A 110440-nucleotide genomic window follows, 5' to 3' on the forward strand; every position below is an offset into this window, starting at 1 on the left:
ATGGACGACGCGGCCTTGAAGAGCCATTGGCGCCGCCTCGTCGCCGAGGTCCACCCCGACCGCGCCGTCGCCCGCGGCCTTCCCCCCGAAGCCATCGCCATCGCCACCCGCCGCCTCGCCGCCGTCAATGCCGCGTGGGACCGGATCGCGCGCGAGCGCGGGATCGGGTGAGCGCGAGAGGCGGAGAATGACCCATCCCACCCCCGAGTCCCCCGCCGCCGCCAAGGTCTTCCCCTCGCCCAATCACGGCGAGCGCAAGGACGGGCGGCGGCCCGACATGCTCGTGCTCCACTACACCGGCATGCCGGATGCCGGGCAGGCGCTGCAATGGCTGTGCAATCCGGTCTCGCAGGTGTCGTGCCACTATTTCGTGTTCGAGGACGGGCGCGTGCTGCAGCTCGTGCCGGAGGCGCGGCGGGCGTGGCATGCGGGGGTCTCGTCCTGGGCCGGGGAGAGCGACGTGAACTCGGCCTCCATCGGCGTCGAGATCGCCCATCCCGGGCACGACGAGGCGGGCGGGCTCGCGCCCTATCCGGAGGTGCAGATCGCGGCCGTCGTCGCGCTCGCCCGCGATCTCGTCGGGCGCTGGGGCATCGCCAAGGAGCGTGTCCTCGCCCATTCCGACGTCGCGCCGGGGCGCAAGCGCGATCCGGGAGAGAGCTTCCCGTGGGCGCGCCTCGCCGCCGAGGGCGTCGGCCACTGGGTGGCGCCGACGCCGATCCGCGACGGGCGCTTCTTCCAGCGCGGCGAGGAGGGGCCGCCCATCGAGGCGCTCCAGGCCATGCTCGCGCTCTACGGCTACGGCGTGCCCATCGACGGCGTCTTCGGCGAGACGACGGAGCAGGTGGTGCGCGCCTTCCAGCGCCACTTCCGCCCCGAGCGCGTCGACGGCGTGGCGGACGCGTCCACGATCACGACGCTGCGGGATCTGATCGCGGCGTCTCGCGCCCCCTGACCGGGGCTTGCTTTGTGACGTACTCAGTACCATAGTCGGGATGGTTCTGCACGGATGCGAGTCTTCAAGGTCAAGGCTTTTCAGCGAATTGCACGCAAGCTGAAGATCGGCGATCGAGATCTCGTCGACGCCGTGCGGAGCAGGGGTCGGTCGACGCCGGTCTGGGGCGCCTTCTGATCAAGCAACGCGTTCGCGTCTCTGGGATGGGAAAGGCTCGTGCCGCACGCACCATCATCTTTCACATGATCGGAACGCGCGCGGTCTTTCTCTTCGCGTTCGCGAAGAGCGACACGGAAGCCTTGTCCGATTCGGAGACGGCAGGGTTCCGCGATACGGCGAAGCTGCTCGCGGATCTGGACGAAAGAGACATCGAACGACTTCTCGCGATCGACGAATGGATAGAGGTCGAGCCTGATGAAAAGTAGACGGTACAAGAGCGATGCTCTGGGAGCGATCCATGAGACCATGAGCGGATTGCTGAAGGTCGGAGCCATCGACAAGGCCACCATGCGCGACTTCGACGTGCGCTGCCTCACCATCGTGGAGGATCTGGAGCCCGCCGCCATCCGGCGTATCCGGGAGACCGCGCGCATGAGCCAGGCGACCTTCGCCATGGCGCTGAACGTGAAGCCGTCGATCGTGAGCAAGTGGGAGCGGGGCGAGAAGCGGCCGAGCGGCCCCTCGCTGAAGCTGCTCGCCCTCGTCGACAAGAAGGGGATCGACGCGATCCTCTGAGGCTCGCCCGCACCCCGCCCGTGTCAGCTCACCTTGCGCGCACCGCGCTGGGCGGCGCGCTTGGCGTCGCCGGCGGCGGCGTCCATGTCGGGCGCGTCGATGCGCCGGTAGATCGCCTGGACGATGCCGAAGGCGCCGAAGGCGAAGAGGCCGGCGGCCACGAGGCCGAGCAGGATCCAGCCGTAGGGCTGCTCCTGGAGCGTGCGCAGCGCGCCGCCCAGGCCTCGCGCTTCCGAGGAATCGGACTGCCAGGCGGCGACGACGAGGAAGCCGCCGATGATCATGAAGACGATGCCGCGCGCGGCGAACCCGGCGCGTCCGAGCGGCACGACCCAATTCTCGGCGTTCGGAGCGTAATGCAGGTGCTTCGTCACGTCGCCGCGCCAGCCGCGCACGACGAAGCCGATCCCTACGCCGGCGACGCCCAGCCCGACGATGCCGAGCAGCCAGCGCCCGAAAGGCTTGGCCATCAGCCAGGCCGACCAGCTCTGCGCGCCCCCGTCGCCCGAGCCGCCACCGCCGCCGCCGCTGGTGCTCCAGCCCATGGCGAGGCTCAGGGCGTAGAAGGCGAGGGTGAGATAGATGAGACCGCTCACGACGTGCGCACCGCGAATGGCGAGCCCCTTGCCGGAGCTGCCGCGATGGTCCGCATCGCTGATGGCCGCCACCTCGCGCCACACCGCGAAGGCGGCGAGGCCGAGCGCGATGACCACGAGGAGCGCCTGCCCGAAAGGCTCGCCCACCAGCGTGCTCAGGGCCCCGCGGCTGCCGCCCGTCTGCCCGCCCGGTCCGACGGCGGCGAGCACCGCGAGCCCACCCACCATCATGTAGACGACCCCGCGTGCGGCGTAGCCGACCCGTGCCGTGGTCTCCAGCGTGTTGGTGCCGCTCATGGTCCGTGACCTCCCGTCGTGATCACGGGCAAGTCCTGCGACGGCGCGACGGTTCCGGTCGATCGACCGCGCCGGCGGTCGCCGCGCACTCGGGCCGTGCACTCGGGCAAGCTCTCAGGCGGCGCTCTCAGGCGGCGCTCTCGCCCTCGCCGCTCTTGTCCTCGTGGCGCAGGATCAGCGGCGTCTGCGCCAGCGCGAAGGCGAGGGTGATCGGCATGATGCCGAAGACCTTGAAGCTCACCCAGAAGTCGGTCGTCTGCGTGCGCCAGACGACCTCGTTGAGCGCGGCCAGGAAGAAGAAGAACAGGCCCCAGCGGAAGGTCAGCTTGCGCCAGCCCTCGTCCGTGAGCTTGAACACGGAATCGAGCACGATCGTGAGGAGCGACTTGCGGAAATAGAGCCCACCCAGCAGCACCGCCCCGAAGAGGGAGTTCACGATGGTGGGCTTGAGCTTGATGAAGAGCTCGTCGTTGAGGAGCAGCGTCAGCCCGCCGAAGACGACGACGACGACCCCCGAGACGAGGGGCATCATCGGCAGGCGGCGCACCAGCACGTAGTGGATCGCGAGCGCGACCAGCGTCGCCACCACGAAGACGCCGGTGGCCGTCATGATGTCGAAGCGCTGGTTGGCGAAGAAGAACAGCCCGAGCGGCCCGAGCTCCAGCGCGAGCTTGACGAGCGGGTTGAGATGAGCGGGATGGGCCGGATCTTCGGTCTTCAGCATGGGGGCGAACCTACGCGGGGCGGATGGCCGGGGCAAGCGCATCGGGGTCGCGGGGGGGCGTGGACCTCCCGCGTTGCTCCGGAAGAGGGGGCGCACTATCCTATCATCGACGGAACGAGCGAGGAGGGCGGAGCCGATGACGACGTTGACCGTCCACGACATTCCCGACGACGAGACACGGGCGCTCGCCGCGCGCGCCGAGCGCAACGGCCGTTCGCTCGAGGAGGAGGTCCGCGAGATCCTTCGCGCGGCCGTACGCGCGGAGCCGTTCGATCGCCAGGATGGTCTCGCGGCCGTGAATCGGCGGCCCTTTGCGCCGTATGGCAGTGTCGAGACTTCGGCAACTCCCAGCACCGACGAAAAAGGCTTCGCCACGGACGTGCGCGAGCTGTTCGCACCGATCGGCGGAGTCGATCTTCCGGAACTGCCGCGGGGTCCGGCACGCGAGCTGCCGAGCTTCGAGTGATCATTCTCGACACGAACGTTCTTTCGGAGCTGATGAGACCCACCCCGAACGCGGCGGTCGAAACCTTCATCGACACTCTGCCGACGACCTCGATCTTCACGACCACCATCGTTCGGGCGGAGATCCTCGCGGGCATTTCTTCGATGCCCGCGGGACGGCGTCGCTCGGCGGTCGAGATGTTGGCCGACAAGCTGTTCGTCGAGCGGCTCGCAGGCCGGGTTCTGCCTTTCGACGATGCTGCCGCTACTCTCTATCCGGTCATCGTGGCGAGCCGTCGCAAGCTCGGTCGCCCGCTTCCGGGCTTCGACGGACTCATCGCCGCTATTGCCCGCTCGTACGGCGCGACGATCGCGACCCGAAATGTGCGAGATTTCGAGGGCTGCGGGATCGAGATTATCGATCCTTGGGCCGCGGCGAACTGACCCCGCTTCCAGCGCGGGCCGCCAAACCTCATGCCGGCAGCGACCCGTTGGCCGCGAGCACGCTGCCCGCGAGGTAGAGCGAGCCGCAGATCAGGACCCGCGGCGGAGATTCCCAGATCGTGTCGTTGAGGACGGCGAGCGCCGCCTCGACGCTCGGCGCCGTCGAGGTGACGAGGCCCACCGACGCCGCGATGGCGGCGACCTCCTCGGGCGGGCGCGCGGCCATCTGGGAGGGGATCGGCACGCAGATCACCTCCCGGGCGAGGCCGGCGAAGTTCTTGAGGAAGCCGGCCGCGTCCTTGGTGCCGAGCATGCCCACGATCATCACGAGCGGCGCGTCGGCGCGCTCCGCGCGATCCGCCATGGCGGCGGAGACGACGCGTCCGCCGTCGGGATTGTGCCCGCCGTCGACCCAGACCTCCGAGCCTTCGGGCGCGAGCGCCGGCAGCACGCCGCGGGTGAGGCGCTGGAGGCGCCCGGGCCACTCGGCGTTCAGCATGCCGCGCTCGAACGCGTCGGGCGCGAGGCGCGCGAAGCCGGCGGCCCGGAGCGCTGCGACGGCGAGGCCGGCATTGACGAGCTGGTGCGCGCCCGGCAGCCGCGGGATCGGCAGGTCGAGGAGCCCGTCCTCGTCCTGGAAGACGAGCCGGCCGTTCTCCTCGTGCGTCGTGAAGTCCTGCCCGCCCACCAGGATGCGCGAGGCGCGCACCCGCTCGGCGGCCTCGACGAGGGTACGCTCGGCCGCGTCGTAGTCCTGGCGCGCGATGATCGCCGGCGCGCCGCGCTTGAAGATGCCGGCCTTCTCGCCGGCGATCTTCTCGATCGTGTCGCCGAGATATTCCGCGTGATCGAGCCCGATCGGCGTGACCAGAGCCGCAGCGGGCTCGGCGACCACGTTCGTCGCGTCGAGACGCCCGCCGAGGCCGACCTCGAGCAGCAGCACGTCGGCCGGCTCCTCCGCGAAGAGGTGGAGCGCCGCCGCCGTCGTGATCTCGAAGACCGTGATCGGCTCGCTCTCGTTGGCGGCCTCGCAGGCGCGCAGCACCTCGACGAGCCGCTCCTCCGGCACGAAGACGCCGCCGCCGGGGCGCCCGATGCGGATGCGCTCGTGGAAGCGCACCAGATGCGGCGAGGTGTAGACGTGCACGACGAGCCCAGCGGCTTCCAGGATCGCGCGCATGAAGGCGATGGTCGAGCCCTTGCCGTTCGTGCCCGCCACGTGGATCGTCGGCGGCAGGCGCTTCTCGGGATGCCCGAGCCGCGCGAGCAGGCGCTCGATGCGCGTCAGCGAGAAGTCGATCGACTTCGGGTGCAGCGCGAAGAAGCGCGCGAGGATGGCGTCCGACGACTCCATGGCGACGGCCTGTCTCGTGAGAGGTCTGGCGGGGGCGCGATCAGCCGCGCGCGGTCTCCGCGGCGGCGGGCTCCGAGCGGACGTTCGCGTCGGGCGCCTCCGCCGGCTCGTCACCGTCGCCCTCGGGACGCTCGATCGCGAGCGGCGCGGCGCCGGCGCGCTTTTCGAGCGAGACGCCCGCCGGCTGCGGCGCGGCCTCGATCTCGAGCGCGGGCGCCTTGGTGAGGAGCCGCACCAGCGTGACGAGCGTGCCCTTCAGCTCGCGCCGGTCGACGACCATGTCGACCATGCCGTGCTCCTTGAGGTACTCGGCGCGCTGGAAGCCTTCCGGCAGCTTCTCGCGGATCGTCTGCTCGATGACCCGTGCGCCCGCGAAGCCGATGACGGCGCCTGGCTCGGCGATGTGGATGTCGCCCAGCATGGCGTAGGACGCCGACACGCCGCCGGTCGTCGGATGCGTGAGGACCACGATGTAGGGCAGCCCCGCCTCCTTCAGGCGGCGCAGCGCCACCGTCGTGCGCGGCATCTGCATCAGCGAGAGGATGCCCTCCTGCATGCGCGCGCCGCCGGAGGCCACGAAGAGCACGAAGGGCGTCGCGCGCGTGCGCGCCGTCTCGGCGGCGACGACGATGGCCTCGCCCGCGGCCATGCCGAGCGAGCCGCCCATGAAGGCGAAGTCCTGCACCGCAACCGTGACGTCGATTCCGCCGACGGGGCCCACGGCGACGCGCACGGCGTCCTGCATGCCGGTCTTGGCGCGGTTCTCCTTGAGGCGGTCGACGTAGCGCTTCTCGTCGCGGAACTTGAGCGGATCGGCCACGACGTCGGGAAGCGCGATCTCCTCGAAGCCGGCGTCGAACACGCTGGCCAGCCGGTCCTGCGCGCCCATGCGCAGATGGTGGTTCGAGCCCGGGATGACCCACAGGTTCGCCTCGACGTCCTTGTGGAACACCATCTGGCCGGTGTCGGGGCACTTGATCCAGAGGTTGTCGGGCGTCTCGCGCTTGAACAGCGTCTTGATGCGCGGTCGGACGACGTCGGAGATCCAGTTCATGGACAGGCTTTCCTCGCGCGCCGGCATGAGCGAAGGGATGGCGCGGTGGGCTGATGCGCTCGAACGGCGCCCGTCATAATCCAAAAGGCGGAGCGATGCCAATCGGGGGAGACGACGCGGTCGTGTCGCCTTCGCACTCGACGTCGAGCTGCCCATGCGCAGCACGCGGCTGAAGCCGCTTCGCTGAAGGAACGTGGCGAAAAGCCTGCCGCCAAGGGGCGCCTTAACGGCCCTTAACCAAGAAATCTCAAGCAAATCAAGAACTAGGCAAAAGCTGCAGCCCCAATCCGAGACGCAGTTTATCCACCGCGGCAACGCGATCTTTACCCTGATCGCCGCATCCTCCGATCCGTTCAGTCGAGTACACGGTGCATGGCCATGGGTACCTCGCGTACCGGGGCCGCCGGCGCCGCCGCCCGGAAACTTGTTTCGCGTACCGGGCGGTCCGCGTCGGCGCCTCGGATGGGGATCTCGCATCCCACGAAGAGCATTGCGGTTCCGGGGCGCGTCGCCCCGCGCGGTCGGGCGGATCTCGCCGACGCCCTCGCGGTGGACACGATCCACGTCGGGGATTGCATCGCCGCGATCGAGAGCCTTCCGGCGGAGAGCGTCGACCTCGTCTTCGCCGACCCGCCCTACAACCTGCAGCTCGAGAACGCGCTCACGCGTCCCGACCAGAGCCTCGTCGACGCCGTCGACGACGACTGGGACAAGTTCGCGAGCTTCGACGCCTACGACGCCTTCACCCGCGCCTGGCTCAAGGCCGTGCGGCGCGTGATGAAGAAGAACGCCACCTTGTGGGTGATCGGCTCCTACCACAACGTCTTCCGTGTGGGCTCGGCCCTGCAGGACGAGGGCTACTGGGTCCTCAACGACATCGTCTGGCGCAAGGCGAACCCGATGCCGAACTTCCGCGGCAAGAGGTTCACCAACGCCCACGAAACGCTGATCTGGGCGGCCAAGGGCGCGGACGCGAAAGGCTACACCTTCCATTACGATGCGCTGAAGGGCGGGAACGACGACCTCCAGATGCGCTCGGACTGGTTCATCCCGCTCTGCACCGGCGGCGAGCGGCTCAAGGATGCGAACGGCGACAAGCTCCACCCGACGCAGAAGCCCGAGGCGCTGCTCGCGCGCGTGCTGCTCTCCTCGTCCAATCCCGGCGACGTGGTGCTCGACCCGTTCTTCGGCACGGGCACGACGGGCGCGGTGGCCAAGAAGCTCGGGCGCCACTTCGTCGGCATCGAGCGCGATCCCGGCTACGCCGCGGCCGCCAAGGCGCGCATCGACGCCGTCGAGCCGCTCTCGCCCGACGCGATCGCACCCGCGCCCGACAAGCGCGCCGAGCCGCGTGTGCCCTTCCTCTCCATCGTCGAGAGCGGGTTCGTGCGCCCCGGCGAGCGGCTGATCTGCGGGCGTCGCCGTCACGAGGCGGTGGTTCGCCCCGACGGGACGCTGTCCCTCGGCGGCATCGTCGGCTCGATCCACAAGATCGGCGCGCTCGCGCAGGGGCTGCCCGCCTGCAACGGCTGGACCTTCTGGCACGCGGAGCGGGAGCGCTCCCTCGTCGTGATCGACCAGTTCCGCGCCCAGGTGCGTGCCACGATGGGCGCCGCCTGAGACGCGGCGTTCGTCGGCGGAGGAGGCGGGACGGGCTCCGTTCGGTCCAGCCACTGGACAGAACGCCTGCTGCGCACCCATATAGGCCGTATTGCCCGAAAGGAGCATCATGGCCGGAATCTCTCTTTCCGTCGAAGGCGACAAGATCCAGCTGTCGTTTCAGAAGGACGACCAGTCGACGGCGATCGTCATGGACGCCGGGGCGGCGCGCACGCTCGCGTCCGCGCTGACCCAGCTGCTCGACGTCATGGACGAGGATCTCGACGAGGACGAGCTCGAGGACGCCTTCACGGACGAGGAGCTGACCGAGGAACTCGCCCGCCAGCTCGCGGAGGAGGACGGCGAGGACGTCCCCGACACGATCGAGGGCGAGGTCGTCGACGTGACCTCGCCGACGATCGACATCGGGCTCGACCAGGAGGGGCACGCCGTCGTGGCGCTGCGCGCCGGTCGCCTGCCGCCGATCATGCTGCGCCTGCAGGACGACGAGGCGCGCCACATCTCCCAGTCGCTCGCCGAGATCCTGGGCGCCCCCCGCGACGTGCGGCTGAGTCAGGGCGGGCACTGACACGCGGCGCGAGTGCGCGCGCGACGGGCTTTCCGAACGCGGCGCGCCGGCGTTCGGAAATCCGGACGCGCGATCCGGGGGGGGCGGTTCGGAAGTCCGGACGACGGGACGCCCGCCGCGGTGATGCCTTCATAGAATTCAAGCACTTAGGCCTTTGGCACGCCGCTTGCGGAGCCATCCGTGATCTCACGGAGGAGCTCTGCTCGTGGACCTCTCGACCGTCCTTCTCGTCAGCCTCGTCGGCGCGGTGATCGCGCCGTTCGTGGCCGCACGCGCCGGCGTGCTCGCCGGCCCCCTCGCCGCCGCGCTGCCGGCGATCCTGTTCGCCTGGTTCTTCGCGCAGATCGACGCGGTCGGCACCGCGCCGATCGTGCAGGTCCTGCCTTGGGTGCCCTCGCTCGGCATCGACCTGACGTTTCGCCTCGACGGCTTCTCGCTGCTCTTCGCGCTCTTGATCACCGGCATCGGCACGCTCGTGACGCTCTATGCGGCGTCCTACATGAGCGCGAAGCCGCCCTTCGCGCGGGCGCAGTTCCTCCTCTACATCCTGCTCTTCATGACGGCGATGCTGGCGACGGTCACCGCCGACAACCTCGTGGCGCTCTTCGTCTTCTGGGAGATGACGAGCCTGCTCTCGTTCCTCCTCGTCGGCTTCCAGAGCGAGGACGCGAAGGCGCGCAAGGCCGCGCTGCAGTCGCTGCTGGTCACCGCCGGCGGCGGGCTGGCGCTGCTCGCGGGCATCATCCTCATCGGCGTCGAGGCGGGCACGTTCTCGCTCGCGGCGATCACCGCGAACCCCGCGCCGATCCTCGAGAGCCCCCTCCTGCCGGCCATCGTGGTCTGCGTGCTGATCGGCGCCTTCACCAAGTCGGCGCAGTTCCCCTTCCACTTCTGGCTGCCCAACGCCATGAAGGCGCCGACGCCGGCTTCCGCCTACCTCCACTCGGCCACCATGGTGAAGCTCGGCGTGTACCTGCTCGCCCGGCTCGACCCGGTCTTCGCCGGCGCGCCCTGGGTCGGCGCGACGCTCGTCGCCTTCGGCGGCGTCACCATGCTGATCGCCGCCCTGCAGGCGCTGCGCGCGGTCGAGCTCAAGGCCGTGCTCGCCTTCTCGACGGTCGCCTCGCTCGGCACGCTCGTGATGCTCATCGGGCTCGACGGGCCGGTGTCGTCGGTGGCCGTCGTCGGCTTCATCCTGGCGCACGCCCTCTACAAGGCGACGCTCTTCTTCTGCGCGGGCATCGTCATCCACGCGACCCACGAGACGAAGCTGCGCTCGCTCGGCGGGCTGGCCGCGCTCCTTCCGGTGACGGCGGGCGCGACCCTGCTGGCCTCCTTCTCCATGGCCGGCCTGCCGCCCTTCATCGGCTTCATCTCGAAGGAGTACCTGTTCGAGGCCAAGCTCGAATCCTCGCTCGATACGATCGCCGTGATCATCGGCGTCCTCGTCAACGCCGTGATGGTGGCGATCGCGGGCGTGCTGGCGCTCAAGCCCTTCTTCGGGCGGGCGAAGAAGCCGATCCACGTGTCGCACGGCGAGCAGCCGGGCATGATCATCGGCCCGATCCTGCTCGCGGTGACGGGCGTCGCCTTCGGCCTCGTGCCCTCGCTCGTCTCCTACGCGCTGATCACGCCCGCGGCGATCGCCATCCACGGCGCGCCCTTCGAGGTGTCGTTCAAGCTCTGGCACGGCTTCACGCCGATGCTCGCTCTGTCCGGCCTCGTCGTGGCGCTGGGCGCCGTGCTCGCCTGGTTCTGGGACCCGATCCATCTGGCGCTGCGCCGTCGTCGCGTGTTCGACGAGGTGTTTTCCGATCGCGGCTACGAGGTCGTGCTCGAGCGCACCCTCGCGCTCGCCCGCTGGTCGACGAACCGTCTCCAGAACGGCGATCTGCGGGTCTACGGCGCCGTCGTCGCGGCGAGCGTCACGGGCCTCCTCGCCTACGGCCTGATGTCGGGCGAGGGGCCGCTCCTGCCGAACGTCGGCGCCGAGCCGCTGCGGCCCTACCTCGTCGTCGTCTGCGCGCTCATCGTCGCGGGCTGCGTCGTCGCGGCCGTGGTGCCCTCTCTCGTCACGGCGATCGTCGCGGTCGGCCTCTCCGGCTACGGGCTCGCGCTCGTCTTCCTGCTCAACGGCGGGCCGGATCTGGCGCTGACCCAGTTCTCGGTGGAGACGCTCTTCGTCGTCATCGTCACCGCGGTGCTGCTCAAGCTCCCCACCGTCGCGCGCTCCTCGCGCACGCCGGGCGAGCGCTGGGTGGACGCGACGGTCGCGACTTGCTTCGCCGCCTGCGTGCTGGTCGCGACGCTGTGGATCAAGGCCAAGCCCTTCAACACGCAGCTGACCGAGTACTTCGCCGTCACCTCGGTGCCGGAGGGCTTCGGTCGCAACGTCGTCAACGTCATCCTGGTCGATTTCCGCGCGCTCGACACCTTCGGCGAGATCGCGGTCGTCGCCTTCGCGGCGCTCGGCGCCTGGGCGCTGCTGCGCTCGGGCAGCGCGATCCGCCGCACCGGCAAGGGAGCCTGAACCATGCGCTCGCTGATCCTCTCCTCCGTCGCGCGGATCTTCTTCGCGATCATGCTCGCGGGCTCCGTCTGGGTGCTGCTGCGCGGCCACAACGAGCCGGGCGGCGGCTTCATCGGAGGCCTCGTGGGCGCCGCCGGCTTCGCGACGCTGGCGCTCGCCGCCGGCGTCGAGGCGGCGCGGCGCACGCTCGTCCTCCATCCCGTCGTGGTGATGGGGCTCGGCCTCTTCCTCGCCTTCGTCTCCGGCATCCCCGGCATCCTCACGGACGCGTCCTTCCTCACCCACCAGTGGGGCACGCTCGCCGGGGTGAAGCTCAGCACGACCATCGTCTTCGACGTGGGCGTCTACCTCGTCGTCGTGGGCGGGGTCCTCTCCTTCATGTTCCGTCTCTATGCGGAGGACGCGCGATGACGCTGATCTACGCCCTCGCCATCGCGGCCTATGTCGGCTGCGGGCTCTACATGATGCTCTCGCGGCATGCGGTGCGCATGATCCTGGGCCTCACGCTCCTCACCAACGGCGCGATCTTCCTGATCTTCCTGTCGGGCCGCGTGGGCACGACGACGCCGCCGGTGATCCCGCAGGGCGCGGAGGCGCTCGCCGCCGACGCCGCGAACGCGCTGCCGCAGGCGCTGGTGCTCACCGCCATCGTCATCGGCTTCGCGCTCACCTCCTTCGCGGTGGCGCTGGTGCTCGAGGCGCACCGCTCGCTCGGCACGCTCGACGTGCGCGAGATGCGCGACGCCGAGCGCCTCGGCGCCCCCGACCCGTCTCCTGCCACCTCGGTGAAGACCCATGGCTGACGCCTCGACCCTCCTCGTCCTCTGGCCCGTCCTGATCCCGATCGCGACGGCGGCGCTGACCGCGCTCCTGTGGTCGAGCCCCGTGGCGCAGCGCCGGGTCGGGCTCGCGAGCCTCGCGCTCCTCCTCGTCGCGTCGCTGGCGCTGACGATGGAGGTCATGCACGAGGGCGTCATCGCCAAGCAGTTCGGCGCGTGGGACGCGCCCTTCGGCATCTCCTTCGTGGCGGACCCGCTGTCTGCGGCGATGATCGCGATCTCGGGCATCCTCGCCTTCGCTGTGGGCATCTTCGCGCTCGGCGACATCAAGGAGCGCCACGAGCGCGCGGGCTTCCACCCGCTCTTCCACGGCCTCATGGCCGGCGTGAACGGCGCCTTCCTGACGGGCGACATCTTCAACCTGTACGTCTGGTTCGAGGTGATGCTCATCACCACGCTGGGTCTCCTCGTGGTCCAGCGCGGCAAGGCGCAGATCGACGGCGCGCTCAAGTACGCCGCCATGAACCTGTTCGGCACGATCCTCTTCCTGATCGCGGTGGCGCTGCTCTACGGGGCCACCGGAACGCTGAACATGGCGGATCTCGCGCGCATCCTGCCGCAGATGGAGATGTCGCCCGGGCTCACCGCCTCGGCGCTCTTGTTCCTGGCCGCCTTCGGCATCAAGGCTGGCGTGTTCCCGCTCTTCTTCTGGCTACCGGCGAGCTACCACACGGCGCCCATCGCCATCGCGGCGCTCTTCGCGGGCCTGCTCACGAAGGTGGGCGTCTACGCGGCGTTTCGCGTCTTCACGCTCATGTTCGAGATGGAGGGCGGGGCGCTTCGCGAGATCGTGGCGGTCGTCGCGGCGATGACGATGATCACGGGCGTGTTCGGCGCGGCGGTCCAGTGGAACGTGCGCCGGATCCTGTCCTTCCACATCATCAGCCAGATCGGCTACATGCTGATGGGGCTCGCCATCGCGACCCCCGTCGCCATCGCCGGCGCGGTCTTCTACATCGTCCACCACATCATCGTGAAGGCGAACCTCTTCCTGCTCGCGGGCGCGATCAAGCACGCGGCGGGGACGGACGATCTGCGCAAGGCCGGCGGCCTGCTCCGGTCCCACCCCTGGCTCGCGGTGCTCTTCCTGATCCCGGCTCTGTCGCTCGCCGGCCTGCCGCCGCTCTCGGGCTTCTGGGCGAAGTTCCTCGTCATCGACGCGAGCCTGCGCGAGGAGGTCTGGTGGCTCGCCGCCGTGGCGCTCGCGGTCGGCGCCCTGACGCTCTTCTCCATGTCGAAGATCTGGATGGAGGCGTTCTGGAAGAAGCCCGCCCTCGTGCGTGCCACGCCTCGCACGGTGCCCGTCGCCTTCGTCGTGCCCATCGCGCTTCTCGGCGCGGTGACGCTGACGATCGGCCTCTTCGCCGACCCCTTCGTCGAGTACGCCCGCACGGCCACCGCCGTGCTGGTCGACCCCACCGACTACATCGCCGCCGTCTTCCCCGGTGACGCCCCCGTGCGCACCGTCGAGACGGAGGTCCCCGTCATCGCCATCGAAGGAGCCGTCGAATGAGCATTCTCCTCTCGCCCGCCCGGCTTCTCGCCTTCGCGCAGCTGCTCGTGACCTTCGTCGCCGAGCTCGTGAAGTCGGCCGTGCGCGTCGCCGGCGCGGTGCTCGCGCCGCGCCCGACGCTGAACCCCGCGGTCGTCGCGGTGCCCATCGAGCTCAAGACCGATCTCGGCATCGCCACGCTCGCCAACCTCGTGACGCTGACCCCCGGAACGACGTCGCTGCACGTCTCCGAGAGCCGCGACACGCTCTACGTCCACGTCCTCGACAGCCCCTCCGCCGACGCCGTCGTCGCGGACATCAAGGGCACGTTCGAGCGGCTCATCAGGAGGATCGAAGGATGATCGAAGCAATCGACGCCGCGCTCACCACCGTCGCGCTCGCTTTGACCGTGTTGCTCGCGCTCGCCATCGCGGGCGCCGCCTTCCGGATGATCGTGGGGCCGGGCTACGCCGATCGCTTCGTGGCGCTGGACATGCTCACGGGCATCGCCGTCGCCGCCTGCGGCCTCACGGCCGTCGTGACCGGACGCCGAGAATTCCTGGACGTGGGGCTCGGCCTCGCGCTCATCGCCTTCGTCGCGACCATCGCCTTCGCGGCCTTCCTCGAGAAGAAGGAAAGGGAGACGTCATGACCGCGCTCCTCGCTCTCGCCCTCAAGCTCGTCGGCACGGGCTTCCTCGTCGTCGCCACCGTCGGCGTGCTGCGCTTCGAGGACCCGTTCCAGCGCATGCATGCGGCGACCAAGGCCGGCACCCTCGGCGCGGGCCTCGTGCTCCTGGGCGTGATGCTCACCAAGGGCACGATGGATGCGACCGTGGTCTCGTTCCTGACGCTGATCTTCCTCATCGGGACGATGCCGGTGGCGGGGCACCTGCTCGGCCGGGCGGCCTACGTCTCCGGCGCGCGGCTCGACTCGCGCGAGGACGCGCTGGCCGGCATCCTGCCGCGCGCACCGCGCCCGCTCGAGGAGCGCGAGGCGCTTCGCTTCGTGGCGGGAGGCGGCTTCGGCGGCGGCACGCGTGTCGCCGAGCGCCAGGCGCGGGTGAAGGAGACGCTCGTGCAGGAGACGCCCGTCGCACCGCCCGCGGAGCGCCCCGCGCCGGAAGAGCTCGACATGCCCTTCGACCGCGGTTTCGCGGGCGTGCGCTTCGCCGTCATCGCCCCGCATGCGGGGCTCGTGACGCGCCGCGCCATCGGGCTCGCGCGCGCCGCCGGCGTGCCGCTCACCGCCGTCGCCGTCATCGACCGGGACTGCGTGGAGAACGCCCGCGTGCCGGAGGCGCGCGACGTCATCAAGGCGAAGCTCGCCGAGGCCATCGACGAGATGCGCCGCGAGACCGCGAGCGCGCCCCAGCCGCTGGCGCTCGCCTACGAGGAGGGCGATCCGCTGGCGCTGATCCCGGCGCTCTCGGCGGAGAGCCGCGAGCTCCTGGTCCTGCCGACCGACGGCTGGTGCCATCACGGCGCGGGCGTCACCTTCCCGGTCTTCGAGGAGCGGCTCGCCGACAAGCTCTTCGCGGTGTCGCACCGCCACGAGGGGCCGACGCTGTTCGTCGGCTGCGAGGCGGGTGCGGGCGGGCGCCTCGTCGTCATGCACGACGGGGAGCGGCGCGCGCAGCGCCTCGCCGCCTGGGCCATCGCCACGCGCCTGTGGGCGGTGGAGAGCGTCACCGTCGTGGGGTCGGCATCGAAGGACCAGGTCGAGGCGCTCGCCGCCATCGCCGCGGATGCCGGCGCGGCCGTGACGCACGTGCGCAAGCCCAAGGCGCCGGCGGGCGCGCTCCTGCCCGCGCGCTACGCGGACGCGGCGGCGATCGTCATGCCCGCCCTGCCGCGACGCCTGACGGGCTACGGCACCTTCTGGCAGGACGCCATCGTCCCCGGCTGGCGCGGCGACGTGCTCGTCTGAGCCGCAGCGACGCGCGAACCGGCGCACGAAAAGGAAAGGGGCGGGTCCCGCGCGGGACCCGCCCCTTCGTCGTTGAAGGATCCGAGCGGTGTGGCTCAGCGGCCGCGGCGCGGGCGCGAGCCCTCCGGGCGGGCGCCGCCGGACAGCCAGGCGATGGCGGAGCCGTCGCGACCGCCATTGTCGGCGCGCGGCGCCGCCGCCGGCTTCGGCCGACCGCCGCCGCCGTTGGCGGCCTGCTTCTGCACCCGGCCGTCGGTGGCCGGACGGCCCTGACCGTTCGCCGCGGGGCGGCCCTGGCCGTTGCCGGCCGGGCGACCCTGGCGGGCCTGATCGCTCTTCGGCTGCGCGCCACCCGCATGCGCGGGACGCGCGCCGCCGGAAGCGCCGGCACCCTGGCCGCCGCCGCGACCGCCGCGACGGTTGCGGCCAGACCCCGCGGGACGCGACGCGTGCGCCGGCTCGTCGGAGAGCGGCGCGACGCCGCCGGCGTCGAAGCCGGCGGGCGCCGGCTCGACCGGCACCGTCTGGCGCGTGAGCTTCTGGATGTCCTTGAGATACGCGCGCTCTTCCTCGTTGCAGAAGGACAGCGCGATGCCCGACGCGCCGGCGCGCGCGGTGCGGCCGATGCGGTGGACGTATTGCTCGGGCACGTTCGGCAGGTCGAAGTTCACGACATGCGAGACGCCGTCCACGTCGATGCCGCGCGCGGCGATGTCGGTGGCCACCAGCACCTTGCAGGAGCCGTTCTTGAAGGCGCCGAGCGCACGCTCGCGCTGGCCCTGGCTCTTGTTGCCGTGGATGGCGAAGGCGGGAATGCCGCCCTTCTCCAGCCCGCGCACCACCTTGTCGGCGCCGTGCTTGGTGCGGGTGAAGACGAGGACGCGGTCCACATCGGTGTCGCGCAGCACGCGCTCCAGGAGAGCGGGCTTCCTCGTCTGCGAGACGAAGGTGACGCGCTGCTCGACGCGCTCGGCCGTGGTGGCGACGGGCGCCACCGACACCTTCACCGGGTCGGAGAGGTAGCCGTCGGCGAGGGAGGCGATGGTGGTGGGCATCGTCGCCGAGAAGAACAGCGTCTGGCGCTGCTTGGGCAGCAGCGTCACGATGCGGCGCAGCGCGTGGATGAAGCCGAGGTCGAGCATCTGGTCGGCCTCGTCGAGGACGAGGATCTCGACGCCCGAGAGCGACAGCGAGCGGCGATCGATCAGGTCGAGGAGACGCCCGGGCGTCGCCACGAGGATGTCGACGCCGTTGGCGACCGCGCGCTCCTGGCGCGGCACGGGCACGCCGCCGAAGACGACGGTGGAGGTGAGCTTCGAGCCGCGGCCGTAGGCGCGGAAGCTCTCCTCGATCTGGCTCGCGAGCTCGCGGGTGGGCGAGAGGATGAGCGCACGGCAGCCGCGGCGCGGCGCCGGGCGCTTGTCCGCTGCGAGGCGCTGGATCATCGGCAGCGCGAAGGCGGCGGTCTTGCCGGTGCCCGTCTGCGCGATGCCGAGCAGGTCGCGGCCGGCGAGAACCGGTGCGATGGCCTGAGCCTGGATCGGCGTGGGGTGCTCGTAGCCCTCGCGGGCGAGCGCCTCGAGGATCGGGGCGGAGAGGCCGAGGTCTGAGAAGGTGGTCAAGTCGATTGTGCTTTCACGTGCGGGGAGCCCGGCATCGGACCGGCGCACGCGAACGATCGCGGGACGCGCCGAGACCCGAGCGAAGCTCGTATCATCGGGAACGACCCGCGTGATGGGGCGAACGAGGGAAGCGCACGTCCGAAGGCCCGGGTCGGTCACGCCCCCTTGGAACGGAGCGGCCTCACGCAGCCGGGCCAGGGCGCTCGATGAGCGAGCGCCGACGCTGCACTGCACAGATGGGGGGAAAGGGGCGGGATGTCAACGCGAATGTTCAGGAGCCGGCAAAGCGCCCGAACACCACCTGCGTGTCCCCATACACCCGCCGCTCGATCTCCTCGAAGCCCGATGGTAGGGCGAGCGTCGCGTCGGCGGCTTCCTCCACGACGCACAGCGCGCCCGGCGCGAGCCAGCCGCCGCCGGCCGCGGAGGTCAGCGCCGCGGGGGCGAGGTCGCGGCCGTAGGGCGGGTCGCAGAAGAGGAGGTCGAAGGGCTCGAACCGGTCCGCTCCGCCGAGCCGCGTCGCGTCGCGGCGGAACAGGCGCGTCACGCCGCCGAGCCCCAGCGCCTCGACGTTCTCGCGGATGAGCCCGCGCGCCTGCGCGCCGTCGTCGACGAAGAGCGCGAAGGCGGCGCCGCGGGAGAGCGCCTCGAGCCCCATGGCACCGGTGCCGGCGAAGAGGTCGATGACGCGCGCGCCTTCGACGGGATCGTCGTAGGCGTGGGCGAGGACGTTGAAGAGGCTCTCGCGCAGGCGGTCCGAGGTCGGGCGGATGGCGTCCGAGCGCGGGCCCGCGAGGGCGCGGCCCTTGAAGCGGCCGCCGACGATGCGCATCAGCCCCGCTCGTCCGAACCAGGGCCCTTGCGCGGGCTTCGGGACGGCCCCTTGCCGCGCGGCTCGTTGCCCCCGCGACGCCCCTCGCCGCTGCCGCCCTTCACGCGCTCGACGAGGATCTTGCCCGCACGGCCGGCCTTGGCGGCGATCTTGCCCACGCGCTCGCGCACCCGCTCGCCACCGGCGGCGCGGTCGGCCTTCGCCGTCTCGGCGCCGCGGCGGGGCTTGATGCGCTTGCCCTCGTCCGGCTTCTCCTCCGCGCGCCAGACGCTGGTGCGCGGCTTGTCCCAGGCGGGACGCTGGTCGGGGCGCTTCTCGCCCTCTCCCCGGTCGCCGCCGGGGCGTGCCGGGCGGGTGCCACGCTCGGGCCGGCCGTCTCGCTCGGGCGGAGCGCCCCGCTCCGGCTTGCCGCGGCCGCGGGCCTGCTCGGGCTCGGCGTAGCGGGCGCGATCGCGCTCCTGCTGCTGGCGGGAGGCGGGCCGCGCCGGCCCTGCGCTGCCACCCCTGGCGGCGCGCGCGGGGCGCTCGTCCACGGGCTCGCGCACCGGGCTCTCGAAGTCGACGCCCGCCGCCTCGGCCAAGGTCGTGCCGAGCTGGTCCTTGAGCACCTTGGTGCGCACCTCCTCGACGGCGCCCTCCTTCAGGTCGCCGAGCTGGAAGGGGCCGAAGGAGAGGCGGATGAGGCGGTTGACCTGCAGCCCGAGATCCTCGAGCACGCGCTTGACCTCGCGGTTCTTGCCCTCGCGCAGGCCCATGGTGATCCAGACGTTGTCGCCCTGCGCCCGGTCGATCTTGGCCTCGATGGGCCCGTATTCCATGCCGTCGACGACGACGCCCTCGCGCAGCGCGTCGAGCCGGTCCTGCGTGACCTGGCCGTAGGCGCGCACGCGGTAGCGCCGCAGCCAGCCGGTCTCGGGATGGGCGACCACGCGGGCGAGACCGCCGTCGTTGGTCAGGAGCAGGAGCCCTTCGGTGTTGATGTCCAGGCGCCCGATCGTGACGACGCGGGGCATGTCCTCGGGCAGGTCGCGGAACACGGTCGCGCGCCCTTCGGGGTCCTTCGCCGTCGTCACGAGGCCGCGGGGCTTGTGGTAGAGCCACAGGCGCGTGCGCTCGCGCTCGGGGAGCTTCTCCCCGTCGATGCGGATGTCGTCGCCGGGCTTCACGTTCACCGCAGGCGAGGCGAGCACCGTGCCGTTGAGCGTGACCCGACCGGCGGCGATCATCTCCTCCGCGTCGCGGCGCGAGGCGATGCCGGCGCGGGCGATCGCCTTGGCGATGCGCTCGTCGTCGCGCGGGGCGACGGGCGCCAGGCGCGAGGGGCCGGCGCCGCGGGGCGCGAAGCCGGCCTTGACCTTGGGGCCGGGCGGCTTGCCGCGGAAACGATCCGCGCCGCCGGCGGGGCGGGCGCCGGAGGGGCGTGCTCCCGCCGTGCGTGCTCCTGCCGGGCGAGGGCCTGTCGGGCGAGGTCCTGCGCCGACGGGGCGGGCGCGTGCGGGGCGCTCGCCGTCGCGGGCCGGCCGCTCGCCATCGCGGAAGGGGCGCTCGGCGCGGGCGCGGGTCTTGTAGTCGGGGGCCTTGCCGCCGAAGGGCTTGCCGGCGCGGGGCGCGAACCCGCCCTCGCCCTCGGCGCGCTCCGTGCGGGGGCGCGCGTCGGCGCGGGCCGGGCGCTCGCCGTAGCTGCGCGCGCCGGGTCCCTTGCCGCCGGAGCTTCTGGCGCCGGGGCCCTTGCCGCCGGGCCCCTTGCCGCCGGGGCCCTTGGAGAAGCCCCCCTTCGAAGGCCCTTTGGAAGGTCCCTTCGAAGGCCCCTTGCCGGCCGGGCGGCCCTCGCCGCGCGGGCCGCGGGCCTCGCCGCCGCGCTCGCCCGTGCGCGCGCCCGCGCCGCGGGGGCCTCCGCGCTCGCCGCCGCGCCCGCGCGGACCCCGGGGCATGTTCGTGTCGTCTGTGGTGTTCGCCATGCGCGCCTGATAGCACTTCGTCGACGGCGATGCGAGGGCGCGATGAGGGCGAAAAGCGGATCGGAAGCCGGCGCGAAGACGGCGGGCGCGACCTTCATGGAGCAGGCGCTCGAACAGGCCCGCGCCGCGGCGGCGCGCGGCGAGGTGCCCATCGGCGCCGTGATCGTCAAGGACGGGCGCGTCCTCGCCACCGGCCGCAATCGCACGCGCGAGGGCAACGATCCGACCGCGCACGCCGAGATCGTCGCCATCCGCGCCGCGTGCGCGGCGCTCGGCGACGAGCGCCTGCCTGGTTGCGATCTCTACGTGACCCTCGAGCCCTGCGCCATGTGCGCCGCCGCCATCTCGTTTGCCCGCATCCGCCGCCTGTATTACGGCGCCACGGACCCGAAGGGCGGCGGCGTCGAGCACGGCGGGCGGTTCTACGCGCAAGCCACCTGCCACCACGCGCCGGAGGTGTATTCCGGCATCGGCGAGGTGGAGGCGGGGGAAATGCTGCGGGCGTTCTTCAGGGAGCGGCGCTAGCGCGTCGCCACCGCCGCCGCCGCGCCGGCCATCACCGTCCCGGTCACCCGGTTGAGCACGCGCATGGCGCGGGGGCTCGTGAACAGGCGTCGCGCGCGGGCGGCCAGCAGGATGTAGCCGGCGAAGACGATGCCGAGTACCGCGAGCGTCACGCCGACGAGCTCCGCATAGCCGAGCGCCGTCACCGAGGCGACGTCGAGCACGGTGGGCAGGAGGGCGAGGTAGAACACCATGGTCTTGGGGTTGCCCAGCGTCACCGCGAGGCCGGCGGCGAGCAGCTTCAGGACGCCCTCCTTGGGGGCCTGCGCCGCGATCTCGCGCGCCACGACGGGCGTCGTCCACAACTTCCAGGCGAGCCACAGCAGGTACGCCGCGCCCGCGAGCTTCACCGCCACGAACACGCCGTGGAAGCTCTGCGCCAGGGCCGCGAGCCCGAAGATGGCGCATGTGAGCCAGACCACGTCGCCGATGGCGAGCCCGACGGTGAAGGCGACGGCGCCGTCGGTGCCGCGGCCGAGCACGCGCGCCACGATCGCGGCGATGCCGGGCCCCGGCGAGGCGGCGGCGACGAAGAGGATCGCGGCGAAGGCGACGAGCGCGGCGAGGTCCATGGGAAGGCTCCGGTGAGGGGCTCCGATGATCGAGGTGCCCTCATAGCCCGGCGGCGTAGCCGGCGCCATCCGATAGCGATGCGTTCGCGCGATCGTCGCCTCGCTTCGCCGTGCCTCTTGTCGGTGCGCCGCCGGGCGTGCCTCAATCCCCGGTGAGAGGCGTCGGGCTTGGAGGCGTCGGGCTTGGAGGCGTGGCATGGCGGGCGGGCGGGGCAGGGGCGGATCGCCGTGCGGATCGCCGGGCGGATCGCCGGGCGGGCTCGTCGTGCGGCTTCGCGCGCTCGGGCTCGTCCTCCTCACGGCGAGCCTCGTCGCCGCGTGCGGCGCACGCGTCGATCCGGGGCAGTCGCTCGTCTGCCGCACGGCCATCGTCGCGCTGCATCCGGAGGGTGCGCGCCTCGATATCGCCCGCGAGATCCCCGACGCCGACGGGCTGGGCCTCACCCTCGTCCACGACGCGGCGCTCCCCGGCGAGCCGCCGCGGCGGGTGCGGACGTCGTGCCGATTCGCGAACGCAGCCGACGATTCGCTCGCCGAGAGCGGGCCGCCGACGCTCACGACGGTGGTGCACGACGGCGTCGCGCTTTCGCCGACGGCGCTCTTCCTGCTCGATCGCTACTGGACCGGCCGCGGGCCTCTCGCGGCGGGGGCCGCGCCCGCGCGGCCGACGGCGCTCGCGGGGACGGGTCTCGCGCTCTCCCACGGCGGCGTGCACGCGGTGCAGGTCGCGACCGCCGCGGTGACCACGGGCTCGCTCTACGCGCTGCTCGCCGTCGCGTATTGCCTCGTCTACGGGCTCGTGGGCCGCGTCTTCCTCGCCTTCGGGGAGATCGCCATCGTCGGCGGCTACGCGGTCGCGATCGCGGTCGGCGTCGTCCTCGCGGCGAGCGGGATTGCGGGGGAGGTGGGCGTCTATGCCGGGCTCGGCCTCGGGCTCGTGCTCGCACCCCTCGTGGCGGGCTCGCTCGCGCGAATGCTGGCGCAAGGCGTCGTCGCCCCGCTGGCGCATCGGCCTGGATACGCGATGATCGTGGCCTCCTTCGGCCTCGTCATCGCCTTGTCCGAGGGCCTGCGGCTCCTCCAGGGCGGGTCGGAGGTCTGGATCGCGCCGGGGCGCGTGCGCGGGCTCGTCCTCGCCACCAATCCCGACGGGGCGACCGCGACGATCACCCTCACGCAGGGCGTCGCCATCGCCCTCGCGCTCGCGGGCGCGCTCGCGGCGATGCTCCTCGTCGCGCGCACGCGCTTCGGCCGCGCCTGGCGGGCGGTGGCGGACGATGCGCACGCCGCCGCGCTGATGGGTGTCGACGCCCGCGCCACGCTGGTGACGGCGGTGACGCTCGCGGGCGCGCTCGCGGCCTTCGCCGGCTGGTTCGTCGTGGCCCATTACGGCAACATCTCCTTCGCCGGCGGGCTGCTCTTGGGGCTCAAGGCCCTCGTCGCGGCGATCCTCGGCGGCATCGGCTCGCTGCCCGGCGCACTCCTGGGCGGGCTGCTGCTCGGGCTCGGCGAGAGCCTCTGGTCCGCCTTCCTGCCCGGCGCCTATCGCGACGTCGCCGTCTTCGGCGCGCTCGCTCTGCTCCTGGCGCTTCGCCCCGGCGGCCTTCTCGGCGACGCCCATCCCGGTCATCAGCGCGTGTGAGCGGCCGCGACGTACGGTCCGGGGGAGCCCGTCTTGCGGGCCCAATTATTTTAAGCTTAAATCATTTCCGCCGATTGAAGCGGAGAGCGCGCAATGAAGATCGCCATCATCGGGGGAGGCCCCGCCGGCCTCTATTTCGCGATCCTGATGAAGAAGCAGGACCCCGCGCGCGAGATCACCGTCTACGAGCGCAACCGCCCCGACGACACGTTCGGCTTCGGCGTCGTGTTCTCGGACGCGACGCTCGACGGGTTCGAGCGCTACGACGAGCCGAGCTATCGCCGCATCACCCAGGAATTCGCGTATTGGGACGACATCGCCATCCACTTCAAGGGCGACGTCCACCGCATCGGCGGCAACGGCTTCTGCGGCTGCTCGCGGCGCACGCTGCTCCTCATCCTGCAGGACCGCGCCCGTGAGCTGGGCGTCGAGCTCGTCTTCGAGGCGGAGGTGGACGACGAGAGCCGTTTCGCCGACGCCGACCTGATCATCGCCGCCGACGGCATCAACTCGCGCATCCGCGAGAAATTCGCCGAGCATTTCGCGCCGCAGGTGGACCTGCGCCCCAACAAGTTCGCCTGGATGGGCTCGACGAAGCCGCTCGACGCTTTCACCTTCATCTTTCAGGAGACGCAGTGGGGGCCGTTCATCGCCCACGCCTACCAGTACGAGAAGAACCGCTCGACCTGGGTCTTCGAGACCGATCCGGACACCTACGACCGCGCCGGCCTCGCCTCCATGACGGAGGAAGAGAGCGCCGCCCTGATGAAGCGCGTCTTCGCCGAGCATCTCGACGGCCACGAGGTGATCACCAATCGCTCGCTGTGGCGCAACTTCCCCATGATCCGCAATACGCGCTGGGTGAAGGACAACATCGTGCTGCTCGGCGACGCCAAGTCGACGGCGCACTTCTCCATCGGCTCGGGCACCAAGCTCGCCATGGAGGACGCGATCGCGCTCTACGAGAGCGTCCGCCGCCAGCCGCGCGACGTGCCCGCCGCGCTCGCCGCCTTCGAGACGGTGCGCCGCGAGGAGACCGAGAAGACCCAGCACGCCGCCGACGTGTCGCTCGTCTGGTTCGAGCACGTGGCGCGCTTCTGGGACTTCGACCCGGTGAAGTTCGCCTTCGGCCTGATGACCCGCGCCAAGGCGATCACCTACGACAACCTGCGACTGCGCGCCCCCGAATTCGTCGCCGAGGTGGACCGGCTCTTCGCCCGGGAGGTGTGCGAGGCGGGTTTCGCGGTCGACGTCGAGAACCCCCACGTGCCGATGTTCCAGCCGTTCCGGCTGCGGGACATGGTGGTGGCGAACCGCGCCGTGATGTCGCCGATGTGCATGTACTCGGCGACGGACGGCGTGCCCAACGACTTCCACCTCGTCCATTACGGCTCGCGCGCCATCGGCGGCCCGGGCCTGATGTTCACCGAGATGGTCGTCGTCTCACCCGAGGCCCGCATCACGCCGGGCTGCGCCGGCATCTGGACCGACGAGCAGGAGGCCCAGTGGGCGCGCATCGTCTCCTTCGTGCGCGCCAACAGCGAGACCAAGATCTGCCTCCAGCTCGGGCATGCCGGGCGCAAGGGCGCGACGAAGCTGATGTGGGAGGGCATGGACCGGCCGCTCTCCGAGGGCGGCTGGGAGGTCTGCTCGGCCTCGCCGCTGCCCTACTTCCCCGACAGCGCCGTACCGCGCGAGATCGATCGCGCCGGCATGGACAAGGTGAAGGCCGACTTCGTCGCCGCGGTGGAGCGCGCCGAGCGCGTGGGCTTCGACATGGTCGAGCTGCACTGCGCCCACGGCTACCTGCTCGCGAGCTTCCTCTCGCCGCTGACCAACCGCCGCACCGACGAATACGGCGGCTCGATCGAAAACCGCCTGCGCTTCCCGCTCGAGGTGTTCGAGGCCATGCGCGCGGCCTGGCCGGCGCACAAGCCGATGTCGGTGCGCATCTCCGCCACCGACTGGGCCGAGGGCGGCCTCAGCCCCGACGATTCGGTGGCGATCTCGCGCGCCTTCGCCCAGGCGGGCGTCGACCTCATCGACGTCTCCACCGGCCAGACCGTGCGCGAATCGCGCCCCGTCTTCGGGCGCATGTTCCAGACGCCGTTCTCCGACCGCATCCGCAACGAGGCGCGCGTCGCCACCATGTGCGTGGGCAACATCACGACGGCGGACCAGATCAACACGATCCTCGCCGCCGGCCGCGCCGACCTCGTGGCGCTCGGGCGCCCGCACCTCGTCGATCCGTCCTTCGTGATGAAGGCCTCGGCCTGGTACGGCGTGAAGCAGCATTGCCCGCCCCAATACCAGCCCGGCCAGGACCAGATCTTCCGCAATTCCGTGCGCGACCGGGCCGACCTCGAGGATCTCAAGATCCGCGGCAAGCCCAAGACCCGCGCCGAGCTCAAGGCCGAGGCCGCGGGGGTGAAGCAGGCGGCCGAATGAGGGGAGGGGGTGCGCCCCCCTCGTCACCCCACCTTGCCGTAGCCCGAGAACTTCGCCGCCACGCGCGCCATCTCGTCGTCGTCGAGGATGACGGGGTCGAGGCCGGCGGCCAGCAGGGCGAGGTATTGGCCGGCGAGGTTCTCCACCTCGCCGGCGATGGCGAGCGCGCCCTCGAGCGTCGCGCCCGCCGCGATGACGCCGTGATTGGCCAAGAGCGCCGCCTTGCGGCCCTCGAGCGCCGCCACCGCGTTCGCCGCGAGATCGGCGGAGCCGAAGGTTGCGTAGTCCGCGACCCGGATGTCCCGGCCCCCGCAATAGGCGACCATGTAGTGGAAGGCCGGGATCGGCCGGCGCGCGCAGGCGAGCGCCGTCGCCTTCGGGCTGTGCGTGTGCACGATGGCGTGGACGTCGGGCCGGGCCTTGTAGATCTCCGTATGGAACGGCCATTCGGAGGAGGGGCGCCGCGAGCCCTCGTCCCGCGCCCTGCCGTCGAGGGCGATGGCGACGAGATCGGCGGGCGTCGTCTCGGCATAGGGCAGGCCGGACGGCGTGATGATCAGCCCATCGCCGACGCGCGCCGAGACGTTGCCGGACTTCGTGGGGCAGAAGCCCGCCTGGTCCATGGCCTGCGCCACCCGCACGATGCGTGCGCGCAGATCGTGCTCGTTCCCCGCCGTGTCGTCTTCTGCGCTCATTCCGCCGCCGATCGCGTGTAGTCCGGGTAGAGCCCGGCGATGCCCTCGCGGGAGGCCGGGCAGATGCCGCGCTCGGTGACGAGCCCCGCCACGAGCCGCGCGGGCGTGACGTCGAAGGCCGGGTTCGCCGCCGGGCTGCCGGGCGCCACGACGCGCACGTCGTGGACGGCGCCATCCTCGTCGATGCCGACGAGGTTCGTCACCTCGCGCGCGGACCGCTCCTCGATGGGGATCTCCGCCAGCCCGTCGTCCAGCGACCAGTCGATCGTCGTGACGGGCAGCGTGACGTAGAAGGGCACGTCGTTGTCGCGGGCGGCGAGGGCCTTGAGATAGGTGCCGATCTTGTTGCAGACGTCGCCCGACGCCGTGGTGCGGTCCGAGCCGACGAAGCAGATGTCGACCTTGCCGTGCTGCATCAGGTGCCCGCCGGCATTGTCGACGACGACGGTGTGGGGCACGCCGTGGGCGCCGAGCTCGTAGGCGGTGAGTGCCGCGCCCTGGTTGCGCGGGCGGGTCTCGTCCACATAGACGTGGACCGGGATGCCCGCGTCGTGCGCCTGGTAGATCGGGGAGAGGGCCGTGCCCCAGTCCACCGTCGCGAGCCAGCCCGCATTGCAATGGGTGAGCACGTTCACCGTGCGCCCGGTCTTCGCGTGGATCTCGGCCAGGAGGCGCGCGCCGTTGGCGCCGATGGCGTGGTTCTGCTCCACGTCCTCGTCGCAGATCGCCTCCGCCTCGGTCCAGGCGGCGCGCACGCGCTCGCGGCCCGACAGCGGGGCGAGGCGATTCTCGACCCGCGAGAGCGCCCAGTGCAGGTTCACCGCGGTGGGTCGCGTCGCGCCGAGCACGCGCACGGCCTGCGCGAGCGCTTCGTCGGAGGCGTCCGCGTCCATGGCCAGCGCGATTCCGTAGGCGGCGGTGGCGCCGATGAGGGGCGCGCCGCGCACCTGCATGTCGCGGATCGCGGTGGCCGCCTCCTCCACGGTGGAGAGGCGCGCGATCTCGAAGGCGAAGGGGAGCTTCGTCTGGTCGATGATGCTCACCCCCGCGCCGTCCTCGGCCGGGAAGATCGTCCGGTAGTGCCGCCCGTGTATCCGCATCGCCTCGCGCCTCCCGCGCCGCCGCGCGCCTCGTGCTCGCCCCACGTTCCTCGCCCTGTGCAATAGGGGCGCGCGGCGTCGCGCACGTCAAGGGTGCGGCGTGGGCGAGGTGGCGTTAACCCAGCGTTAACCCTGCCGGGCGACCCTCCTCTCATGAACAGATCGACGCGACCCAGAAGCAGGCCTGATCACCCTCGTTTCGAAGGCGAGAGCCGGGCGCGCCGCACCTTCACGGCGGACACGCGATGAGGCTGGTCGTCACGAGCCTCGTCACGGCGTCCGCCGTCCTCGCTTTCGCGGGCCTCGCCTTGTTCGGGCTGGGCGCCGGGGCGATCCTCCTCGTCGCGCTCTGAGCGTCGGGCCCGCGTGCGATCGTGCACGGCCGCCGCGCACGATCGCGGGGTTGAAACCGAGCGCGCGAGGGTCGATCATGGAGCCATGACAGACATCGCGAGGAGCCGGTCCGACGCGACCGTGGAGAGCGACGACGCCACCCCCGCCGTGGCGCCGAAGCAGCCCGTCCTGATCGTCCTGCATCAGGAGACCTCCATCCCGGGGCGGGTGGGGACGCTGCTGCGCGAGCGCGGTCACCCGCTCGACATCCGTCGCCCGCGCTTCGGCGATCCCCTGCCGGACACGCTCGCGCATCACGCGGGCGCCGTCGTCTTCGGCGGGCCTATGAGCGCCAACGACGAGGAGGACTTCCTCGCCCGCGAGATGGATTGGTGCGGCGTCGCTCTGCGCGAGGAGAAGCCCTTCCTCGGCCTGTGCCTCGGCGCGCAGCTGCTCGCGCGTCACCTCGGCGGGCGGGTCTACCCGCACGAGAACGGCCTCGCCGAGATCGGCTATTACCCGCTGCGCCCGACGCAGGAGGGGATGCGGCTCACGGCGCGCATCGGTGTCGACTGGCCGGGCCACGTCTACCATTGGCACCGCGAGGGCTTCGATTGCCCCACCGGCGCGGTGACGCTCGCCACCGGCGACGACTTCCCCGTCCAGGCCATCCGCGTCGGCCCCGCCGCCTACGGCTTCCAGTTCCACCCGGAGGTCACCTACGCCATGACCTGCCGCTGGACGACGCGGGCGCACGAGCGCCTGTCGCTGCCCAACGCCCAGCCGCGCAAGGCGCATCTCGAGGGTCGCCTCATCCACGACGCGCCGGTGCGCGCCTGGCTCGACGCTTTCCTCGACCATTGGCTGGCGGGCGGAATGGTGGATGCCGGAGCGAGCCGGGGGGAAGAGGGCGGCCACGCCATGATCCCCCGCGCGGCGGCGGCGAGCTCCCTTTGAGCCGGTTCGTCACGACGTCTGGCGCCGTCACCGGAAGTCGTCCGGGCGCGTGATTCGCGCTCGGGTGGAGAGATGCGTCGTCCCACCGACTGGACGTTCGCCTCGACGCACCCCATCTCGATGAGAGCGGTACGCGCGCGCCGAAGGTGGCGAGCCCCGGAACGCGAGGGCGCCCCTACCCGTTCCCGACTGTCGGCGCGTGCCGTGGGCGCGCGCCTCCATCCACACGAAGACCGAAAGGCGCGATCACCATGCGTGGGAATCCCATCACCGGAGCGGCGCAAGGCGTCAGCATCACGGATACCGTGGCGCGCGGCCAGCGCATCCTCGAGGAGCGCCCCGAGCCGCGTGGACGGGAGCGGTATGCCGGTCGCACCAATCGCCCGCCGCGCGGCGCCAATGCGAGCTTCGCGAGCGACAGAACCGAGGCCGAGACGGCCGACACCGAGAAGGTCGAGGCCGACGGCGCCGAGACCGCCGACGCGAAAGAGGAGGACTGACCCATGGCCGAGAAGAAAGCGAACTCCGCCCTGATGAAGCCGCTCACCCCCTCGCCGCAGCTGGCGGAGGTGGTGGGATCCGAGCCGCTGCCGCGCCCCGAGGTGGTGAGCAAGGTCTGGGACTACATCAAGAAGAACGACTTGCAGAACCCGCAGAACAAGCGCGAGATCATCGCCGACGACAAGCTCAAGCCCGTCTTCGGCAAGGACCGCGTGACCATGTTCGAGATGAACAAGTACCTTTCGCAGCACCTCAATTGAGGTGCGCGGCCGGGGATGATCCCCGGTGAGGGGGCGGCCTCAGGCCGCCCCGCGGCCCGTGCCCGCGAAGCGCACGATCTCCAGCATCACCTCCGCGAGCGCGGCCTCGAGGCCGAGCATGGCGGCGCGGCCCTCTATCGCCGCAACGGGCTTTTGCGCGGTGAAGACGCGCGCGGCGCCGACGCTGCCGTCGCTCTCGTTCACCGCCCGCACCGCGATCTCGACGACGGCGAGGTTCGTCTGCGCATCCACCCAGAAGGTGCGGATGGACGAGTTGAGCTGCCAGTCCGGAGAGACGCGGTCGCCCGGACGGGCGACGCCTCCGAGGCGGCTCGCGTTCTCGAAGGTCTCGACGAGCCGCGTCTGCACGAGCGCGGGGAGCTGATCGGCGTACTGCACGCCCGGCAGGTACGACAGAGCGCCGTCAGCCTCGCGCACCACCACGCGCTCGGACGAGTAGAGCTCGATCGCCGAGGGCTCGACGACGAGGATCAGCCCCGGCAGCCGCATCGGCGCCGACACCTGCTCCACCGGCGCGGCCAGCCCGTAGGTCACGAGCGCCGGCGCGGAGGCGCAGCCCGCGAGCCCGGCGAGCGCGCCCAGCGCGAGCCCCGCCGCCAGCACGCGCCGGCCGGCCCGTCTCCGTGATCCGCTCATCGCTCCGCGCCCCCACACGTTCTTCGTCGTCGATCCGTCTCGATCGATAGCCGGTTCAGCCCGCATCGTCATCGCCGCCCCTGATATTCGCGCACGCCGCCGCCGCCGCCGTCGCCGCCGAAGATCACCTGCGAGGGATCGCGCTCGATGGAGCGCACCGCCCGCCCGATGTCCTCGAGCGTGCGGCGGCCCTCCTCGGCGAGCCCGCGGACCTCCTGGAGACCGGGTCCGGTGAAGCGCCCGATGTCGTCGGTGAGCGTCTGCGTGCGCTCGTCGAGATTCGTCGCGAGCGTGCGGATCGCCTCCACCGCCTGGCGAATCTCGTCGAACAAAGCCTCGCCCTCCTCGCCCGCGGCCGTGCCGAGGAAGTCCTCGGCGGATTGCAGCACGCGGTCGACGCGGCCCGCGGAGGCCTCGAGCTGCTCGGAGATCGAAACGGCGTTGGCGACGATGAGGTCGACCTCGTCGGAATTGGCGTCGAGCGTCTGCGAGAAGCTCTCCACGTTGGCGATCACCCGCTCGATCCGCTCGGCGTCGATCGCCTGCGCGATGCGGCCGATCTCCTCCAGCGCCAGCGTGACGTTGCCGCTGTTGTCGGCGAGCGTCTGCGAGAAGGCGCGAGCGTTGGCCACGGTCTCGGAGACGGCGGTGGGATCGACGGCGGCGACGAGCGTCTCCACCCTGTCGATGGCGCCGTCGAGGCGCGTCGAGGTCTGCGCCAGCGTCTGCGTCAGGCTCTCGGCGTTGGCGATGACGCGATCGACGGCCTCGCGGTTCGTGGCGAGCGTCTGGGAGAAGCCCTGCACGTTGCCGATGGTGGCCTCGATCATGGCCGGATCGATGGCGGCGGCGATGTCGCGCGCCTCCGCCAGCGTGGCGACGAGGTCGGCGCGGGTGTCCGCCAGCGTCTGCGAGAAGCTGCGCGCGTTCTCCAGCGTCGCCGCTACGGTCGCGGGGTCGACGGCCGAGACCAGCGCGTCCACGCGCCCGACCGTGCCGTCGAGCCGGCCGGCGGTCGCCTCCAGCGATGTGGTGAGCGTGCGCGCGTCGGCGATGATGGCGTCGACGTTGTCCGTGTTGCGCGCGAGCACGTCGGAGAAGGCCTCGACGTTCGCGAGCGTCGTCTCCACCCGCGCCGGATCGACCGCGCCGATGAGGCCGTCGATCTGCGAGAGCGTGGTCTGCAGCGTGTCGGAGGCGGCGTTGAGGCGCGTCGTCAGCTCGCCCGCCTGGTTCAGGATGCGGTCGATGTTGTCGCGATTGGCCGCCACCGTCTCCGAGACGCCCTCGACGTTCGACAGCGTGGCGTCGAGGCGTTGGGAGGATTGCGCCAGGTTCTGCGTCAGCGTCGCCGTCGAGTCGATGACGCTCGCCAGCTCCTCGCGATTGTCCGCGAGCGTCTGGGAGAAGGCGCGCACGTTGGTGACGGTGGCGTCGAGCGCCTCCGCGTCCAGCGCGCCGACGAAGGCGCGCACGTCCGCCACCGTCGCCTCGACGTTCGTCGCCGTCTCGTTCAGGCGCGAGACGATGCCGCTCGCGTCGTCGAAGACCTGGGCGAGCTGCCCTTGCGCGTCGGCCAGCGTCTGGGTGAAGGCCTCCACGTTCTCCACCGAGCGCGCGACGCTCTCGGAATCCACCGCCGCGACGACGGAATTCACGTTGCGCGAGAGCTCGTCGAGGCTGTCGGCCAAGGGCCCGATCCGCTCGGCGGCCGCGCCCACCTGCTCGAGGAAGCGGTCGATGGCCGGCGCGTTCTCGGCGAGCGCGCGGGAGAAGGCCTCGACGTTCTGCACGGTCGACGCGATGGCCTGGTCGTTCTCCGAGACCAGCGCGTCGAAGCGGTCGAACACGTCGGAGGCGCGCCGCGCGATGTTGCGGGCGCTCTCGATGAGGTCCTGGTAGTCGGACGCCTCCGCCTCGATCGTCGGGATGCCCGCTTCCTGCGGGTCGAACAGGGAATCGGCCTGCGGCGATCCACCGGAGAGCGCGACGCTCGCGATGCCGGTGAGGCCCTGGAACTCGAGCTGGGCCGTCGTGTCCTCACGAAGCGGGATCGTAGGGTCGACGGTGACGCGGGCGACGACGAGGCTCGGGTTCTCCTCGGAGATGGCGAGCTCGGTCACCTCGCCCACCCGCAGGCCGTTGAAGTTCACCGGCGCGCCGCGCGAGAGGCCGGCGACGGAGCCCTCGAAGACGATGCGGATCTGCGCGCGCTCGCCCGCGCTCTCGCTCACCGCGAACCAGTAGACGAACAGGAACGCCGCCGCGAGGACGAGGAGCGTGAACAATCCGATGATGGCGTAATTGGCCCGGGTTTCCATCGTCTCGCCCCTCAAGCGCTCTCGTTCGCGACGGCGCGCGCGCGCTTGCCGTGAAAGTAGGATCTCAGCCACGGATGATCCGAGGCCAGCATGGTCTCGATCGGCCCCTCCGCGATGACGCGCTGCTCGGCGAGCGCGGCGATGCGGTCGCAGACGCTGAACAGGCTGTCGAGATCGTGGGTGACCATGTACACGGTCAGGCCCAGCGTGTCGCGCAAGGTGGCGATCAGGTCGTCGAAATCGGCGGCGCCGATCGGGTCGAGGCCCGACGTCGGCTCGTCGAGGAAGACGATGTCGGGGTCGAGCGCCAGCGCCCGGGCGAGGGCGGCGCGCTTGATCATGCCCCCCGAGAGCTCGGACGGGTACTTGTCGGCGGCGTCGGGGCGCAGCCCCACCATCTCGATCTTGAGCATGGCGAGATCGTCCATCATCGCCTGGGAGAGATGACGGTGCTCGCGCATGGGCATCTGCACGTTCTCCTTCACGGTCAGCCCGGAGAAGAGGGCGCCGTTCTGGAAGAGCACACCCCAGCGCGTCTCGATGTCGCGCCGCTCCCGCGCCGTGATGGTCGCCCGGTCCTTGCCGAACACCTCGATCGTCCCCGCGCGCGTCGGCAGGAGGCCGAGGATGGCGCGGGTGAGGACCGACTTGCCCGTGCCCGAGCCGCCCACGAAGCCGAGGATCTCGCCGCGATAGACGTCGAGGTCGAGGTTCTTGAAGATCGTCTTCTCGCCGAAGCCGACCTCCAGCCCGCGCACGCGGATGATCGCATCGCGTCCCGGGGGCGGCTCGGCTGCCTCGTCGATGCGGCGGGGCTCGTCCATGGCTCAGAAATCCAAGGCCGCGAAGAACATCGCGAAGACGCCGTCGAGGACGATCACCATGAAGATCGCCTTCACGACCGACGCCGTGACGTGCTGGCCGAGCGATTCGGCCGAGCCCTTCACCGCGAGGCCCTCGATGCAGGCGATGACGCCGATCATCACCGCCATGAACGGCGCCTTGATCATGCCCACCATGAAGGTCGACAGGTCGATCGCCTCGCGCAGGCGCGCCACGAACACGTCGGGCGAGACGCCGCCATAGGCCCAGGCCACGAGCCCGCCGCCGAGGATCGCCGACATGGAGGCGCAGAAGGCGAGCAGCGGCAGGGAGATGACGAGCCCCAGGATGCGCGGCACGACGAGGACCTCGATCGGGTCGAGACCCATGACCCGCAGCGCGTCGATCTCCTCGCGCATCTTCATCGCGCCGATCTCGGCCGTGAAGGCCGAGCCCGAGCGGCCCGCGACCATGATCGCGGACAGGAGCACGCCGAGCTCGCGCAGGACGAGGATGCCGATCAGGTCGACGGCGAAGGTCGCCGCGCCGAACTGCAGCAGCTGGAAGATGCCCTGCTGGGCGATGATCGCGCCGACGACGAAGGAGATCAGCAGGATGATCGGCAGGCCGCGCAGCGCGATCTGGTCGATCTGGTTGACGAGCGAGGTGCCGCGAAAGCGCCAGGGCCTCATCGCGACGCGCCCCAGCGCCGCCACGACCTCGCCGAGGAAGACGATGCCGGAGACGAGATCGCGCCCGGCATCGACCATCACCCGGCCGACGTCGACGAGAAAGTCCACGAAGGGAGAGGTGCGCGTGTGCTCGGGCAGCTCGAGCCCGGCCTGGGAGACCTCGTCGAGCAGGCGCGCGTGCGGGCGGCTCGCACCTTCGATGCGCGGCTCGGCACCCCGCGCGGTGATCGCGCGGCGGGCGCGCTCGATGGCGACGGCGCCCGCGGTGTCGAGCCGGCCGATGCCGGACAGGTCGAGCACGACGGGCCCCTTCGCCCCTGCCTCGCCGCCCGTCGCGCCCTCGGTGAGGCTGCGCGCGGCGCGCTCCAGCGTGTCCCCGAATTCCGACGTCCAGTCGCCCGAAAGCGCCAACGCCCCGCGCGCGGCGTCCGCCTGCGGAGCCGGCCGGGTCCCCTCGTCGGGAGATCTCGCCTCAGGCGCGTCGGTCGCGGCCACGGGCACTTCCGTCAATTGCCAATACGCATGGTGAATCGGTGATAGCCCGTACGCCCTTTCCGAGTCGAGGCCGCTCGGGCTATTCCTGCGGGCATGATGCAGCGAAGCCTCACCGTCGCGGCCGAAGCGTTCCCCATCGCCGGCCGTTTCACCATCTCCCGCGGCTCCCGCACGGAGGCCGTCGTGGTCCTCGTCACGCTCGAGGAGGGCGGGGCGATCGGCCGCGGCGAATGCGTGCCCTATGCTCGCTACGGCGAGAGCGTGGAGAGCGTCGTCGCGCAGATCGAATCGGTCCGCGCCGCTCTCGAATCGGGCATGAGCCGCGAGGCGCTGCAGGACGCGCTGCCCGCGGGCGCCGCGCGCAACGCCGTCGATTGCGCGCTGTGGGACCTCGACGCCAATCGCTCGGGCGTTCCGGCGTCCGTCACCGCGGGCGTCGATCGCCTCGCGCCGGCGACGACGGCCTACACGATCTCGCTCGACACGCCCGACGCCATGCGCGAAGCGGCGCAGAAGGCGGCGGCGCGGCCGATCCTCAAGATCAAGCTCGGCGCGCCGGAGGGCGACGCGGAACGCATCGCCGCCGTGCGCCGCGGCGCGCCCGAGTCGACGCTCATCGCGGACGCCAACGAGGGCTGGAGCGCCGAGACGCTCCCCGCCCTCATGGCGGCCTGCGCCGATGCCGGCTTCGCCCTCGTCGAGCAGCCGCTCCATGCCTCGAAGGACGAGGCGCTGCGCGGCATCGACCGTCCGGTGCCGCTGTGCGCCGACGAGAGCGCCCACGACCGCGCGAGCCTGCCGCGGCTGGAGGGGCTCTACGACCTCGTCAACATCAAGCTCGACAAGACCGGCGGCCTCACCGAGGCGCTGGCGCTCGCCGCGGACGCGCAGGCGCGGGGCATGGGCATCTTCGTCGGCTGCATGCTCGCCACCTCGCTCGCCATGGCTCCCGCCATGCTGCTGACGCCGCGCGCCCGCTTCGTCGACCTCGACGGCCCGCTGCTGCTCGCCAAGGACCGCGACCACGCGCTCACCTTCGACGGCTCGCTCGTTCACCCGCCGCAGCGCGCGCTCTGGGGTTAGAGGCGCGGAGCAGACGGTGCGTGTGGCGCCTTGCGGATCGGGGCAAGCGTCGGTCTTATGGGGCCGGGGACGTGAAGATCCCGGAGGAGACGGCCCGATGAGCGAGTTCCACGACGCGCGCGACACGCAAGACCCCGCCGCACGTGAGCGCGACCTGTTCGCGCGCTTGCCCGGCGTGCTCGAAGCGGCGCTGCGGGCGCCCGGCTGGAGGCGGCATCTCGGGCAGGTCGACCCCGCTGGCGTCGGCACCCGCGAGGCGCTCGCGCGCCTGCCCGTCCTGCGCAAGTCCGACCTGCCGCGGCTGCAGAAGGAGAGCCCGCCCTTCGGCGGCTTCCTGCCGGACGGCACGCACGGCCTGCCGCATCTCTTCACCTCGCCCGGCCCGATCTACGAGCCGGAAGGGGAGGGGCCCGATCCCTGGCGGGCCGCGCGTGGCCTCCACGCCATCGGCCTGCGCCCGGGCGACATCGTGCTCAACACCTTCTCGTATCATCTGACGCCCGGCGGCTTCATCATGGATTCGGGCGCGCGCGCGCTCGGCTGCTCGGTGATCCCGGCGGGCCCCGGCAATACGGAGGCGCAGCTCGACCTGATCGAGACGCTGCGCCCGGTCGCCTATGCCGGCACCCCCGACTTCCTCAAGATCCTCTTGGACGCCGCCGCCGAGAAGGGCCGCGACGCGTCCTCGCTGACGAAGGCCGTCGTCTCCGGCGCCGCCTTCCCGAAATCGCTCCAGACGGAGCTCGCGCAGCGCGGCATCGTCGCGCGCCAGGCCTACGCCACCGCCGATATCGGCTTCATCGCCTACGAGACGCCCGCGCCCGAGGGCATGATCGTCAACGAGGACGTCATCCTCGAGATCGTCGGGCCCGACGGCCTGCCGGTGGCGCCCGGCGAGGTGGGCGAGATCGTGGTGACGACGTTGGAGCCCCGCCATCCCGTCATCCGCCTGGCCCTCGGCGACCTCACCGCGGCTCTGACCGAGCCGAGCCCGTGCGGGCGCACGGGCATGCGCATCAAGGGCTGGATGGGCCGCGCCGACCAGACGACCAAGGTGAAGGGCATGTTCGTGCGCCCCGAGCAGGTGGCCGAGATCGCCCGGCGCCATCCCGAGATCGGCCGGGCGCGGCTCGTCGTGCGCCGCGTGGGCGAGGCCGACGCCATGACGCTCGACGCGGAGGTGGCGGACGCCGCCGCCGCGACGCCGGCGCTGAAGGACGCGATCGCCGCGACGCTCCAGGCGGTGACGAAGCTGCGTGGCGAGGTCGCCCTCGTCGCGGCGGGCAGCCTGCCCGACGACGGCAAGGCGATCGTCGACGAGCGCAAGTGGGACTGAGGGGCGAACGCCATATCGGCAGGGCCTGCCCAATTTTCGTGCGCGAGCGGGCGCCCGACCTCTTTCCCCCCGCCCGATCGCCGCCTATCTTGGTTCTGGTCGAAACAAGCGAAAGGAGGTGGTCCAGTGTCTCTTTGTCAGCGCTGTCACCTCGCCGGGGCTGCCCGCTGAGGTCTTCGGACCCTCATTCGAGCCTCACGCGTGAGCACCTCGGTGCTTAGCACGGCGAGACATCGTAGAGCCCGCCGGGAGGGAAGCCTCCCGGCGGGCTCGCCTTTTGCGGTCCCGCCTTCCCGGCGCGCGAGCCGCCACGGTTAACGCGGCCTTTACGCGATCCGGATTATTCGTTCGATCCCGCCTCTCGCGCCGATCGCTCGCATGACGCCACCCCCGCCGCCCCTCGACGAGGACATCGCCCGGCTCTCCGCGCTCGCCCGCGACGGCGGGGCCGTGGCACCCGTGCTGCTGCGGGTGCAGGCGGACCTGTTCGCGGCCTCGCGGCGGCGGGAGGAGGAGGCCGACGCCTTCGCCGAGCTCGCGATCCGGCTCCTGCCGAAGGCGGATTCCGACGTCGCCGCGCACGTGGCCCGGCGCGTCGTGGCACTCCCCGAGACGCCGCCCGCCGTGCTGCAGGCGCTCGCCGCGCATGGCGGCGAAGCCGGGCGTCTCGTGGCGGCGCTGGCGCCCGACCTGCCCGTGGCGACGGACCGGACCGAGCCCCTCGTCGCGCTCGCCCGCGCGCGCCGCGGGGACCTCGCGCCGAGCGAGATCGCCGCCCTCGTCGCCCGCGACGATCCTGCCATCGACCGCGCTCTCGCCGAGAATGCCGATCTCGCGCTCGGCGGGCGCGCGCTTGCCGATCTCGTGGCGCGGGCACGCGCGGTGACGCCGCTCGCCCGCGCGCTGCTCGCGCGCGACGACCTTCCCGCGGACGACGCGGCCGGGCTCTATCCGCACGCGGACGAGCCGATGCGCACGCGCCTCCTCGTGCGCCTCTCCGCCGCCCCGCGGGCGGATACGCGCCCCGCGATGCGCCCGCGCCCGAGCCCCGAGACGATCGAGGCGCTCCTCGCCGCCGCCGATCGCGGGGATCGCGCGCTGTTCGGCTCCGCCCTCGCCGCCGCGCTCGGCCTCGAGACCCGCCCGGATTGGCGCTTCGACCGTCCCGAGCGTCACGACCTCCTCGCGCACGCGCTCAGGGCCTCCGGGCTCGGCGAGGAGGAGACGATCCGCATCTTCCTGACCCTCGATCCCGGCATCGCGCGCTCGGTTGAGATCGTGTTCCGCCTCGTGGGCCTCGTGCGCGGCGTGCCGCGCTCGGTGGCGACTCGCATCGTCGAGGCGGTCTACGGCGTGCGCGTCGGCGCGCGACGCCCTGCTGCGGCGACGTATATTCCCACGCTCGCCCCCGACTCGACGCACCGGCCACGCTTTACCCAAGTCTTGCAGCCACGCTCCGACAAGCTCGACAGGAAGAACGGTCGCGCTACATGAGACGTCACGCTTCGTTCTAAGATATATTTCCTGCTTCTCGACTTGGTCGACAAAGAGAGATGTTGGTTGATCAAGACGCTAGTCTTCCAAGAAGCATGTCTATTCACATCGATGTGAGGAACCGATCTGGCGCTGGCGTGTTTCCGGGGCAGCCAAACCCGGCAGACACGAAAGGATGCCAGCGATGAAACGCATGTTCCTCGCTGCGCTCGTGGGGTCTACCGCCCTCGCGCCCGCAGCTCTCATGGCCCAGACGACGCAGCAGAACCAGCCGCAGGGTCAGCAGCAGCAGATGACGCAGGCTCAGCAGAGCCAGGGCCAGCAGGGCCGCGTCACGGCCCAGCAGATGCGCGGCCAGCCGGTTCTCGGCGCCAACGGCAACCGCATCGGCACGGTCGACCAGATCGTGATCGGTCGCTCCGGCCAGAGCTACGCCGTGGTGCAGGTCCAGGGCGGGCAGAACCGTCTCCTGCCGACGCAGGCGATCGTCCTGCGTGACGGGCGTCTCTACGTCCAGGACATCACCCGCGAGGAGGTGGCCCAGCTGCGCTCCGCGACGGAGGCCGAGGGCAACCAGTTCCAGGAGGCCGAGAACGAGCAGGTTCTCGTGCTCGCCATGGAGACCGGCACGCAGGGCGGCCAGCAGCAGACGCAGCAGCAGATGGCCGAGGCCGACGGCGCCGCGATCGTCGTCGAGCGCACCGCGCCGCGCCTTCGCATCGAGCAGCCCACGCCGCAGGTGATGGTCGATCCGGCCGAGCCCGAGGTGACGGTTCGCCAGCAGAACCCGCAGATCCTGGTGCGCCAGGCTCCGCCGCGGGTGACGATCGAGCAGCCGCAGCCCGAGATCATCGTGCGCATGCCCGAGCCGCAGGTCGACGTGGCCCAGGGTCAGCCCGAGGTCATGGTCCGCCAGGGTCGTCCGCAGGTCCAGATCCAGCAGCCCGACCAGCAGGCCGCCGTCGCGGTCGAGCAGTCCCAGGCTCAGGTGACGATCCAGGACGACGGCGAGGAGGCTCAGATCGCCACGTCGCAGGGCCGTCCGGAGGTGACCTTCGAACGCACCGGCGAGCCGCAGGTCGAGTTCCTGCAGGCGCAGGGCGCGCCGACGGTGCGCTACGAGCGGATGCAGACGGCGCAGGCCGATCAGTCCGAGCAGCAGCGCATGCAGGTCGAGACCCAGCAGACCGCCCAGATGGACGGCGAGATGGATCAGGCCCGCCAGATGCTGATGGAGGAAGGTGAGGTCGAGGCGACGGGCGCCGTGAACGCCCAGACCCGTCCCATCGCGATCTCCGAGCTCGAGGGCGAGACGGTCTACAACTTTCGCGGCCAGGAGCTCGGCGACGTCGAGCGCATCGTGGCCACGCCGGATGACGACTTCCTCGTCGTCATCGGTGCCGGCGGCTTCCTCGGCCTCGCCGAGGACACCGTGGCGCTGCCGCTCGATCGTCTCTCCATGCGCGGCGACCAGCTGATGGTCCGCGGCATCACGGAGGCCGACATCGAGGGCATGCAGGATTACGAGATGCGTTATCCCGACGCCCAGCCGCTCGGTGCGGACGAGGACGTCGACGTGATCGTCGAGCAGTAAGCCTCGCGTCACACGCCTTGACGAACGGGAGCCGGCGGTCCTTCGGGGCCGCCGGCTTTCCTCGTTCGTCTGGCGGTCGCGTGCGGATCAGCCCGCGTCGCGGGCCAGCGGCACGAAGGGGCGCCCCTCCCTGTCCTCGATCTCGACGAGCCAGAGATCGGGGTCGAAGCGGATCTCCTTGATCATGCGCTCCTCTACGTCGAGCGGCGTCGCGCCTTCGAGGAGCGGGGAGAAGAGGCGCTCGCCGGTCGCCTCCTCGTCCACGAGCGACTGCGGCGCCGGGCCGTAGAGGTCGGCGGTGCCGTCGAGCCGGTCCACCTTCACGAAGATGGCGCCGGCTTCCGCAGCGCCGCGCCGGCGCAGCATCGCGGGCACGAGCGCGACGCCCGCCTGGCGGATGAGGGCGGAGACGACGAAGTCGGACGTCAGGCGCATGATACGTCTCCGCGCGCGGGCGGCCCCCGCGGGCGGCGGGCCGGCGGCGGCTCAGTCGATGGGAACGCCGGAGCGCACTGCCAGGAGGCGCAGGGTAACGAGATCGAGCTCGCCCGTCACCGGCAGGCCTTCGCTGCGCTCGAACGCCTCGATCCCGGCACGCGTCGCGGGGCCGACGAGGCCGTCCACGCTCATCGGGCCGTGACCGAGCGCGACGAGCGCCTCCTGCACGGCCATGATGCGCGGATCGGGCTCGGGCAGGCTCACCGAGGCGGTGGTCGCGGCCGCGTTCTCGCGGATGAGCGCGCCGATGGGGTCGCCGTCCTCCAGAAGCGTCGGGGCCGGCGGCGGCGCGGGCGGTGCGAGCCGCGTCGTCGCGGTCTCGGCGGGACCGCGGGCCGGCGGCAGCGGCGCGGGCCCCAGATCGACGGTGAGGCCGGAAGGCAGGCTCGCCTGTGGCGCGGGCGCGGGGCGCGCGGCCACGATCGGCGCCGGCACGGGCACCGGCTGCGGCGCCGCGACGATCGCCGGGTCCGCGAAGAGCGGCGCGGGGTGGCGCGCCGTCTGGAAGGCCAGCGCGTTCAGGGCGATGTAGCCCGCCGCCGAGGCGAATAGCGCCCCCACGACGAGCCGACCCGGGCGCGCGAAGAGCTGGCGCACCGTCGCCGCGAAGGGCGAGGGCGGCGTCGGCGCGCGCCGCCGCACGGGCGCGCTCCTCAGTGTGGTGTCGCGTCCGGAACGGGCCGCCATGACCTCAGGCACTGCGCTTGAACTCCTCGTTGCCGCCCCCCTCGCGCGGGGCCGTGACCTCGTTCGCCGTCTCGAGCTCGAGCGCGGCGGGCGCGCGCCTGCGGGCGCGCACGGTGATGGGGATCGGGGCGGCGGCGTGCGCCTTGGTCTCGCCGACGGCGCGGGCGGGACGGCCGGCGATCGGCAGCTCCACCGTGACGATCATGCCCTCTCCGGGCGCGCTCTCGATGGCGAGCGTGCCCTCGTGCAGGCCCACCAGCCCCCGCACCACGGAGAGCCCGAGCCCGGTGCCCTCGTGGGGACGATCGTAGGCGGCGTTCACCTGGAAGAACGGATCGCCGAGCTTCGCGAGCGCCGCCTCCGGCACGCCGATGCCGGTGTCGGAGACGACGAGCGCCATCATGCCCGCGCGGCGCTTCACGACGACGTGGACGCGCCCGCCCTTGGGCGTGAACTTGACCGCGTTCGAGACGAGATTGATCAGGATCTGCCGGCAGGCGCGACGATCCGCGACGAGCTCGGGCAGCCCCGCCTCCACGCTCGCCTCCAGCGCGATGCCCGCCGCCTGCGCCTTGAGGCGCATCAGGTCGACACAGCCCTGGACGAGGGGCGCGATGTCGAAGGGGGCCGGCGCGAACTCGAAGTTCCCGCTCTCGATCTGCGACATGTCGAGGAGGGAATTGACCACCTCGAGCAGGTGATGCCCGCTGTCGTGGATGATCTTGGCGTAGCTGCGGCGCTGGTCGGGGCCCACGCCGGCCATCGTCTCCGTGGAGAGGATCTCCGAGAAGCCGATGATGGCGTTGAGCGGCGTGCGCAGCTCGTGGCTCACGGTGGCGAGGAAGCGCGCCTTCATCGCGCCGGCGCGCTCCGCCTCGAGGCGCGCGCGCTCGAGGTCGCATTCGTGGCTCTTCTGGGCGGTGACGTCGCGCAGGATGGAGACGAGCTTCGCCTTGTCGTCGGCGGTCTCGACCCTATAGGCGCGCATCTCCACCCAGACCACGCGCCCGGCCTCGCCGGCGAGCGCGTCGCCGAAATGCAGCCGGAACTGCGCCGTCACGGGCACGCCGCCGGAGGCCGCGTCGCCGAGCGCCTTCAGATAGGCGGGACGGTCCTGCACGTGGACGCGCGAGAACAGGCCGCGCTCCTCGAGCGCGCCGGAGGGCGCGCCGACGAGCTTCATCGCCGCCGGGCTCGCGGAGAGCACGTGGCCGTGGGCGTCGTGCCAGACGACGAGATCGTCCATCACCTGCAGGAGCGAGCGATCGCGCGCGTCGCGGCGGCGGATGGCATCGGCCTGCGCGTCGCGGGCCCGCGACACGGCGAGCACCAGCGAGCCCGCATGGGCGATGGCGAAGAGGGCGAAGATCGGGGCCGACAGGGCCGCCGGCCAGGGATCGACCTGCGCGGGCACGCCGAGGAGGTCGAGGATCGCGAGCGCGATCACGGCGAGGCCGGCGATGAAGGTGGCGCTCACCGCCGCGCGCTTCGAGCCGGAGACGAGCGCCTCCAGCGGCACGGCCACGAGCCAGATCGTCGCCGCCGAGGCGAGCCCGCCCGACGCGCTCGCCACGCAGGCGACGAGGCCGGCGAAGCCCGCCGCCGAGATCGCGTGGGCGAGGGCGAGACGGCCCGTCCGCGAGAGGGTCACGCCCGCGATCAAGGGGGCCGCGAGGAAGACGAGCGCGAGATATTCCTGGGGCGAGGCGGGGCCGCGCAGGGCGAGGTAGATGGGCGCCAGCACCAGCGCGGCGGCGCCCATCAGGATGCGCGAGACGATGAAGCGGGCATGGCGCTCGCGCTCGGTCGCGTCGCGCCGGACGCGCTCGTGCACGAGCTCGGCGAGCCGCCCCTCGATCGTCCGAACGCTGATGGACCCGAACACGTCCGCCTCTCACGGCGCGTGGCGCGCCGCTCCCTGTCCTCGTTGCCGGGGACTGTCGCAGCCGCCGCTTAAACGAAACCTAAGGCGAACGGACCCGAGGTCGTCCCGCAGGGCGGTATGGCCAACGCATGGTTAACGTGGGGGCGGGGCGGTACGTCCCGTTCACCATGTCCGCGGACACGCGGCGGCGGGAAACGCTCCCTTCACGGGCGCTCGCGCATGGGAGGGCGGACGAGGTCGAGACAGCCATGCCGCTCCTGCGCATCCTCGCCGCGATCGCGGTGATCTTCTGGTTCTCGCCCCTGCGCGAGGGGGCGGGTCCTGCCTCCGAGCCCGAGGCGCCGACGCCCGGCGACGTCGCCGCGCGACCGCTCCCGGAGCTCGACCGCGCCTCGCTCGCGGCGCTGCTCGCGGCCGCGGAGGGCGAGAGCGAACGCGCCCGCGCGCTCTGGTCGAGCCTGCCCGAGGACGCACGCGCCGCGCTCGCGCAGCGAATCGGCGAAGAGCTGGCCGAATCGGCGCGATGAGGCCGCGGATGGCCCGCAGAGGCTCTTGATTCCCGGAAATTGCTGAGATAGCGTCCCTTCCGCCGAGACGAAGAGGCTCGCGCGGCCCTAAAAAAACGGGCCGCGAGTGCGGCCCGAAGTCTAGGGAGGAAACGCCCAAGAAGGGAGCCCGCATCCGGGCTACGTGGAGCTGCATAACGGCAACGCCACGTTTTGAATGGTAGCTCATGCCCATTCCCGCGGCAAGTGGGGCGCTGGTGAAAACGTCACCAGCGCCGCTTCGTGCTGCTTGATCGATTCAAGCTGTTGCGAGATTGCATCACTTTTGGGCAGCCCGCCGCCCCGCTTGCTTCGCCGGCTGCGCTCGTCTAGACCCGAGACGTCTCACGGGGTGCTCCATCTGGGAGCTGAGAGGCGCCGACGCGCCAACCCGTCGAACCTGATCCGGGTCGTGCCGGCGTAGGGATGAGCGACGATGGCCGCGCAGCGCGGCGTCCCCCCGCACATTTCTCGAGAGCGGCCCGGCACTCAACGGAGCCGCCGATGCGAAACGCGTATCCTCTCGCCCTCGCCGCCCTCTTCGGGGCCGCCCTCCTCCCCGCTCCCCCGGCGGCGGCGCAGGAGCGCCCGACGCTCACCGTCTACACCTATTCCTCCTTCGTCGGCCGCTACGGGCCGGGCGAGGCGATCGCCGAGCGCTTCGAGGCCTCCTGCGGCTGCGATCTCGAATGGGTCACCGCCGACGACGCGGGCTCGCTGCTGGGCCGCCTGCGGCTCGAGGGCGAGAGCACGACCGCCGACGTCGTGCTCGGCCACGACATGAACCTCGCCGGCGAGGCGCGCGACCTCGGCCTGTTCGCCCCCCACGGTGTCGAGACGGGCGAGCTCGACATGCCCGTCGCCTGGGACGACGAGACCTTCCTGCCCTACGATTGGGGCTACCTCGCCTTCGTCTACGACACGACGCGCCTCGATAGCCCGCCGGAGAGCCTGGAGGCGCTCTTCACGGATGCGGCGGGGCCGAGCGTGGTTCTGCAGGATCCGCGCACCAGCGCGCCGGGCTTCGGCCTGCTGCTCTGGTCGAGCGCGGTCTTCGGGGAGGGCATGGCGGACGCCTGGGAGGCGCTGACGCCGCGGGTCGTGACCTTCACCACCGGCTGGTCCGAAGCCTACGGCCTCTTCCTGGAGGGCGAGGCGGACATGGTGCTCTCCTATTCCACCTCCCCCGCCTACCACCGCGCGGTGGAGGACGAGACCCGCTACGAAGCCGCCCGCTTCGCCGAGGGGCATTACCTCCACGTCGAGATCGCCGGCATGACGACGACGACGGACGTGCCCGATCTCGCCCGCGACTTCCTCGCCTTCATGCTGGAGGAGGACTTCCAGTCCCTCATCCCCGAGGGGAACTGGATGTATCCGGCGAACCTGCCGTCGAGCGGGCTGCCGGAGAGCTTCGAGGGCCTCATCGAGCCCGGCGAGGCCTTCCTGTTCGACGCCGAGCGCGTCTCCGCCGAGCGGCGGGCGCTCATCGACACCTGGCTCGAGGCGACGACGCGGTGACGCGCCTCGCGGGTGTGCGCGCCCCGCATCCGGGGGCGCTCGTCGCCCTCGCGCTCGCGGGGCTCGCGGCGCTCGCCTTCGGCGCGCTTCTCGAGGCGGCGCAGGGACGCGCGGCGACGCTCGCGCTCGACGCCTATCTGCGCCGCGTCCTCGTCTTCTCGCTGACGCAAGCCGCGCTCTCGACGGTGCTCTCGCTCGTGCTCGGGGCGGCTCTCGCGCTCGCGCTCGCGCGGCGACGCTTCGTCGGGCGCGACCTCGTCCTCGCGGCGCTCGGCGCGGCGGCGGTGATGCCGGCGATCGTCGTCGTCTTCAGCGTGGTGGCGGTGTGGGGCCGCTCCGGCTGGATCGCATCGGCAATGGACGCGCTCGGCCTCGCGAGCCGTCCGGACCCGTTCGGCTGGCCCGGCATCCTCCTCGCCCACGTCTTCCTCAACGCGAGCTTCGCCGCGCGCATCTTCCTCGACGCGCTGGCGCGGGCGCCCGCCGAGCATTGGCGGCTCGCGGCGATCCTCGGCTTCTCGCCGCGCGCGACCTTCGCGCATCTCGACTGGCCGATTCTCAGGAGCGAGCTGCCGGGTCTCGCCGGCCTCGTCTTCCTCCTGTGCTTCACGAGCTTCGCCATCGTGCTGACGCTCGGCGGCGGGCCGGGAAAGGCGACGCTCGAGGTCGCGATCTTCTCCGCGCTGCGGGTCGAGCTCGACTTCGCCCGCGCGGCGATGCTCGCCGGGCTGCAGCTCGCCATCTGCCTGTCGCTGACGCTTCTCCTGCACTGGGCCGTGACGAAGGCGCCGGTCGCGCCGACCGAGCGCCTGCCCGCCGCCCGCCCGGACGCCGCCGATCCGCGCCTGCGCATCCTCGACGGCATGGTGCTCGCGATCGCGGGCGCGCTGATCGCGCCGCTCCTCCTCGCGACGCTGGAGGGCGTTCTCGCGCTCCCGCGTATCCTCGACGCCGACCTCGCCGACGCTGCCGCGACGAGCCTCGTCGTCGCCCTCGTCTCCGCCGGCCTCGCGTGCGCCATGGCGATCGCGCTCGCGGGCGCGGCGCAGGCGGCGCAGGCGCGACGCCGAACGCGTCTCGCCGCCGCCTACGACGTGCTGCCGGCCCTCGTGCTGGCCGTGCCGCCCTTCGCGCTCACAGCGGGGCTCTTCCTGGCGCTGCGCGGCCACGTCTCGCCGGCGCAGGCGGGCTTCCTGCTGCTCCCCCTCGTCAACGCCATCGGCGCGCTGCCCTTCGCCTATCGTTTCCTCGCACCGGCGCTGGCGACGAGCGCGGAGCGGCACGGCCGCGTCTGCGCGCTGCTGGGCCTCACGGGCTGGCGACGTCTCGTCGTCGTCGACTGGCCGATGGCGCGGCGCCCGCTCGCCGGCGCCTTCGCGGTGGCGGCGGCGCTCTCCTTCGGCGATTTCGGCATCGTCGCGCTCTTCGGCGGGGGCGAATTGCGCACGCTGCCCTACCTGCTCTACGAGCGGCTCGGGTCCTATCGCCTGGACGAGGCGGCCGCGATCGGGCTCCTCCTCGTGGCTGCCGCCTTCGCCCTCTCCGCCCTCGCGACCCGGATGGCCGATGCTGATCGTCGATGAATGCCGTCTCCTGTGGCCGGACTTCGAGGCGCGCTACAGCCTGCGCGCCGAGACGGGCGCGCTCGTCGCCATCGTCGGGCCGTCGGGCGGGGGCAAGACGACGCTCCTCTCGATGATCGCCGGCTTCGAGACGCCGCTCTCCGGGCGTATGTCGTTCGCCGGTCGCGATCTCCTCCCCCTCGCTCCGGCCGAGCGCCCGGTGGCGATGATGTTCCAGGACAACAACCTCTTCCCCCATCTCAATGCGGCGCAGAACGTCGGGCTCGGCATCCGCCCCTCGCTGCGTCTCGACGAGGCCGAGCGCGCCCGTGTCGCCGAGGCGCTGGCGGCGGTGGATCTCGACGGATACGGCGCGCGACGTCCGGGCGAGCTCTCCGGCGGCCAGCGACAACGCGTTGCGCTCGCCCGCGCGCTCGTCTCGAAGAAGCCGCTCCTTCTCCTCGACGAGCCCTTCGGCGCCCTCGATCCGGGGCTGAGGCGCGAGATGATCGCCATCGTCGACGACCTGCGCCGCGCCCGCGGCATCACCGTCCTGATCACGATCCACACGCCCGAGGACGTGCTCGATCGTGCCGCCAGCCTCGCTTTCGTGGCGCAGGGCCGCGTCCTCGTGCAGGATGCGCCGCGGCGCGCGCTCGATCCGGCGCGCGATCCCGCGATCGCCGCCTTCGTCGGTCACGCCGTGCCCGCGGGAACGTGAGCACGGCGTGATCGCCTCCCGCGTTACGATCCCGATCTCGGCGCGAAGAAGCGGCGACAACGGGAGAAGAGACCGATGACCGCCATGCAGGACACGAACGACGATCGCGTCGGCGCCGCCGCCTCCGAGACCACGAAGGCGCGAAGCCCGCTCAGGCGCTTTGGTCCCCTCGTCGGGCTCGCCGCAATGATCGCCGCCGCCTTCGCGCTGGGCCTCGACGAGTACATCTCCTTCGAGACGCTGCGCGCCAATTCCGAGCGCCTGCAGGACTTCGTCGCGCAGAGCTTCGTCGTCGCGGCGCTCGCCTACGTCGCGCTCTACGCGATCGTGGTGGCGGCCTCGCTGCCCGGCGGCGCGGTGCTGACGATGACGGGCGGCTTCCTCTTCGGCGTCTTCGCCGGCACCGCCTTCGCGGTGGTGGGCGCGACCATCGGCGCGACGGGCATCTTCCTCATCGCCAAGACCGCGCTCGGCGACACGCTGCGCGAAAAGGCCGGCGGCGCGGTGTCGCGGATGGCGGAGGGCTTCCGCAAGGACGCGTTCAGCTACCTGCTCTTCCTGCGCCTCGTCCCGGCCTTCCCGTTCTTCGTCGTCAACCTCGCGCCCGCCTTCCTGGGCGTCGGCCTGCGCACCTACGTCACGGCGACCTTCGTCGGCATCATCCCCGGCGCCTTCGTCTTCGCGTCCGTCGGCGCGGGCTTCGAGAGCGTCATCGCCCAGGGCGGAGAGCTCTCCGCCTCGGGCGTGCTGACGCCCCAGGTGATCACGGCTCTCGTCGGCCTCGCCGTGCTGGCGCTGATCCCGGTGATCGTGCGGCGCGTGCGCGAGGGGAAGGGGCGCGGGTGAGCGTCGGCGGCCTTACTCCGCCGCCTGTGCCCCCACTCCACCCGTCGTCGCGAGCCACGCCGCGAGATCCGCGCGCGCCCGGTCCGTCAGCGCCTTCTTCTTGGCGATGGCCTTGGCCGAGCCGCGCAGGCGCTTGCCGTTCTCCGCCTTGGGAAGGGCGGCGTCCAGCGGGGGGAAGAGGCCGAAATTGACGTTCATCGGCTGGAAGGAGCGGGGCTTCGCGGCCTTGATCTCGGCCGCCGGCGCAGCGGCGTCGCCCGCCTCGTCGTCCACCTCGTCCTCGACGGCGATGTGCCCGCCGGTGATGTGGGCGATGAGCGCGCCCATGGCGGTCGTCGGCGGCAGGAGGTCGAGGGGGCGGCCCAGCCGCTCCGCGGCGGCGAAGCGCCCGGCCATGAGGCCGACCGCCGCGCTTTCCACGTAGCCCTCGCAGCCCGTGATCTGGCCCGCGAAGCGCAGGCGCGGCGCGGCCTTCAGCCGGAGCGTCCCGTCGAGCAGGCGCGGGCTGTCGAGATAGGTGTTGCGGTGGAGGCCGCCGAGACGCGCGAATTCCGCGTTCTCGAGGCCCGGGATCATGCGGAGGATCGCGGTCTGCGCGCCGTATTTCAGCTTGGTCTGGAAGCCCACCATGTTGAACAGCGTGCCCAGCGCATTGTCCTGGCGCAGCTGCACGACGGCGTAGGGCTTCTCGTCGGGCTTGTGCGGGTTGGTGAGGCCCACCGGCTTCATCGGCCCGTGGCGCAGCGTCTCGCGGCCGCGCTCGGCCATCACCTCGATGGGCAGGCAGCCGTCGAAATAGGGCGTGGTCGCTTCCCACTCCTTGAACGCGGTCTTCTCGCCGGCGACGAGCGCGTCGACGAAGGCCTCGTACTCGTCCCGGTTCATGGGGCAGTTGAGGTAGTCCGCGCCGGTGCCCCCCGGGCCCGGCTTGTCGTAGCGCGACTGGAACCACGCGATCCCCATGTCCACGCTCTCGCGATAGACGATGGGGGCGATGGCGTCGAAGAAGGCGAGGGCGTCGGCACCGGTGAGGTCGCGGATCGCCTCGGCGAGCGCGGGGGAGGTGAGGGGGCCCGTCGCCACGACGACGCTGTCCCAGTCCTCCGGCGGCAGGCCTGCGACCTCGCCGCGATCGATGGTCACGAGCGGGTGCGCCTCGAGCGCCGCCGTCACCGCCTCCGAGAAGCCGTCGCGATCCACCGCGAGCGCGCCGCCCGCGGGCACCTGGTGGCGGTCGCCGGTGTGCATGATCAGCGAGCCGAGCCGGCGCATCTCCTGGTGCAGCAGGCCCACCGCGTTCGCCTCGGCGTCGTCGGAGCGGAACGAGTTCGAGCAGACGAGCTCGGCGAGGCCGTGCGTCTTGTGCGCCTCGGTCATCCGGACGGGGCGCATCTCGTGCAGGATCACGGGCACGCCGGCGCTCGCGATCTGCCAGGCGGCCTCGGAGCCGGCGAGGCCGCCGCCGACGACGTGGACGGGCTTGGTGTCGGAGGTGTTCGTCATCTCTCGTAGATGCGCGAGCGCTCCTTGTGCGTCAAGGCGTTCGGGTCACGGCGCTCGGGGCGCGGCGGCCTGCGCCTCGGCGAGGATGGAGCGGGCGAGCGTCGCATTGCCGTGCGCCATGCGCGAGACGAAGCGGCTCGCTGCCGCGCGAGCCGTGACGGGAGAAAGCCCGAACGTCTCCTCCAGGAACGTGCGGAAGGCTTCCGGGTAGGAGGGATGCGTCTCGAAGGTGCCGGGCACCGCGAGCCAGGCGAAGAAGGCGCCGCAGGTCTCCATGCCGGCTTCGATCGGGCGCCGTTGCGTCATCGCCCCCGACGCGAGCGCCGGCTGCAGCGCCTCGTGCATGGCGAGGCCGGCGACGCCGAGGAGGAGGGAGCGCTCCCCCGGCCGACGCCCGGCGAGGAGATCGCCGTGCGCGGCGCGCACGCCCATCAAGGCGCGAAACGCCCAATGCGGCCCTGCCGCCTCGTAGGCGAGATGCTCGGCCACCGCCTCGCGGCGCGCCTGCGGCAGGGCCGGTGCGGCGACGAGGAGCGCCTTCTCGGCGAGGGTGCGCGCCAGCACGCCGCGGGAGAAGGCGTCGGGCGCGATGCCGTGCCAGCCGTCGCGATAGTTCGCGCCGAGCATCCGCAGCTCCGGCTCCAGGGCGACGGTCGCGCGCACCGGCGCATCGGGACCGGCGATCGAGACGCGCCCGGCGCGGCCGCGCAGAGCCGGGTGATTGCGCGGGCGCCTGTCGCAGGTGAAGGCGGCCTCCTCCAGCGATGCGTCTGCCGCGATCACGCGGGCGATCGCCCGGCGGATCGGCTCCGGCGCGATCTCGGCCTGGATGGCGGGGACGCGGCGCGCGGGTGCCTGGTGGTCCGCGAAGCCGGCGGGCGCCGCGCCGCTGTTGTGCTCGCGCGTCGCGGCAGACGCCGCGGGCATCCAGCCGAGCGCAGCGGCGTCCTCGTGAGGCACGAGGCGAAGGATCGACGAATCGCGGCGCGGCATGTCCATCGCAGGCAATCTAGCATTTCTGTCGCCGGCGAACAAACGCTCCCGTCCGCGGCATGCGGTGCGCGACGCCTCAGCGGACGCGACGCCGAAAAGCAAGAACGCCGGCGCGGGTCACCCCGGCCGGCGTTCGCGGCGGCGCAGCGATGCGTCGCGTCTCAGGCATGCGCGAAGCGCTTCGCGACGTGGTCGATGTCGGAGCGCGAGAGGCCGACGTCGTTGAGCTCGCGATCGGAGAGGCGCTGCAGCTCGCGCACGGTCTGGCGATAGCGCTGGTAGGCGCGGATACGGGACAGGACCCAGGTGAGGAACATGGTACGGACTCCAGGGGAGGAACAGGGATTGCGCGACCCGCAGCCGGGTCCCGCGGGAGCGGGCCGGAAGCGCGTCGTGTTGTGCACTGCAATATGCTCTGTTCGACCTTGGGAGTAGGTGGAGAAAGTCGAAATCAGCCATGCGCCCGGCGCATGATCCAGCCGAGAATCGGTCACAAATCATTTACGGATGCGCTGAGCGGGACGCTTTTTGACGGTGAGTTGCCAATATTCCGCCACGCACGTTAAGAACGCAACCTCGGCGAGAGCCGCCGATCAACCCGCCCGCTTCGGACCGTAGGGCGGACGGGGGATCGCCATGTGCGCTGCACGCAAGGCTGCCGACCAGCGTTCGCGCAGGTCGTGGAAATAGGGCTCGCCCGCCTCGATCCGGAGGTTCACCTCAGGCGCGAGCGCGCCGGGACGCAGCACGAGCACGTCCACGGGCAGGCCGACGCCGATGTTCGAGCGCATGGTCGAATCCATCGAGATCAGCCCGATCTTGAGCGCGTCGTAGAGGTCGCCGCCGAATCGCACCGCGCGGTCGAGGATAGGCTTGCCGTACTTGTGCTCGCCGATCTGCAGGAAGGGCGCGTCCTGCCCGCATTCGATGAAGTTGCCGGCGGCGTAGATCATGTAGAGCCGCATGGGCCCGCCGCGGATCTGGCCGCCGAAGAGGAAGGACACGTCGAATGTGACGCCGGCCTCGGCCAGCGCCGGGCCGTGGACGGCGCGCACCTCGCGGATGGCGCGCCCGACGAGCTCGGCGGCCTTGAACAGGCTCGGCTGGTTGTCGAGCTTGGCGACGATCCCGGTCTCGGGATCCTCGATTCCTTCCTCGAGCAGGCTCACCACCGTTTGAGAGACGGAGAGGTTGCCCGCGCTCGCGAGCGCCAGCACCCGCTCGCCGGGCCGCTCGACGACCGTGAGCTTGCGGAAGGTGGAGACGTTGTCGAGCCCCGCATTGGTGCGGGTGTCGGCGATCATCACGAGCCCCTGCTCGACGAGCAGGCCGACGCAATAGGTCATTGGCGGGGCGTCCGGAGAGAGGCGGCGGAGCCGCGGGCGGCGTCAGGATTGCGACTGGGACTGCGAGGAAGACGGCGGCTGGTTGCGCCCGCCGCCACCGCCCGCGTCGCCGCCGCGCATGTCTGTGAGGACGAGGCGAACGGAGAGCGTCTCCGCTCCGCCGCCGTAGCGCGCGCCGCGCACGGGCACGCAGCCCGGCGCGTCGAGCCCCATGGCCACGCGCACGTGCGCTGGCCCGGCACAGACGCCGAAGGAGGGATCGAAGGCGACCCAGCCGAGACGCGGCGCCAGCGCTTCCGCCCAGGCGTGCACGTGGCCGTGCGTCTCGTCCATGACCCGGCCGTCATCCGCGTTCTCGCCCTCGTCGGTGTCGTCGCCCCGATAGAGATAGCCCGAGACGTTGCGCGCGGGAATGCCGAGATGGCGCGCCCCGGCGACGAAGGCGTGGGCGACGTCCTGCGGCAGCCCGCGACCGGCCTCGAAGGCCTCGGCCGCGCCGACGGCCGTTCCGGCCGGGCCGCGCCGCATGGTCATGCGCTCGCACAGAGCGGTGTTGAGCGCGTGCAGCGCGGCGAGGGGGTCGGTGCGCGCCTGCGCGCCGGCCGCTTCCTCCGCGAAGGTCGCGAGCGCCTCGGAGGGCGTCGTCATCTCGGTGGTGCGCAGGAAGTAGAGGTCGGGGGCGCGCTCCACGAGGCCGCGCACGACGCCGTGCGCTTCGTGCGTCTCCACTTCGCCTGTGACGCGGATCGTCAGGCGCTCCTCGGCCGTTTCCGCGGCGAAGCGGTGGACGATGTTGCCGAGCGCGTCCTCGCTCTGGCGCAGCGCCCCGTCGAGCGAGGGCTCGATGCGCCAGCGCACGACGTGCTGACCCACGTGCGGGCGCGGGGTCAGCCGCAGGATCTGGATGAGCCCGCGCGCGGGCTCCTCGTAGGTGTAGGTGGTCTCGTGCTCGATGCGGATGCGCATGGCGTGCCTCCCGGCGTCTCGCCCGATCCCGGACGGGAGCCCCTCAGGTGAGGTACTGCTCCGCGATGGCCGAGCCGAGCTTGTTGTTGTCGATGATGAATTCCGTCACCCATTCGTGCAGACCGCGGCCGAACACCTCCTCGATGCGCATGGAGGAGAGCCGCGCCGCGCAATCGCTGGCGTGGCGCTGCGCGGGGCCGCGCCGGCCGTAGAGGTCCGACATCAGGTCGAGATGGCGCACCAGGCTCTCGTAGCAGCACGCGAGCGAGCGCGGCATCTGCTTGTTGAGGATGAGCAGGTCGGCCACGAGCCAGGGCTTCACGCTCTCGCGATAGACCCAATGGTAGGCCGTGTGCGCCTGCACCTCGCGCAGGATCGTGGTCCATTGGAAGTAGTCGAGCGAGCCGCCCACGCGCTCCGTCGGCGGCAGCAGCACGTGATACTTCACGTCGAGGATGCGGGCGGTGTTGTCGGCGCGCTCGATGGAGACGCCGAGCCGCGTGAAATAATAGGCGTCGTTGCGCAGCATCGTGCGGTAGGCCGAGCCGTCGAAGTCGAGCGAGACGCTCTTCACCCATTCCAGGAAGCGGGCGAAGTCCTCGCGGCTCATGTCGGCGGCGTTGCGGTGCCGCTTGAGCTCGAGCCAGGCGCCGTTGATCGTCTCCCACATTTCCAGCGTCAACGCGGTGCGCACCGCGCGGGCGTTGGTGCGCGCGCGCTCCAGGCAGTTGCGGATGGAGGAGGGGTTGTGCGGCGAGAAGGCGAGGAAGTCGCGCACCGTGTCCTCGGTCACGGCGCCGTAATGCTGGCGGAAGATCTCCGCCGAGCCCGCCGCCTCGAGCGCGCTCTCCCATTCGTTGCGCTCGCCGTAGCTCGTCGGCAGCGCCGCGAGACGCACGGTCGCGTCGAGGATGCGGGCGATGAAGTCCGCGCGCTCGGTGTAGCGGAAGAGCCAGAACAGGCTGTTGGCGGTGCGTGAGAGCATGGCCTCGTCCGTGGGTGACGCGTGACGCGAGAGAGGGTGGGGGCGGGGGACGGCCTCAGCCGTCCAGCACCCAGGTGTCCTTGGTGCCGCCGCCCTGGCTCGAGTTCACCACGAGCGAGCCGTCCTTGAGCGCGACGCGGGTGAGCCCGCCGGGCACGACGCGGATCTCGTCGGCGCCCGAGAGGACGAAGGGGCGCAGGTCCACGTGCCGCGGCGCGACGCCGGAGGCGACGAAGGTCGGGCAGGTGGAGAGCGCCAGCGTCGGCTGGGCGATGAAGCCCGCCGGATCGTGCTTGAGCTTGCGCCGGAAGGTCTCGATCTGATCCTTCGTGGCGTGCGGGCCCACCAGCATGCCGTAGCCGCCAGAGCCGTTGACCTCCTTGACGACGAGCTCGTGCAGGTGGTCGAGCACGTATCTCAGCGCCTCCTCCTCCCGGCAGCGCCAGGTCGGCACGTTCTTGAGGATCGGCTCCTCGTCGAGGAAGAAGCGGATGATCTCCGGCATGTAGGTGTACACCGCCTTGTCGTCGGCGATGCCGGTTCCGACGGCGTTGGCGAGCGTGATGTTGCCCGCTTGATAGGCACTGAAGAGCCCGGGCACGCCCAGCACCGAATCGGGGCGGAAGGCGAGGGGATCGAGGAAGTCGTCGTCGATGCGCCGGTAGAGCACGTCGAGGCGCTTGGGGCCCTCCGTCGTGCGCATGTAGACGCGATCCTCGCGCACGAACAGGTCGGAGGCCTCCACCAGCTCCACGCCGAGCTGGTCGGCGAGGAAGGAGTGCTCGTAATAGGCCGAGTTGAATTGCCCCGGCGTCAGGAGCGCGACGGTGGGGTCCTTCTTGCCGGAATTGGGCGCCACCGAGCGCAGCGTCGCGAGCAGCGCGTCGGGATAGTTCTCCACCGGCGCGACGCGATGCTGGGCGAACAGCTCGGGGAAGAGCCGCATCATCACCTCGCGGTTCTCCAGCATGTAGGAGACGCCCGAGGGTGTGCGCGCATTGTCCTCGAGGACGTAGAACGTGTCCTCGTCGACGCGCACGAGATCGATGCCGGCGATGTGGCAATAGATGCCGTGGGGCACCGCGATGCCCTGCATCTCGAGCCGATAATGCTCGTTCTTGAGGATCAGCTCGGGCGGGACGATGCCGGCCTTGAGCGCCGTCTGCGGCCCGTAGAGATCCGCCAGGAACAGGTTGAGCGCCTTGACGCGCTGCTTGAGCCCCGTCTCGACCTTCTCCCATTCGGGCTTGGTGATCACCCGCGGGATGATGTCGAAGGGGATGAGCCGCTCCGTCGTCTCGGCGTCGCCGTAGACGGCGAAGGTGATGCCGATGCGCCGGAAGAACAGCTCCGCCTGGCTTCGCCGCGCGTCGAACACGTCGCGCGGCGTGGTGTCGAGCCAGCGCTTCAGCTTCCCGTAGGCCGCCCGGCAGGCATCCGGGCCCTGGCCGCCATGCATCTCGTCGAACGCCGCCATTCGCTCCCTCGTCGTTCCGAGCGCCCGCGTTCGCCGCGGGTCGCAATCGCGAGCGTAGAGGCAAGAGGCACGCCAGGGGAACCCCCCGCGAAAGGCGTATGGTCGCGCCGGGGCGTCGGCGAGTGGATTTCTCGCACCCTCACGGCGCGCGCACCGCCACGCTCGCGACCCCCGCGCCGACGAGGGCGGTGCCGCCCGCGCGGTTGACGATCCGCAGCACGCCCGGGCGCCGCACGAGGCCGCGGGCGCGCGCGGCGAGGAGCGCGTATCCGAAGGCGTTGGCGAAGGCGAGGACGAGGAAGGTGATCTCGAAGACGAGGAGCTGGGCCAGGAAATCGCCCGCGGGATCGAGGAATTGCGGCAGGAAGGCCACGAAGAAGACGATGCTCTTGGGGTTGAGCGTCGTCACGAGCCAGGCGTGGGCGAGCATGCGTCCCGGCCGGCTCGCGCCTCCGCGCTCGGGGAGGGACGCACCCGCGCCGCCGGCGCGCCAGAGCTGGATGCCCATCCAGACGAGATAGGCGGCGCCCACCCATTTCAGCACGAGGAAGGCCGTGGCCGAGGCCGAGAGCAGCGCGCCGACGCCCAGCATCGAGAGCGTCATCGCCGTGAAGTCGCCGAGCGCGACGCCCGTCGCCATCGGCAGCGCCACGCGCCAGCCCTGGCCGAGCGCATAGGACACGACGAGGAGCACGGTCGGCCCGGGAATCACGAGCAGGATCGCGGATGCGGCCGTGAAGGCGGCCCAGGTTTCGAAGGTCATGGCGTCGCTCCCCCTCGCGCGCGGAGGGGCGCTGATCGCCCGACTTCGCGTCTCCTCCGAGTGAAGACACGCCGCCGCGCGCTCCGCAACCGCCTCGCGCCAGCTGCCCGCGTGCGGGCACACGACGTCTCCACGTCCGCAACGACACGGGCCTAGGCGGCGGGCGAAAAATCGGTCACTCTCGGCTCTCCCCCGATACCGACCATGCATGCGAGACGATGCGAACCGTACGGGTAGAGGGAACGCCATGGCCGACACCACAGACGCCGATTTCACGGCCACGCCGCATCGTGCGGACGCCGCGCGCCCGCGCAGCGAGCCGATCGTGCGCACCATCACGCGCGACGACGTGCGCGCCGCCCTCTCCGAGGGCCTGAGCGATTTCCGCGCCGCCCCGCGATTCGGGCTCTTCTTCGGGGCGGTCTACGCGTTGGGCGGCATCGCCCTCGTGATCCTCACCGCCTATTCGGGCATGGGCTACCTCGCCTATCCCCTCGCCGCCGGCTTCGCGCTGATCGGACCGTTCGTGGCGGTGGGGCTCTACGAGGTCTCGCGCCGGCGCGAGACCGGAGAGGCGCTGGCCTTCGGCCCGGTGCTCGGCGTCGTGTTCAGCCAGTCGAAGCGCGAGCTCGGCTGGATGGCGTTCGTGACGCTGTTCGTGATGATCATCTGGATGTACCAGGTGCGCCTGCTGCTGGCGATCTTCCTGGGCTTCCAGTCCTTCGCGACGCTGGGCGACTTCCTCACCGTGGTGTTCACGACGCCCGAGGGGCTGATGTTCCTCGTCGTGGGCAACCTCGTCGGCGCGGTGCTCGCGGCGGCGCTCTTCTCGCTGACGGTGGTCTCGTTCCCGCTGCTGCTCGACCGCGACGTCGACTTCATCACGGCGATGATCACCTCGGTGAAGGCCGTGGTGACCAACCCCAAGCCCATGCTCGGCTGGGCGGCCTTCATCGTGGCGACGCTGGTGCTGGCCATCGTGCCGTTCTTCCTGGGCCTCCTCATCGTGCTCCCGGCCCTGGGGCACGCGACCTGGCGGCTCTACCGCCGCCTCGTCGAGCCGGCGCCCGAGAGCGCCGAGGCGGCGTGAGGCGCGCTCAGCTCTGGCCCTCGGGGGCGCCGTCGCCCGCGGCGATCTTTCCGGAGAGCTCGACGAGCGCCTCGCGCCACAGCTCCGCCGGCTGCGCGCCGGAGATCGCCCAGCGCCCGGCCACGATGAAGAAGGGCACGCCCGTCACGCCGATGGCGCGGGCGCGCTCCTCCTCGCGGGCGACGAGCTCGGCCAACTGATCGTCGGCGAGCGCCCGGCGGGCGTGCTCGCCATCGAGCCCGGCCTCGACGGCGCAGGCGAGGAGCACGGCCTCGTCGGTCAGATCGGCGCCCTCGTTGAAATAGGCCCGGAACAGCCGGTCGGAGACGGCGTCGTCGAGCTGCTGCGTCGAGGCGAAGGCGATCAGCGCGTGGGCGCGCCGCGTATTGGGCGTGCGCGTCTGCGCGCCGAAGCGGTAGTCGAGCCCCTCCTCGGCGCCGAGCCGCGTCATCTCGGCGTCGAGCGCGTCCGAACGCTCCGCGCCGAGCTTCGCCGCGCGATAGGCGGCGCGCTCCATGCCCTCGGACGGCATGTCGGGGTTGAGCTCGAAGGGCCGCCAGGAGAGCGTCACCGGAATGCCCGCCTCCTCGGCGCCGCGCCTGAGGCGTGCCGCGCCGAGCCAGCACCAGGGGCAGATCACGTCGGAGACGACGGTGACTTCGATCGGGGCGGCGGCGTCGGCCATGGCGGCTCTCCCTCGCATTGCGGACGCGCCGACCCTAGCCCCATCGCCGCCCCCGCGCACCCCCGGCTCTCGAAAGCGTGACGCCCGCATGTGCATGGGGAGCATCGGAGGAAAAGCCTCCTCTTGCGTCCGGCGCGCAGGCTTGGCATCAAGGTCCCGGCACAGAACGAAAGCGGAACTTCAGGCGGAACTCGGAGCGAGGGGAGGGCGGGCGATGGTGGTGCGCAAGCGCGTGTTCGACGAGGCGGAGCAGGCCGAGCTGCTGCTCACCCTGGCGCAGGCGCGAAAGGCGCTCGTGCATGCCGCCGAGCGGCTCCCGCGCCGCTCGGTGTCGCGGGCGGGGGCCGATCGTGTCGTCGCCAACATCGACGAGCTCGCCTTCCTCCTCACCGGCTCGCGCGAGCACTTCTGGGAGCCGCAGCACGCGACGCCGGGCGAGTGAGGTGGGCTCCAGGCGCGAGCCTCACCAGCCGATGGCGTCCGGCAGCCAGGTGGCGAGGCCGGGTGCCGAGAAGAGGATCACGAGCGCCAGCAGCTGGAGGGCGATGAAGGGCAGGACGCCCTTGTAGATCGCCCCCGTCGTCACACCCGGCGGCGCGACGCCCTTGAGGAAGAACAGCGCCCAGCCGAAGGGCGGGGTGAGGAACGAGGTCTGCAGGTTCATGCAGATCAGGATGCCGAGCCAGACCATGTCCACCCCCTCCGCGATGAAGAAGGGCAGGAACAGCGGCAGGGCGACGTAGGTGATCTCGATCCATTCGAGGAAGAAGCCGAGCAGGAAGACGAGGGCGAGCAGGAAGATCAGGCTCCCCGTCAGCCCGCCGGGCACCCACTCGAACATGCGCTCGACGAGATGCTCGCCGCCGAGCCCGCGGAAGGCGAGGGCGAAGAGCTGGGCGCAGATCAGGATGAAGAATACCATCGCCGAGATCAGCAGCGTCGTGCGCGCCACCTCCCACAGGAGGCGCGCCGAGAGCTTGCCCGCGACGAGCGTCATGAGCAGCGCGCCGATGGCGCCCATGGAGGCGGCCTCGGTGGGCGCGGCGACGCCGCCGACGATGGAGCCGAGCACCGCCACGACGAGGCCGATCGGCGGCACGACGACGAGGAGCGTCTTCTTCGCGAGCGCGCCGCCCGACATGGCGTGGCGCTCCTCGGCGGGGATCGCGGGCGCGAGATCGGGGCGAACCCGCGCCGTGACCAGGAGCGCGATCACGTAGATGCCCGAGAGCATCAGGCCGGGGATCATGGCGGCGGCGAAGAGCGTGCCTACCGATTCGCCGAGCACGTCGGCCAGGAGAATCAGCACGAGCGAGGGCGGGATGATCTGGCCGAGCGTGCCCGACGCGCAGATCACGCCGCAGGCGAGCGGCGTGGAATAGCCGCGCCGGATCAGCGCCGGCAGCGTGAGCAGCCCCAGCGTCACGATGGTGGCCCCGACGATGCCCGTCGCCGCGCCCAGCAGCACGCCCACGAGCACGATGGCGACGCCCATGCCCCCGTTGAGCCGCCCGAAGAGGTGGCCGATGACGTCGATCAGCTCCTCGGCGAGGCGCGATTTCTCGAGCATCACGCCCATGAAGACGAAGAGCGGGATCGCCATCAGCGTGTAGTTCGTCACCACGCCGTAGATGCGCGACGGCACGAGGTTGAACAGCATCGGCCCGAAGCCGGCATAGCCGAACACGATCGCCGCGGTCGCGATGGCGATGCCGACGGGGATGCCGATCATGATCAGGAGGAAGAAGGCGCCGACCATGGCGAGCGCCAGCATCTCGTTGGGCGACATCGGGTCAGCCTCGGGATCGCGTGAGGAAGGCGTGGCGCAGCGCGTGACAGAGGCCCTGCACGGCCAGCAGCGCGAAGCCGAGCGGCAAGAGGCTCTTCAGGGCGAAGCGCCAGGGCAGCCCGCCGGGATTGGGCGAGCCCTCGCCGAGCCGCCAGGACTGCGCCACGAAGGGGATCGAGAGCTTGACCATCCACGCGGCGAAGCCGGCGAGCAGCACGCCGGTGAGCACCTCGATCGCGCGCTTCGTCCAGGCCGGGAAGCGCTCGTAGAAGACGTCGACGCGCACCTGCTCGCCGGCGAGGAGCGCGTAGGACATGCCGAACAGCGCGATCGGCGAGATCAGGTGCCATTCGAGCTCCTGCAGCCAGATCGCGCCGGCGGACAGGAAGTAGCGCGCGAGCACGTTCCCCGCGACCAGGATCACGAGGACGATGCAGGTGAGCGCGGCGAGGCGGCCGAACAACGCGACCGCCCCCTCCAGAGCCTCGACGAGGCGTTCGAGCGCGTGCACGGGTCAGCCGCCCAGGATCGTGCCGTGCCAGGGACCTTCCGAGATGCCCGCCCAGCGATCGTGGTCGGCCTTGAAGGCCATGTAGCTGTCGTGGACCTTCTGCGAGACCGGATCCTTGGCCGATTCGGTGGAGAGCACGTCCGCCGTCACCTCGCGCAGGCGGTCGACGACCGGCTGGGGCAGCACGGCGGCGGTGACGCCGTGGTTCGTGACGAGGTCGGTGAGCGCCTCGCCGTTCACCGCCTCCGACCAGGTGACGCTCTCGAGCACGGTCGCCTGCGCGGCGGAGCGCACGATGGCCTTGAGGTCGTCGGGAAGCGCGTCCCAGGCGGCGCGGGAGATGGCGAGCTCGCCGGTGGTGGCCGGCTCGTGCCAGCCGGTCGTGTGGTAGAACTTCGCCGCGTTCTGCAGGCCGAGGCGACGGTCCTGGTAGGGCCCGACGAACTCGGCCGCGTCGATGACGCCGCGCTCGAGCGCCGGGAAGATCTCGCCGCCGGGCAGGAGGCGCGCGTCGACGCCGAGCTCGCCGTAGATGCGGCTCGCGAGGCCCGGGATGCGCATGCGCAGGCCGTTCAAGTCCTCCACCGTCTCGATGGGCTCGCGGAACCAGCCGGTCATCTGCACGCCGGTATTGTTGAGCGGGAAGGCGACGAGGCCGAAGGGCTCGTAGACCTCCTGCCACAGCTCCAGGCCGCCACCGTGATAGAGCCAGGCCATGTGGCCGAGGAAGCTCATGCCGAAGGGCACGGTGGTGAAGTACTGCGCCGCGAAGCTGCGGCCGGACCAGAAATACGAGTTGGCGGCGTTCGCCTCGACGACGCCGGAGACCACCGCGTCGAAACCTTCGAGCGCCGGCACGAGCTCGCCGGCGGCGAAGTGCTGGATCGAGAGGCGCCCCCCGGACATGGCCTCGACCTTCTCGATGAAGGCGTCCGGGCTGCCCGGGCCCGTCGTGTAGAAGGGCGAGTTCGGGCCGTAGGCGTTCGTCATGCGCCAGGTGAAGCTCTCCTGCGCCCGCACGATGGAGGGCGCCGCCACGCTCGCGCCGGCGGCGATGGCGCCGCCCGCGACGCCGCGGGTGAGAAAATCGCGTCTGTTCATCTCGGGATCCTCCGGTTTCGCGTCGCTCCGCCCCGAGGCCCGCACCTCGCGATGCGGGCTTCTTCCCCGGCCGTCTCTTCCCCTCGCGACCTTCCTCTACGGGAGGCCGTCTCTCGTCGGAGGCTGCTCTTGCACGCAGGATGCCAATTGACGCGTCCGGCCTGCGGAAAAGCACGTAGGCCGTCGCGCTCCCGCGCGATGGCGCGAAAGGCGACGGCCTCTGCTCGTCTCGCATGCACTTGCTATGGAACTGACATGTCAGTTCGCCCGCCGCCGCGTTCCCCGGGCGGGACGCTCACATCAGGGCGTCGAGGGTGCGGCGGGTGTAGTCCTCGACGTAGTCGACGAGGGCGTCGGACGCCGCCTGCGCCCGTGCCTCGTCGCCCTCTGCGACGGCGCGGCAGATGGCGCCGTGCAGGCGGCTCACGCGCGGGATGTCGCCGAAGCGCTCGAAGGCGAGGAACCAGAAGCGACGCGTCTGCGCCTGGATCGGCGCCATGGCGGCGGCGGCGTACTTGTTCTGCGCGCTCGCGGCGAGCAGCGCGTTGAAGTCCCGGTCGGCGGGGATGAACAAGGCCTCGTCGCTCGCGGCCTCGGCGGCGGCGAAGCGCTCGGCGAGCGCGGAGAAGCGCGTGCGCGTCTCGCGGTCGGCGAGGCGGGCGGCGCGCCCTGCCATGATGCGCTCGAGCCCGCGGCGCACCTCGATGAGCTTGAACTGGTCGGCGAGGTCGATCTCGGAGACGATGGCGCCCGCGCGCGGCAGGATGCGCAGCGTGCCTTCCAGCGCGAGGCGCTGCATGGCCTCGCGCACCGGCGTGCGGCCGATGCCCAGCCGCTGGGCCATCGTGTTCTCGGAGATGCGGCTGCCGGGCGCGAGCGCGAGGGTGACGATCATCTCCTCGAGCTGCCGATAGGCCTGCTGCGCCTGCGTCTCGCCGGGGCGCGGGCGCTCCGCCTCCTCGAGGCCGCCCGCCGCCGCACCGGCCGCGCCGGCCCCGCTCATTCCGCGGCGAGCCCCGGCTCCGCGGCGCCCGCGCCGATCGCGAGCGCGATCTCGGGGAGCACCTCCGCCATGGCGGCGATCAGGTCGCGGGCGATGGCGTCGAATCCGGGGCTGCGGGTGAGCGTGCGCTCGTCCATGTAGAGCGCGCGGTTGATCTCGATCTGCAGCGCGTGGCGGTGCGCGCTCGGCTCGCCGTAATGCTCGGTGATGAAGCCCCCCGCATAGGGCTTGTTGCGCGCCACCCCGTAGCCGCGCCGGCGCAGAGCTTCCTCGACCCGGTCCGTGATCAGCGGTGCGCAGCTCGTCCCGTAGCGGTCGCCCAGCACGATGTCGGCGACGCCCATCTCCTCGCGGGCGAGCGAGGAGGAGGGCATGGAATGGCAATCGATCAGCACCGCCGCGCCGAAGCGCGAGACGGTGCGCTCGAACAGCCGGCGCAGGGCGCGATGGTAGGGCTTGTAGAGCGCCTCGACCCGCGCCATCCCCTCCGTGACGGAGAGCTTGCGCGCATAGATCTCGTGCCCGTCGGCCACGAGCCGCGGGATGGTGCCGAGCCCGCCCGCGACGCGCATGGAGCGCGTGTTGGCGAAGCCGGGCAGGCGCCCGTCGAACATGCGCGGGTCGAGCTCGTAGGGCTCGCGGTTGACGTCCAGGTAGGCGCGGGGGAAGCGTGCGCGCAGCAGCGGCGCGCCCAGCACCGGCGCGTCGGCGAAGAGCGCGTCGACATAGGCGTCCTCCGAGCGGCGCAGCGCCAGGCCCGTGAGCCGCGCCGCCGCGAGGAAGGAGGCGGGATAGACGTCGCCCGCATGGGGCGCGTTGAAGACGAAGGGCGCGCTCTGGTGCGCCGGCGCGTCGACCACGAAGGCGGGCGCGAAGTCCGGATCGAGATCGGCGTCGCGCACGAGGTCGGTGCCGAGATCGCGATGGCCGGTTTCCATGTCGAGGCGAGCGGGCATGCGGCCTTGCGGATCTCCGATGGTCGGGCGGGCGAGAGGCCGAGGACCCGGCGCTCGCGGAACGCTTGAAGATGGGGCTTCCTCCGCCATCTGTCCATGGCACGTTTGCGCGCGGGCGCGGCGGCGGCCACGAAGAACGCGGTGGAGAGCCTCCACGCGCGCAACGGCTTCACGGGCTGTTTACGGCCCCGCGGCTTTATGGAACAACGATACCCGATTCGCGCGACAGCCCATCCGGACCGAAGATGAAGATTCTCCTCGCGGAAGACGACGACGACATGCGCCGGTTCCTCGCCAAGGCCCTGCAGAACGCGGGCTACGAGGTGGTGAGCTTCGACAACGGCCTTTCGGCCTACAATCGCCTGCGCGAGGAGCCCTTCGAGCTCCTGCTCACGGACATCGTGATGCCCGAGATGGACGGGATCGAGCTGGCGCGCCGCGCGACCGAGCTCGACCCCGACATCAAGGTGATGTTCATCACGGGCTTCGCGGCGGTGGCGCTCAACCCCGACACCCAGGCCCCGAAGGACGCCAAGGTCCTCTCCAAGCCCTTCCACCTCAAGGATCTCGTCAACGAGGTGGAGAAGCTGCTCGCGGCCTGACGCCGGCCCGTTTGCGGCCGTCCGCGGGGGCCGTGCGGGAGACAGCGAGATCGGCGTATTTTGCCGCTTGCATCCCTCGAACGCCTCCGCTATACGGCCCTCCTCACCGGCGGCGCTCACCCGAAGTCGCCGGTCTCTAGAGGGCGCGTAGCTCAGCGGGAGAGCACTACGTTGACATCGTAGGGGTCACAGGTTCAATCCCTGTCGCGCCCACCAGATTTTCCGAGTGATGAAGTAGCTTAGCTTCTGCGCATCGTTCCGGCCGAAACTTCGATGAAAGAAATCGATAACGGTCACAGCGAACAACTTTGGCTGACAGGCGTCACTTCAATCTCTAGACCATTAGTTCAAAGCCAGTACGGTTGAGCGCTCACATCTTCGGCTTGCGACGAGAGGCTTGCCATGCCCTACACGAGAGGGTGTGGCAGAATTGATTATTTGCTGCTATATCAAGATAGTTTGACTTCCGGGGCGTTCGGATGGATCGGAGTGTTGTGTCCTTTGAGCAGGCAGAAGGCGTGGAGCCGCTGCCGACCCAGTTGCAGCTTAAGCAGCTAACCCAAGAGTTAAGGGCGTTGCTCTGGGCGGTCATTGTTAATTCGACCGAGCGTAGCGCGACCGAAGCGATGACCGGGTACATGGGAACCACTCTTGTGTTCTCCGCGCAGAGCGCATGGGGGCGCATACTTAGAGATAAGCACGTTTTACGGGATCATTTACCGATCGACGAATTTGATTCTGATTTTCATTTTCAGATGGAGAGTTTGAAGAAGATCTTTTGGGAAGGAGACTACGTCTTGGTCTTTGGAACCCTGCAGTGGATTTTGAGGCATGCAAGTTGTCCGCCGAACCTTGCTCGAGGCGTCGATTTCTGTCTGCAGCGTGCGAGGGCTGCTTATCGAGTGATCGATGGTCGGACAGTCGCTCCGATCGCATCAGAGCATGAGCGAGACGCGTTGCTTCAGGCGCTGACGACGTCGCATGAGGCAGGTTTGGAGGGTGCTCGAGCTCATCTGCGAAATGCTGCAGGGGCGGCGTCCGAAGGGTCATACGCTGACAGCGTTCGAGAGAGCATAAGCTCGGTTGAGTCAGTCGTGCGAGTCATGGCTCCAAATAAAAGCCTAGCTAATGCCCTTGCAGAGCTGCAGAAGACGTCTCATGTACATCCTGCGATGAAATCCGCCTTTGAAAAACTCTATGGATACGCAAGCGATGAGCAGGGCATTCGTCATTCGTTGCTTCTAGATGGAGACAGTAAAGTCGATGAAGGCGACGCGTTGTTCATGCTTGGCGCATGTGCGTCTTTTGTCACGTACTTGATTTCGAAGGGGCGGGCGGCGGGAGCGTTGAAATCTGATGCTTGACGCGTGCCGCCTCGGCACGCCTATGGTTACTTACGTCATTTGTCTAGCGCGACCGTTGTTGTGCAGCAGGCAATCTCATCGCGGCCACGGCCCCCCATTCACCCCCGCAACCCCGGCGCCTCGTGCCCGCTGCGCGCCACGTACTCCCCGTACCCCCCGGCATATTCGTGCACGCCTTCGGGCAGGACCTCCAGCACGCGGTTCGACAGGGCCGCCAGGAAGTGGCGGTCGTGGGAGACGAAGAGCATCGTGCCCTCGTAGCGGGCGAGGGCTGCGATGAGCATCTCCTTCGTGGCGATGTCGAGGTGGTTCGTCGGCTCGTCGAGGACGAGCAGGTTCGGCGGGTCGAAGAGCATCAGCGCCATGACGAGGCGCGCCTTCTCGCCGCCCGAGAGCACCCGGCACTTCTTCTCGGCGTCGTCGCCGGAGAAGCCGAAGCAGCCCGCGAGCGCGCGCAAGGAGCCCTGGCCGGCCTGGGGGAAGGCGTCCTCCAGCGACTGGAAGACGGTGCGGTCGCCGTCGAGGAGCTCCATCGTGTGCTGGGCGAAATAACCCATCTTGACGCCCGCCCCGATCGTCACCGTGCCTTCGTCGGGCGCGGTGGCGCCGGCGGCGAGCTTGAGCAGCGTCGACTTGCCCGCGCCGTTCACGCCCATGACGCACCAGCGCTCCTTGCGGCGCACGGTGAGGTCGAGCCCCTCGTAGATCCGGCGGCTGCCGTAGCCCTTGTGCACGTTCTCGAGGCGGATCACCTCGTCGCCGGAGCGCGGCGCGGGCTTGAAGTCGAAGGCGATGGTCTGCCGGCGCCGGGGCGGCTCCACGCGCTCGATCTTGTCGAGCTTCTTCACACGGCTCTGCACCTGGGCCGCGTGGGAGGCGCGCGCCTTGAAGCGCTCGATGAAGGCGATCTCCTTGGCGAGCATCGCCTGCTGGCGCTCGAACTGCGCCTGCTGCTGCTTCTCGGCGAGCGCGCGCTGCTCCTCGTAGAACTCGTAATCGCCGGAATAGGTGGTGAGCGTGCCTGCGTCGATCTCGACGATCTTGCTCACCACGCGGTTCATGAAGGCGCGGTCGTGCGAGGTCATCAGCAGGGCGCCGGGATAATTCTTGAGGAAGGATTCGAGCCAGATGATGCTCTCGATGTCGAGATGGTTCGTCGGCTCGTCGAGGAGCAGCACGTCGGGCCGCATCAGGAGGATGCGCGCGAGCGCCACACGCATCTTCCACCCGCCCGACAGCCCGCCGACGTCTGAATCCATCATCTCCTCGGAGAAGCCGAGGCCCGCGAGGACCTCGCGCGCGCGGCCCTCGAGCGAGTAGCCGTCGAGCTCCTCGAAGCGCGCCTGGACCTCGCCGTAGCGCTCGACGACGGCGTCGAGCTCGTCCATGCGCTCTGGGTCGACCATCGCGGCCTCGAGCTCGCGCAGCTCCGCCGCGACGGCGCTGACCGGACCCACGCCGTCCATCACCTCGGCGACCGCGCTGCGCCCGGACATCTCGCCCACGTCCTGGCTGAAATAGCCGATGGAGACGTCGCGATCGACGCTGACCTGCCCCTCGTCGGGCTCCTCCTCCTTGGTGATCATCCGGAAGAGGGTGGTCTTGCCCGCGCCGTTGGGCCCGACGAGCCCCGCCTTGTCCTGCCGCTGGAGCGTCCCGGAGGCCTCGATGAACAGGATGCGGTGGCTGTTGTGCTTGGTGACGTTCTCGATGCGGATCATGGACGGGCAGGCCTGCTTCTCGGGGATCGGCGGCCTTATGGCACGGGCGGCCGGCGGCGGCGACCCTCGTGTCTCCCGCCAGCGGGCGGGAACGTGAGCCCGGTCTCCGGCCTTGGGGAGCGGGGCGCGAGATGCGAGGAGTGCCGCGTATGCTTCGATACGACCGCAGCGGGGAGGGGCCCGCAATCGTCCTGGTCCACGGGCTCGGCGGCACGCGCCGCTCCTTCGATCCGATTCTTCCGGGGCTTCGGGCGCAGCGCACGGTGATCACGCTCGACCTGCCCGCTCACGGCGAGACGCCGGGCGAGCCCGACAGCGGCAGCTTCGCGGGCCTGGCGCGCAGCCTCGATGCGTTCCTGCGCGACGAGGGGCTCGAGCGCGCCGCGCTCGTCGGCGCCTCGCTCGGGGCGCGGCTCGTGCTGGAGATGGCGCGCCGGGGGCTCGGCGGCCCCATCGTCGCCCTCGACCCCGGTGGCTTCTGGGAGGGTCGCGAGCGCACCTGGTTCCGCTGGACGCTCACCGCCTCGCTCGGGGCACTGCGCGGTCTCGGCCCTCTGCGCGGGCCGCTGGCGCGCAACGCCGCGACCCGCAGCCTCCTCCTCGCGCAGCTCTCGGCGCGTCCCGCACGGGTGCCCGCGACGCTCGCCGCGCGGGAGATCGACGGTCTCGCGCGAACGCCCACGGTGGGCGCGCTGATCCGCGATCTCGCCGACGGCCCGAGGCAGGAGGGGCCGGCGGCGGCGCCGAGCGGCCCGGTCGTGATCGGCTGGGGCCGCAAGGATCGTCTCTGCTTGCCCGCGCAGGCCGCACGCGCCTGCGCCGCGTTCCCCTCCGCACATCTGCACTGGTTCGATGAATGCGGTCACTTCCCCGTCTGGGACGCGCCGGACGCGACCCTCGCGCTCGTCCTCGCGACGACGCAGCCGGCGGGAGAGGGGGCGGGCTAGCCGGCTCGGAGTGCCCGCAGGGACGTCGCGCCGCATCGACGCAGGCGCGCCGCGCGCCATCTCGTCGCCGGCTCACGCTTCGCGGAGACGGAACCCGGCCATGCTCGCCACGCTCGCGCTCCTCGTCCTCGCCCTCCTGTTCGGGGGCATGGTGCTCTATTCCTTCGGCTTCGCCGCCTTCCTGTTCACGACGCTGCCGCCGGAGACCGCGGGGCCGACGATCCGCAAGGCGTTCCCGCACTTCTACCTCTTCGTCATCGCTACCGCCGTCCTCGCGGCGCTGCTGCTGTGGCCGGTGGATCCCCTCGCCGCCGCGCTCATGGCGCTCGTCGCGGCGACGACCGTGCCGACGCGCCAGATCCTGATGCCGGCCATCAACGCGGCCACGGATGCGGGCGCCAAGGGCCGTTTCGCGCGCCTGCACGGGCTCTCGGTGGCGATCACGCTCGCCCATATCGCGGCCGCCGGATACGCGCTCGCCCGCTTCGCCTGATCGTTCGCTCGCGCTCGATTCCGTTCGAACCGGATCGCGCGTCGCATCGTTGGCCTGCCTCATGCAGCAGCCGGACGATAGTCATGAGCGAGACCAGGACCAGATCCCGACGCACCGCGAGCGAAGAGAGCACCCGAACGCCCTGGTGGGCGAGCGCGATCGTCTACCAGATCTACCTGCGCAGCTTTCGCGACACGAACGGCGACGGCATCGGCGACCTCAACGGCGTCACCGAGAAGCTCGACTACATTGCCGCGCTCGGCGTCGATGCGCTGTGGCTCACGCCGTTCTACAAGTCGCCCATGGAGGATTACGGCTACGACATCGCCGACTTCCGCTCCGTCGATCCGGTGTTCGGGGAGATCGAGGACCTCGACCGGCTCGTCATGGCAGCCCGCGAGCGGGGCCTGCGGACGATCGTGGACTTCACGCCCTGCCACACCTCGAAGGAGCACGCCTGGTTCCGCGAGAGCCGCTCGTCGCGCGACGACCCGAAGGCGGACTGGTACGTCTGGGGGGACGCGCGTCGCGACGGGGCGCCGCCCTCCAACTACCTGTCCTCCTTCGGCGGCAGCGCCTGGACCTGGGAGCCGCGGCGCAGCCAATATCGCTACCACGCTTTCCTCGATTGCCAGCCGAACCTCAACCTCCACAATTCGGAGGTGGTCGATGCGATCCTCGGCGAGATGGCGTTCTGGCTCGATCGCGGCATCGACGGCATCCGCCTCGACGCGGTGCAGTGCCTGCTCTGCGATCTCGACCTGCGCGACAACCCGCCGGTCGCCTCCACCGGCCCCTCGATCCTGGTCGGCGGCGGGCCGCACAATCCCTTCCGCCAGCAGGAGCACGTCTTCGATCGCGGGCTGCCGCAATCCATGCACGTGTTCGCGCGCATGCGCGCCCTCGTCGACCGCTACGGCGAGGACCGCTTCCTCCTGGGCGAGGCCTCCGACGTCGATTCGATCCCCTATTGCGCGGAGGCGACGGCGCCCGGGCGGCTGCATGCGGCCTACCATTTCGACCTGATCAACTCGGACCTCGACGTCGGCGTGCTGCGCCGGCAGATCCGGGAGACGTCCGCACGTCCCGACGCCACGATCATGACGGTGGCCGGCAACCAGGATTCGACGAGGCTCATGAGCAATTGGGGCCTGCGCCCGAGCGAGCAGGGCTACGGGCGCGCCTTCGCGCGCACCATGCTCGCCATCATGGCGACGCAGAAGGGCGGGGCGGTGGTGTTCCAGGGCGAGGAACTCGGCCTCACCGAGGCCGAGCTCGGCTACGAGGACCTGCGCGACCCGTGGGGGCTGCACCTCTATCCCGACTTCAAGGGCCGCGACGGCTGCCGCACGCCCATGCCCTGGCGGGCGGACGCGCCCAATGCGGGCTTCGGCGAGGGGAAGCCCTGGCTGCCGGTGGCGCAGGATCATCTCCCGCTCGCCGTCGATCGCCAGGAGGCCGATCCCGACAGCGTGCTCAACGCCTACCGCCGCTTTCTCGCCTGGCGCCGCGAGCAGCCGGCTTTGCGCGGCGGCACGCAGCGCCTGCTCGACGAGGCGCCCGAGCCCCTCGTCGTCTACGAGCGCGCGGCGAACGGCGAGCGCCTGCTGTGCGCCTTCAACCTCGCCGACCGCCCCTTCACCTGGCGCCTGCCCGAGGCGGAGCGCGCCGGCTGGAAGGTCGTCGGCGGCCACGGGCTCGGCGGCGAGATCCGCTCCGGCGGCGACGAGGACGGCGTGATCGCGCTCGGGCCCTACGACGGCGTTTTCGCCCGAAAGCGGGGGTGAGACCCGCACAGGTAGCGAATCACATCGGCGGCGGACACGGGGCGGGGATCGGCTTCGGAGGGGCGCGGGACGAGCGGCTCTCGAACCGCCGCCCCGGCGCTCGCGCGGTTTCCGCACGTCGATCTACCGCTACGTAACGCGACCTCGGCAAAACTTGCCGGACCCGGGTCGTGGATTAACTCACCGTTAACCCTAAGCCTTCCAAATCGGGCGCATCAGATTTCTCTCGATCCGCCCGAGCCCATGAACGCACAATCCCCCACGAAGCCCGCCCAGGGCGCCGTTCCGGCTGCGATTCGTTTTCGCGGCCGCTCCTTCGTCGCTCTCGTTCTGGCCCCCGAGGAGCCGTTCGACGATTGGCTCGCGCGGCTCGACGCGCTGGCGGAGAAGTCGGCGGGGTTCTTTCTCGGGCGGCCCATCGTGCTCGACCTGAAGGACCTGCCGGTCAACCGCGACGGGTTGAAGGAGCTCGTGGAGAAGCTCGGCGAGCGCGGCGTGCGGATCATGGGCGTGGAGAACGCCAAGCCCTCGCAGCTCGGGCCCGGCCTGCCCCCCGAGATGCGCGGCGGACGCCCGGCGAACGACATCGACCCTGCCCAGGAGGCCGAGCGTGCCGCCGCGGCGCGGGTCGCCGCCGAGAAGGCCGCGGCCGAGGCGAGCGTGCCCGGCGCCGGCGCCGATGCCGCCGAGGCGAAGGTCGCGGCCGAGGCGGCCGCGAAGGCCGCGGCGGACGCCGTCGCGGCCGTGCAGGGCACGGTCGCGCCCGCCTCGCTTCCCTCCCTCATCATCGACCAGCCGGTGCGCTCGGGCCAGTCCGTCGTCTTCACGGAGGGCGACGTCACCGTGCTCGGCTCCGTCGCGTCGGGCGCGGAGATCGTGGCCGGCGGCTCGATCCACGTCTACGGCGCGCTGCGCGGCCGGGCGCTCGCGGGCGCCACCGGCAATCCGCAGGCGCGAATCTTCTGCCGCAAGCTCGAGGCCGAGCTCGTGGCGATCGACGGTCTCTACAAGACCGCCGAGGACATCGGCGCGGCGCAGCGCGGCCAGGCGGCACAAGTCTGGCTCGAAGGCGACGCGATGAAGATTGCGGCGATCGGCTGAGAAGAGCCGACGGCGCGGGGGCAGCAACGGAGGTGGTTGGCGATGGCCAAGGTTCTCGTCGTGACATCGGGTAAGGGAGGCGTCGGCAAGACGACCTCGACCGCAGCGCTCGGGGCCGCCCTGGCCTCGCAGGGCAAGAACGTCGTCGTCGTCGACTTCGACGTCGGCCTGCGCAATCTCGACCTCGTCATGGGCGCCGAGCGGCGCGTCGTGTACGATCTCATCAACGTGGTGCAGGGCGACGCGAAGCTCGCCCAGGCGCTCATCCGGGACAAGCGCTGCGAGACGCTGCACCTGCTCCCGGCCTCCCAGACCCGCGACAAGGACAACCTCACGCAGGAGGGCGTCGCGAAGGTCATGGACGAGCTGCGCGAGAAGTTCGACTGGGTGATCTGCGACAGCCCCGCCGGCATCGAGCGCGGCGCGACGCTGGCCATGCGCCACGCGGACGCGGCGATCATCGTGACGAACCCGGAGGTCTCCTCGGTCCGCGATTCGGACCGGATCATCGGGCTCCTCGATTCGAAGACGCTCAAGGCCGAGGCCGGCGAGCGGATGGACAAGCACCTCCTGCTCACCCGCTACGACCCGATCCGCGCCGAGCGCGGCGACATGCTCAAGGTGGACGACGTCCTGGAGATCCTCTCGATCCCGCTGCTCGGCATCGTGCCCGAGAGCCAGGACGTGCTCCGCGCCTCGAACCTCGGCAGCCCCGTCACGCTCTGCGAGCCGCAATCCGCGCCCGCCCGCGCCTATTTCGACGCGGCGCGGCGGCTCGAGGGGGCGGAGCTGCCGGTGGTGATCCCCAGCGAGAGGAAGGGCTTCCTCGGCAAGCTCTTCGGACGGAGGGCCGCATGAACCTGTTCAGCATGTTCTCTCGTCGCTCGTCCGCGCCGGTGGCGCGCGAGCGGCTCCAGGTCCTGCTCGCGCACGAGCGGGCGGTGATCGGCAATTCCGATCTCGTCGCGGTGCTGCGAGAGGAGATCCTGGCGGTGATCGCCAAGCACGTGCCCGTGGAACGCGAGAAGGTGCGCGTGAAGATGGATCGCGGCGACCAGGTCTCGCTGCTCGAGGTCGACATCGAGCTGCCCGAGATGCCGCAGAAGGCGCAGAAGGTCGCCTGAGGCGCCGCGGGTCGCATCGGTCGGTCGAGGATAGGTGGAGGCGGCCCGTTCCGGCGGGTCGCCTTCGACCATTGGCGGTCTTCCCTCCCGCGGCGCGGGCGGCCAAAAAGGGCGCCCCGGTAACAAGGGGCCTGGACAAAAAAGGGCCGCCCCGAAGGACGGCCCGAAGTCTAGGGAGGAAACGCCCAAGGAGGGCATGCGGGAGGGCAACGCCATGCCCTACCGCACTGCACAATATACATTGCGCCGCACAAAACACAAGAGCCGTGCCGCGCGATTTCCGCAGGGGCTCATGCGTCGGCTGCATGACGCTCGGCGTCGGCGCGGCGAGGGTTGCGCGAGCTGCCCGCTGGAGCATTCCGCGCTCACACGGCGAGGGCGGCGCTCACCGCGTCGAGCGTCCCCGACGCGCGGATCTCGCCGCGGGCGAGGCCGTAGGCGCGGTCGCTGACGGCGGCGGCGAAAGCGGCGGTCTGCTCGCTGAGCAGGACGGCGATGCCCTCCTGCTTCATGGCGCGCACGGCGTCCGCCATCTGCTCGACGATGACGGGGGCGAGGCCCTCCGAGGGCTCGTCGAGGAGGACGAGCGAGGGATTGCCCATCAGCGTGCGGGCGATGGCGAGCATCTGCTGCTCGCCGCCCGACATGGCGTCCGCGCGGCGCCCGCGCATCTCGGCGAGGTTCGGGAAGAGCGCGAAGAGCCGCTCGGGCGTCCACGGCGCGCGCCCGTCAGGCGCGGGGCGGCGGCCGACCTCCAGATTTTCCGCGACGGTCAGCTCGGTGAAGATCCGCCGCTCCTCCGGCACCCAGCCGAGGCCGAGCCGTGCGATGCGGTGGGGCGCGAGCCCGGCGATGGAGCGATCCAGGAAAGTGAGCCGACGGGCCTTCGCCGGGACGAGGCCGAGGACGGCCTTGAGCGTCGTCGACTTGCCGGCCCCGTTTCGCCCCATCAGGGCGACGACCTCGCCGGCGGCGATCTCGAGCGAGACGTCGAAGAGCACCCGCGCACGGCCGTAGGCGGCGTCGAGACCCTCGACGACGAGGAGCGGGGTGGTGCCGGCGCTCACGGGCGGCCTCCGTCGTGCGTCTCGCGCGCGTCGAGCGCCTGCGCGGCCGTGCGCGCACCGGTCTCGCCGAGATAGGCGGCGCGCACGCGCGCGTCCTCGCGCACCGCCTCCGGCGCCCCGGCGGCGACGATCTCGCCGCGCACGAGCACGAGGATGCGGTCGGCATGGGCGAAGACCGCGCCCATGTCGTGCTCGGTGAACAGCACGCCGATGGCGCGCTCGCGGGCGATGGTGCGGACGAGCGCCATCAGCTCGGCGCGCTCCTGCGCCGCCATGCCGGCGGTGGGCTCGTCCATCAGCAAGACCCGGGGGCGCGCCGCGAGCGCGATGGCGAGCTCGACGCGCTTGACGTCGCCGTAGGCGAGCGTCGCGGTCGGCCGATCGGCGGCCTGCGCCATGCCGACGCGCGCGAGCGCCTCGAGCGCAGCCTCGCGATGGCGGGCGCGCGCCGTGCGCCACAGGCCGAAGACCTCGCCCGCGGCGGAGAGGAGCGCCATCTGCACGTTCTCGCAGACGGTCATCGTCGCGAAGGTCTGCGCGACCTGGAAGGTGCGCCCGATCCCGCGCCGGAAGAGGGCGGCGGGGGAGAGGCCCGTCACGTCCGCGCCGTCGAGGAGGACGCGGCCCGAATCGGGCGCGAGCTGCCCGCCGACCATGGCGAAGGTCGTCGACTTGCCCGCGCCGTTCGGCCCGATCATGGCGAGCATCTCGCCGGGCGCCAGCGAAAAGGAGACCGCGTCCGCGGCGACGACGCCGCCGAAGCGCTTCGAGAGCCCTCTCGCCTCGAGGAGCGCGCTCATGGCGGAGCGCCCTTCGCGGCCCGCGTCTCGTCGCGGCGCGCCTCGCGCAGAGCCTCGATCGCGCCCACCACGCCGCGGGGCGCGAGGAGCACGATGGCGAGGAGGACGAGGCCCAGCACCAGCCGCCAATAGTCGGTGAGCGGCATCGTCTGGTCCTCCATCATGTGGAGGAGCCCCGCGCCGACGATCGGGCCGATCACCGTCTGCGCGCCCCCGAGAAGCAGCATCGCCAGCGCGTCGACGGAGACCGGGATCGAGAGCACGGTCGGATCGATGGCACCCTTCAGGAACGTCCACAGGCCACCCGCGAGGCCGGCGGCGGCGCCCGAGAGCGCGAAGGCGAGCCAGCGCGTGCGACGCACGGCGATGCCGATCGCCTCCGCCCGCAGGGCCGAATCGCGCGCGGCGCGCAGCGCGTAGCCGAAGGGCGCGTACATGATCCGCCGCAGAGCGAGGATCGCGGCGCCGGCGAGTGCGAGGACGAGGTAGAAATAGACGATGCGGCCCGACGCCCAGTCCGCCGGCCAGACGCCGACGATGCCGTTGTCGCCGCCCGTCACCTCGACCCATTGGAAGGCGACGGCATAGAGGATCTGCGCCACGGCGAGCGTCAGCATCGCGAGGTAGATGCCCGACAGCCGCACGACGAAGGCGCCGAACAAAGCCGCCCCGAGCCCGGCGACGAGGGGGGCGAGCGCGAGCGCGGCTTCCATGGGGATCGAAAGCGACTTCACCGCGAGCGCCGCGCCGTAGGCGCCCAGCCCGAACCAGGCGGCGTGGCCGAAGGAGACGAGGCCGCCCACCCCGATGATCAGGTGGAGCGAGAAGGCGACGAGGGCGAGGATCACCGCCTCCGTCGCCACCGTGACGCCGTAGGCGTCCAGCAGCAGCGGCGCGGCCGCCAGCGCGAGGATGCCGAGGATCGCGAGCGCGTTCTCGACGCCCGTCCACGGCCTGAGCGTCAGCGCGAACGCGGCGCCCGGCCCCGCGCCGATCGGCTCGGGCTTGCCGAGGAGGCCGTAGGGACGCACGACCAGCACGATCGCCATCAGGAGAAAGACCACGACGAGGGTGATCTCGGGAAAGATCAGGATGCCGTAGGCCTGCAGCACGCCGATGAGGATCGCGGCGAGGAAGGCGCCCGTCACCGAGCCCATGCCGCCGATGACGGTGACGACGAAGGCCTCCGCGATGAGCGCGAGGTCCATCTCCGTGTTGGCCGGCGCGCGTGGGATCTGCAGCGCGCCGCCGAGGCCCGCGAGAAAGGCGCCCAGGAAGAGCGTGCCGGTGAAGAGCCGCGCCTGGTCGACGCCGAGCGCGCCGACCATCTCGCGGTCCTGCGTCGCCGCACGCACCAGGATGCCGAAGCGCGTGCGCGTCAGCAGCAGCCACAGCAGGCCGAGCACGATCGGGCCCACCGCGATGAGGAAGAGCTCGTAGAGCGGGAAGCGCCTCCCGAAGATCTCGACGAAGCCCGTGAGCCCCGGCGCACGCGGCCCCAGCACGTCCTGCGGGCCGATGGTCAGGATCACGAGATCCTGGATGATGAGCACGAGGGCGAAGGTTGCGAGCAGCTGGAACAGCTCGGGCGCGCGGTAGATGCGGCGCAGCAGCACGATCTCGATGAGCACGCCGAGCAGCCCCACCGCGATCGCGGCGACCGCGATCGCCGTCCAGAAGCCCAGCGGCTTGCCGAGGCTCGCCATGGCCAGCGGCGCCAGCAGCGCCGCCGCGTAGGCGCCGAGCATCGTCAGCGAGCCGTGGGCGAAGTTGACGATGCGCGTCACGCCGAAGACCAGCGTCAGCCCGCTCGCGATCAGGAACAGCGAGGAGGCGCTGGCGAGGCCGTTGAGGCCCTGGATGACGAGGAAGGCGGGATCCATGCGTGACGCGGCATCCGGCGGAGAGGAGGCCCTTGTGCCGCCTGCACGCGCGCGACGCAAGAGCGGGCGATGTCGCGAACGGTCGCGCGAATGCCGCGGATCTCGTCCACCTCCCGTTCACCGCCTTTCTCAAGCCGCCCTTCAGCGCGCCCGTGCATGGTGCCTCCCGGGAAGGGGAGGTTTCATGGACGGGCTCTTCATCGTCACGCCGCTCACCATCGCGCTCGCCGTGGCGGGCGCGCTCGCCATCGCGGCGACGGCGGCGGCGCTCCTCATCCTGCGCGATCACCTGCGCCTCGAGACGCGCCTGCGCACCCTCGAAGGCGAGACGGAGACGCTGCAGGACAGGCTCTGGCGCGCGCAGGAGAGCGAGCACTTCTTCCGCACGCTCGCCGAATCGCAGGTCGACGCCATCGTCCAGCGCGACGCGCAGGGCCGCATCACCTGGGCGAACGACGGCTTCGCCGCCCTCGTCGGCATGCAGCGCGCCGCCGTGCTGGGCACGGCCCATGCGCCGCGGGTGGTCGAGAGCCGCCCGCCGCGGCTTCGCCCCGACGGCGCGCGCCTCGTCGACGAGGCGATCGAGACGGCGGAGGGCGTGCGCTGGATCGGCTGGATCGAGACGCAGGCCCCCGGCCGCCGCGGCAGCCTGGAGACGCTGCGCGCGGGCCGCGAGATCACGGAGCGCGTCAGCTCCGAGACGGCGCTCGCCGACGCCCGCGCCCGCGCCGAGGCGGCGAGCGAGGCGAAGTCGCGCTTCCTCGCCACCGTCAGTCACGAGTTCCGCACGCCGCTCGGCGGCATCCTCGGCATGGCCGACCTCATCCTCGACACGCGCTGCGACCCCGAGCAGACGACCTACGCCCAGGCGATCAAGACCTCTGGCACGGCCCTCCTGTCGCTCATCGACGAGATCCTCGACTTCTCCCGGATCGAGGCGGGCAAGCTGACGCTCACCCCCGCGCCGTTCGATCTCGCCGCCTGCGTGGAGGGCGTCGTCGAGCTCCTCGCACCGCGCGCGCAGGGCAAGGGCATCGAGGTCGCGGGCTTCGCCTCCGTGGCGCTGCCGACGCGGCTCGTGGGCGACGAGGCGCGCATCCGCCAGATCCTCGTCAACCTCGCCGGCAACGCGGTGAAGTTCACCGAGAGCGGCGGCGTCGGCGTCGAGGCGCTGCCGGACGACGAGGGCGGCGGCATCGTGCTGCGCGTCTCCGACACCGGGCCCGGCATCGCCCCCGAGCGCATCCCCGCGCTGTTCGAGGAATTCGAGCAGGGCGACGGCTCGGCCGCCCGCCGTCATCCGGGAACCGGGCTCGGGCTCGCCATCACCCAGCGGCTCGTCGCCGGCATGGGTGGGGAGATCGCGGTGGAGAGCGCACCGGGCGAGGGCGCGCGCTTCACCGTGCGGCTGCCGCTCCCGGCGGCGCCGGCGGCCGACCGACCGGCACGGGAGGCCACGGATCCCGCCGTGGCGCTCGCGGGCAAGCGCATCCTCGTCCTCGCCCGCTCGCCCTTCGAGGCGCCCTTCATCGCGCGGCGGCTCGAGGAGGTGGGCGCGCGCACCTCCGTCGTCGGCACGGAGGGCGAGACGCTCGCCAAGATCGCCATGGCCGATCCGCAGGACGGCTTCGACGCGCTCATCGTCGATTGCGCGCTGGGCGACGATCTCGCGCGCGACGTCGCCGCGGCGGCGCGGGAGGCCGGCGTCTCGCGGGCCGTGGTCCTGCTCTCGCCCTTCGAGCGGCGCGATCTCGGCTCGCCCACGGCGGCCGGCTACGACAGCTATCTCGTCAAGCCCGTGCGCGCCCGCTCGCTCGTGGAACGTCTCGTCGAGCCCGTCGCCCCGCGCCCGATCGTTCCCGCGCAGGCCGAGGAGGAGAGCGGCACGCCGCGCGCCCTGCGCCGGCTGCCGGGCGAGCGGGGCAACGCGCCGCGACCCGGCGCGCCGCGCGTGCTCCTCGCGGAGGACAACGAGATCAACGCGCTCCTCGCCCTCAAGGCGCTGGAGAAGCGCGGCGCCGTGGTCGACTGGGCCAAGGACGGGCACGAGGCGGTGGCGCTGGCGGAGGCCTCCTTCGCGGGCCTGCGCCCCGATTACGACGTCGTCCTCATGGACATCCGCATGCCCGAGCTCGACGGGCTCGAGGCGACGCGGCGCATCCGCACGCTCGAGCGGGCGCTCGGCCGGCGGCGGCCGCGCCGGATCGTGGCGCTCACCGCCAACGTGCTCAAGGAGGACGAGGAGGCCGCCCGTGCGGCCGGCCTCGACGGCTTCCTGCCCAAACCCTTCGAGCCGCGAATGCTGGATGCGCTCATCGGCGACGCGCTGGTCGGGCAGCCGGCCTCCGGGGAGGCGTCCCTCGCCCAGGCGGGCTGAGCGAAGCGGAGGAATCCGTATCCGCTCTCTTCCAGGCTATCCTCGCATTTCTGCGCCGGCTAACGTGACGAGCGAAACCAATCTGTCACAATCGTGTTGAATGGCTATGGTTCAAGAGCCGCACGGCGGACGCGGCGAAAGATTCGCGACGCGGAGGATACCGCCCGACGAGGATGAAATGGCGCCGTTTCCCGCTGTCGAAACGACGTCGAGCCGGCTTCCGAGCCGCTTCGGCTTCATGTTGACCTCTCCCCCCATCGGCGACTTCGTGCGTCCCTTCCGTAAGAAGGGCTCGGCGGCCATCGCGTTCCTGCGCGGCGCGAACATGAACCGCGCCCCCGTGCGCCGGCCGCTCGACCCCGTGCTCGGCCGCATCGGCGCGCTCGAGGTCCGCCTCGCCACGACGCCGCGGGAGATCCGCGCCGCCCAGCGCCTGCGCTACAAGGTGTTCTACGAGGAGGGCCGGGCGCTGCCGCACACGGCCTCCGCGCTCGCGCGTCGCGACTTCGACGAGTACGACGCGATCTGCGATCACCTTCTCGTCCTCGACCATTCAGCGCCCTCCAACCTCGGCGAGCCCGCCCGCAAGCTGCGCGGCGTGCCGGCGCGCACGAAGCATCCGGCCGTCGTCGGCACCTATCGCCTGCTGCGCCAGGAGGTGGCCGAGCGGCATTTCGGCTTCTACACACAGGCCGAATACGACATCGCCCCGATCCTCGCGGCGCATCCGACGAAGCGCTTCCTCGAGCTCGGCCGTTCCTGCGTGCTCAAGCCCTACCGCAACAAGCGCACGGTGGAGCTGCTCTGGCACGGCATCTGGAGCTACGTGCTGCATCACAAGGTGGACGTGATGCTCGGCTGCGCGAGCCTGGAGGGCACCGATCCGCAGGCGTTGGCGCTGCCGCTCTCCTTCCTGCACCACCACGCCGCAGCCGATAGCGATTGGCGGGCCCGTGCCGTGGCCGATCGCTACGTGCCCATGGACCGCCTGCCCGAGAGCGCCGTCGACTCCAAGGCGGCGCTGCACGCGCTGCCGCCGCTGATCAAGGGTTATCTGCGGCTCGGCGCGCGCTTCGGCGACGGCGCCGTGGTGGACCGCCAGTTCGGCACGACGGACGTGCTCGTGGTACTGCCGGTCTCCGCGATCAGCCCGCGCTACGTGGCCCATTTCGGCGCCGACGCGGGCCGCCACGCGGCGTGACGCTTCGAGATCAAGGCGCGTCGGCGAGCGCCGTGATCCCCTCGCGATAGGTCGGATAGAGGAGCGCGACGCCGAGCTCCTCGCGCAGGCGCCGGTTCGAGACGCGCTTGGACGTCGACCAGAAGGCGCGCCCCATGGGCGAGAGCTCGGCCTCCTCGAAGGGGATCTCCGGCGGCGGCGCGATGCCGGCGACCTCGCCCGCATAGGCGATCACGTCCTGCGGCGGCGTCGGCTCGTCGTCGACGACGTTGTAGACGCCGCCCGCGCGTCCGCGCACGAAGGCGGCGTTCACCGCCTGCGCGATGTCGGCGACGTGGATGCGGTTGAAGACCTGGCCCGGCTTGACGATCCGGCGGGCCGTGCCCGCGCGCAGCTGCAGGATCGGATTGCGGCCCGGCCCGTAGATCCCCCCGAGGCGCAGGACGCACACGCGCTTGCCGCTGCGCGCGCCGAGCGCCAGCCAGGCCGCCTCCGCGTCGGCTCGGGCGTCCGCGCGGGCATGCTTCGGTGCGAGCGGCGTGTCCTCGTCGACCCAGCCTCCATTCGCATCGCCATAGACGCCGATCGTGGAGAGATAGACGATCGCCTCGATCCGCGGCGCCGCCGCGATCGCCTCGCCGAAGGCGGCGAGCGCGGGGTCGACCCCGTCCCGCGGCGGAATCGAGAGCAGGACGTGCGTGGCGTGCGTGAGATCGCCTTCGATGCGCGGATCGACGTTTTCGGGCGAGAACAGCCGCGCGGTAATGCCGTCCGCTTCCAGCGCCGCCGCCTTCTCGGGCGAGCGCACCGTGCCGACGACCGTCGCGAACGCCCCCTGCCGCACGGTCTGCGCCGCGCTGTACCCGAACCCGAACCCGACCAGCACGCTCACGCCGCTCTCCCGATTGATTGTGCGGGCGCGAGTGTAGAGGGGATCGGGGTGGCGGGGAACAGTTCGTGGGTGGATCGCGGCGGTTGGCTAGAGTTGGCCAGTGATCCTGGTGCCCGGCTCACCAGGCCGGGCCATCCACGATCTCCCACTCCTCCTCGGCTTCGATCGCCTCGGCCGCCAGCGTAGCGACCGCCTTCATCTCGGCGTCGGTGAGGTCGTCCGAGCAATCGTCGCGGACCGGCCGCTCGGTCTGCGGCCGGTCCGTGTCGTCGACGATGTGCCTGCGTAGGGGGGCATCCGATCCACTATTCGCTTCTTTCGATCTCCCGACATTATGGAGACGTATGACCTCCCTGTCCAGGATGATCGCATCACGACAAGAAGAGCATCTCAGGGTAGAATGATTCCGTCGCCGTTCCTTCAAGCGCTTCACCGCAGCGGCGCCATCAGCGTCGCCTTCGCCCGCTGGATCCATTTCGGCGGGCGCTCGGGGTCGAGCAGGTCGTTCTCGGCGAGGAGCTCCTCGGCGGGGCCGATGGGGTCCGGCTCGTAGGGCGCGAGGGTGCGGCCGTGGCCGCTCAGGCGATCGACGGCGCCGACGAGGCCGTGCTCGGCGATGGCCTGCTCCACAGCCTCCGGCGTCGTCGCCAGATGCTCGGCCAGGAGATCGGCGCGCACGTCGAGGATGCGCCGGCGGCGCTCCGCGGCGTCGGGCGCGCCCTCAACCGCCTCGATGGCGACGTCGCACTCCGTGTCGAAGCCCATGGAGCGGTTGTTGAGGTTCGACGAGCCGATGCGGATGAGGCGGTCGTCGACGATGAGGATCTTGGCGTGGACGTAGATGTCCTCGCCCGCATGCGTCACCGGCGTGTAGATCCGGAAGCGGTCGAAGACGTCGGCGTCGCGCACGAGCTTGAGCAGGCGGGCGCGTGCGGTGTCCATCGTCGCCGCCTCGAGATAGCCGTCCGCCGACATCGGGTTGACGATGACGATCTGCGGCCCGTCGGCCTCGCGCAGGCGCCCGGCGATCACCTCCGCGATGGTGCGGGATGCGAAGTACTGGCTCTCGCAATAGATCGTCTCGCGTGCCTCGCGGATGCACGACAAGAGCAGGCTCTCCACCTCGAAGATCTTGGGATGGTTGCCGAAGAGCGGCGCCGTGCGCGCGATGCCGACGTCGACGTCGACGAAGGTCGGCGCGACCCCGCTCGGCCAGATCGGCGCGCGGGCCGGCGGCGGCTCGAGCTCCTCGCCGGTGGCGAGCTTCCAGCGCTGGCGGGCGTGCTCGGCGAGCGACTTCGCGGCGTCGCCGTCGAGCGCCATGGTCGCGTCGTGCCACGGGCCGTAGGCGCGCCCGCTCGGGCGCAGGCGTCGCTCGTCGCCGTCGAGATGCCCGCGCGTGTCCCAGCGATCGGCGGTCATGTCGATGCCGCCGCAGAAGGCGAAGACGTCGTCGATGGCGACGATCTTCTGGTGATGCGCGGCTCCCGGCGGGTGGGCGCCGTCGAGGTGGAAGCGAATGTTCTCGCTCGTCGTCCAATCGAGGATCATCAGCGGCGTCGAGCCCCGGCCCAGCGCCTGGATCATGCCGAGATCCCATTTGAGGACGTAGATCCGCAGCTCCGGCCGCGTCTTGGAAATCCAGCGCAGGAAGGGCCCGAGCGCGTTCGGCCCCTCCATCGTCGCGCCGTCGGGCTCGAACTGGATGCGCAGATCGAAATCCCAGCCGATCAGCATGATCGTGTGGCGGGCGGCGAGCATCGCCTCCTTCACCGCGCGGAAATAGTCCTGCGCGTCGACGACGAGGCCGGCGCGGTCGGCGTGGGCGATGCGCCAGCAGGTGTCGCCCGGTCGCAGGATGCGGTGAGGCGCGGGCGAATCGTCCGCGCGCGCGGCGGTCGTGGACATCGGTCACCTCCTCCGGCGCCGAGGCCGGTCCCGCGAAACAACCGGGAGCGCGCGGGAGCGGTTCCGCGCGAGCGGTGCCGGTTTCTCGATCAGGCGGCGCCGGCGTGCCGTCGCGCGGAGAGGAGAGCGTCGATGTCGCTCGCCGGCATGGGCCGCGCGAGGAGGTAGCCTTGGAGCTGATGGCAGCCGAGCGCCTGCAGAAAGCGCTGCTGCTCGCGGGTCTCCACGCCCTCGGCCGTGACGGTGAGACCGAGCGCGCGGCCCAGATGCACGATGGAATGGACGAGGATCGCCGATTCGCCCGTGGCCTCCATGCTCTCCAGGAAGGAGCGGTCGATCTTGATCTTGTCGAAGGCGAAGCGGCGCAGGTAGATCAGCGAGGAATAGCCCGTGCCGAAATCGTCGAGGGCGAGGTTCACGCCCTTGGCGCGAAGCCGCATCATCGCCGCCTCCGCCGCGTCCGCGTCCTCGACGACGACGCCCTCTGTCAGCTCGAGCTCGAGGCGGGTCGGATCGAAGCCGGTCTCCTCCAGGATACGCCCCACCGTCTCGACGTAGTCGCGCTGGCGGAACTGGATCGGCGAGACGTTGACGGCGACGCGCAGGCCCGGCCAGCGGCGCGCGTCGTTGCAGGCGCGGCGCAGGACCCAGTCGCCGAGCGGCAGGATGAGGCCGCTCTGCTCCGCCATGGCGACGAAGCGATCGGGCGGGATCAGGCCCTTCTCCGGATGGCGCCAGCGCACCAGCGCCTCGAGCGCCACCACCTCGTCGCGGTCGGCGGCGAAGATCGGCTGGTAGTGCAGCTCGAGCCCGTCGCCGGTGATGGCGTCGCGCAGGTCGTCGGCGACGAGCTTGCGCATGCGGATCGCCTCGTCCATTCGCCGCTCGAAGAAGGAGTGCCGGTTCCGGCCGTCGTTCTTCGCCTGGTAGAGGGCGGTGTCGGCGAGCCGCATCAGGGTCTCGCGGTCGAGGGCGTCCTCGGGGGCGAGCGCGATGCCGATGGAGACGCCGATGGTGACGGCGGAATGCTCGATCTCGAAGGGCTCCGAGATGGCGTCGAGGATGCGTCGGGCGAGCGCCTCGGCGCCCTCGGCGCTCTTGAGGCCGGGCTGGATGATGGCGAACTCGTCGCCGCCGAAGCGGGCGAGGACGTCGGTTCCGCGCAGATGCGTCATCAGGCGGCGCGCCACGAGCTTGATGAGCTCGTCGCCGGCCTGGTGGCCGAAGGCGTCGTTGACCTCCTTGAAGCGGTCGAGGTCGAGGAACATCACGGCGAGCCCCTCGCCGGTGCGCGTGACGCGGGCGAGCTCCTGGTCGAGGCGTTGCGCGAAGAGGAGCCGGTTGGGAAGGCCCGACAGGGGATCGGAGACGGCGAGCGTCTGCACGTGCTCCTGGGTCTGCGCGAGCTCGGCCGACACGCGACGCGCATGCATCACGGCGAGGCCGAGCAGCGCGAAGGCGAGGAGCGCCGGCCCGATCACGAGCCACAGCACCTTGCCGCGCCACAGCGAGCCCGGCCGCTCCGGCGTCCAGGCGACGTGGTAGACGGCCTGGCCGTCCACCGCGGCGATGTCGAAGCCGCGGGCCTCGTCGTCGATGGGGCCTTCGCCCACCATGAAGTTGCCGATGGCCTGGTCGATGGCGAGCGCGGCGAGCTCGTCGCGGTTCATGGCGCGCAGGCCCACCGCCAGCGCCCCGCCGTCGGGCCGCATCTCCGAGATCGCCACCACGGCGACGATGCGCCCGTCGATGGCCGCGAGCTGGGGCGCCGCCGGGCGGCGGCTGCCGGTGGTGCGGACGTCCTGCGCCTCCAGAAGGGCCCGCCCCAGGAGATCGGCCACGATGGCGGTGTCGAGAGAGAGCGCCGGTCGCGCACCGGCGCCGCGGGCGACGTCGGCGGAGACGATGCGGCCCTCGCCGTCGAGGGCGAAGACGCCCGTCGCGTCGAAATGCGGGCGGGCGAGGGCGAGGAAGGCGCCCGTCGTGGCGGGCGTGATCGGCTCGGTGCCGGTGGCGGCCCGCAGGCTCGCCTCCAGCGTCTCGGCATAGGCCTCGAGCTGCACGCCGATGACGGCCTGCATGCGATCGCGCGCGGCGATGGCGGCGCCGCGGTCGGCGTCGCGGCTCACCCAGAGGAGCGCTGCGGTCGACACGCCCAGCACCGCCACGAGCAGGGCCACGAGGGGCCAGAGCAGGCGGGGGAGGAAGACGCGGGTCGCCGGGGTCGGCTGAAAGGTCGGTGCGTGCATGGCCGTCCGTGGTTCGACGGCGGCATCGTCTCTCGCTTTCGTTCAGAAAGAGTTGCTGGATCGACTTCGAGTTTCTTTCATGCGCGATTGCGCGCGATGTGCGAGGCCAGCGTGGCGAGCGCCCGCGGATAGAGGACGTGCTCGCGCTCCAAGACGCGCGCGGCGAGCGTCTCCGCGGTGTCGCCGGGCAGGACGGGGACGGTCTCCTGCGCGATCACGGGCCCCGCATCGAGATCCGCGGTGACGAGATGGACCGAGCAGCCGTGCTCCGCGACGCCGGCCGCGAGCGCACGGGCATGCGTGTCCGTGCCGCGGAAGGCGGGCAGGAGCGAGGGATGGATGTTGACCAGCCGGCCTTCCCAGCGCGCCACGAACCAGGGGGTGAGCACGCGCATGAAGCCGGCCAGCACGACGAGCGCGATGCTCGCCTCGCGCAGGCGCGCGTCGAGGGCGCGCTCGAAGCTCTCGCGGTCGGGAAAGGCCTTGTGGTCGACGGTCGCCGTCGCGATCCCCGCCGCTTCGGCGCGGGCGAGGCCCGGCGCGCCGGGGCGGTTCGAGACGACGAGATCGATGCGCGCGGGATAGCCGGGCTCGGCGGCCGCCGCGACGAGGGACGCCATGTTCGAGCCGCGCCCCGAGATCAGGATCGCGGTCGAAACCCGCGGGTCGTCGCTCACAGCGAAAGACCGTTGTCGAAGCGCACGGGCTCGCCGTCGCCGCGGGGCTCCAGCGCGCCGACGATCCGGGCGCGCTCGCCGGCCTCCGCCAGCTTCGCGCAGACGGTCTCGGCCGCCTCGGCCGGCACCACGACGATCATGCCGATCCCGCAATTGAAGGTCCGCAGCATCTCGGCCTCGGCGACACCGCCCGAGCGCGCGAGCCAGACGAAGACGGGCGGCGGGTCGATCGCCGCGAGGTCGATGCGCGCGGCGACGTCCTCGGGCAGGACGCGGGGCAGGTTGTCGGGCAGGCCGCCGCCGGTGATGTGGGCGAGCGCCTTGACCGGCAGGCCCTCCTTCAGGAGCCCCAGCAGCGGGCGCACGTAGATGCGCGTCGGCTCGAGCAGCGCGCGCCCCAGCGTCTCGCCGGGGGCGAACGGTGCCTCGTCCTCGTAGGATAGCCCGCTCGCGCCCACGATCCGGCGCACGAGCGAGAAGCCGTTCGAGTGCACGCCCGAGGACGCGATGCCGACGAGCACGTCGCCCGACGCGACGTCGCGCGGGAGGAGCGTGCCGCGCTCGGCCGCGCCGACCGCGAAGCCGGCGAGATCGTAATCCGCGCCCTGGTAGACGCCCGGCATCTCCGCCGTCTCGCCGCCGATGAGCGCGCAGCCGGCCCGCCGGCAGCCCTCGGCGATGCCGGCGACGAGGGCCGTGCCGGTGGCGGCTTCGAGCCGGCCGGTGGCGAGGTAGTCGAGGAAGAAGAGCGGCTCGGCGCCCTGGACCACGAGATCGTTGACGCACATGGCGACGAGATCGATGCCCACGGTGTCGTGGATGCCGGTTTCCACCGCGATCTTCACCTTGGTGCCGACGCCGTCGTTGGCGGCGACGAGGATCGGGTCGACGAAGCCCGCGGCCTTGAGATCGAACAGGCCGCCGAAGCCCCCGATCTCCGCGTCCGCGCCCGGCCGGCGGGTGGCGCGAACGAGCGGCTTGATCGCCTCCACCATGGCGTTGCCGGCATCGATGTCGACGCCGGCCTCGGCATAGGTCATCCCCTGCGGACCGGCCGGTCTCGCCGCCGTTCCGTCCCGTCCGCCGTCTTGCCGATCCTCGGCCATGGCGCGCCTCCGCTGTGCTCGTTCGCGCGGGTTACAGAAGCGCGGCATCGCGCGCAAGCCGTGCGGACACGCGCTTGACCGGCACGCGCCGCCTTCGTACCCGATTGACGAGCCGCCCGGGAGCCGGACCCATGACGATTCCCAACCTCATCAGCGTCTTCCGCCTCTTGATCGTCCCGGTGGTGATCGTCGCCATCCTCGAGGGCGAGTGGCTCGCCGCCTTCGTCCTCTTCCTCGTCGCCGGTATCTCCGACGGCCTCGACGGCTGGATCGCCCGGCGCTTCGACATGCGCTCCGAGCTCGGCGCCGTGATCGACCCCCTGGCCGACAAGGCGCTCCTCGTCTCGATCTACGTGACCCTCGCGATCGTGGGCGCGATGGAGGAATGGCTCGTCGTCATCGTCGTCTCCCGCGACGTGATGATCGTCCTCGCCTACGTCGTCTCCTGGATCATGGACCGGCCGATCTCCGTGAAGCCGATCTTCGCGTCGAAGGTGAACACGGCGCTCCTCATCACCTATGCCGTCACCGTGCTCGCCTCGAACGCCTTCGCGTTTTCGCTGGGGCCCTTCGACGAGATCCTCTCCGTCGGCATCGCGATCCTGACGGCGTTCACGCTCGCGACCTACCTCGTCGTCTGGCTGAGGCACATGAGCGCGTGAGGCGTGCGCGCCGAACGCGCGCGTGCGTTCGGCCTACGGCTGCGCTAGGAGGAGAGGGCCCGACCCTCCCGGAGACCGCCATGCTCGTCCTGATTCTCGGCCTCGTCCTCTTCCTCGGCACGCACGCCTTCACCATGGCGCGGGGGCCGCGCGCACGGTTGATCGAGCGGCTGGGGGAGGGCGGCTACAAGATCTCCTATTCCATCGCGTCGCTCGTCGGCATCGTGCTCGTGAGCATCGGCTACGGGGAGGCGCGCTACAGCGCCGCGAACGTGCAGATCTGGTCCCCGCCCGCGGGCCTGTCGCACCTGTCGCTTCTCCTGATGGTCTTCGCCGTGATCCTGTTCGTGGCGACCTACCTGCCCGGCCACATCAAGGCGCGGGCGAAGCATCCGATGCTCGCGGCGGTGAAGATCTGGGCGCTGGCCCATCTCCTCGCCAACGGCGATCTCGCCTCGATGATCCTGTTCGTCTCCTTCCTCGCCTGGGCCGTGGTCGCGCGCATCTCGCTCAAGCGTCGCCCGGTCTCGCCGCTGGCGCCGGCACAGGCCGCGGCCGCGAAGCCGGCGGGCTGGCGCAACGACGCGATTGCCGTGGTCGTCGGCCTCGTCGCCTACGTCGCCTTCGCCTTCTGGCTCCACCCGATCCTCATCGGCGTGCCGGTGGTCGGCGGCGGCATGTGAGCCCGCCAGTCACGTGCCGTAGGAGGACGTGAGCGAGCCGAGGAAGCGGTCGGCGTCCTCGCGGATCGCCGCCTTGCGGTCGTCGCTCATCTTCGCGAGCGTGCGGTAGGGCATGGCGATGCGTGGATTGCCGACGAGGCGCGCCTCGTTCTCGATGAGGAAGTTCCAGTAGAGATAATTGAACGGGCAGGCCCGCTCGCCCTCTTTCACCTTGGGCGAGTAGGTGCAGGCGGCGCAATAGTCGCTCATCCTGTCGATATAGGCGCCCGACGCCGCGTAGGGCTTCGAGGCGAGCACCCCGCCGTCGGCATAGAGGATCATGCCGTGGACGTTGGGCAGCTCCACCCATTCGTAGGCGTCGGCATAGACGACGAGGTACCATTCCTCCACCTCGGCCGGGCGCAGGCCCGCGAGGAGGGCGAAATTGCCGAGCACCATCAGCCGCTGGATGTGGTGCGCGTAGGCGTGCCGGCGCGTGTCGCCGACGCATTGGGCGAGGCAGTTCATCTCCGTCTCGCCGGTCCAGTAGAAATCCGGCAGCGGGCGCGTCGCTTCGAGCGCGTTGGTGTCCGCATAGGCGGGCATCTTGAGCCAATAGAGCCCGCGCACGTATTCCCGCCAGCCGATGATCTGGCGGATGAAGCCCTCGACGGCATTCAAGGGCGCGCGGCCCTCCCGCCATTCGCGCTCGGCCGCGACGCAGACCTCTTCCGCCGTGAGGAGCCCGGCGTTCAGGTAGGGCGAAAGGACGGCGTGGAAGAGGAAGGGCTCGCCCGTCTTCATCGCGTCCTGGTAGTCGCCGAAGGTGGGCAGCGCCTCCTCGACGAAAAAACGCAGCGCCTCGAGCGCCTGCGCCCGCGTTACGCCCCAGCCGAAGGGCTCGAGATCGCCGAAATGGTTGCCGAAGCGCCGCGCCACGAGGTCGAGCACCTCGCGCGTGATCGCGTCCGGCTCGAAGCGGCGGCGCGGCGGGACCGTGATCGTCTTGGGCAGGGCCTTGCGGTTCTGCGCGTCGAAATTCCACTGCCCGCCCACGGGCTCGCGGCCCTCCATGAGGAAGCCGGTCTTGCGGCGCATCTCGCGGTAGAAGTACTCCATGCGCAGATGCTTCTTCTCGCCGGCCCAGGCGCCGAACTCCGCCTTCGTGGCGAGGAAGCGGTTGTCCTCGCGGATCTCGACGGGCAGGCCCAGCTCCTCGCGCCAGTCTCGCATCATCTCGAGCACGCGCCATTCGCCGGGTTCGGTCACGACGACCCGCTCGGGGTGGTGGCGTTCGACCGCCCGCGCGAGCTCGGCGCCGAAGGACCCGGCATTCTCCGGGTCGTCGAGGCGCACGTAGTCGACGGTGATCCCCTCGACCCGCAGCGCCTGCGCGAAATGGCGCATGGCGGAAAAGAGGAAGGCGATCTTCTGCTTGTGGTGGCGGACATAGGTCGCCTCCTCGGCGACCTCGACCATGAGGACGACGTCGGTCTCGGCGTCGAGATCGCTCAGCGAGGAGATCGCCCGGGTGAGCTGGTCCCCGAGGAGGAGGCGCAAGGTGCCCATCGACCTGCAGACCTCCCCTTCAGCCCTTGACGCGCAGGGTCGAGCGCCCGCCGTCGACGCCGATGGTCTGCCCGGTGATCCAGCTCGCCTGCGGCGAAAGCAGGAATGCGGCGAGCGCGCCCACGTCCTCGCCCGTGCCGAGGCGCGGGATGGCGTGCATGCCCGCGATCGCCTGCGCCATCGTCGCGTTCGAGGTGATGGGGCGCGCGAGATCCGTGTCGAGGAGCGAGGGCGCCACGCAATTCACGCGCACCTTCGGCGCGAGCTCGGCCGCGAGCGCAAGCGTCAGGCCCTGCACGGCGCCCTTGGCCATGGCGACGCTGGCATGGGCGGAGAAGCCCTGGTTGGCGGCAATCGTCGAGAACAGGACGACGCTCGCCCCGTTCGCCTGCCGGAACGGCTTCAGTGCCGCTTGCACCGCCTGCGCCGCACCGAGCGCGTTGAGGCGGAAATCGGCGAGGAAGTCCTCCTGCGTGAGCTTGCCGAACGGCTTGAGGTTGATCGAGCCCACGGCGTAGACCAGCCCGGCGAGCCCCTCTCCGGCGCTCGCCTCCTCGGTGGCGCGGGCGATGGCGGCGGGATCGCCGACGTCGGCGACGCTGGTCCCCGTCGCGTCCACCTCGCGGGCGACCTCCGCGAGCCGGGCTTCGTCGCGGGCCGCGAGATGGACCCGCCAGCCGGCGGCGGAGAGAGCCCGCGCCGCGGCGGATCCGACGCCCCCGGTGCCGCCCCAGATCAGAACGCGTGCGCTCATCGCCCGAAATTCTCCATCCTCGGTTTCGTTTGCGGCTGCAATTCCGGCCGTGACGCGCTAGCTATGGCGCTGCGCCCGCGCGTAAAGACCGCTTTGCGGGTGGCCGCGGGTCGCAGGTCGCGGATTGCGGGAACGCTCGTGCCGGGCAGGGGAGGGGGACGACGATGCGGTTCGCTTTCGCGGGGATCGATTTCCTCGCCGACGCCTTCCACGGCTTCGTCGCGCAGGGCTGGGAGCCGGTGAAGCTGTTCACGCGCCCCTGCGACGGCGTCCACGACGTCAACGTCGCGATCGTCGGCGAGGCGGCGCGGCGCAAGCTGCCGATCCAGATGTCGCGCATCCGCGCCGCGGACGTCGCGGCGCTGAAGGATCTCGGCTGCGACGCCCTCGTCGTCGCCGGCTATCCCTGGCGCATCCCGGACTGGACGGGGAGCGTCGCCTACGCGTTGAACTTCCACCCCTCGCCGCTGCCGGAGGGGCGCGGACCGTACCCGCTCTACCGCGTCGTCCTCGACGGGCTCGACAGCTGGGGCATGAGCGCCCACGTGCTCGACGCCGAGTTCGACACGGGCCCGATCCTGGCGCGTGAGATCTTTCCCGTCTCCCCGCAGGAGCGCCACGAGACGCTGCTCGCCCGCTGCCAGATGGCCACGGGGCGCCTCGCGCGCGCGATCGCCGCCGACATCGAGGGCGCCTTCGCACGCGCCGAGCCGCAGGGGGAGGGGAGCTACTTTCCGAGAGCCAGCGACGCCGATCGCACGTTGGACTTCACGAGGCCGATCGAGGCGCTGATGCGTCAGGTGCGCGCCTTCGGGCCCATCGAGACCATGGCGAAGGTCGGCCCGAGCGAGATCCATGTCGGCGAGGCGTACGCCATCGAGGCCGCCCACGACCACGAGCCTGGACGCGTGGTGCACCAGTACCGCCGCGTCCTCACGATCGCGGCGAAGGACGGCTACGTCGTCATCACCCGCTGGAGCCCGGTCTCGCTCACCGCCGCGCAGTACTTCGGGCGGTGACGGGTCGCGCAGGGGATGAACGCCGCCGCTCCCGCGCCATCTCTCCCTCCACGACCCCGACCGACCCGCCGCCCGAGACCCCTCCTCATGCCGCGCATGCGCCGCAAGGCCGATCTTCCGACCAAGACCTGCGCCGCCTGCGGCCGGCCCTTCGCCTGGCGCAAGAAGTGGGAGCGTGTCTGGGGGGAGGTGCGCTATTGCTCCGATCGCTGCCGGAGCGAGGGACGCGCGCGCTCGCGCGACCCCGTCCCGGAGAGCGGCGGCGTCACTCCGCGATCGCGATCCTGAGGGAGGCCGCGCGCTCGTCCTCCGCCTGCTTGAGCAGCGCGCGCGCCTCGTCCGCCTCGCGCTGACGGTTCCACATGGCGGCGTAGACGCCCTCCGCGGCGAGGAGCTGCGCGTGCGAGCCGCGCTCGACGATCTCGCCCTTGTCGAGGACGATGATCTCGTCGGCGCCCACCACCGTCGAGAGGCGGTGCGCGATGACGAGCGTCGTGCGTCCGCGGCTCACACGGTCGAGCGCGTCCTGGATCTCCTTCTCGGTGAAGGAGTCGAGCGCGGACGTCGCCTCGTCGAGGAGCAGGATCGGCGGGCTCTTGAGGATGGTGCGGGCGATGGCGACGCGCTGCTTCTCGCCGCCCGAGAGCTTGAGGCCGCGCTCGCCCACCGGCGTGTCGTAGCCCTCCGGCAGGCTTTCCACGAAGCGGTCGATCTGGGCGAGGCGGGCGGCCTCGCGGACCTCCTCCTCGCTCGCGTCCCAGCGGCCGTAGCGGATGTTGTAGCCGATCGTGTCGTTGAACAGCACCGTGTCCTGCGGGACCATGCCGATGGCCGAGCGCAGGCTCTCCTGCGTCACCGCGGCGATGTCCTGCCCGTCCACGAGGATGCGCCCACCCTGCGGCTCGTAGAAGCGGAAGAGCAGCCGCGAGATCGTCGACTTGCCCGCGCCCGAGGGACCGACGATGGCGATCGTCCTGCCGGCGGGCACCGTGAAGGAGATACCCTTCAGGATCGGCCGGTCCGGATTGTAGGAGAAGCGTACGTCCTCGAAGGCGACGGCGGCGTCCCCCACCGCGAGCGGCTTGGCGTCCGGCCTGTCCTGGATCTCGGGGTCGCGGTCGAGGATCGCGAACATGTCGGAGATGTCGATGAGCGCCTGCTTGATCTCGCGATAGACCATGCCCATGAAGTTCAACGGGATGAAGAGCTGGATCAGCATGGCGTTGACCAGCACGAAGTCGCCGATCGACGCCGATCCCGCCAGGATGTCGCGCACGGCGAGGATCATCACCGTGGTCATGCCGATGGTGAAGATGATCGCCTGCCCGCCGTTGAGGAAGGCGAGCGAGGTGTAGGTCTGCACCGAGGCGCGCTCGTAGCCCTCCATGGAGCGGTCGTAGCGCGCCATCTCTCGCTTCTCGGCGCCGAAATACTTCACCGTCTCGAAGTTGAGCAGCGCGTCGATCGCCTTGGTGTTGGCGTCGGTGTCGCTCTCGTTCATCCGCTTTCGGATGGCGATGCGCCATTTCGTGGCCTGGTAGGTGAAGGCGAGATAGGCCGTCACCATCGCGAGCACCACGGCGGAATAGATCAGGTTGAACTCCCAGGCGAGGATGACGAGCACCAGCACGAGCTCGACGATCGTCGGCACCAGGGTGAGGATCATCAGCCGCGTCAGCTCCTCGATGCCGTTTCGCCCGCGCTCGAGCACGCGGGTGAGCCCGCCCGTCTTTCGCTCGAGATGGAAGCGAAGGGACAGCGAGTGCAGGTGCGAGAAGAGCTGCGAGGCCATCTTGCGCACGGCGTGCATCGCGACCTTGGCGAAGACGCCGTCGCGCATCTGGGTGAGCACCGCCATCAGCACCCGCGAGAGACCGTAGAGGACGGTGAGCAGGATCGGCGCGCCGAACAGCCAGGCCCAGGCCTCGCCGCCGGGTGTGTCGGTCGCGTCGGAGGCGCCCGTCACGGCGACGAGCGCGTCCGTCGCCCACTTGAAGGTGAAGGGCGTGACCATGGTCACGCCCTTGGCGAGGATCAGCAGCCCGAAGGCGATGTAGATGCGTCGCTGCAGGTCCGGGCGCCCGTGGGGCCACAGATAGGGCCAGAGGCGCGAGAAGGTGGCGACGAGGCTTGCTTCCTCGCGGCCGGCGGCGGCGGAGGATTGGGCGTCTGGGGGCATGAGGCTGCTTCGATCGATTCCAGGGTGCCGCCTCTATATGGCAGCTCGGGCAGGTAAATCACCCCCCGTCCGACGACGCCCTCATCCCGTGAAGCGCTCGCGCAGCGCCGTCTTCTGGATCTTGCCCGTCGCCGTGTGCGGGATCTCCTCCACGAACACGATCCGGTCCGGTAATTGCCACTTGGCGAGCCGTGCCGCGAGATGCGCGCGGATGCCGGCCTCGTCGGGCTCCACGCCCGCCCGGGGCACGACGACGAGGAGCGGGCGCTCGCCCCATTTCTCGTCGGGCACGCCGATGGCCGCCGCCTCGGCGACATGGGGATGGCCGACCGCGAGGTTCTCGAGCTCGATCGAGGAGATCCACTCGCCGCCGGACTTGATCACGTCCTTCGAGCGATCGACGACCTGCATGTTGCCGAAGCGGTCGATGGTCGCGACGTCGCCCGTGTCGAAATAGCCGTCGGCGTCGAGGATCGGCTCCTCGCGCCGGAAATAGGCCTTTGCGATCGCGGGCCCGCGCACCTTCAGGCGCCCGAAGGCCGTGCCGTCCCAGGGCAGCGCGCGCCCCTCGTCGTCCTCGATCCGCATCTCGATGCCGAAGAAGGCGTGGCCGGCGCGCTCCTTGACGTCGAGCCAGGCGTCCGCGTCGAGATCGCCGTAATCGGGCTTGAGCGAGCAGACGGTGCCGAGCGGGCTCATCTCCGTCATGCCCCAGGCGTGCATCACCTCGACGCCGTAGCGATCCCGGAAGGCCTGCGTCACCGCCCGCGGGCAGGCGGAGCCGCCGATGACGACGCGATCGAGATCGGGAAGCGTCGTCCCCGTGGCTTCGAGATGCTGGAGGAGCGCGAACCAGACGGTGGGCACCGCGGCGCTGATGGAGACACGCTCCGACACGAGGAGCTCGGCGAGGGAGGCGCCGTCGAGCTTCGGCCCCGGCATCACCAGCGTCGCGCCCACCATGGGCGCCGAGAAGCCGAAGGACCAGCCGTTGGCGTGGAAGAGCGGCACGACCGGCATCGCGACGTCGCGCGAGGAGAGGCCGAGCGCGTCGCGCTGGTTCGCCGTCATGGCGTGGAGCACGTTGGAGCGGTGGGAATAGAGTACGCCCTTGGGCTCGCCCGTCGTGCCGGACGTGTAGCACAGGCCCGCGGCCGCGTTCTCGTCGAGCGTCGCCCAGGCGAAATCGTCGTCGGCCTCGGCCAGCCAGTCCTCGTAGGCGACGGCCTCGCGCAGGGTCGTCTCCGGCATGTGCGCGCCGTCGGTGAGGACGACGAAGCGCCGGATGGCGGGCAGCCGCTCCTGCAGGCGCTCCATCAAGGGCACGAAGGTGAGGTCGAGGAAGAGGAGGCGGTCCTCCGCGTGGCTCGCGATGTAGACGATCTGGTCCTCGAAGAGCCGCGGGTTGAGCGTGTGGTAGACCGCACCGATGCCGGTGATCGCGTACCAGGTCTCGAGATGGCGCGCGGTGTTCCAGGCGAGCGTCGCGACGCGATCGCCCTCGCGGATGCCCTCGCGGGCGAGGCGCTTGGCGAGGCGCAGCGCCCTGTCACGGATCTCGGCGTAGGTCGTGCGCACGATCGGCCCCTCGACCGAGCGCGAGACCACCGCCCGGCCGCCGTGCTGGAGGGCGGCGTGGTCGATGATCTTGTGGATCAGCAGAGGCCAGTCCTGCATCAGGCCGTGCATGGCGTTCTCCCTCGGGCGCGCCCTGTGGCCGGGCGTTCGAGGAGAGGGTACCGCGTCTTCCCGCGAGAGCAATCGATGCGACGTGCTCCCGTTGGCGGCGACCGTCGGTGGACGCCGTCTTCTGTCGGCTTCACATCGTCATCGCGTGGGCGGGATAGCCGCCCTCGTCGAGGGCGGCGGCGATCTCGAGCGCTTGCGCTGTCGTGAGGATGCGTGCGCGGCCGTGCTCGAGATCTACCGCGACCTCCGCTCGCGGATCGACCCGCTCGACGATCCGGCGCACGGCCTTGGTGCACCCCTCGCAGCTCATGCCCTCCACGTTCATCAGGAGCTCGTGGCGCTCGTCCATGGGAAATCCTCCGTCTTCGTCTCCCGCGACAACGCCGGCGGCGGCTGCGACGTTCGCCCGCGGGGCGCGGGCGGGCGAAAGCGGGTCGATCTCGGGGGATAGTCGAACGAAAATATTGAACGTGCGGGAATTATTCGGTTCTGTCGTAACGAGGACGCCCGTCCGGCTCGTCGGAGGCCGCATGCGGAGCGAAGAAGGCGCGCCCGGCCCGGTTTCGGCGCGGGCGCGGGCGAGAGACGAGGCGAGAGTGGAACGGCGACGCCCCCGCGCGAACGAGCGACGCCGAGCGCCGGGCGCGGCGCTCGCGGCCGGCATCGCGGCGCTGGGCGCGGCGCTCCTCGCGCTCGCCGGTGCCATCGCCGCCGGTGCGGGCGTGGCGCTCGCCATGGCGCTGACGCTCGCCGCCGCGGGCCTCGCGCTCGCAGGCGGCGCGCTCGTCCTGGCGCGGCGCGCCCGGACCACGGCCGAGAAGGCCTCCTCCGATCTCGACTTCCTCGCCCGCCGTCTGCTGCGGGTCGAATCGCGCCTCGCCGAGGCCGAGCGCCGCAAGGGCGGCGACGAGGACGTGCGCGGCGCCGTCGCCGAGGTATCGGGCGAGATCGCGCTGATCAGCGGCCTGCTGCGCGACATCGCCGGCACCGTCGCGGGGCACGATCGCACGCTCACCGAGATCATCGAGGCGCAGGCCGCGCTGGCGCAGGACGAGAGCCCCGAGCCGGAGCGCTACGAGCCGCTGCGCGGGGCGCCGCCTCCGCCGCCGGCTCCGGAGCCCGCGGCTTGGGCTCCGCCGCCGCGCTTCGCGCCGGTGCTCGAGCCGGAGCCCGAGTTCGATCCTCTGCCGGAACCCGATCATCTGCCGGAGCCGGAGCCCGCACCCGCGCCCCGCGTCTTCACCCCGCAGCCGCTGCATCGCGCCGCCCACGAGCCGTTGTTCGAGGAGGAGGTCGCGCCGCCCGCACCCGAGCCCGCGCTCGACCGGTACGCGCAGGCGGTGCTCCGCGCGCTGCGTGAGGACCGCATGGAGATCCACCTCCAGCCGGTGGTCTCGCTGCCCCAGCGCAAGACGCGCTTCTACGAGGCGCTGGCGCGGCTGCGCCTCGACGACGACAGCCTCGTCATGCCCGACGCCTTCCTGCCCGCCATCACCCGTGCGGGCCTCACGGCGGAGCTCGACGGCAAGGTCGCCGCGCGCGCGGCGGCGATCGCGCGCCATCTCGTCAATCGCGGCTCGGACGCCTTCGTCACCCTCGACCTCGCGCAGGAATCGCTCGTCGCGCCGGGCTTCCTGCGGGCGTTGGGACGGATCCTCGAGGCCTATCCGGACGTCGCGGGGCGCCTCGCCTTCGAGATCGCGCAGCGCTCCTGGCGCATGCTCGACGCCGAGGCGAGCGGCGCGCTCGACGCCCTGCGCTCCAAGGGCGCGCTCTTCGTGCTCGACCGGGCGAGCGACCTGCGGGTCGACGCGCTCGGCCTCGCCGATCGCGGCGTGCGCTACGTGAAGCTGCCGTCCGCGCTCATCCTCGGCCACGCGGAGCGTCCCGCACCCGGGCTCGACGTCGCCGTGAGCGACCTGTCCGCGGTGCTCTCGCGCGCGGGCATCAAGCTCGTGGCGGAAGCCGTGGAGCGGGAGGAGGACGTGCCGGACCTCATCGACCTCGACGTGCCGCTGGCGCAGGGCCTCGTCTTCGGCGGCCCGCGGGCCGTGCGCTCGGACCTGATCGGCGGCCCGCCCCCCGGACGCGGCGGCGAGCCCGCGGGCACGCGCCCGCGCACACAGGACGGCGGCGCGCCGACCGCTCGGGCGGTCCCGCCGCGTGCACCCGCGCCGGCCCCCGGCATCTCCGCGCGCTATGCGGACGATCCGCCGCCGCAGGAGCCGAAGCGCCCCTATCGCGCGACACTGCGCCGGGCGGGCTGACGCCCGGCGCCTTGATCAGGCCGCGACGCCGACGCCGAGCTTCTTCTGCAGGCTCGACGAGGAGGTGGTGTACTGGAAGGTCAGCCGCTTGTCGGGGTGGACGTAGCGGTGGATGCGCTGCGCCGCGAGCGCGCCCTCGTGGAAGCCCGAGAGGATGAGCTTCAGCTTGCCCGGATAGGTGTTGATGTCGCCGATGGCGAAGATGCCCGGCGTCGAGGTCTCGAACTTCTCGGTGTCGACCGGGATCAGCTGCTCGTCGAGGTTCAGACCCCAATCGGCTATGGGCCCGAGCTTCATCGTGAGCCCGAAGAAGGGGAGGAGCACGTCGCAGGGGATCTCGAAGGTCGAGCCGTCGTCGCGCCGGGCGATGACGGCCTCGAGCTTCGGCGCCGTGCCCTTCAGGCCCTGGATCTGGCCCAGATGCATGTCCATCTCGCCGGCGGCGACGAGGGCGCGCATCTTGTTGACGGTGTCCGGGGCGGCGCGGAAGGCGTCGCGACGATGCATCAGCGTGAGGCGCTCGGCCACCGGCTGGAGGTTCACCGTCCAGTCGAGCGCCGAATCGCCGCCGCCGACGACGAGCACGCGCTTGCCGCGGAAGGCCTCGATGCGGCGCACGGCATAGAGCACCCCCTCGCCCTCGTAGGCCTCGATGTCCGGGACCGGCGGCTTCTTGGGCTGGAAGGAGCCGCCGCCGGCGGCGATGACGATCGCCTTGCAGTCGAAGACCGTGCCGGCATCCGTGGTGAGCTTGAAGCGCGGCGCCTCGTGCGTGCCGAGCGTCTCCACCGCCGCCACCATCTCGTTGAGGTGGAAGGTGGGGCCGAAGGGCTCGATCTGCTTCATCAGGTTGTCGATGAGGCCCTGGCCCGTCACCGTCGGGAAGCCGGGGATGTCGTAGATGGGCTTTTCGGGATAGAGCTCGGCGCATTGGCCGCCGATCTTGGGCAGGATGTCCACGAGATGGGCCTTGATGTCGAGAAGGCCCAGTTCGAACACGGCGAAGAGGCCCACAGGCCCCGCGCCCACGATCACGACGTCCGTCTCGATGGTCTCGCTCATGCTCTCGTCCCGTTCGGTGGTCCCGTACGATGGTCCCGTGCCGGCCGTTGCTCGGCCATCCGGGCTTTGGCCTTCCGGCGCCTCGTGACTACATCTAGGGGAACGTCTCCCCGGATGTCACCTTCGAGCGGACGCTTGCGCCGGGACGCGTCGTCGCGCGCGTCGGGGCCCGCCTCCGCTTCACCATGCCTCGCAGCAGAGGATAGCACATGCGTACTGCAGATTGCGACATTCTCCTCGTCCCCGGTCTCGGCGGGTCCGGTCCGGACCATTGGCAGGCGCGCTGGGAGCGCAGCCTGACGACGGCGCGCATCGTGCCCCAGGAGGACTGGGACGCCCCCGATCTCGACGCCTGGGCGGCGCGGGTGGAGGACGCCGTCGCCTGCGCGACGCGGCCCGTGGTGCTCGTCGCCCATTCGCTCGGCAATCACGTGGTCGCGACGGCCGCGCCCCGGCTCGAGGGGCGCATCGCCGGCGCCTACCTCGTCGCGCCGCCGGATCTGCACGATGCCGAGCGCATGCCCGAGATCCTGCGCGACATGACGATACCGGACGTGGCGCTGCCGTTCGCGAGCCTCGTCGTCGCCAGCCGCACCGATCCCTATTGCGCCTTCGAGCGGGCGGAGGCGATCGCCGGCAGCTGGGGCGCGCCCGTGGTGGACGCCGGAGAATCGGGCCATCTCAACGCCGAATCGGGTCACGGGCCGTGGCCGGAGGGGCTGATGCGGTTCGCGGGCTTCCTCAAGCGGCTGTGACGCGCACGATCGGGGACGCGGCGCGCATCTGCGGAGCTGCGCCTCGGCATCGTCGGGCGTGGACAGGAACGACGGGGCGGGCTTCGATCGGGGCGAAAGGACACAATGCATCATGAGCACCGACGCGCGCATCCTCGTCGTCAACCCCAACAGCAACGAGGCCGTGACCGCGGGCCTCGCCGAGGCGCTGGCCGGCTACGTCCTGCCCGGCGGCCCGCGGATCGACTGCGTGACGCTGCGCGAGGGGCCCTTCAACATCGAGACGCAGGCGGACATCGAGAGCGTCGTCCTGCCGCTCGCGCGCCTCGTCGCGCACGAGAAGCCGACGGCGACGGTGATCGCCTGCTTCTCCGATCCGGGCGTCCAGGGCTGCCGGGAGGCGACGCGCGGCCCGGTCTTCGGCATGCGCGAAGCCGGCATCCTCGCCGCGCTGGCGCGGGCGGACCGCTTCGGCATCATCGCCGTGCAGACCCGCTCGATCCGCCGCCATCTGCGCGCGGTGCGCGAGATCGGCGTCACCGATCGTCTCGCGGGCGACCGGGCGCTGGAGATCACCGTGGCCGATGCCGCCGCGGACGATCGCGCCTTCGCCCGCCTCGTGGAGGTCGGGCGCACCCTGCGCGACATCGACGGCGCCGAGGCGCTCGTTCTCGGCTGCGCCGGCATGGCGCGTCACCGCGCTCCGCTGGAGGCGGAGCTCGGCGTGCCGATCATCGAGCCGGTCCAGGCGGCGGTCGGGATGGCGCTCGGCGCGATCCTCGCGCGCTGAGCGCGCGAGGAAGAGGCGCTGCCGCTCAGGAGAGCAGGCTGCGGCGATGGTCGATCATCGTACGGATCATCTGCAGGGCGAGCTTGCGCTCGCTCTCCTCGAGCAGGACCGCCGCATCGAGGATGTCGGTGATGTGTCGCTCCTTGAGGTAGTACAGCCCGCGCACCTCCTCCGCGCTGAGCGTGATCTCGCGAGGCTTCTTGCGGGTGGGGGCGGACAGAGTCTCGTTGGTCGCCATGGGGTCGCTCTCTCGGGAAAAGGTCGTTTCGTGCTTTTCGTCAGCTCTGGCGCGACGACAGGCGCAGGGCCGCCTCGTCCGTCGCGAGGCCGGTCCGGCGCAGGACCGAGCCCTTCAGGCCCGCAAGCCGTGAGACGCGCGCCAGCGTCTCCTCGCGCACCAGGATCTCCACGGCCAGGCAGTCCTGCCCCTCGATCTCGACCGGCAGGCCGAGAGGGCGCGTGACGAAGCCGGCCTGCTGCCAACGGGGCAGCCACCACATCTCGACGACGGCGGTCATCGCGCTGATGCCCTCGTCGAGGCAATATTCCATGACGGCGGCGAGCATCATGCAGTCGGTCCGCCCGAAGCGCCGCTCCTTGGCGACGAAGTAGCGCGTCACCTCGACGATGTCGGGGCCGACGGGCAGGTCGCGCTGGACGAGGTGGGAGAACACCTCCGACATCATGTGCGGGCGCGTGGAGGGATAGAGCCGCTGACCGCCGACCACCCTGTCGCCGTCCACGGCGATCAGGTAGGTCGCCGCCTCGTCGTCGAACTGGTCGATCTCGCGCCCGTCCGGCCGGGCGAGGTCGCGCCAGCCGCGTTCCTCGACGAAGACCTGATGACGCAAGCGGTAGGTCTGCTCGAGCAGATCCTCGAATAGATGTGAATTGGAGCTGTTGATTATCTGAACGTGTGCCATCCTGGCCCCCGCGCCTCGATCGAACTGCGGGGAAGATGGGCTAATTCGCGCTAGGATAGAATTGTAGGAAATGACAGGGTCATAGAGAGATGTATCGATAGTGCAGAGCCCGCGCTACGGCTTGCGTCTTGTTCGCGGCGTCGAGCTTCTGGCACGCATTCGCGACATGAGCCGTCACCGTACGTTCCGTTATGCCCAAGCGTTGTGCAATCGCGGGTGCCGACAGACCTTGCGCGGAATGGGCGAGGACCTCGCGCTCTCGCGGCGACAGCAGCGTATCGGGAAGCGTCCCGCCGGAGATCTGCCGACCCCGGTCGAAGGCGTAGAGCGCCATCAGGTGGATCGCGGGCTTCGTGCGGGGCGAGAGGTCGACCTCCTTGCCGCTGAGCGAGATGCAGGCGTCGTAGCCGTTGATGCCGTGGATCGGCACGCAGAAGCCCTGCTCCATGCGGTAGTCGCGCGCCCGCCGCATGACCTCGACGGCCCCCGGATCGCTGTCCGCATCGAACGGCGCCTCGCCCCATTCGAAGGGCTTCACCGTCTGGCGGCAATGGCGAATGACGGGATCGTGGTCCGCGTAGGACTTGCGCGTATAGAGCTCGAACCACTGGTCCGGGAGGTGGTGGATCAGGATCGCCTTGCGCATGGACTGGCCGGGGCGCGGCAGGCTCGTGATCACGAAGTTCTCGAAGCCGAAGACGCCGAGCGCCCTGTGCATCTCGCCCAGCAGCGCCTCGGGCGTGTCGGCGTTCTCGATCGCCTCCACGAAAGCGAAGGCGTCCTTGGCGAAATCAATCTTTCTCGACGTCACCGACGCCTCCTCCGACGATCCACAGACCCGACGCGAACGTGCGAACGGCACGTCCTTCCCCCCGCGCAGGCGAACCATGCGCAATTCCTCGCGGCGCATCAATACCGTAAGCGGCACAGCCGTCACGATGCTTGATCTTGCAGCGATCCTGGGAGGAGACGTGATCTATGCGGCAACTCTGCGGCGATCGAGATGCGACCTGTACGATAGTGCCTCGGCGACATGCACCCTGGCTACTCGCGCTGTGCCGTCGAGATCGGCGAGCGTTCGCGCAACGCGCAGGACGCGATGATAGCCGCGGGCGGAGAGCTTCATCGTCTGCGCCGCGTCGCGCACGAGGGCGAGCCCGTCGCGATCGGGCCCGGCGACGTCCTCCAGCATCGCCGCCGGGCACGACGCGTTGGTGGTGCTGGCCGGCAGGCCGAGATCGGCGAAGCGGGCGCTCTGCACGGCACGCGCCGCCGCGACCCGCGTCGCCACCTGCGCCGAGCCTTCCGCCGGCGGAGGGAGAATCAGGTCGGCGGCGGTGACGGCGGGCACCTCGATCGTCAGGTCGACGCGGTCGAGCAGCGGGCCCGAGAGCCGCGCCTGGTATTGCGCCATGCAGCGCTCGTTGGGCCCGCGCCGGCAGGCGTAGCCGGGCTCCGTCGCCTGCCCGCAGCGGCAGGGGTTCATGGCGGCCACGAGCTGGAAGCGCGCGGGATAGGTGCAGCGGGCGTTGGCGCGGGCGATCATCACCTCCCCGGATTCGAGGGGCTGGCGCAGGCTGTCGAGCGTCTGGGGCTGGAACTCCGGCAGCTCGTCGAGGAAGAGCACCCCGCGATGGGCGAGCGACACCTCTCCCGGGCGCGCGGTGACCCCGCCTCCGACGAGGGCCGCGGTGGACGCGGAATGGTGGGGCGCGCGAAACGGGCGCCGGTCGGAGAGCTTGCCCTCCTCGATCAGCCCGGCGACGGAATGGACCATCGACACCTCGAGCAGCTCGCGGGGCGAGAGCGCGGGCAGGATCGAGGGCAGGCGCTGGGCGAGCATGGACTTGCCGGCGCCGGGCGGGCCGGACATGAGCAGATTGTGCCCGCCCGCCGCAGCGATCTCGAGCACGCGCTTGGCGCTCTCCTGGCCCTTGATCTCGCGCAGGTCCGGCAGGTCACCCGCCCGCGCGGCGATCGCGGGGACCGGGCGCGAGAGCACCTGCGTTCCCTTGAAGTGATTGGCGAGCTGGATGAGGTTCTCGGGCGCGATCACCTCGATCTCCTCGGACGCCCACGCCGCCTCCGGGCCGCAGGCTTTCGGGCAGATGAGCCCGCGCCCGCGCCCGTGCGCGGCGATCGCCGCCGGCAGCACGCCCGCCACCGCCGTGATCGAGCCGTCGAGGGCGAGCTCACCGAGCACGGTATAGCCCTCGAGCGCGTCCATCGGGATCGCGCCGAGAGCGGCCATGAGGCCGAGCGCGATGGGCAGGTCGAAATGGCTGCCCTCCTTGGGCGTGTCCGCCGGCGCCAGATTGACGGTGATGCGTTTGGACGGCAGCGACAGCCCCGACGAGATCAGCGCGGAGCGCACGCGCTCGCGGCTCTCGCCCACCGCCTTGTCCGGCAGCCCCACGACGTTGAACTTCATGTCGCCGGGGATGATCTGCACCTGCACGTCGACGGCCTTCGCCTCGACGCCCTCGAAGGAGACGGTGGAGACGCGGGTGACCATGGTGCGACCTCGGGAACGGAAGACGGCGGAGCGCTCCCGGCCAAGGTTGCATAGGGGTGATCGGATGACAAGCGTGGAGGTTAAGTAAGGACCGCAATCGCAACTTCTACTGCTGGTCGTCCGTTTCTGCCCATGCTCGGCCGGCCCCAACCAGCCGACGCACCTCCGGTGGTAGCGCGAAGGCCCCCACGTGGACGTCGGGCGCCCAGTAGCGCGTCGCGAGCCCCGTCGCTCGCGCCCGCGAGGCGATCGTCCGCACGTCGCCGGGCACGAGATCGGCGTTCGAGGCGAAGCCGAGCGCGATCGGCCCGCCGGTATAGGTCGGTACCGACGCCAGATAGAGCGTCGCGTGCTCGAAGAGCGAGCCGAGCAGCGCCTGCGCCGCCGCCACTTGGTCGCCCTGGAAAAAGGGCACGCCCGCCTGCGTCACCAGCACGCCGCCGGGGACGAGGCAGCGTGCGCAGTCGCGGTAGAAACCCTCCCCGAAGAGCGCGGCCGCGGGTCCTACGGGATCGGTCGAGTCGACGACGATCACGTCGTAGCGCCTGTCCGTGTCGCGGACGTAGGCGAGCCCGTCGCCGACGACGATCTCCGCAAGCGGATGGTCGAAGGCCCCGGCGCTCACGAAAGGCAGGTGCGTGCGCGCCGTCTCGATGACGCGCGCGTCGATCTCGACGAGGGTGACGCGCACGTCCTCGTGGCGCAGCGCCTCGCGCAGGACGCCGCCGTCGCCACCGCCGATCACCAGCACCTCGCGGACCGCGCCGTGCGCGAGGATCGGCACGTGCGCGATCATCTCGTGATAGACGTGGTGGTCGCGCTCCGTGAGCTGCACGATCCCGTCGAGCGCGAGCACGCGCCCGAAGGAGGCATTGTCGAAGACGACGAGCTCCTGGTGCTCGGTCTTCTCGTAATGCACCAGCCGGTCGACCCGAAAGACCTGCCCCCAGCCGTCGTGAATCGCCTCGGTGAAGCTCAGCACGGGATCATTCCGCGCTTGTGCTCGGCGAGCTGGATCCGCGCCGGCGAGAACGCCTCGCGCAGCACCTTCACCGCCTCGTGGGGCCGCGCGTCGCCGCACATGAAGATGTCGATGGCGGCGTAGGCGCGCTCGGGCCAGGTGTGGATCGAGATGTGGCTCTCCGCCAGCACTGCGACCCCCGAGATCCCGCCATTGGGCGTGAAATGGTGCAGATCGATGTTGAGCAGCGTCGCCCCCGCGGCCTCCGTGGCGCGCCGCAGCGCGTCCTCCACCGCCGGCAGGTCGTCGAGGCGCGAGGCCTCCCACAGGTCGACGATGAGGTGCGTGCCCGCGAAAAGCAGGCCGTCCTTCTCGACGAAGTGGTCGAGCGACTGGTCGTGCCGGGTGACGTCCGGCGTCGTCGCGACGGCCACGGCGGTCGTGCTCGTGTCGATCTCGCCCCGCTCCGCAGCGGATTTGCGATCGTTGCTCACCTCGTTGGATCGAACACCTGCGTCATGCAGGGTGAAGTCCATCCCCAATTCGGCGAGGCGGGCGTCTTTGCGCATCCCGTGCCCCTCCAAGACCAGCAGATGAACCCAGCCAGCTGTCGTGTCGCTTTCGGGTCAGGGGAGGGGTTTTGGCGGGTATGGGGCGGGAGATCAAGGGCGGGAGCGAAAATCGCGTGCCGGATGGTCCGGCGCGCCGCGCGCCGCGCGCCCCACCCGCGCCGCGATGCCCCGTTCCTTATCCCGGCGCCACTCGCTATCCTGCGGGCTGAACGGCATCTGCGAGACGCGACACCACCATGAGAGACGCCATCCGGTTCACCAGGAACGGGACCATCCGCGAGATCCGCGACGCGCATCCGCGCGCGACGCTGCTCGACTGGCTGCGGCTCGAGGAACGGGCGACCGGCACGAAGGAGGGGTGCGCCGAGGGCGATTGCGGGGCGTGCACCGTGGCGCTCGGGCGGCTCATCGAGGGGCGGGTCGTCTACGAGCCCGTGAATGCCTGCATCGTCCTCCTCGGCCAATGCGACGGGGCGGACGTCGTGAGCGTGGAGGACATCGCCGCCGACGGGGCGCTGCACCCCGTCCAGGAGGCGATGGTGGCCCATCACGGCTCGCAATGCGGCTTCTGCACGCCGGGCATCGTGATGAGCCTGTTCACGCTCTACGAGGAGGGCGCGCGCCCGGTGGAGCGCGCGACGGTGAACGACGCGCTGGCGGGCAACCTGTGCCGCTGCACGGGCTATCGCCCCATCGTCGACGCCGCGCTCGACGCCTGCGCCGCGCCGAGGGACCGGCGCTTCGAGGCGCATCGGGAGGCCACGGCGCGGGCGCTCGCCGAGATCGCGGCGGCCGGCGAGGACCTCTTCGTGGGCGACGAGACGCGCTTCTTCGCGGCACCCGCCTCCGAGGAGAGCCTGTGCGCGCTCCTCGCGCGCCATCCCGACGCGACGATCCTCGCGGGTGCGACCGACGTCGGCCTGTGGATCACCAAGGCGCTCATGGAGATCGAGAAGATCGTCTGGCTCGGGCGCATCGAAGCCTTGCGCGAGACGCACGCGACCCCCGAGACGCTGACGCTCGGGGCCATGGTCTCGCATGCGGCGGCCCACGAGGCGCTCGCCGCGATCGATCCGGACCTCGGCGAGCTGATGCGCCGCTTCGGTTCGGCGCAGGTGCGCGCGTCCGGGACCGTCGGCGGCAACATCGCAAACGGCTCGCCCATCGGCGACCTCCCGCCGGCGCTGATCGCGCTGGGCGCGACGCTGCATCTCGCGGGCGCGAAGGGCACGCGCACGCTGCCGCTGGAGGATTTCTTCATCGCCTATCGCAGGCAGGACCGCGAGCCGGGCGAGTACGTCCGGGCGGTGGACATCGACAAGCTGCGCAAGCATGACGTCTTTCGCTGCTACAAGGTGACGAAGCGCTTCGACGAGGACATCTCGGCGGTGATGGGCGCCTTCCGCCTGCGGCTCGACGGCCGGCGTATCGCCTCAGCCCGCGTCGCCTTTGGCGGCATGGCGGCGACGCCCAAGCGCGCGCCGCTGACGGAGGCGGCGCTCGTGGGGCTCGACCTCGACGACGAGCTCGCCTGGGCGCCGGCGCTCGACGCGCTGGCGCGGGACTACCGCCCGATGTCCGACCACCGCGCCTCGTCCGAATACCGGGCGCTCGTGGCCCGAAACCTGCTCTTCAAGGCGCTGGCCGAGATCGCCGGCGCGGAGGGCACCCGCATCGCGCCCCGCATCGGCGGCCTCGCCGCCGCCGAGTGACTTGCGACAGCACGCGTCCCGCGAGAGAAACGAGCCGCATGAACATCCGCCACGAGTTCGACGACACGGGACCCGACGCCGAGCCGCTGCGCCACGTGCGCAAGCCGTTGCCGCACGATTCGGCACGCCGCCACGTAATGGGCGCCGCCGACTACATCGACGACGTCCGCGAGCCCGCGGGAACGCTCCACGTCGCCATCGGCATGGCGCCCAAGGCCCGCGGCGCGATCCGCTCGATCGACCTCACGGCGGTGCGCGCCCATCCGGGCGTCGTGCGCGTCCTCACGGCGGCCGACGTGCCGGGCAAGAACGACGTCTCGCCGGCGGCGGGGGACGACCCGATGTTCGCCGACACCCGCATAGGCTTCCACGGCCAGGCGCTGTTCGCGGTCCTCGCCGAGACCCGCGACGCGGCGCGCCGCGCGGCGAAGACGGCGATCGTCGAGATCGAGGAAGAAGCGCCGAGCGTCAGCGTCGAGGACGCGCTCGAACGCGCCGAGACCGTGCTGCCCGATTACGGATTCGGCCGCGGCGAGGTCGCGCCCGCGCTCGACGGCGCGCCGCACCGGCTCCAGGGGAGCCTGCGCATCGGCGGGCAGGAGCATTTCTATCTCGAAGGCCAAGCGGCCCTCGCGACGCCCGGCGAGGAGGGCGACATCCACGTCCTCTCCTCGACGCAGCACCCCACCGAGGTGCAGCACGTGATCGCCCGCGTGCTCGGCATCCCCGACGCCTACGTCACCTGCGAGGTGCGCCGCATGGGCGGCGGCTTCGGCGGCAAGGAGAGCCAGGCCACGCAATGGGCGGCCATCGCCGCGCTCGGCGCGCATCTGACGAAGCGCCCCTGCAAGGTGCGGCTCGATCGCGACGACGATTTCGTGCTCACCGGCAAGCGTCACGATTTCCGTAGCGACTGGCGCGTCGGCTTCGACGACGAGGGCGTGATCGCGGGCTTCGCGGTGACGCACAATGCCCGCTGCGGCTATTCGGCGGACCTGTCCCAGGGCGTCGTCGACCGCACGATGTTCCACTCGGACAATTCATACTTCTTCCCGGCGGTGCGCATCGACACGCGTCGGCTCCTCACCAACACCGTCTCGAACACGGCCTTTCGCGGCTTCGGCGGCCCGCAGGGCATGCTGATGATCGAGCACGTGATGGATCGCATCGCCTGGGCGACGGGCCGCGACCCGCTCGACGTGCGCTACGCCAACCTCTATCGCCCCGGCGCCGACGTGACGCCCTACGGCCAGACGGTGGAGGAGACCGACACGCTGCGCGCCGTCGTCGAGACGCTGGAGCGCACGAGCGAATACCGCACGCGCCGCGCCGCCATCGCCGCCTTCAACGACCGCTCGAAGATCCTCAAGAAGGGGATCGCGCTCACGCCGGTGAAGTTCGGCATCTCGTTCACGCTCATGCACCTGAACCAGGCGGGCGCGCTGGTGCACGTCTACCAGGACGGCTCGGTCCACCTGAACCACGGCGGCACCGAGATGGGCCAGGGGCTCTATCAGAAGATCGCCCAGGTGGTGGCGGAGGAGTTCGGCATCGCCATCGAGCGCGTGCGCATCACCGCGACCTCGACGGGCAAGGTGCCCAACACCGCGCCGACAGCGGCCTCCTCGGGCACGGACCTCAACGGCATGGCCGCGAAGATCGCCGCGGGCGCGATCAAGGCGCGCATGGCGGCGCGGGCGGCTGAGCGCTTCGGCATTCCGCAGGAGGAAGTGACCTTCCGCGACGACCGCGTCTTCGCCGGCAACGAGAGCCTCACCTTCGCCGAGCTCGCCCGCGACTGCGTCATGCACCGGGTGCACCTGTCGGAAGCGGGCTTCTACCGCACGCCGACCATCTCCTGGGACCGGGCGAACGCCAAGGGGCGGCCGTTCCTCTATTTCGCCTACGGCGCGGCGTGCTCCGAGGTGATCGTCGACACGCTCACGGGCGAATACAAGGTCACGCGCGTGGACATCCTCCACGACGTCGGGCGCTCCATCAATCCGGCCATCGACATCGGCCAGATCGAGGGCGGCTTCGTGCAGGGCATGGGCTGGCTGACGACGGAGGAGCTCGTCTACGACGAGACGAGCGGGCGGCTGCGCACCCACGCGCCCTCCACCTACAAGATCCCGGTCGCCTCCGACGTGCCGGAGGACCTGCGCGTCGCGCTCTTCCCCAACACCAATCGCATGGAGACGATCTACCGCTCGAAGGCGGTGGGCGAGCCGCCGGTGATGCTGGCGAACAGCGTCTTCTGCGCGCTCGCCGACGCGGTCCACGCGCTCGATCCGGCACGACCCGTGCCGCTCGACGCGCCGGCGACGCCGGAGGCGGTGCTGCGCGCCTGCGAGGCGCTGCGGGGCAACCCGCTCCCCGGGAGCGCGCCCGGCGGCGGGGGCCGCGTGGCGTGACCTCGGCCTACGTCCGGCTCGCCGATCTCGTGCAGGCCCATGGCGCGGCGGCGCTCGTGCGCGTCGCCGACGTGCGCGGATCCGCCCCGCGCGAGGTCGGCGCGGCGATGGCGGTACGCGCGGACGGCGCCTTCCTCGGCACGATCGGCGGCGGCGAGCTCGAATGGCGGGCGCTCGCCGCCGCCCGCGCGGCTCTGGCCGAGGGACGCGGGCCGATGCGGCGCCTCGACATGGCGCTGGGGCCAAATCTCGGCCAATGCTGCGGCGGGCGCGCGATCGTGACGGTGGAGACCTTCGACGCGCGCGATCTCGAGCAGCTGAGGGCGATGGCGCAGGCGGCGGCCGAGGGGCGTCCGCTGACGGCCCGGCTCGACGAGGACGGACGTGTGGCGCGGGCGCGGATAGCTCCCCGCAGGGGAGCTGGGCCGAGCGCAGCGAGGACCGGAGGGGGCGAGACCGACGAGCCTTCGCCCCCACCCGTCGGCTCTTCGAGCCGCCGACCTCCCCTACGGGGAGGTGTCGAGCCCGGCGAGACCTGGATCGAGGACACCGGACCGCGGGCGACGCCGCTCCTTCTCTTCGGCGCGGGCCATGTCGGGCGGGCGCTCGTGCTGGCGCTGGCGCCCTTGCCCTTCGCGATCCGCTGGATCGACACCCGCGCCGACGCGTTCCCCGCTCACGTGCCGGCGAACGCGAAGCCGGTCCACACCGACGAGCCGGGCCTCGAGATCGCGCGCGCCGCGCCCGGCACGTTCGTGCTGGTGATGACCCATTCCCACCCCCTCGACCTCGCGCTGACCGCGCAGGCGCTCGGGCGGGCGGATCTGCCCCATGTCGGGCTCATCGGCTCGGCGACGAAGCGCGCGCGCTTCGAGAAGCGGTTTCGCGAGATCGGCCTGCCGGAGGCGCGCATCGCCGCGCTCGCCTGCCCCATCGGCGTGCCCGGCATCGCCGGCAAGGACCCCGCCATCATCGCCGCCGCGACGGCGGCCGCGCTCCTCCAGGCGCGGGAGCAGGCGCTCCCGGCCGCATCGACGGAAGGCCCCGCATGACGACCACGGACGACGACCGCCGCCATCTCGCCCGCGCCGTTGCGCTCTCGCGCGAGCACATGGAGCGCGGGGAGGGCGGCCCGTTCGGCGCCGTAATCGTGCGCGACGGCGCGGTGCTGGCGGAAGGCTGGAACGAGGTGACGTCCTCCAACGACCCGACGGCGCATGCCGAGGTGAGCGCCATCCGGCGTGCCTGCAGGGCCGTGGGCGATTTCAGCCTGCGCGGGGCGACGCTCTACACGAGCTGCGAGCCCTGCCCGATGTGCCTCGCCTCCGCCTTCTGGGCGCGGGTCGACCGGATCGTCTACGCCAACACCCGCACGGAGGCCGCCGCCATCGGCTTCGACGACGCCTTCATCTACGACGAGATCCCCAAGGATCCCGCCGCGCGCGCCCTGCCGGCGGAGCACCTGCCGCTCGAGGAGGCGCGTGCCGTGTTCCGGGCCTGGATGGAGAAGGCCGACAAGGTCGCCTATTGAGGCCCCCGCGCCTCAGGCGGCGAGCCAGGTCCGCAGGGCCGCGTTCACGGCGTCCGGAGCCTCCAGCGTCGGCAGGTGGCCTGCGCCGGGGACGATCTCGAGGACGGAGCCGGCGACGAGCTCGTGCATGAGCGTGTGGCGCTTGACCGGGCAGA

The 110440-nt window shown here is 71.1% G+C and carries 106 protein-coding genes, 1 tRNA gene, 1 pseudogene and 1 riboswitch (2 of these 109 running past the window's edge); of the genes and pseudogenes, 54 read left to right on the top strand and 54 right to left on the bottom strand.

Features of this window, described 5'->3' with window-relative positions; all coding sequences use genetic code 11:
• The 4 genes and pseudogenes from IEX89_RS11860 to IEX89_RS11875 all read left to right on the top strand — a co-directional run.
• Nucleotides 1–171, top strand: the 3' portion of a protein-coding gene (locus IEX89_RS11860; RefSeq protein WP_188913143.1) for a TerB family tellurite resistance protein. The gene continues 549 nt to the left of window position 1, outside the view; the window shows 171 of its 720 coding nt (coding positions 550–720); the start codon falls outside the window, past its left edge; its stop codon occupies nt 169–171.
• 16 nt (nt 172–187) lie between these two features.
• On the top strand, nt 188–955 hold the full coding sequence (locus tag IEX89_RS11865) for an N-acetylmuramoyl-L-alanine amidase (protein WP_188913146.1): 768 nt from the start codon (nt 188–190) through the stop codon (nt 953–955).
• A gap of 140 nt (nt 956–1095) precedes the next feature.
• Nucleotides 1096–1380, top strand: a pseudogene (locus IEX89_RS11870) (type II toxin-antitoxin system RelE/ParE family toxin); the annotation flags it as partial.
• 40 nt (nt 1381–1420) lie between these two features.
• Nucleotides 1421–1690 carry a helix-turn-helix domain-containing protein gene (locus tag IEX89_RS11875; protein ID WP_280513919.1) on the top strand — a complete coding sequence of 90 codons (270 nt, stop codon included), beginning with the start codon at nt 1421–1423 and terminating at the stop codon, nt 1688–1690.
• 23 nt (nt 1691–1713) lie between these two features.
• Here IEX89_RS11875 and IEX89_RS11880 read toward each other — a convergent pair whose 3' ends face one another.
• Both IEX89_RS11880 and IEX89_RS11885 read right to left on the bottom strand, forming a co-directional pair.
• Nucleotides 1714–2583, bottom strand: coding sequence for a DUF1206 domain-containing protein (locus IEX89_RS11880; protein WP_188913150.1), 870 nt, complete (start codon nt 2581–2583; stop codon nt 1714–1716).
• 127 nt (nt 2584–2710) lie between these two features.
• Nucleotides 2711–3307 (bottom strand): septation protein A, encoded by a 597-nt coding sequence (locus tag IEX89_RS11885; RefSeq protein ID WP_188913152.1) that lies wholly within the window; start codon nt 3305–3307, stop codon nt 2711–2713.
• A gap of 136 nt (nt 3308–3443) precedes the next feature.
• Here IEX89_RS11885 and IEX89_RS11890 point away from each other — a divergent pair, with 136 nt between their 5' ends.
• A complete protein-coding gene (locus IEX89_RS11890) occupies nt 3444–3773 on the top strand; it encodes a FitA-like ribbon-helix-helix domain-containing protein (protein WP_188913154.1) in 330 nt (109 codons plus the stop codon).
• Nucleotides 3770–4195 (top strand): type II toxin-antitoxin system VapC family toxin, encoded by a 426-nt coding sequence (locus IEX89_RS11895; RefSeq protein ID WP_188913155.1) that lies wholly within the window; start codon nt 3770–3772, stop codon nt 4193–4195. The genes IEX89_RS11890 and IEX89_RS11895 overlap by 4 nt, the downstream gene beginning before the upstream one ends.
• A gap of 28 nt (nt 4196–4223) precedes the next feature.
• On the opposite strand, the gene IEX89_RS11900 is transcribed toward IEX89_RS11895, so the two are convergent.
• Together IEX89_RS11900 and accD are read right to left on the bottom strand one after the other, a co-directional pair.
• On the bottom strand, nt 4224–5549 hold the full coding sequence (locus IEX89_RS11900; RefSeq protein ID WP_188913157.1) for a bifunctional folylpolyglutamate synthase/dihydrofolate synthase: 1326 nt from the start codon (nt 5547–5549) through the stop codon (nt 4224–4226).
• 40 nt (nt 5550–5589) lie between these two features.
• Nucleotides 5590–6603 carry an acetyl-CoA carboxylase, carboxyltransferase subunit beta gene (gene accD / locus IEX89_RS11905; protein ID WP_188913159.1) on the bottom strand — a complete coding sequence of 338 codons (1014 nt, stop codon included), beginning with the start codon at nt 6601–6603 and terminating at the stop codon, nt 5590–5592.
• A 378-nt stretch (nt 6604–6981) separates the two neighbouring features.
• Between accD and IEX89_RS11910 the strand changes: the two genes are divergently transcribed.
• From IEX89_RS11910 to mnhG, 9 genes are all read left to right on the top strand, one after another.
• Entirely contained in the window at nt 6982–8223 is a 1242-nt protein-coding gene (locus IEX89_RS11910) for a site-specific DNA-methyltransferase (RefSeq protein WP_188913419.1), read from the top strand.
• 109 nt (nt 8224–8332) lie between these two features.
• The gene (locus tag IEX89_RS11915; RefSeq protein WP_188913161.1) at nt 8333–8791 is read left to right on the top strand and encodes a hypothetical protein; all 459 of its coding nucleotides are present in this window, start codon (nt 8333–8335) and stop codon (nt 8789–8791) included.
• Between the two features lie 205 nt (nt 8792–8996).
• Nucleotides 8997–11321 carry a hydrogen gas-evolving membrane-bound hydrogenase subunit E gene (gene mbhE / locus IEX89_RS11920; RefSeq protein WP_188913163.1) on the top strand — a complete coding sequence of 775 codons (2325 nt, stop codon included), beginning with the start codon at nt 8997–8999 and terminating at the stop codon, nt 11319–11321.
• A 3-nt stretch (nt 11322–11324) separates the two neighbouring features.
• Nucleotides 11325–11732: an MnhB domain-containing protein gene (locus tag IEX89_RS11925; RefSeq protein WP_188913171.1), complete on the top strand. Its 408-nt coding sequence runs from the start codon at nt 11325–11327 to the stop codon at nt 11730–11732.
• A complete protein-coding gene (locus IEX89_RS11930; protein WP_188913173.1) occupies nt 11729–12124 on the top strand; it encodes a sodium:proton antiporter in 396 nt (131 codons plus the stop codon). Before IEX89_RS11925 ends, IEX89_RS11930 begins: the two co-directional genes overlap by 4 nt.
• Entirely contained in the window at nt 12117–13673 is a 1557-nt protein-coding gene (locus IEX89_RS11935; protein WP_188913175.1) for a Na+/H+ antiporter subunit D, read from the top strand. The genes IEX89_RS11930 and IEX89_RS11935 overlap by 8 nt, the downstream gene beginning before the upstream one ends.
• Entirely contained in the window at nt 13670–14014 is a 345-nt protein-coding gene (locus IEX89_RS11940; RefSeq protein WP_188913177.1) for a Na+/H+ antiporter subunit E, read from the top strand. The genes IEX89_RS11935 and IEX89_RS11940 overlap by 4 nt, the downstream gene beginning before the upstream one ends.
• Complete coding sequence (locus tag IEX89_RS11945) at nt 14011–14304, top strand: MrpF/PhaF family protein (protein ID WP_188913179.1); 294 nt, start codon at nt 14011–14013, stop codon at nt 14302–14304. Before IEX89_RS11940 ends, IEX89_RS11945 begins: the two co-directional genes overlap by 4 nt.
• Nucleotides 14301–15581 (top strand): monovalent cation/H(+) antiporter subunit G, encoded by a 1281-nt coding sequence (mnhG, locus tag IEX89_RS11950; RefSeq protein WP_188913181.1) that lies wholly within the window; start codon nt 14301–14303, stop codon nt 15579–15581. Before IEX89_RS11945 ends, mnhG begins: the two co-directional genes overlap by 4 nt.
• Before the next feature lie 95 nt (nt 15582–15676).
• Here the strand turns inward: mnhG and IEX89_RS11955 are convergent, their stop codons facing one another.
• The 3 genes from IEX89_RS11955 to IEX89_RS24870 form a co-directional block, all read right to left on the bottom strand.
• Nucleotides 15677–17203 carry a DEAD/DEAH box helicase gene (locus tag IEX89_RS11955; protein WP_188913183.1) on the bottom strand — a complete coding sequence of 509 codons (1527 nt, stop codon included), beginning with the start codon at nt 17201–17203 and terminating at the stop codon, nt 15677–15679.
• A gap of 271 nt (nt 17204–17474) precedes the next feature.
• Entirely contained in the window at nt 17475–18035 is a 561-nt protein-coding gene (gene rsmD, locus IEX89_RS11960; RefSeq protein WP_188913185.1) for a 16S rRNA (guanine(966)-N(2))-methyltransferase RsmD, read from the bottom strand.
• Nucleotides 18035–19966, bottom strand: coding sequence for a pseudouridine synthase (locus IEX89_RS24870; protein WP_188913186.1), 1932 nt, complete (start codon nt 19964–19966; stop codon nt 18035–18037). The genes rsmD and IEX89_RS24870 overlap by 1 nt, the downstream gene beginning before the upstream one ends.
• Nucleotides 19967–20035: 69 nt before the next feature.
• On the opposite strand from IEX89_RS24870, the gene IEX89_RS11970 reads away from it, so the two are divergent.
• Nucleotides 20036–20518 (top strand): nucleoside deaminase, encoded by a 483-nt coding sequence (locus IEX89_RS11970; RefSeq protein ID WP_373290576.1) that lies wholly within the window; start codon nt 20036–20038, stop codon nt 20516–20518.
• On the opposite strand, the gene IEX89_RS11975 is transcribed toward IEX89_RS11970, so the two are convergent.
• Nucleotides 20515–21129, bottom strand: coding sequence for a LysE family translocator (locus IEX89_RS11975; protein WP_188913188.1), 615 nt, complete (start codon nt 21127–21129; stop codon nt 20515–20517). The two genes, IEX89_RS11970 and IEX89_RS11975, sit on opposite strands and share 4 nt — an antisense overlap.
• 196 nt (nt 21130–21325) lie before the next feature.
• On the opposite strand from IEX89_RS11975, the gene IEX89_RS11980 reads away from it, so the two are divergent.
• On the top strand, nt 21326–22771 hold the full coding sequence (locus IEX89_RS11980) for an ABC transporter permease subunit (RefSeq protein ID WP_188913190.1): 1446 nt from the start codon (nt 21326–21328) through the stop codon (nt 22769–22771).
• Nucleotides 22772–22864: 93 nt separating this feature from the next.
• A complete protein-coding gene (locus tag IEX89_RS11985) occupies nt 22865–25219 on the top strand; it encodes a bifunctional salicylyl-CoA 5-hydroxylase/oxidoreductase (RefSeq protein WP_188913192.1) in 2355 nt (784 codons plus the stop codon).
• Nucleotides 25220–25242: 23 nt separating this feature from the next.
• On the opposite strand, the gene IEX89_RS11990 is transcribed toward IEX89_RS11985, so the two are convergent.
• Together IEX89_RS11990 and mtnA are read right to left on the bottom strand one after the other, a co-directional pair.
• Nucleotides 25243–25914 (bottom strand): class II aldolase/adducin family protein, encoded by a 672-nt coding sequence (locus tag IEX89_RS11990; RefSeq protein ID WP_188913194.1) that lies wholly within the window; start codon nt 25912–25914, stop codon nt 25243–25245.
• Entirely contained in the window at nt 25911–27014 is a 1104-nt protein-coding gene (gene mtnA, locus IEX89_RS11995) for an S-methyl-5-thioribose-1-phosphate isomerase (protein WP_188913196.1), read from the bottom strand. The genes IEX89_RS11990 and mtnA overlap by 4 nt, the downstream gene beginning before the upstream one ends.
• A 438-nt stretch (nt 27015–27452) precedes the next feature.
• Between mtnA and IEX89_RS12000 the strand changes: the two genes are divergently transcribed.
• The 3 genes from IEX89_RS12000 to IEX89_RS12010 all read left to right on the top strand — a co-directional run bounded on the left by IEX89_RS12000 (nt 27453) and on the right by IEX89_RS12010 (nt 29065).
• Nucleotides 27453–28304 (top strand): glutamine amidotransferase, encoded by an 852-nt coding sequence (locus IEX89_RS12000; RefSeq protein ID WP_188913199.1) that lies wholly within the window; start codon nt 27453–27455, stop codon nt 28302–28304.
• A gap of 251 nt (nt 28305–28555) precedes the next feature.
• Entirely contained in the window at nt 28556–28804 is a 249-nt protein-coding gene (locus IEX89_RS12005; RefSeq protein ID WP_188913200.1) for a hypothetical protein, read from the top strand.
• Nucleotides 28805–28807: 3 nt separating this feature from the next.
• Complete coding sequence (locus IEX89_RS12010; protein ID WP_188913202.1) at nt 28808–29065, top strand: SWIB/MDM2 domain-containing protein; 258 nt, start codon at nt 28808–28810, stop codon at nt 29063–29065.
• Between the two features lie 39 nt (nt 29066–29104).
• Here the strand turns inward: IEX89_RS12010 and IEX89_RS12015 are convergent, their stop codons facing one another.
• The 4 genes from IEX89_RS12015 to IEX89_RS12030 form a co-directional block, all read right to left on the bottom strand.
• Nucleotides 29105–29722, bottom strand: a complete 618-nt coding sequence (locus IEX89_RS12015; RefSeq protein WP_188913204.1) for an ABC-type transport auxiliary lipoprotein family protein — start codon at nt 29720–29722, stop codon at nt 29105–29107.
• A 68-nt stretch (nt 29723–29790) separates the two neighbouring features.
• Complete coding sequence (locus tag IEX89_RS12020; protein ID WP_188913206.1) at nt 29791–32043, bottom strand: MCE family protein; 2253 nt, start codon at nt 32041–32043, stop codon at nt 29791–29793.
• Nucleotides 32044–32054: 11 nt separating this feature from the next.
• Nucleotides 32055–32867: an ABC transporter ATP-binding protein gene (locus IEX89_RS12025; protein WP_188913208.1), complete on the bottom strand. Its 813-nt coding sequence runs from the start codon at nt 32865–32867 to the stop codon at nt 32055–32057.
• Between the two features lie 3 nt (nt 32868–32870).
• On the bottom strand, nt 32871–33968 hold the full coding sequence (locus tag IEX89_RS12030; RefSeq protein ID WP_244645346.1) for an ABC transporter permease: 1098 nt from the start codon (nt 33966–33968) through the stop codon (nt 32871–32873).
• Nucleotides 33969–34148: 180 nt separating this feature from the next.
• On the opposite strand from IEX89_RS12030, the gene dgcA reads away from it, so the two are divergent.
• The 4 genes from dgcA to IEX89_RS12050 all read left to right on the top strand — a co-directional run bounded on the left by dgcA (nt 34149) and on the right by IEX89_RS12050 (nt 39559).
• The gene (gene dgcA / locus IEX89_RS12035) at nt 34149–35135 is read left to right on the top strand and encodes an N-acetyl-D-Glu racemase DgcA (RefSeq protein ID WP_188913423.1); all 987 of its coding nucleotides are present in this window, start codon (nt 34149–34151) and stop codon (nt 35133–35135) included.
• 97 nt (nt 35136–35232) lie between these two features.
• A complete protein-coding gene (locus tag IEX89_RS12040; RefSeq protein WP_188913213.1) occupies nt 35233–36471 on the top strand; it encodes a phenylacetate--CoA ligase family protein in 1239 nt (412 codons plus the stop codon).
• A gap of 378 nt (nt 36472–36849) precedes the next feature.
• Entirely contained in the window at nt 36850–37965 is a 1116-nt protein-coding gene (locus tag IEX89_RS12045) for a DUF2336 domain-containing protein (protein ID WP_188913214.1), read from the top strand.
• Nucleotides 37966–38149: 184 nt separating this feature from the next.
• Entirely contained in the window at nt 38150–39559 is a 1410-nt protein-coding gene (locus tag IEX89_RS12050; protein WP_188913216.1) for a PRC-barrel domain-containing protein, read from the top strand.
• Between the two features lie 87 nt (nt 39560–39646).
• Here IEX89_RS12050 and IEX89_RS12055 read toward each other — a convergent pair whose 3' ends face one another.
• Genes IEX89_RS12055 through IEX89_RS12065 form a run of 3 tightly spaced genes read right to left on the bottom strand, consistent with a single transcriptional unit; the run spans nt 39647 to nt 42629 of the window.
• A complete protein-coding gene (locus IEX89_RS12055; RefSeq protein WP_188913218.1) occupies nt 39647–39994 on the bottom strand; it encodes a DUF1491 family protein in 348 nt (115 codons plus the stop codon).
• Between the two features lie 51 nt (nt 39995–40045).
• Nucleotides 40046–40699 (bottom strand): peptidoglycan-binding domain-containing protein, encoded by a 654-nt coding sequence (locus IEX89_RS12060; RefSeq protein ID WP_188913220.1) that lies wholly within the window; start codon nt 40697–40699, stop codon nt 40046–40048.
• 49 nt (nt 40700–40748) lie between these two features.
• Nucleotides 40749–42629, bottom strand: a complete 1881-nt coding sequence (locus IEX89_RS12065; protein WP_188913222.1) for a sensor histidine kinase — start codon at nt 42627–42629, stop codon at nt 40749–40751.
• Nucleotides 42630–42877: 248 nt separating this feature from the next.
• Here IEX89_RS12065 and IEX89_RS12070 point away from each other — a divergent pair, with 248 nt between their 5' ends.
• The 5 genes from IEX89_RS12070 to IEX89_RS12090 all read left to right on the top strand — a co-directional run bounded on the left by IEX89_RS12070 (nt 42878) and on the right by IEX89_RS12090 (nt 47824).
• Nucleotides 42878–43156 carry a hypothetical protein gene (locus IEX89_RS12070; RefSeq protein ID WP_188913224.1) on the top strand — a complete coding sequence of 93 codons (279 nt, stop codon included), beginning with the start codon at nt 42878–42880 and terminating at the stop codon, nt 43154–43156.
• Between the two features lie 356 nt (nt 43157–43512).
• Nucleotides 43513–43618, top strand: a riboswitch (TPP riboswitch).
• Nucleotides 43619–43678: 60 nt separating this feature from the next.
• A complete protein-coding gene (gene thiB, locus IEX89_RS12075; protein ID WP_188913225.1) occupies nt 43679–44695 on the top strand; it encodes a thiamine ABC transporter substrate binding subunit in 1017 nt (338 codons plus the stop codon).
• On the top strand, nt 44692–46278 hold the full coding sequence (locus IEX89_RS12080) for an ABC transporter permease subunit (RefSeq protein ID WP_188913227.1): 1587 nt from the start codon (nt 44692–44694) through the stop codon (nt 46276–46278). Before thiB ends, IEX89_RS12080 begins: the two co-directional genes overlap by 4 nt.
• The gene (locus IEX89_RS12085) at nt 46262–46978 is read left to right on the top strand and encodes a thiamine ABC transporter ATP-binding protein (protein ID WP_188913229.1); all 717 of its coding nucleotides are present in this window, start codon (nt 46262–46264) and stop codon (nt 46976–46978) included. Before IEX89_RS12080 ends, IEX89_RS12085 begins: the two co-directional genes overlap by 17 nt.
• 75 nt (nt 46979–47053) lie before the next feature.
• Nucleotides 47054–47824 carry a TVP38/TMEM64 family protein gene (locus tag IEX89_RS12090; protein WP_244645332.1) on the top strand — a complete coding sequence of 257 codons (771 nt, stop codon included), beginning with the start codon at nt 47054–47056 and terminating at the stop codon, nt 47822–47824.
• Between the two features lie 12 nt (nt 47825–47836).
• Here the strand turns inward: IEX89_RS12090 and trmFO are convergent, their stop codons facing one another.
• From trmFO to IEX89_RS12130, 8 genes are all read right to left on the bottom strand, one after another.
• Nucleotides 47837–49327 (bottom strand): methylenetetrahydrofolate--tRNA-(uracil(54)-C(5))-methyltransferase (FADH(2)-oxidizing) TrmFO, encoded by a 1491-nt coding sequence (trmFO, locus tag IEX89_RS12095; protein WP_188913231.1) that lies wholly within the window; start codon nt 49325–49327, stop codon nt 47837–47839.
• Between the two features lie 45 nt (nt 49328–49372).
• Nucleotides 49373–50326, bottom strand: coding sequence for a hypothetical protein (locus IEX89_RS12100; RefSeq protein WP_188913233.1), 954 nt, complete (start codon nt 50324–50326; stop codon nt 49373–49375).
• 155 nt (nt 50327–50481) lie between these two features.
• Nucleotides 50482–50637, bottom strand: coding sequence for a DUF1127 domain-containing protein (locus IEX89_RS12105; protein ID WP_188913235.1), 156 nt, complete (start codon nt 50635–50637; stop codon nt 50482–50484).
• A gap of 276 nt (nt 50638–50913) precedes the next feature.
• Entirely contained in the window at nt 50914–51666 is a 753-nt protein-coding gene (locus IEX89_RS12110; protein ID WP_188913237.1) for a proteasome-type protease, read from the bottom strand.
• A 42-nt stretch (nt 51667–51708) separates the two neighbouring features.
• Nucleotides 51709–52632, bottom strand: coding sequence for a transglutaminase family protein (locus IEX89_RS12115; protein ID WP_188913239.1), 924 nt, complete (start codon nt 52630–52632; stop codon nt 51709–51711).
• Between the two features lie 43 nt (nt 52633–52675).
• Entirely contained in the window at nt 52676–53617 is a 942-nt protein-coding gene (locus IEX89_RS12120) for an alpha-E domain-containing protein (RefSeq protein WP_188913240.1), read from the bottom strand.
• 55 nt (nt 53618–53672) lie between these two features.
• Nucleotides 53673–55094 (bottom strand): circularly permuted type 2 ATP-grasp protein, encoded by a 1422-nt coding sequence (locus IEX89_RS12125; RefSeq protein WP_188913242.1) that lies wholly within the window; start codon nt 55092–55094, stop codon nt 53673–53675.
• Nucleotides 55095–55233: 139 nt separating this feature from the next.
• Entirely contained in the window at nt 55234–55857 is a 624-nt protein-coding gene (locus IEX89_RS12130; RefSeq protein ID WP_188913243.1) for a LysE family translocator, read from the bottom strand.
• Between the two features lie 247 nt (nt 55858–56104).
• On the opposite strand from IEX89_RS12130, the gene IEX89_RS12135 reads away from it, so the two are divergent.
• The gene (locus IEX89_RS12135; protein WP_188913245.1) at nt 56105–56947 is read left to right on the top strand and encodes a DUF2189 domain-containing protein; all 843 of its coding nucleotides are present in this window, start codon (nt 56105–56107) and stop codon (nt 56945–56947) included.
• A 7-nt stretch (nt 56948–56954) separates the two neighbouring features.
• Here IEX89_RS12135 and IEX89_RS12140 read toward each other — a convergent pair whose 3' ends face one another.
• On the bottom strand, nt 56955–57632 hold the full coding sequence (locus tag IEX89_RS12140) for a DsbA family oxidoreductase (protein WP_188913247.1): 678 nt from the start codon (nt 57630–57632) through the stop codon (nt 56955–56957).
• 214 nt (nt 57633–57846) lie between these two features.
• On the opposite strand from IEX89_RS12140, the gene IEX89_RS12145 reads away from it, so the two are divergent.
• Complete coding sequence (locus IEX89_RS12145; RefSeq protein ID WP_188913249.1) at nt 57847–58074, top strand: hypothetical protein; 228 nt, start codon at nt 57847–57849, stop codon at nt 58072–58074.
• A 21-nt stretch (nt 58075–58095) separates the two neighbouring features.
• On the opposite strand, the gene IEX89_RS12150 is transcribed toward IEX89_RS12145, so the two are convergent.
• The 5 genes from IEX89_RS12150 to IEX89_RS12170 form a co-directional block, all read right to left on the bottom strand.
• Nucleotides 58096–59421 carry a TRAP transporter large permease gene (locus IEX89_RS12150; RefSeq protein ID WP_188913251.1) on the bottom strand — a complete coding sequence of 442 codons (1326 nt, stop codon included), beginning with the start codon at nt 59419–59421 and terminating at the stop codon, nt 58096–58098.
• 4 nt (nt 59422–59425) lie between these two features.
• Nucleotides 59426–59932, bottom strand: a complete 507-nt coding sequence (locus IEX89_RS12155) for a TRAP transporter small permease subunit (protein WP_188913253.1) — start codon at nt 59930–59932, stop codon at nt 59426–59428.
• 3 nt (nt 59933–59935) lie between these two features.
• A complete protein-coding gene (locus IEX89_RS12160; protein ID WP_188913255.1) occupies nt 59936–61033 on the bottom strand; it encodes a TRAP transporter substrate-binding protein in 1098 nt (365 codons plus the stop codon).
• A 295-nt stretch (nt 61034–61328) separates the two neighbouring features.
• A complete protein-coding gene (locus IEX89_RS12165) occupies nt 61329–62036 on the bottom strand; it encodes a GntR family transcriptional regulator (RefSeq protein WP_188913257.1) in 708 nt (235 codons plus the stop codon).
• A complete protein-coding gene (locus tag IEX89_RS12170; RefSeq protein ID WP_244645334.1) occupies nt 62033–62992 on the bottom strand; it encodes an N-formylglutamate amidohydrolase in 960 nt (319 codons plus the stop codon). Before IEX89_RS12170 ends, IEX89_RS12165 begins: the two co-directional genes overlap by 4 nt.
• Before the next feature lie 245 nt (nt 62993–63237).
• On the opposite strand from IEX89_RS12170, the gene cpdR reads away from it, so the two are divergent.
• From cpdR to IEX89_RS12185, 3 genes are all read left to right on the top strand, one after another.
• Nucleotides 63238–63594 (top strand): cell cycle two-component system response regulator CpdR, encoded by a 357-nt coding sequence (gene cpdR, locus IEX89_RS12175; RefSeq protein ID WP_188913259.1) that lies wholly within the window; start codon nt 63238–63240, stop codon nt 63592–63594.
• A 141-nt stretch (nt 63595–63735) separates the two neighbouring features.
• Nucleotides 63736–63810: transfer RNA gene (locus IEX89_RS12180), tRNA-Val, on the top strand.
• 278 nt (nt 63811–64088) lie between these two features.
• Nucleotides 64089–64958, top strand: a complete 870-nt coding sequence (locus IEX89_RS12185; protein ID WP_188913261.1) for a hypothetical protein — start codon at nt 64089–64091, stop codon at nt 64956–64958.
• Nucleotides 64959–65056: 98 nt separating this feature from the next.
• On the opposite strand, the gene IEX89_RS12190 is transcribed toward IEX89_RS12185, so the two are convergent.
• Nucleotides 65057–66679 (bottom strand): ABC-F family ATP-binding cassette domain-containing protein, encoded by a 1623-nt coding sequence (locus IEX89_RS12190; protein ID WP_188913263.1) that lies wholly within the window; start codon nt 66677–66679, stop codon nt 65057–65059.
• 149 nt (nt 66680–66828) lie between these two features.
• On the opposite strand from IEX89_RS12190, the gene IEX89_RS12195 reads away from it, so the two are divergent.
• The 6 genes from IEX89_RS12195 to minE all read left to right on the top strand — a co-directional run bounded on the left by IEX89_RS12195 (nt 66829) and on the right by minE (nt 72131).
• Nucleotides 66829–67626: an alpha/beta fold hydrolase gene (locus IEX89_RS12195; RefSeq protein WP_188913265.1), complete on the top strand. Its 798-nt coding sequence runs from the start codon at nt 66829–66831 to the stop codon at nt 67624–67626.
• A 100-nt stretch (nt 67627–67726) separates the two neighbouring features.
• Complete coding sequence (locus IEX89_RS12200) at nt 67727–68119, top strand: DUF4149 domain-containing protein (protein WP_188913267.1); 393 nt, start codon at nt 67727–67729, stop codon at nt 68117–68119.
• 83 nt (nt 68120–68202) lie between these two features.
• Nucleotides 68203–69906 carry an alpha-amylase family glycosyl hydrolase gene (locus IEX89_RS12205; protein ID WP_188913269.1) on the top strand — a complete coding sequence of 568 codons (1704 nt, stop codon included), beginning with the start codon at nt 68203–68205 and terminating at the stop codon, nt 69904–69906.
• 243 nt (nt 69907–70149) lie between these two features.
• Nucleotides 70150–71007 (top strand): septum site-determining protein MinC, encoded by an 858-nt coding sequence (minC, locus tag IEX89_RS12210; RefSeq protein ID WP_188913272.1) that lies wholly within the window; start codon nt 70150–70152, stop codon nt 71005–71007.
• Between the two features lie 42 nt (nt 71008–71049).
• Nucleotides 71050–71865 (top strand): septum site-determining protein MinD, encoded by an 816-nt coding sequence (minD, locus tag IEX89_RS12215; RefSeq protein ID WP_188913274.1) that lies wholly within the window; start codon nt 71050–71052, stop codon nt 71863–71865.
• Nucleotides 71862–72131 carry a cell division topological specificity factor MinE gene (gene minE / locus IEX89_RS12220; protein ID WP_188913277.1) on the top strand — a complete coding sequence of 90 codons (270 nt, stop codon included), beginning with the start codon at nt 71862–71864 and terminating at the stop codon, nt 72129–72131. The genes minD and minE overlap by 4 nt, the downstream gene beginning before the upstream one ends.
• A gap of 365 nt (nt 72132–72496) precedes the next feature.
• Here minE and IEX89_RS12225 read toward each other — a convergent pair whose 3' ends face one another.
• The 3 genes from IEX89_RS12225 to IEX89_RS12235 are packed head-to-tail and all read right to left on the bottom strand — an operon-like array spanning nt 72497 to nt 75881.
• Nucleotides 72497–73198 carry an ABC transporter ATP-binding protein gene (locus tag IEX89_RS12225; RefSeq protein WP_188913278.1) on the bottom strand — a complete coding sequence of 234 codons (702 nt, stop codon included), beginning with the start codon at nt 73196–73198 and terminating at the stop codon, nt 72497–72499.
• Complete coding sequence (locus tag IEX89_RS12230) at nt 73195–73998, bottom strand: ABC transporter ATP-binding protein (protein ID WP_188913280.1); 804 nt, start codon at nt 73996–73998, stop codon at nt 73195–73197. Before IEX89_RS12230 ends, IEX89_RS12225 begins: the two co-directional genes overlap by 4 nt.
• Nucleotides 73995–75881: an ABC transporter permease gene (locus IEX89_RS12235; protein WP_188913282.1), complete on the bottom strand. Its 1887-nt coding sequence runs from the start codon at nt 75879–75881 to the stop codon at nt 73995–73997. Before IEX89_RS12235 ends, IEX89_RS12230 begins: the two co-directional genes overlap by 4 nt.
• Before the next feature lie 184 nt (nt 75882–76065).
• On the opposite strand from IEX89_RS12235, the gene IEX89_RS12240 reads away from it, so the two are divergent.
• Nucleotides 76066–78258, top strand: coding sequence for an ATP-binding protein (locus IEX89_RS12240; protein WP_188913284.1), 2193 nt, complete (start codon nt 76066–76068; stop codon nt 78256–78258).
• Nucleotides 78259–78496: 238 nt separating this feature from the next.
• On the top strand, nt 78497–79459 hold the full coding sequence (gene olsB, locus IEX89_RS12245) for a l-ornithine N(alpha)-acyltransferase (protein ID WP_188913286.1): 963 nt from the start codon (nt 78497–78499) through the stop codon (nt 79457–79459).
• Nucleotides 79460–79469: 10 nt separating this feature from the next.
• On the opposite strand, the gene IEX89_RS12250 is transcribed toward olsB, so the two are convergent.
• The 6 genes from IEX89_RS12250 to purM all read right to left on the bottom strand — a co-directional run bounded on the left by IEX89_RS12250 (nt 79470) and on the right by purM (nt 86204).
• Nucleotides 79470–80330 (bottom strand): SDR family oxidoreductase, encoded by an 861-nt coding sequence (locus tag IEX89_RS12250; protein WP_188913288.1) that lies wholly within the window; start codon nt 80328–80330, stop codon nt 79470–79472.
• A 118-nt stretch (nt 80331–80448) separates the two neighbouring features.
• Nucleotides 80449–80805: a hypothetical protein gene (locus IEX89_RS12255; protein ID WP_188913290.1), complete on the bottom strand. Its 357-nt coding sequence runs from the start codon at nt 80803–80805 to the stop codon at nt 80449–80451.
• Nucleotides 80760–82238, bottom strand: coding sequence for a phospholipase D-like domain-containing protein (locus IEX89_RS12260; protein ID WP_188913292.1), 1479 nt, complete (start codon nt 82236–82238; stop codon nt 80760–80762). The genes IEX89_RS12255 and IEX89_RS12260 overlap by 46 nt, the downstream gene beginning before the upstream one ends.
• A gap of 89 nt (nt 82239–82327) precedes the next feature.
• Complete coding sequence (locus IEX89_RS12265; protein WP_188913294.1) at nt 82328–84487, bottom strand: putative bifunctional diguanylate cyclase/phosphodiesterase; 2160 nt, start codon at nt 84485–84487, stop codon at nt 82328–82330.
• Nucleotides 84488–84564: 77 nt separating this feature from the next.
• A complete protein-coding gene (purN, locus tag IEX89_RS12270; RefSeq protein ID WP_188913296.1) occupies nt 84565–85164 on the bottom strand; it encodes a phosphoribosylglycinamide formyltransferase in 600 nt (199 codons plus the stop codon).
• Entirely contained in the window at nt 85161–86204 is a 1044-nt protein-coding gene (gene purM / locus IEX89_RS12275; RefSeq protein ID WP_244645348.1) for a phosphoribosylformylglycinamidine cyclo-ligase, read from the bottom strand. The genes purN and purM overlap by 4 nt, the downstream gene beginning before the upstream one ends.
• Nucleotides 86205–86401: 197 nt before the next feature.
• Here purM and IEX89_RS12280 point away from each other — a divergent pair, with 197 nt between their 5' ends.
• Both IEX89_RS12280 and IEX89_RS12285 read left to right on the top strand, forming a co-directional pair.
• On the top strand, nt 86402–86932 hold the full coding sequence (locus IEX89_RS12280) for a CDP-alcohol phosphatidyltransferase family protein (protein WP_188913300.1): 531 nt from the start codon (nt 86402–86404) through the stop codon (nt 86930–86932).
• 80 nt (nt 86933–87012) lie between these two features.
• Nucleotides 87013–87615, top strand: coding sequence for an NnrU family protein (locus IEX89_RS12285; protein WP_188913302.1), 603 nt, complete (start codon nt 87013–87015; stop codon nt 87613–87615).
• A 9-nt stretch (nt 87616–87624) separates the two neighbouring features.
• On the opposite strand, the gene IEX89_RS12290 is transcribed toward IEX89_RS12285, so the two are convergent.
• Together IEX89_RS12290 and IEX89_RS12295 are read right to left on the bottom strand one after the other, a co-directional pair.
• Entirely contained in the window at nt 87625–89163 is a 1539-nt protein-coding gene (locus IEX89_RS12290) for a cryptochrome/photolyase family protein (RefSeq protein WP_188913304.1), read from the bottom strand.
• A 19-nt stretch (nt 89164–89182) separates the two neighbouring features.
• Entirely contained in the window at nt 89183–89917 is a 735-nt protein-coding gene (locus IEX89_RS12295) for an SDR family NAD(P)-dependent oxidoreductase (protein ID WP_188913306.1), read from the bottom strand.
• 164 nt (nt 89918–90081) lie between these two features.
• Here IEX89_RS12295 and IEX89_RS12300 point away from each other — a divergent pair, with 164 nt between their 5' ends.
• Together IEX89_RS12300 and IEX89_RS12305 are read left to right on the top strand one after the other, a co-directional pair.
• Nucleotides 90082–90936: a methionyl-tRNA formyltransferase gene (locus IEX89_RS12300; protein WP_188913308.1), complete on the top strand. Its 855-nt coding sequence runs from the start codon at nt 90082–90084 to the stop codon at nt 90934–90936.
• Between the two features lie 87 nt (nt 90937–91023).
• Nucleotides 91024–91224, top strand: a complete 201-nt coding sequence (locus IEX89_RS12305; protein ID WP_188913310.1) for a DUF2256 domain-containing protein — start codon at nt 91024–91026, stop codon at nt 91222–91224.
• Here IEX89_RS12305 and IEX89_RS12310 read toward each other — a convergent pair.
• The 3 genes from IEX89_RS12310 to IEX89_RS12320 form a co-directional block, all read right to left on the bottom strand.
• Nucleotides 91202–93115 carry an ABCB family ABC transporter ATP-binding protein/permease gene (locus IEX89_RS12310; protein ID WP_188913313.1) on the bottom strand — a complete coding sequence of 638 codons (1914 nt, stop codon included), beginning with the start codon at nt 93113–93115 and terminating at the stop codon, nt 91202–91204. The genes IEX89_RS12305 and IEX89_RS12310 overlap by 23 nt on opposite strands.
• Before the next feature lie 81 nt (nt 93116–93196).
• Complete coding sequence (locus IEX89_RS12315; protein WP_188913315.1) at nt 93197–94804, bottom strand: long-chain-fatty-acid--CoA ligase; 1608 nt, start codon at nt 94802–94804, stop codon at nt 93197–93199.
• Between the two features lie 130 nt (nt 94805–94934).
• Nucleotides 94935–95153: a heavy-metal-associated domain-containing protein gene (locus IEX89_RS12320; RefSeq protein WP_188913316.1), complete on the bottom strand. Its 219-nt coding sequence runs from the start codon at nt 95151–95153 to the stop codon at nt 94935–94937.
• 247 nt (nt 95154–95400) lie between these two features.
• On the opposite strand from IEX89_RS12320, the gene IEX89_RS12325 reads away from it, so the two are divergent.
• Nucleotides 95401–97071 (top strand): EAL domain-containing protein, encoded by a 1671-nt coding sequence (locus IEX89_RS12325; RefSeq protein WP_188913318.1) that lies wholly within the window; start codon nt 95401–95403, stop codon nt 97069–97071.
• A 15-nt stretch (nt 97072–97086) separates the two neighbouring features.
• Here the strand turns inward: IEX89_RS12325 and IEX89_RS12330 are convergent, their stop codons facing one another.
• Nucleotides 97087–98133, bottom strand: coding sequence for an NAD(P)/FAD-dependent oxidoreductase (locus IEX89_RS12330; RefSeq protein ID WP_188913320.1), 1047 nt, complete (start codon nt 98131–98133; stop codon nt 97087–97089).
• Between the two features lie 209 nt (nt 98134–98342).
• Here IEX89_RS12330 and IEX89_RS12335 point away from each other — a divergent pair, with 209 nt between their 5' ends.
• Together IEX89_RS12335 and IEX89_RS12340 are read left to right on the top strand one after the other, a co-directional pair.
• Nucleotides 98343–98888, top strand: coding sequence for an RBBP9/YdeN family alpha/beta hydrolase (locus IEX89_RS12335; RefSeq protein WP_188913322.1), 546 nt, complete (start codon nt 98343–98345; stop codon nt 98886–98888).
• 112 nt (nt 98889–99000) lie between these two features.
• The gene (locus IEX89_RS12340; RefSeq protein ID WP_188913324.1) at nt 99001–99657 is read left to right on the top strand and encodes an aspartate/glutamate racemase family protein; all 657 of its coding nucleotides are present in this window, start codon (nt 99001–99003) and stop codon (nt 99655–99657) included.
• A gap of 25 nt (nt 99658–99682) precedes the next feature.
• Here the strand turns inward: IEX89_RS12340 and IEX89_RS12345 are convergent, their stop codons facing one another.
• The 6 genes from IEX89_RS12345 to speD form a co-directional block, all read right to left on the bottom strand.
• Nucleotides 99683–99895 (bottom strand): hypothetical protein, encoded by a 213-nt coding sequence (locus IEX89_RS12345; RefSeq protein WP_188913326.1) that lies wholly within the window; start codon nt 99893–99895, stop codon nt 99683–99685.
• 40 nt (nt 99896–99935) lie between these two features.
• Nucleotides 99936–100580, bottom strand: a complete 645-nt coding sequence (locus IEX89_RS12350; RefSeq protein ID WP_188913328.1) for an acyl-homoserine-lactone synthase — start codon at nt 100578–100580, stop codon at nt 99936–99938.
• 79 nt (nt 100581–100659) lie between these two features.
• Nucleotides 100660–101391 (bottom strand): helix-turn-helix transcriptional regulator, encoded by a 732-nt coding sequence (locus IEX89_RS12355; protein ID WP_244645336.1) that lies wholly within the window; start codon nt 101389–101391, stop codon nt 100660–100662.
• Between the two features lie 165 nt (nt 101392–101556).
• Nucleotides 101557–103095 (bottom strand): YifB family Mg chelatase-like AAA ATPase, encoded by a 1539-nt coding sequence (locus IEX89_RS12360; RefSeq protein WP_188913332.1) that lies wholly within the window; start codon nt 103093–103095, stop codon nt 101557–101559.
• Nucleotides 103096–103201: 106 nt separating this feature from the next.
• Nucleotides 103202–104077 (bottom strand): polyamine aminopropyltransferase, encoded by an 876-nt coding sequence (gene speE / locus IEX89_RS12365; RefSeq protein ID WP_188913334.1) that lies wholly within the window; start codon nt 104075–104077, stop codon nt 103202–103204.
• A complete protein-coding gene (gene speD / locus IEX89_RS12370) occupies nt 104071–104550 on the bottom strand; it encodes an adenosylmethionine decarboxylase (protein ID WP_373290577.1) in 480 nt (159 codons plus the stop codon). Before speD ends, speE begins: the two co-directional genes overlap by 7 nt.
• Before the next feature lie 314 nt (nt 104551–104864).
• Here speD and xdhA point away from each other — a divergent pair, with 314 nt between their 5' ends.
• The 4 genes from xdhA to IEX89_RS12390 are packed head-to-tail and all read left to right on the top strand — an operon-like array spanning nt 104865 to nt 110285.
• Nucleotides 104865–106340: a xanthine dehydrogenase small subunit gene (gene xdhA / locus IEX89_RS12375; RefSeq protein ID WP_188913337.1), complete on the top strand. Its 1476-nt coding sequence runs from the start codon at nt 104865–104867 to the stop codon at nt 106338–106340.
• 38 nt (nt 106341–106378) lie between these two features.
• Nucleotides 106379–108754, top strand: coding sequence for a xanthine dehydrogenase molybdopterin binding subunit (xdhB, locus tag IEX89_RS12380; RefSeq protein ID WP_188913339.1), 2376 nt, complete (start codon nt 106379–106381; stop codon nt 108752–108754).
• The gene (gene xdhC, locus IEX89_RS12385; protein WP_188913341.1) at nt 108751–109806 is read left to right on the top strand and encodes a xanthine dehydrogenase accessory protein XdhC; all 1056 of its coding nucleotides are present in this window, start codon (nt 108751–108753) and stop codon (nt 109804–109806) included. Before xdhB ends, xdhC begins: the two co-directional genes overlap by 4 nt.
• A complete protein-coding gene (locus IEX89_RS12390) occupies nt 109803–110285 on the top strand; it encodes a nucleoside deaminase (protein WP_188913343.1) in 483 nt (160 codons plus the stop codon). The genes xdhC and IEX89_RS12390 overlap by 4 nt, the downstream gene beginning before the upstream one ends.
• 12 nt (nt 110286–110297) lie before the next feature.
• On the opposite strand, the gene IEX89_RS12395 is transcribed toward IEX89_RS12390, so the two are convergent.
• Nucleotides 110298–110440 carry the end of an alpha/beta fold hydrolase gene (locus IEX89_RS12395; protein WP_188913345.1) on the bottom strand. It continues 562 nt past the right edge of the window, so 143 of the gene's 705 nt are visible here — the last part of the coding sequence; the start codon falls outside the window, past its right edge — the gene reads right to left on this strand; it ends in the stop codon at nt 110298–110300.

Source organism: Salinarimonas ramus (assembly GCF_014645695.1).
Classification (GTDB): domain Bacteria; phylum Pseudomonadota; class Alphaproteobacteria; order Rhizobiales; family Beijerinckiaceae; genus Salinarimonas; species Salinarimonas ramus.

Coding starts and splice junctions, on each gene's coding strand:
- IEX89_RS12190 (WP_188913263.1), bottom strand. CDS start 66,679: ATGATCCGCATCGAGAACGTCACCAAGCACAACAGCCACCGCATCCTG.
- IEX89_RS11925 (WP_188913171.1), top strand. CDS start 11,325: ATGCGCTCGCTGATCCTCTCCTCCGTCGCGCGGATCTTCTTCGCGATC.
- trmFO (WP_188913231.1), bottom strand. CDS start 49,327: ATGACGAACACCTCCGACACCAAGCCCGTCCACGTCGTCGGCGGCGGC.
- IEX89_RS12265 (WP_188913294.1), bottom strand. CDS start 84,487: ATGCACGCACCGACCTTTCAGCCGACCCCGGCGACCCGCGTCTTCCTC.
- dgcA (WP_188913423.1), top strand. CDS start 34,149: ATGCAGCGAAGCCTCACCGTCGCGGCCGAAGCGTTCCCCATCGCCGGC.
- IEX89_RS11970 (WP_373290576.1), top strand. CDS start 20,036: ATGAGGGCGAAAAGCGGATCGGAAGCCGGCGCGAAGACGGCGGGCGCG.
- IEX89_RS12305 (WP_188913310.1), top strand. CDS start 91,024: ATGCCGCGCATGCGCCGCAAGGCCGATCTTCCGACCAAGACCTGCGCC.
- IEX89_RS12235 (WP_188913282.1), bottom strand. CDS start 75,881: ATGGATCCCGCCTTCCTCGTCATCCAGGGCCTCAACGGCCTCGCCAGC.
- IEX89_RS12255 (WP_188913290.1), bottom strand. CDS start 80,805: ATGGATCCAGCGGGCGAAGGCGACGCTGATGGCGCCGCTGCGGTGAAG.
- IEX89_RS11975 (WP_188913188.1), bottom strand. CDS start 21,129: ATGGACCTCGCCGCGCTCGTCGCCTTCGCCGCGATCCTCTTCGTCGCC.
- IEX89_RS12000 (WP_188913199.1), top strand. CDS start 27,453: ATGACAGACATCGCGAGGAGCCGGTCCGACGCGACCGTGGAGAGCGAC.
- IEX89_RS11940 (WP_188913177.1), top strand. CDS start 13,670: ATGAGCATTCTCCTCTCGCCCGCCCGGCTTCTCGCCTTCGCGCAGCTG.
- IEX89_RS12165 (WP_188913257.1), bottom strand. CDS start 62,036: ATGAGCGGGGCCGGCGCGGCCGGTGCGGCGGCGGGCGGCCTCGAGGAG.
- IEX89_RS12115 (WP_188913239.1), bottom strand. CDS start 52,632: ATGCGCATCCGCATCGAGCACGAGACCACCTACACCTACGAGGAGCCC.
- IEX89_RS12040 (WP_188913213.1), top strand. CDS start 35,233: ATGAGCGAGTTCCACGACGCGCGCGACACGCAAGACCCCGCCGCACGT.
- IEX89_RS12045 (WP_188913214.1), top strand. CDS start 36,850: ATGACGCCACCCCCGCCGCCCCTCGACGAGGACATCGCCCGGCTCTCC.
- IEX89_RS12125 (WP_188913242.1), bottom strand. CDS start 55,094: ATGGCGGCGTTCGACGAGATGCATGGCGGCCAGGGCCCGGATGCCTGC.
- IEX89_RS11935 (WP_188913175.1), top strand. CDS start 12,117: ATGGCTGACGCCTCGACCCTCCTCGTCCTCTGGCCCGTCCTGATCCCG.
- IEX89_RS12005 (WP_188913200.1), top strand. CDS start 28,556: ATGCGTGGGAATCCCATCACCGGAGCGGCGCAAGGCGTCAGCATCACG.
- IEX89_RS12090 (WP_244645332.1), top strand. CDS start 47,054: ATGACCGCCATGCAGGACACGAACGACGATCGCGTCGGCGCCGCCGCC.
- IEX89_RS12200 (WP_188913267.1), top strand. CDS start 67,727: ATGCTCGCCACGCTCGCGCTCCTCGTCCTCGCCCTCCTGTTCGGGGGC.
- IEX89_RS12160 (WP_188913255.1), bottom strand. CDS start 61,033: ATGAACAGACGCGATTTTCTCACCCGCGGCGTCGCGGGCGGCGCCATC.
- IEX89_RS11945 (WP_188913179.1), top strand. CDS start 14,011: ATGATCGAAGCAATCGACGCCGCGCTCACCACCGTCGCGCTCGCTTTG.
- IEX89_RS12280 (WP_188913300.1), top strand. CDS start 86,402: ATGACGATTCCCAACCTCATCAGCGTCTTCCGCCTCTTGATCGTCCCG.
- IEX89_RS12135 (WP_188913245.1), top strand. CDS start 56,105: ATGGCCGACACCACAGACGCCGATTTCACGGCCACGCCGCATCGTGCG.
- IEX89_RS12050 (WP_188913216.1), top strand. CDS start 38,150: ATGAAACGCATGTTCCTCGCTGCGCTCGTGGGGTCTACCGCCCTCGCG.
- IEX89_RS11890 (WP_188913154.1), top strand. CDS start 3,444: ATGACGACGTTGACCGTCCACGACATTCCCGACGACGAGACACGGGCG.
- IEX89_RS12310 (WP_188913313.1), bottom strand. CDS start 93,115: ATGCCCCCAGACGCCCAATCCTCCGCCGCCGCCGGCCGCGAGGAAGCA.
- xdhA (WP_188913337.1), top strand. CDS start 104,865: ATGAGAGACGCCATCCGGTTCACCAGGAACGGGACCATCCGCGAGATC.
- IEX89_RS11915 (WP_188913161.1), top strand. CDS start 8,333: ATGGCCGGAATCTCTCTTTCCGTCGAAGGCGACAAGATCCAGCTGTCG.
- IEX89_RS12300 (WP_188913308.1), top strand. CDS start 90,082: ATGCGGTTCGCTTTCGCGGGGATCGATTTCCTCGCCGACGCCTTCCAC.
- IEX89_RS11930 (WP_188913173.1), top strand. CDS start 11,729: ATGACGCTGATCTACGCCCTCGCCATCGCGGCCTATGTCGGCTGCGGG.
- IEX89_RS12295 (WP_188913306.1), bottom strand. CDS start 89,917: ATGAGCGCACGCGTTCTGATCTGGGGCGGCACCGGGGGCGTCGGATCC.
- IEX89_RS12195 (WP_188913265.1), top strand. CDS start 66,829: ATGCTTCGATACGACCGCAGCGGGGAGGGGCCCGCAATCGTCCTGGTC.
- IEX89_RS12105 (WP_188913235.1), bottom strand. CDS start 50,637: ATGTTCCTCACCTGGGTCCTGTCCCGTATCCGCGCCTACCAGCGCTAT.
- IEX89_RS12340 (WP_188913324.1), top strand. CDS start 99,001: ATGAGCACCGACGCGCGCATCCTCGTCGTCAACCCCAACAGCAACGAG.
- IEX89_RS12285 (WP_188913302.1), top strand. CDS start 87,013: ATGCTCGTCCTGATTCTCGGCCTCGTCCTCTTCCTCGGCACGCACGCC.
- IEX89_RS12020 (WP_188913206.1), bottom strand. CDS start 32,043: ATGGAAACCCGGGCCAATTACGCCATCATCGGATTGTTCACGCTCCTC.
- IEX89_RS11880 (WP_188913150.1), bottom strand. CDS start 2,583: ATGAGCGGCACCAACACGCTGGAGACCACGGCACGGGTCGGCTACGCC.
- IEX89_RS11865 (WP_188913146.1), top strand. CDS start 188: ATGACCCATCCCACCCCCGAGTCCCCCGCCGCCGCCAAGGTCTTCCCC.
- accD (WP_188913159.1), bottom strand. CDS start 6,603: ATGAACTGGATCTCCGACGTCGTCCGACCGCGCATCAAGACGCTGTTC.
- xdhB (WP_188913339.1), top strand. CDS start 106,379: ATGAACATCCGCCACGAGTTCGACGACACGGGACCCGACGCCGAGCCG.
- IEX89_RS12145 (WP_188913249.1), top strand. CDS start 57,847: ATGGTGGTGCGCAAGCGCGTGTTCGACGAGGCGGAGCAGGCCGAGCTG.
- purM (WP_244645348.1), bottom strand. CDS start 86,204: ATGACCTATGCCGAGGCCGGCGTCGACATCGATGCCGGCAACGCCATG.
- IEX89_RS11910 (WP_188913419.1), top strand. CDS start 6,982: ATGGGTACCTCGCGTACCGGGGCCGCCGGCGCCGCCGCCCGGAAACTT.
- IEX89_RS12230 (WP_188913280.1), bottom strand. CDS start 73,998: ATGAGCGCGCTCCTCGAGGCGAGAGGGCTCTCGAAGCGCTTCGGCGGC.
- rsmD (WP_188913185.1), bottom strand. CDS start 18,035: ATGCGCATCGTCGGCGGCCGCTTCAAGGGCCGCGCCCTCGCGGGCCCG.
- mtnA (WP_188913196.1), bottom strand. CDS start 27,014: ATGCGGATACACGGGCGGCACTACCGGACGATCTTCCCGGCCGAGGAC.
- IEX89_RS12085 (WP_188913229.1), top strand. CDS start 46,262: ATGCTGATCGTCGATGAATGCCGTCTCCTGTGGCCGGACTTCGAGGCG.
- minD (WP_188913274.1), top strand. CDS start 71,050: ATGGCCAAGGTTCTCGTCGTGACATCGGGTAAGGGAGGCGTCGGCAAG.
- IEX89_RS12320 (WP_188913316.1), bottom strand. CDS start 95,153: ATGGACGAGCGCCACGAGCTCCTGATGAACGTGGAGGGCATGAGCTGC.
- IEX89_RS12150 (WP_188913251.1), bottom strand. CDS start 59,421: ATGTCGCCCAACGAGATGCTGGCGCTCGCCATGGTCGGCGCCTTCTTC.
- IEX89_RS11980 (WP_188913190.1), top strand. CDS start 21,326: ATGGCGGGCGGGCGGGGCAGGGGCGGATCGCCGTGCGGATCGCCGGGC.
- IEX89_RS12290 (WP_188913304.1), bottom strand. CDS start 89,163: ATGGGCACCTTGCGCCTCCTCCTCGGGGACCAGCTCACCCGGGCGATC.
- cpdR (WP_188913259.1), top strand. CDS start 63,238: ATGAAGATTCTCCTCGCGGAAGACGACGACGACATGCGCCGGTTCCTC.
- IEX89_RS12205 (WP_188913269.1), top strand. CDS start 68,203: ATGAGCGAGACCAGGACCAGATCCCGACGCACCGCGAGCGAAGAGAGC.
- IEX89_RS11875 (WP_280513919.1), top strand. CDS start 1,421: ATGAGCGGATTGCTGAAGGTCGGAGCCATCGACAAGGCCACCATGCGC.
- IEX89_RS12100 (WP_188913233.1), bottom strand. CDS start 50,326: ATGGACATGCCGCGCCGCGATTCGTCGATCCTTCGCCTCGTGCCTCAC.
- IEX89_RS24870 (WP_188913186.1), bottom strand. CDS start 19,966: ATGCCCCGGGGTCCGCGCGGGCGCGGCGGCGAGCGCGGAGGCCCCCGC.
- IEX89_RS12315 (WP_188913315.1), bottom strand. CDS start 94,804: ATGCACGGCCTGATGCAGGACTGGCCTCTGCTGATCCACAAGATCATC.
- IEX89_RS12010 (WP_188913202.1), top strand. CDS start 28,808: ATGGCCGAGAAGAAAGCGAACTCCGCCCTGATGAAGCCGCTCACCCCC.
- IEX89_RS12390 (WP_188913343.1), top strand. CDS start 109,803: ATGACGACCACGGACGACGACCGCCGCCATCTCGCCCGCGCCGTTGCG.
- IEX89_RS12345 (WP_188913326.1), bottom strand. CDS start 99,895: ATGGCGACCAACGAGACTCTGTCCGCCCCCACCCGCAAGAAGCCTCGC.
- thiB (WP_188913225.1), top strand. CDS start 43,679: ATGCGAAACGCGTATCCTCTCGCCCTCGCCGCCCTCTTCGGGGCCGCC.
- IEX89_RS12350 (WP_188913328.1), bottom strand. CDS start 100,580: ATGGCACACGTTCAGATAATCAACAGCTCCAATTCACATCTATTCGAG.
- IEX89_RS12130 (WP_188913243.1), bottom strand. CDS start 55,857: ATGACCTTCGAAACCTGGGCCGCCTTCACGGCCGCATCCGCGATCCTG.
- mnhG (WP_188913181.1), top strand. CDS start 14,301: ATGACCGCGCTCCTCGCTCTCGCCCTCAAGCTCGTCGGCACGGGCTTC.
- IEX89_RS12170 (WP_244645334.1), bottom strand. CDS start 62,992: ATGCCCGCTCGCCTCGACATGGAAACCGGCCATCGCGATCTCGGCACC.
- IEX89_RS11990 (WP_188913194.1), bottom strand. CDS start 25,914: ATGAGCGCAGAAGACGACACGGCGGGGAACGAGCACGATCTGCGCGCA.
- IEX89_RS12330 (WP_188913320.1), bottom strand. CDS start 98,133: ATGAGCGAGACCATCGAGACGGACGTCGTGATCGTGGGCGCGGGGCCT.
- IEX89_RS12335 (WP_188913322.1), top strand. CDS start 98,343: ATGCGTACTGCAGATTGCGACATTCTCCTCGTCCCCGGTCTCGGCGGG.
- minC (WP_188913272.1), top strand. CDS start 70,150: ATGAACGCACAATCCCCCACGAAGCCCGCCCAGGGCGCCGTTCCGGCT.
- IEX89_RS12120 (WP_188913240.1), bottom strand. CDS start 53,617: ATGCTCTCACGCACCGCCAACAGCCTGTTCTGGCTCTTCCGCTACACC.
- IEX89_RS11900 (WP_188913157.1), bottom strand. CDS start 5,549: ATGGAGTCGTCGGACGCCATCCTCGCGCGCTTCTTCGCGCTGCACCCG.
- IEX89_RS12260 (WP_188913292.1), bottom strand. CDS start 82,238: ATGTCCACGACCGCCGCGCGCGCGGACGATTCGCCCGCGCCTCACCGC.
- minE (WP_188913277.1), top strand. CDS start 71,862: ATGAACCTGTTCAGCATGTTCTCTCGTCGCTCGTCCGCGCCGGTGGCG.
- IEX89_RS12070 (WP_188913224.1), top strand. CDS start 42,878: ATGCCGCTCCTGCGCATCCTCGCCGCGATCGCGGTGATCTTCTGGTTC.
- olsB (WP_188913286.1), top strand. CDS start 78,497: ATGTTGACCTCTCCCCCCATCGGCGACTTCGTGCGTCCCTTCCGTAAG.
- IEX89_RS12240 (WP_188913284.1), top strand. CDS start 76,066: ATGGACGGGCTCTTCATCGTCACGCCGCTCACCATCGCGCTCGCCGTG.
- IEX89_RS12110 (WP_188913237.1), bottom strand. CDS start 51,666: ATGACCTATTGCGTCGGCCTGCTCGTCGAGCAGGGGCTCGTGATGATC.
- IEX89_RS11985 (WP_188913192.1), top strand. CDS start 22,865: ATGAAGATCGCCATCATCGGGGGAGGCCCCGCCGGCCTCTATTTCGCG.
- IEX89_RS12055 (WP_188913218.1), bottom strand. CDS start 39,994: ATGCGCCTGACGTCCGACTTCGTCGTCTCCGCCCTCATCCGCCAGGCG.
- IEX89_RS11885 (WP_188913152.1), bottom strand. CDS start 3,307: ATGCTGAAGACCGAAGATCCGGCCCATCCCGCTCATCTCAACCCGCTC.
- IEX89_RS12140 (WP_188913247.1), bottom strand. CDS start 57,632: ATGGCCGACGCCGCCGCCCCGATCGAAGTCACCGTCGTCTCCGACGTG.
- IEX89_RS12360 (WP_188913332.1), bottom strand. CDS start 103,095: ATGGTCACCCGCGTCTCCACCGTCTCCTTCGAGGGCGTCGAGGCGAAG.
- IEX89_RS12025 (WP_188913208.1), bottom strand. CDS start 32,867: ATGGACGAGCCCCGCCGCATCGACGAGGCAGCCGAGCCGCCCCCGGGA.
- IEX89_RS12015 (WP_188913204.1), bottom strand. CDS start 29,722: ATGAGCGGATCACGGAGACGGGCCGGCCGGCGCGTGCTGGCGGCGGGG.